Source organism: Candidatus Poribacteria bacterium, assembly GCA_021295715.1.
Classification (GTDB): Bacteria; Poribacteria; WGA-4E; order WGA-4E; family WGA-3G; genus WGA-3G.
The window spans coordinates 1-87,996 of sequence record JAGWBV010000008.1 but is presented as its reverse complement, the minus strand read 5'-3'; the positions used below and the strand labels follow the sequence as shown (position 1 = coordinate 87,996).

Sequence of the window (87,996 nt, the reverse complement as noted above, 5' to 3'; positions counted from 1 at the left end):
GTATTTATCCCCTGTTGAGTGGGAGGCAGACACATTACCAAGCGGTAATGCTAAACACTGTCGGTTTCCAACCTGATACGCTCATTATACCACAATTTCGGACCAAGTGTCAAGGAAAAAATGAACGATGAACGCTTTGGTCCTTTCCAAGAGGGCGGTTTTTCCTCCCGAACCTAAAGGATTGGGATTCCAAAACCGACAATTCCCTTGATATAAGAAAGGATAGTTGTTTTCAGGGAGTATACCAGAATGACAACTATCCGTCAAGCGTTAAATCCGTGCACCCACAAGAGTGTGGGTTCACCGCGTGAATTATCTGTCTGATGTATCGTCTGATGTGGGAACTTTGATTGTCACATACGCCCCACCCTGTCCATTTGGCGACTTAACATAGAGAAGCACCTGCGTTTTATTTTCGTTTGTAAGTTGTTCCACAAGACGGGAATAGGACGCAAGATCGTCAATCGATGTCCATTCCATTTCTTGAATGAGAGATCCGGCGACGATACCTTTTTTCTCGGCAGTGCTTCCGCTGTCAACCTGTGTGACGACGACCCCTTTTTCATCTGGCGCGTATCCGTAACGCTCGGCAATCGCGGGGGTCAACTTCTGAACCTGAAGTCCAGCAAACGCTTCATTTTCATCAAGTTTTTGATGTAACTCTTCAACTTCTGCCCGATTAACTTCGGTTTCATACAACTGAGCGTTGAGTTTAGCGATAGCCTCTTCAGTCCGTTTGCCCAGTTTGACGGTCAACCGTTTTTCTTTATTGTCTCCTCGGATCACTATGACTTCAACAGATTTGCCGACCTCTGTTGCTCCTACAACATGCATCAGATCATTACTATCTCGAATTGTTTCGCCATTAAATTCAACGATAACATCTGAGCGTTGGATTCCACCTTTATCTGCAGGACTCCCTTTGCTAACGCCACGCACAAAAGCACCACGAGGTGTATCAAAGTTCAACTTTTCTGCCAAATCCGGATCGACATTTCTCATGCTGATACCGAGCCAACCGCGCTCAACTTTGCCGTGTTTAATAAGTTGCGGTAAGACTTGTTGTGCCATTTTACTCGGAACGGCGAAGCCAATGCCGATATTTCCTGTGGAAAGACCACCGGTGATAATCGCGGTATTAATTCCTACCAATTCGCCGCGAATGTTGATCAAAGCACCGCCGCTGTTTCCTCGATTGATCGGCGCATCCGTTTGGATAAAATTACCGTATTGAATACCGCTGCGATGCCCAGGTCGGCCTTTCGCACTCACGATTCCTCGTGTCACGGTTTGAGAAAAATTAAGTGGCGTTCCGATGGCAATCACCCATTCACCAACCTCGAGCTGATCTGAATCACCAAATGGAAGGGTTGGAAGCCCGTCCGCGTCAATTTTGAGCAGTGCCAAATCGGTGCCACTGACTTCAGTTCCAGCGGCATCGCGACCGACTAACTCGGCTGTATATTCTTTTCCGTTTGACAAGGTAATGGTAATTTCATCGCTTCCTTCAATGACATGGTTATTGGTAAGGATATAGCCATCGTCACTGACAATCACCCCAGAGCCAATACCCCTAACAGGGGGCGAATTCGGGAGTATACGTTGGCGAGGTGCTTGTTGTTCGCGCTGTTCTCCTTCTTGTTCTGGAAAAAAGCGTCTGAAGAATTCATCTCCAAAAAAGTCTCTAAATTGCTCTTCTTGTTCGGGAGATATTTCTTGTCTTTCCGAAGTTATGATTCTCCGTTGTGTTTTTGTTGTAATTTGAACAACAGCAGGACGCGTCCGTGCCACTAAATCAATAAATGCTCGATTTGCGCGTTCCAAGTGCTGGAAATCTTCTGACGTTTGAAGTGTATCGTTCGTTTGCCCGACGGCAGTTTGTAGGGTGAACTCGTTTGTATCCCTGTCAATGATAACTCCCGCGGCGACAATAAGGACTGCTAAAACCAAAATTACCCGTACAGGGTTACGCAGGGCAGTGCTGAGTCTGAACATAATGTAAAACCTCCTATATAATTGAGTGTTAGGTCCGATCCTGGAGGCGGTCCGAACCATTATTTTTCATTTTGTGTGCTACGTCCTAAAGACACACCTATTAGATAATAAAGTTGCAAAAAAGTTAGGAAAAAATGTGATGTGTTGGAAAAATAGGGTGTGTCGAGCAAGTCCTATTCATTTCCCATGTGAAATCCGTTCTACATGTTCACGAACGATAGGTTCAGGACATAGCCGAATAAACAGCCACGCACTCGGCACAAGAATCACAAACGCCCCAATGAGAAGATCGTCAACCCTACCAAAGATAGGGATAAAATCGAAATCAAGCGGATTCACCAAATAGGCGACAGCGAACACAACTGCCAATAATTCGGCAAGGATGAGAATCGCTTTCCGATGGACAGGGACACGTTCATCGACAAACAGTCGCCATGCCAGTTTGACAAAATTTGGGAAATGAAGGAGTAGGCGGAAAAGCCGAAAGGAGCCTGGTTTGTTACCGCCGAAGAAAAAAGAATTCATGATATATAAAAGTTTATCAAAACTGTTTTTTATCTGCAAATGTTTTTTAAGGTATCGGTTGTGAGTTTTTAGCATTAATTTGACGGTCAAGTTCCTTTTTGGTATACTACCAGAAATAGAATATGTCAGATAGAAGGAGAAATTATGGCAACACAAAACGCCCAAGGGCATTCATCACTGTCTGCGAAGCAGATCGCAGCACAACTTTACACTGTTCGGGAATTTACCAAAACTGAAGCCGACATCGTCGAAACGATAAAAAAGGTGCGTCAGCTCGGATACGAGGCGGTGCAATGTTCCGCACTTGGTCCCATTGAACCTGCCACACTGAAAAACATCGTTGATGGTGAGGGGATCAGCATCATCGCGACACATACAAGTTACGAACGGATGCGGGACGAACCACAATCTGTTATTGATGAACATCAATTGTGGGGCTGCAAACATGCCGCGATCGGCGGACTTCCCGGCGAATACCGAACCGCAGAAGGATATGCCAGATTTGCGAGAGAGGCATCGGAAGTCGCAGCTCGCCTTGCTGAAGGAGGCTTGACTTTTTCCTATCATAACCACAGTTTTGAATTGGAACGCCATAACGGGCGCACTGGGTTAGAGATTCTGTATGCGGAAAGCAATCCGAATTACTTCAAGAGTGAACTGGATACCTACTGGATTCAGCACGGTGGTGGCGACCCAGCCGCGTGGATTCGCCAGTTAAAAGGACGCGCCGACATCATCCATCTCAAGGATATGGCGATGCAAGGTTCTACACAACGCTTCGCGGAAATCGGTGAAGGCAATCTTAATTGGGATGCTGTTCTCAACGCTTGTATTTATGCAGAGGTTGAATGGTATATTATCGAACAGGACACCTGCTACGAGCGCGATCCGTTTGAAAGTTTGGGCATCAGTCTCAGAAATCTCAAAGAAATGGGTTTTGCCTAAACGTATTGCGTTTTTAATCTAATGGAGGGCAAGTCTTCGTATTGATTCTATCATCACAGTGATATACGGAGATCTTGCCTTATATTTTAAACGAAAAATTGAGAGCGGATTAATTGAATACCATAACTCAGGTAGTCGAATGGAAGACCTTTTCAGTTCTATAATAAGGAATCAATTGATGTGTCGCATACAGATGCGAATCTCGGACAACGCTCAATTTTTTTTGACATTATACCGTGACTTGTGATACAATTAAGATTTGATGCTATAATTGCGGGGCGTGGCGCAGCCCGGAAGCGCGCTTGAATGGGGTTCAAGAGGTCGCTGGTTCGAATCCAGTCGCCCCGATCTCTCAATATATAATATCGTTTTATAAGTGGTGTATCGCGCGATAAATAACAAAGAAAGGAGGGATTTGCAGTAGTGGACAAGTCGTGTATTAATGTTGGCATTTTAGGGTGGGGGACTGTCGGCACAGGCGTTTCCAAAATCCTGATGAATCAGAATTCTCTCATCGCCAAGAATAGTGGCGCCGAATTATGCCTAAAAAAAATAGTAAAACGGACGTTACCTGCGACGCGGCAAGGCGTTGAACTTCCTGTGGATTGTTTAACAACTGACCCCGCGGAAGTTGTTGACAATCCAGATATTGATATTGTTGTTGAACTTATCGGCGGTGTCACAACAGCACACTCCCTTATTAGACGCGCGATCCAAAATGGTAAACACGTCGTCACAGCAAACAAAGCCCTTCTTGCAGAGCATGGGGGTGAGTTGTTCCAACTGGCTTCAGAATACCAAGTCAGTCTCAATTTTGAGGCAAGCACGGCAGGCGGCATTCCGATCATCAAAACCCTACAAGAGAGTTTCGCTGGCAACCAGATCCACTCCCTTTACGGTATTGTGAACGGGACGTGTAACTACATTTTGACCGAAATGCATGAGCGTGCTGTCGATTTTTCGGATGTGCTCAAAGTCGCGCAGGACATGGGATACGCTGAAGCCGATCCAACCCTTGACGTTGAAGGAATTGACGCCGCACAAAAACTCATTCTCCTGATTGCTCTCGCCTATCGGAGTAATATTTCACTATCGCAATTCCATGTTGAAGGTATTACAAGCATCACTCAGAAAGAGATTCAATATGCTCGCGAACTCGGCTACGTTATTAAGCTCCTCGCAATCGCGAAACTCGCCGACGGAAATCGTGTGGAAGCACGTGTGCATCCGACACTCGTGCCAGAGCGGAGTTTGTTGGCGAACGTTGGTGGTGCATTCAACGCAGTTTGTGTTATCGGTGATGCGGTCGGTCCGACCCTCTTTTATGGACAGGGTGCTGGCGAGATGCCAACGGCGAGTGCTGTTGTCGCTGACATCATTGATGCCGCGAAATCTGTGCAGCAAGGCGTAAGCACTCCGATTTCACGCGCATGGCTTGCAGGGTCACAGGCGGAAGTTGGTGTATGTCCTATTGACGATATTGAGACGCGGTATTACATTCGTTTTGTGGTTGCTGACCGACCCGGTGTTCTCGCAAAAATCGGGACGATTTTAGGGAACTGGCAGATTAGCATCGCCTCTGTCATCCAAAAGGATCCGCACGGTATGGAGACTGTGTCACTGGTTATGTTGACACACAAGGCACAAGAGAAGAATATGAAAGCCGCGCTCGCGCAGATTTACACACTTGAAGACGTAAAGGACGAAGCACAGCTTATTAGAATCGAGGAAGAAGTCGATTTTTAAGTTTATTGAGATTTAAAATATAGAACCGCAAACGCGTCTCACTCACCTTTGCTGTTTGATCATCGCACAAAGTAAATTTGAAGACAGGGTCTAACAGGTTCTTGAGGTAAAATTGAATATGAAGGACGGCGTAAAAGATACTTTAGCGTTCAATGTGAGAGACCTTCGACACGAGAACTTCAAAGAATACGAGGCACTTGTCCTGTCCGAGTCCCTCGGTTTGACTTACGAGGAAACAAAATTTATTAAGCCGTTGTCATGCAGCGTCAAGCTCTTTCGTCAAGGTGGCGACAATATCTATGTGACGACCGAGGTTGATACGACTATTTTGGTGGAGTGTCGACGCTGTATCAACCCCTTTGAGATGGACATAACAACAACACTTGACTTGTTGTTTACGATTGGTAATGTATCGTCAGAATCGGATGAAGATGATGAACGATACTATGACGGGGAAACTTTAGATATTTCAGAAGATGTCCGGCGGGCACTTATTCTTGAAGTGCCGACATGGTCGCTTTGTTCCGAAGCGTGCAAAGGTTTATGCCCAGAATGTGGAACGGATCTCAACACGATGGAGTGTTCTTGTGAAATAACGGATGAGACATCAGTCCCCGCTTCTAATTCCCTGAGTGCGCAACTTGCAAGCGCGTTTTCTGAAGTCGGTTCTCTCAAAAATACTGAAAAACGGTTGAAATCAAAATAAATACTTGAATTATAAGCGTGATTCTCGAATCGTGATTTTGTGAAACAAAGGAGATAAACCATGGCGCATCCAAAACGGAGAACGTCAAAATCGAAAAAAAGAATGCGGCGGAGCCATAACGCGCTCCACGATAAATCCACGAGTGTCTGTTCATACTGCGGGGAGACGATTATCTCTCACCGAGTCTGTTCGGAATGTGGGCATTACAATGGACGCCCCGTATTAAAATCTGCGGATGAAGCATAGATAAAGGTTTTTAATTTATCGGCTCCTCGGCTGCGCTCCATTCCATTACGCGCAGGTTCTTGGTGATGTTGTGACGGAAACTTGTAGTATCATCTGTTAGAGGGTGCGGTTTTATCGGTAATTGTAGCCCGTAAGCGAAGCAGAGGGATTTTTGCGAATCAACACGAGATTTAGTCTGGGGATAGACGAAATCCATTCCTCGTATTACATTTGTACATGTGGCATTCCGTGGGGTTTTTCTTCAGATATACGTCGATTAACGTTAACCACCGAATCCACCTGACCGAACCGCAAGGAATAATAAAAAAATGACGCAACTTCGACATGCAACTATCACAGGGACAGGATCCTACCTCCCTGACCGGGTTGTTACTAATTTTGACCTTGAGAAAATGGTTAATACCAGCGATGAATGGATTCTCCAACGGACAGGGATCGCTGAGAGACGCATCGCTGAAGACGATGTAGCAACCTCTGATCTTTGTGTACATGCGGCACGATGGGCTATCAAAAACGCGCATATTGATCCTCTTGATATTGAGATGATTCTCGTCGCGACTGTGACACCTGATCGGTTTTTTCCCTCAACAGCGTGCTATGTTCAGAAGGGTATCGGTGCAAAAAACGCTGCCGCAATGGATGTATCTGCTGCGTGCGCTGGCTTCCTTTACGGGCTGGATTTGGCTGATGGCATGATTAGATCCGGACGATACAACACGATTCTTGTCATCGGTGGCGAAATTTTTAACAAAATTGTTGATTGGAACGATAGAGGTACATGCGTTCTCTTTGGAGATGGAGCAGGTGCCGCTGTTGTTCAAGCTACAGATGAACCGAAAGGTATCCTCGCATCTTATATCGGATCGGATGGAGATTACGCCGATATTGACCTCCTCGGTATTCCTGCGGGTGGTTCCAGGATGCCGGTCACTCAAGAAGCCATCGACCAGAAGTTAGACAAACTTCAGATGAACGGACGAGAAGTCTTCAAATTGGGTGTTCGCCTTATGCCGGAGGCTGCGCAACGTGTGCTCCGTCAGGCAAACGTTAGCATTGAGGATGTTGATTTGTTAATCCCACATCAAGCGAATCTACGCATCATTGAGGCAGTTGGCGACAGACTCGGCATGCCGCGAGAGAAAGTCTATATCAACGTTGATAAATACGGCAATACCTCCGCAGCAACAATAATCATCGCATTAGATGAGGCAATTCGTGAAGGCCGCGCGAAGCCAGGCGATCTACTTCTGTTTGTGACTTTTGGCGCAGGTTTGACATGGGGAAGCACGCTCCTACAATTATAGTTTTCAGTTTTTAGTCTTCGGTAGTCAGTTAAAGGGGTAAGTTGCAGTAGCCAAAAATCTATACAAATATAGTCACATTTACATATATAGTCACATTTACATAAATCTATAGATATTTTATTTGGCTTCTGGTGAAAGATATAGTATAATGAGTGGACTACGTCGGTGGGAAAACCTTAGGGGTACATTCTACCCCGCCCCACCACAATAAACGTAGTGACGTAGTTTAGATTTTTCTAACCTTAATACCGTCGCCACGAGTTGCGAGGAGGCGTAAAACGCCTGTGGAGTCCGTGTCAGACCTCGTTGAGAGGCAAGTCAAACACTTCTTTTAGATTTGTATAGATTTCAATACATTTTATCAGATTTGTGAGATTTGTATAGGTCCTACACAATGGTTTTTATGCAATCTACCTCTCTTCTATCGACAACTGATAACTGATGACTGATAACTATTTGGCATTCATTTTTCCGGGACAAGGTTCACAACAGGTAGGCATGGGTGCAGAACTGGCACAGACTTACCCAGCCGCCGATGCTGTTTTTCAGGAGGCAGATGCAGTCCTCGGACGGGAGTTGCGACAACTCTGTTTTGAGGGACCAGAAGCAGACTTAAAGCAGACTGAAAACACACAACTGGCGATTCTAACCTGTAGCGTGGCAACGTTGCAAGTTCTAAAGGAATGCGGTATCGTGCCGAGAGCGGTCGCTGGACACAGTTTGGGAGAGTATTCCGCACTCGTGGCGGCAGGGGTGATCGGCTTTGAAGATGCGCTGCGCTTGGTACACGCACGAGCGAGTTTCATGGCGGAAGCTGGGAGGACACAGCAGGGCACGATGGCGGCGATCCTCGGAATGGAAACGGAGCGGCTGCAAGAACTTTGTGACATGGCTGAAGGTGTTGTGAACATCGCCAATTACAACTGCCCTGGACAACTGGTAATCTCTGGAGAAGTCGAAGCAGTCAACCACGTCCTCGAACTTGCAAAAGCCGAAATTGGTGCGAGGCGGTGTCGTCCGTTGCCGGTCAGTGGGGCGTTTCATTCGCCACTCATGGCACCCGCGCAACAGAAATTCGCATCACCACTCGAATCGGTGACAATGCAGTCCCCGCAAGCCGATATTGTGATGAATGTAACGGGCGAGTTCGCCGCAGATGCAGATGATATTAGACATCTTCTATTTCAACAGATAACACGACCCGTCCAATGGGAAAAAACACTGCAGACTCTTGAGAAAACCGGCATTACGCATTTTGTAGAGGTTGGACCCAGCAAAGTTTTGTCCGGTTTGGTGAAGCGGACCTTGCCAGAAAGTAGTGCTGTGAACGTTGAAGATATTGAAACGTTATCTCTGCTAACAGATGAACATGGAAGTGGTAAATAAAAAATGAGTGAAACAACTGCGGAGGCACACCATCACGGTGATCGTGATGACGTGACCTCCGAAGAACAAAGTGCCTTTAAAGCAGATGTGCTGAGTGGTAAAACCGCAATCGTTACAGGTGCGTCGCGAGGCATCGGAGCAGCGATTGCACGTGGTCTCTGCAAAGCCGGTGCAAATGTCGTGCTTTGCTCTCGTTCCGCTGAAGCAGTCGGACAGATCGCTGATACGCTGCAGGGAAAGGGCTATACCGCGTTCTCAATGGCTGCTGACATCTCCGAAAAGGCGGATGTTGACACTCTTATTGAAAAGTCGATTTCGCAATTTTCACAAATCGATATTCTTGTGAACAATGCTGGGATTACCCGTGATATGTTGCTCATGCGCCTTAAAGATGAGGACTGGAACGCTGTATTACAGACAAATTTGACCGGGACCATGTACTGCACCCGGGCAGTTCTCCGTCCTATGATACGTCAGAAAAGTGGACGAATTATTAACATTTCGTCAGTTATCGGACTCGTGGGAAACGCAGGACAAGCGAGTTATGCCGCTGCGAAAGCTGGCATTATAGGTTTGACGAAGGCTACCGCGAAAGAGGTCGGTGCCCGCGGTATCACGGTCAATGCTATTGCTCCCGGCTTTATCACGACAGATATGACGGCACAAATACCCGAACAGAGTCAGCAGCAACTGCTTGAGTTGATTCCGTTACGGGCGTTTGGGCACCCAGAAGATGTGGCAGATGCTGTCTGTTTTTTGGCATCGGATGCTGCACGCTATATCACCGGCCAAACGCTTCAGGTTGACGGTGGCATGGTGATGTAATTCATCGGCTTTCGGTTCTCGGCTCTCGAAAACCAAGAGGTTTTCTTGCCAACAGCCGATGGTTGACTGCCGACAGCCATAATTTAGAGGAAGATGTCCTAAGGACCTCTAATCCTGAATAAGTCTTGACAAATCTGTGGAAACCCTAAAAAACAGGTTTGTCTTTGGGCGAAGTGTTGTAGTGAGTGAAGTCACAGAACCACGACTTTGCTATAAACCACGCAACCCGCACCACCCGCAACGTCGAAGCGGTATAGAAAATTATAACGACAATGGGAGACAGAGAAATAAGACGTTAGTGTTTCGGCACTAACTTTGACGGTTCGTCCATACCTCGTGTACCTTGAGGTATGCAAGTCGCTTACATCTTCTGCTACGTGGCAGATTGCGTTGGGTGTGGGCAGGCTTAGACACTGACGGGTGTCGTAACAGGGGATTAGGAGCCCTTTAAGAATTCTATGGATTTCTTTAGAAAAACATAGGTTTTTAAGAACAGATCAGAGAAACGCTTATGGCAACAAACCAAGAACGCCTCATCGAAATTATCGCAAAACAACTCGGTGTTGAAGAAGATAATGTCACTCCAGACGCCTCCTTTATGGAAGACCTGGGGGCTGACTCACTTGATACTGTTGAGCTGGTCATGGCACTTGAAGAGGAATTCGATATCGAAATCCCAGACAGTGATGCGGAGAAAATCCAGACTGTTCAAGATGCCCTGAGTTACTTAGACGAACACGTGTAGATTTTAGTTATCAGTTATCAGTTAAGAGGTTCTCGTTTAATAACGCCCTCTTTTAACTGATAACCGATGACTGAAAGCCTGCGTAGCAGGCGAACCCATAACTATTCAATAAAAAAGGATCGGTCTCGTGGAGCGTGTAGTTATTACAGGAATCGGTGTTGTCAATGCCATTGGCAATACGAAAGAAGAATATTGGGATGCGCTTGCTATCGGTAAAAACGGAATCGGACCTTTAACCTATTTTGATGCTTCCGAGTATCGCACCCAAATCGCCGGAGAGGTCAAGAATTTCCAAGCGGAACAATATATGGACCGCCGTGCTGCATCAAGGTTGCCGCTGTTTATTCAGTACGCGCTTGCTGCTGCAATTATGGCACACAAAGATGCCGGGTTGGAACTTGACGAAGTTGACCCTTACCGTGCGGGGGTCCAAATGGGTTCAGGGATTGGCGGCATCGGTGTCCTCGAAGATAACGCTAAAATCCTCGCTGAAAGGGGAGCGAAACGCGTGAGTCCATTCCTTGTCCCCTATATGATTATTAACATGGCGGCAGGGCAGCTCTCAATCCATTTTAACCTCAAAGGTCCTAATGCTACGTCCGTCACTGCCTGCGCAAGTGCGAACCATTCTATCGGTGATTCGTTCCGTATCATTCAACGGGGTGAAGCAGACGTGATGTTTACGGGTGGCACAGAATCGGCGATTACACCCTTAGCGTTCGCTGGGTTCTGTTCGATGCGCGCCATGTCCGCTCGAAATCATGAACCTGAACGCGCCTCGCGCCCGTTTACGAAGGATCGGGACGGCTTTGTCATGGGGGATGGTGCGGGTGTCCTAATTCTCGAATCGCTATCACACGCCAAAAAGCGCGGTGCGTATATCTACGCTGAGATAATCGGCTATGGAATGACATCAGATGCCCACGATATGGTAAGTCCGCCTGAGAATGGTGAAGGCGCGGCAAAGGCGATGGAATTTGCACTCCGAGATGCGGAATTGCCACTCGATGCTGTCGATTATATCAATGCTCACGGCACCTCGACACCCATTGGCGATATTGCCGAAACGAACGCCATTAAAACCCTCTTCGGTGAACACGCATACAGAATTCCTGTTAGTTCTACCAAATCCATGATCGGTCATCTGCTCGGTGCTGCGGGAGCCGTAGAACTCATCGCCTGCTTAGGTGGGATGGAAAAAGGCTTCCTACCTCCAACGATCAACTACGATATGCCGGACGAAGATTGCGACTTGGACTATGTTCCAAACGAAAGTCGCGATGCAACGATCAAGGTCGTCCTCTCCAACGCGTTCGGTTTCGGTGGACACAATACCTCAATCGCTATTCGCAGATTTTCAGATTAGTAGTGTCCGTCCGTTTGGACGTGCTTCGGAGATTCTATGTACGCAGCCTACATCGGCTTCGGAAGCAACATCGGTGACCGTCTGGCACATATCCAAAACGCCATCCATGCTCTATCAAAAACGGAAGGAATCACCTTAAAGAAGATTTCCTCCATTTACACAACCGATCCAGTCGGATATGAGGAACAGGCACAGTTCCTGAACGGGGTTGTCGCTATCCAAACCTCCCTTTCTCCTCTCTCTTTGCTACACACTTTAAAAGACATTGAGACCGCTATTGGTAGAAAACACCGCATGCGTTGGGGACCAAGGGAAATCGACTTGGATATATTAATCTATGGAGATGTGTGCGTCCAAACAGAGGAACTCGTCGTGCCACACCCAGAGATGCATCTCCGTAGTTTCGTACTGGTCCCGTTAGCAGAGATTGCACCGGATCTTGTCCATCCAGTCTTTCAGGAACCTATCCAGACTCTTCTCAATTGCCTTGAAGACAGCGAATTCGTTCTGAAAGAAGATTGTGTTTTGTAGTTCCGTGGGGCAGAACTACATTTTCTTACAGAACACAATATCATTTTTTTAAGCATGCCGTTTTCTTAACCATCTTTGAATATCTAACTTTCCTTGAGAAAAACCCCAAATAATGGCGATGCCTATCAATACCCAAGCACCATACCACCCGACAGGAACTATAATGTCATGGAACACTGTATCCCGCAATCCGTCATAGCGACTATCCATGTAGCGGTCGGAGAGCCTACCCACTGTGGCGCGACCGATAAAATCCAATCCTGTTAGCCATACGTAACCTGCTACGATTCCGAGTAGAACCCTCACAAGAAATGTCCCAATAAACCGAAGACCGGTTTTGAATTTCCGCATAAACATCGTTTCCACCTCCTATGGTTGTTTATATGGAGTTGCCTGAGATGAAAAGGGATAGTGAAAATTTGTGTCCACGTGCCGAAAGTGCTATGACAGTGATATGAACCAACCTGAAAAACTTGCAATTTTCTCTCAGGTATAGTATAATTTGTAGATACGTGAGTCCGAAATACGTGAACAGAATACACCAGTAATCACAAGTGCCAAAGGAGTTTAAGGAAAAACTATAAAAAAGATGAACATCCACGAATACCAAGCCAGACAAATCTTAGAATCCTATGGTGTCAATACGCTACCGGGTCAGGTTGCCGAAACGCGAGAGGAAGCCGAAGCAATCGCACGGGAGCTCAATTGCCCAAAATACGTTATTAAGGCACAAATACATGCTGGTGGTCGCGGGAAGGGCGGCGGGGTTAAACTCGCAGACTCACCCGACGAAGTTAAACAGCGCGCAGATGCTATTCTCGGAATGCAGTTGGTAACACCCCAGACCGGTCCCGAAGGAAAACTCGTTCGTAAAGTCCTAATTGCCGAGGCTGCAGAAATAGAGAAAGAGTTCTACCTCGCCATATTGCTCGATCGAGAAACTTCCCGACTCACCTTAATCGGAAGCGAAGAGGGGGGTGTTAACATCGAGGAAGTGGCAGCGCAAACCCCTGAAAAAATTATTAGAGCGGAGGTTCATCCAGCTTTCGGATTAACTGAGTTCCAAGCGCGGGAGTTCGCATACAAACTCATCACCAATATAAACTACCGTTCTGTTATCCCAAACGCCACCCAATTGATTGTGTCGCTTTACAATGCGTTTACTGAGTGCGACTGTTCGTTGGTAGAGATTAATCCCTTGGCAATTGTAAAAACGGATGACGAATTAGACATTATCGCACTCGATTCTAAGGTAAACCTTGATGATAATTCACTCTGGCGACATCCCGATATAGCTGAGATGCGTGATCCGCACGAAGAAGATCCGAGTGAATTAGAAGCAAGCGAATCGGGTTTAAGTTACATCCGTCTTGATGGCGATATCGGTTGCATGGTGAACGGCGCAGGACTCGCTATGGCAACAATGGACATCATCAAACAGAACGGCGGTGAACCGGCAAACTTCCTTGATGTTGGTGGGGGCGCATCTGTAGAGGCAGTTGCCCACGCTTTCCGTCTCATCCTTGCAGACGAAAACGTGAAGGCTGTTCTCGTAAACATTTTTGGCGGTATCATGAAATGCGATACAATCGCAAACGGCATCGTTGAAGCCGCAAAGCAGGTTGAACTCAATGTCCCGCTTGTGGTTCGGTTGGAGGGGACAAACGTGGAGCTCGGAAAACAGATCATTGCTGAGTCGGATTTGAACGTTCTACAATCGGAAGGTCTCTCTGAAGCGGCGCAATTGGCAGTAGAGGCGGCGAACGCTGCATAAAAATGATATGGAAAAACTTGAATTAAAGAACATAGACGTTAGTGGGAAACGCGTTCTCGTCCGGGTGGACTTCAATGTTCCAATGAAAGATGGAAAGATTGCAGATGAAACCCGTATCACTGCTGCTTTGCCGACACTGTTAGCACTCATCAATGCCGATGCCAAAATTATCCTTGTGACACATTTAGGCAGACCCGAGATGGGTTCGGCAGTTGACCGAGAGACGCTCTCGACTGAACCAATTGCTGTAGCTCTCAGCCGAAAACTCGGTACGCGTGTCGCACATGTCAACGATTGCATCGGTGAGTCGGTCCAAACTGCCGTTGCATCAATGCGTAACGGAGAAATTCTGCTCCTTGAGAACGTCCGATTCTATGCCGAGGAAACCGCGAACGACACGGCATTCGCAGCACAACTTGCTTCATTCGCAGATGTCTATGTGAACGATGCCTTCGGCACTGCACACCGTGCCCATGCTTCAACGGAGGGGGTAACGCACTATCTGAGTCCGTGTGCTGCCGGGCTTTTGATGGCACGCGAAATCTATTACCTCAGCACCACTCTTGAAGATCCTGCACGTCCCTATGTCGCTATCCTCGGTGGTGCAAAAATTTCCGACAAAATCACACTGATTGAGAACCTCCTCGGAAAGGTTGATAAACTTCTTATCGGTGGAGGCATGGCATATACATTTCTATCAGCGATGGGATTCGGTGTCGGGAACTCAATTGTTGAAACTGAGAAACTTGACGTTGCAAAATCGTTAGTCGAAAGAGAAGACTTCTCGGATTCCGTCCTACTACCCGTGGATCATGTCGTGGGTAAAGCCTTTGACCCAGAAACCGAGTCACAGATTGTGGGCAAACGAGGTATCCCAGAGGGTTGGCAAGGATTGGATATTGGTCCTGAAACTGTATCGGCTTTTGGTAGACAGATCGCGACAGCAAAAACTGTGGTCTGGAACGGACCTTTAGGTGTCTATGAATTTGAGAAGTTCGCACACGGCACGATTTCGGTCGCAAAGCAGATTGCCGATTCGGAGTCGATAAGCATCATCGGCGGTGGGGACTGTGTTGCGGCGATACAACAAGCAGGGGTCGCGGATCGGATGACGCATATCTCAACTGGCGGTGGTGCCTCTTTGGAGTTTTTAGAAGGGAAATTTCTACCCGGTATCGTTGCTTTAACGGATCGAGAGAGATAACCTCCACTTCAGGAAACTGAGCCCGAAGCGGTGCGAAAGGAAAAATTAGTAACCAGCAGTCGGTTAAGGGGTTTTTGTTAAACCTAAACGCGTAGCCTGCAACATCGGCGCAGGCGGGTCTACGGAAAGGCACTTCAGTTATCCAACCCACCTGACCGAACCGCAAGGAATAATTAAAAAATGTATGATAAAATAATTCCCCGTAGTGAAGACTACGCAAAATGGTATACGCAGGTTATCCGTCAAGCGGAGATGGCTGACTACGCTCCCGTGCGCGGATGTATGGTCGTCCGTCCTTACGGCTACGCACTTTGGGAGAATGTTAAAGAGCAATTGGATACCCGGTTCAAAGAAACGGGACACCAAAACGCCGCCTTTCCCCTCTTCATTCCGATGAGTTTCATCGAAAAAGAAGCGGAGCATGTCGAGGGTTTTAAGCCGGAACTTGCTGTCGTCACACACGGCGGTGGTAAAAAACTCGAAGAACCGCTTGTCGTCCGACCGACCTCTGAAACCATTATCGGCTACATGTATAGTCAGTGGATCCAGTCCTATCGAGATTTACCGGTACTTATCAATCAATGGGCAAACGTAGTCCGATGGGAATTGCGTCCTCGTCTTTTCCTCAGGACGATGGAATTCTTCTGGCAGGAGGGGCATACGGCTCACGCAACGCACGAGGAGGCTGAAGAAGAAACGCTTCGTATCCTCGACCTCTATGCCGATTTTGCGATCAATGAAGCTGCAATACCTGTCATCCCGGGACGCAAGAGTGAAAGCGAGAAGTTTCCGGGCGCGCTAACCTCCTATACCATCGAAGCGATGATGGGGGATAAACGCGCACTTCAAGCTGGCACTTCGCACGACTTAGGACAGAACTTCGCCAAGGCTTTCGAGATTCAGTATCTTGATGCCAACCAGAAACAGCAGCACTGCTGGACAACCAGTTGGGGTGTCAGCACCCGAATGATCGGCGCGATTATCATGACGCATGGAGACGACCAAGGGTTAGTTCTACCACCGAGACTTGCACCTACTCAGCTCGTCATTGTGCCAATCGTTCCTAAAAACAACGACAGCGATAAGCAAGCCGTCATGCAAACCGTTGATGGTATTTGTGAAACTTTGGGTGGCATCCGCTACCATGTTGACGATAGACATGATTACTCACCCGGTTGGCGATTCAACGAATGGGAACTCAAAGGCGTGCCCTTACGCATAGAGATCGGTCCCCGTGATTTGAGCAAACAGCAAATCGTCCTTGCGCGACGCGATATTCCCGGCAAGGAAGGCAAAATTTTTGTGCCAATTGACAGTGCCGCCGAGACGGTAACGCAGATGCTTGACACCATTCAAGCGGATATGCTCAAACGGGCGACAGACTTCCGCGATGCAAATACCTTTAAACCTACCACCTACGACGCGTTTAAAGAGGTTATCGAAAATGGATTCGCACACGCTCACTGGTGTGGCGATGCAACTTGCGAAGATCAAGCCCGAGAAGAAACACAAGCGACTATTCGATGCCTACCGATGGAACAATCCGGTGGAGATGGCGAATGTATTGTTTGTGGGAAGTCTGCGAAAGACATTGCTGTCTTTGCTCGCGCTTATTAGAATAGTTATCAGTTTGCTTCGCAGTGAGAATGCGGGTTGCTACGATGGGGAAATCCGCAGAAATACCCAAGCAATACGTAGAAATGCCCAAGCAAAAACACCCCTATCAAAAACACCCTTTCAGTTGTCAGTTAAAGGCCGGTATGATTCAGTCAAGCACCTCTTTAACCGATAACTGAAAACCGAAGACCGAAAACCCAAAAAATATGAGCATACTCGTTAATAAAAATACAAAAGTCCTCGTTCAAGGCATCACAGGTCGTTCTGGACGCTTTCACACAGAGCAGTGCGCAGCTTACGGCACCCAGATTGTCGCAGGCGCAGTTCCCGGCAGAGGTGGAACTGATGTGAATGGCATCCCGGTTTATGACACTGTAGCAGAAGGGATCGCCGCAACAGGAGCGGATACCTCGATGATTTTCGTCCCTGCACGCTTTAACGCGGCAGATTCTGTCATGGAAGCGTCGGAAGCAGGGGTCGAACTGATTGTCTGTATTTCTGAGCACATTCCTGTTCTCGACATGGTAAAAGCCAAGGCATACCTTCAAGGAAAGTCAACCCGATTAATCGGACCGAACTGTCCAGGCGTCATCACACCCGGTGAATGCAAAATCGGCGTTATGCCCGAGTTTGCCTATACATCCGGCAACGTTGGGATTGTTTCTCGAAGTGGTACCTTGACTTACGAAGCTGCATATCAACTGAAGCGACTCGGTATTGGGCAGTCCACCTGCGTTGGCATTGGTGGTGACCCGGTGATTGGAACAAACTTCGTTGATGTTCTCAAACTTTTTGAGGCGGATGACGACACACACGCCGTCGTCTTAATAGGTGAAATCGGTGGAACGGCTGAGGAAAAAGCAGCACAGTTTGTGAAGGATGAAATGACGAAACCTGTTGTTGGTTTTATTGCTGGACAGACAGCACCACCCGGAAAGCGAATGGGACACGCGGGAGCAATTATCTCCGGTGGGCAAGGCACTGCTGCCGATAAAATTCAGGCACTCAAGGATGCCGGGGTCGCTGTTGCCGATAGCCTCACCACTATTGGGGAAACCGTTTCAGAGGCGTTGGCGTAATTTATATTTTAATTTTTCCTGGCGGAGAAACGACGGACCTCCATCTTTGACGTACTTTTCTTATATCTGTCCTCCATTTTATTACGGACTACGGGTTTTGTCTTATCTTTAATTTTATGACCAAACTGTAGTGTTCTGTCAACCTTGAACTGACGGCTTAGGTGGTAGAATCTCCCTAAACCTCTCGCTGTAGGAGCGAACTGTGATATACTTTGGCGTGACAAAGCAGTAGCCTGCAACAATACGCAGAAATACCCAAGCAAAAACACGCAGGTGGATATACGGAAATGAAGGTTATTTATCCAATCCACCTGACCGAACCGCAAGGTAAAATTAAAAAGTGAAGAAAGACATCGTTTATCTGCACACCAAAAAACGGCAACGCCAACCGATTACTGTGTTGACCTGCTACGACTATCCTACCGCTTGTATGCAAGACGAAGCGGGTATTGACATCGTTTTTGTTGGCGATAGTGTTGGGACCAACGTTCTCGGCTATAAAAACGAGACAGAGGTGACGATGAGAGATATGCGTCACCATCTCAAAGCAGTCCGTCGCGGTGTGACAGATGCCTACCTTCTTGTTGATATGCCCTACGCTGCAGATCGCGATGTGCCGCAAGCCATCACCAATGCGAAACTCTTTATATCCGATGGAGCAGACGGTGTTAAATTGGAAGGTGGTCCAGAAAAGGTCCCCATTGTTACCGCACTCACCGAACAGGGTATAGACGTCTGTGCACACATCGGTCACAATCCACAAATCCACGGGACCAAGGCATCAACCCACGGCAGAACTTTTGCCAAAGCAAAAAGCCTCATTGAAGCAGCAGCAGCACTGGCAGGTGCTGGCGCGAAACTCATCGTCCTTGAGAAAGTCACTGAAGAGGTAAGTCAGATCATAACCGATAAACTCAATATTCCGACTATCGGTATTGGTGCAGGTCGATTCTGTGACGGGCAAGTGCTCGTTATTAACGATATATTGGGTATAGGTCCCCCACTCAAACACGCCAAACGTTATCAAGATTACAGTCAATTGACGGTTGAGGCAATCTGCCGGTATAAGGAAGAGGTTGCGAACGGCGCATTTCCTACAGACGCGAACACCTCACATATCCCACCCGATAAACTTGTGCGCCTGCAGAAGTGGCTAAAATCAACGCACTAAATCGCCTGTTCAGTAGGCACTACATCGGCATAGACGTAAGTCGGTGAAGTGTTCCTACTTGAATGAATCTTGTCATTGCTGTCTTTAGTGGAAACAATGTCTCTCTGGACAACTTTACCCGGTTTCGCGGCAACAGGCGAACGAAACATTGGTCCATCAACGACGCAAGTATGGAACTCACCGTTTTCACCAAGCGGATCCACTCCATCGGGTAAATCAGCAAGGAGTTCAGCATCGAACCAACGTCCTGCGAAATCAGCAGGAACCTTGGTAGGATTGAGCGCGGTAATAATGGCACGCATGCCAGAAGCGATCATTTTATCAGCGAGCTGTGTTGTGTCTTCTCCCCATACTGGGAAAATCGGTGTGAAACCAGTGCCACTTAATTTATCTTCTCGGTATTCACGGATGTCCTCTAAGAACAAATCCCCGAACGCGAAATGCGATGTCCCCAAATGTTCCGGTAACGCTTCCACTTCTGCCAGAAATTTCCGCATAGCATCTTCGTAGATCGCATTGGAGCAAGGATAGGGGATCGGTATTTCATACAATGGCACTCCGAGTTTCTCCGCCTGCTGTTTTAGCACCCATGCCGGCGTAGAGTGGATGGAGACGCGATCGAATGTCTTTGTGACGGTAGTAAAAATACCCCGTACATCGTAACGTTCCGGCTGCTGACGCAGTGTGTGAAGTGCCCACGCAGAGTCTTTGCCCGATGACCAAGATACAAAGACTGGGACCGGTGTACTGTTGTTCATCTCTTTTGTCATATTCAACCTTTCTATTTTTAAACCCACGTCTACAATGTCAAAAAGTTGCGAAGTAGGCTCTTGCCAGCCGCCGTCAAAATCGATTCTGGATGGAACTGCACACCCCAGATAGGTAATGTTTTGTGCCGAAGTCCCATGATTTCATCCTGATCTGTCCAGGCAGTGATCTCAAGGCAATCCGGCAGTGTCTCTCTTTTTACGATAAGCGAATGGTAGCGCGTGGCTTCAAATGGATTATCCAAGCCCTCGAAAAGCTCGAGCTCATTATGCATTATCATTGAGGTCTTACCGTGCATCAATCGATCTGCTCTAACGACATCACCACCGAACGTGTCCCCGATGCACTGATGCCCAAGGCAGACCCCTAAAATCGGAACTTTACCGGCGAAGTGCTTTATGGCATCAATGGATATACCCGCCTCTTTCGGCGTGCAGGGCCCCGGTGAAATAACAATCCGTTCAGGTTCCAGCGCATCTAATGCGTCCAACCCTATTTTTCGACTCCGGTGAACCTCCAAGTCAGCACCGAGTTCACCCAAGTACTGCACCAAATTATAGGTGAAGGAGTCGTAGTTATCAATCATTAAGACCATTTTTCGTCTCCTTTTATCAGCGGTCAGCCATTACAATAAGAAACCTTGTTCTGCCAATGCAATAGCACTCAGCATCGCCCGCGCTTTACTCACGGTTTCGTAATACTCTGTTTCAGGGACTGAATCCGCGACGACACCACCACCTGCTTGCACATAAGCCGTACTATCTTTGATAACCGCTGTTCGGATAGTGATCGCCGTGTCCGCACTGCCGGAGAAGCTGAAGTAACCCACCGCTCCGCCGTATGTGGCACGGCGCGTCGGTTCAAGTTCATCAATGATTTCCATGGCGCGTATCTTCGGAGCACCAGAGAGTGTCCCAGCGGGAAGGCACGAGCGTAGAACATCAAAAGCCGTAAGGTCTTCGCGTAAGCGTCCAATGACGTGTGAAACGATGTGCATCACATGCGAGAAACGCTCGACTATCATAAGGTCGGTCACTTCAACGGTGTTATATTCACAGACCCGACCGAGGTCGTTCCGTCCTAAATCAACGAGCATAATGTGCTCTGCTCGTTCCTTTGGATCGGAGAGGAGGGTCTGTTCCAACTCCCGGTCCTCCTCAGCAGTTGTGCCGCGCGGGCGTGTTCCGGCAATCGGAATGGTTTGGACGATGCCATCTTCTACGCGCACCATCATTTCTGGTGATGCCCCTACAATGTCAAAACCTTCAAACTTCAGGTAATACATATAGGGGGACGGATTGATCATTCGCAATGCCCGATATATCTGGAACGAGTCTACCGACACAGGACAACTGAACCGCTGCGAAGGGACAACTTGGATGATGTCGCCAGCAGCTATGTATTCCTTCGCGCGTCTGACCGCCGCTTCATAATCGGATTTCGTGAAATTCGATTGTGGGGCAGATATGATTTCGTCATACTGTTCCTGATACTCGTTACTATTCCTACGTAAATGCGCTTCGGAAATGGCTGTAAGTTTCTCGACCAATGCGTCAATTTTCGCAAGCGCATCCGCATAAGCCCGATCTACATCTCCATCAATATGTGCGTTCGCCACAACTCTAATTTGGTGGTTCACATGATCAAATATCAAGAGTGTTTCGGCAATCATGAAAAAGCAGTCCGGAAGCTGCAGTTCATCTTCGGTATTATCCGGCAATTCTTCGACGAAGCGCACCATGTCATAACTCATGTAACCAACCGCACCACCATGGAATTTGGGTAACTCTTCAGCGTCAACGGGTTGGTAAGTCTGCATTAATTCCTCAAGGGCACGCAATGGATCTTCATATTCTTGGACAACGGTTTCCCCTTTTTCCAAGTACTCAATGGTAACCTGATGCCCTTTACTATGGAAAAGCACTGAGGGTTGACTCCCCAAAAAAGAGTAACGCGCAAGGTTTTCACCACCTTCAACGCTTTCGAGCAAGAACGCATAATTATCCGGCATCAACTTGTAAAAAGCGGATACCGGAGTCTCCATATCCGCCATAATCGATCGATATACCGGTATTGTGTTTCCAGATTTCGCTTCTTCGCGAAAATCTTCCAACGTGGGATAATACATTTTTCAATTATTCCTTGCGGTTCGGTCAGGTGCGTCTGGAGTTCAGGTTCTTATCCGTATATCCGCCTGCGCCGGTGTTGCAGGCTATCGTTTTGTTTAATTTTTTAAACGGACATACGCTTGTCTGAATCCGAAGCTTTATAATTTTAGCCCGTTACAAACGCCCGACCATTGCTTAATAGGTAATTAGGGGCTTTCCTATAAAATCGAGACTATAGATGAAGACTATAGATGAATTGAATCAAGCAATTCTCGAACGGATGCAAGGATACAAGAACAGACGAAATGTCGGAGTCTAATAGACAGCATCTGCGTCGAAAATCTTTTCACCTACGACCTGCGTTGATTCTCCGTCGGGGGAAACTTCTCGAAAGAAGCAGGAGCGATAACCGGTATGGCACGCCGCCACCTTCTGCTCAACCTTTATGAGCAGGGCATCACCATCACAATCCACTGCGATAGATTTAACCGTCTGTGTATGCCCTGAAGTCTCCCCCTTTATCCATAGCTTTTGGCGGGAACGGCTCCAGAAACAGACGCGCCCTGTATTCAAGGTCTCTCTTATTGCCTCTGCGTTCATATAGCCTACCATTAGGATTTCTTTATTCGTTTCATCTTGAATGACTGCCGCGACTAAACCATCGCGGTCATACTTAAGTTCCGATAGAATTTTCATTTTTTAAATTTTCCTTACTACAGGTCAATCTGTGAACTTTGCAAAAAAAATACCCTATGCTGCCGGGATCGGTGTGCATAAGGCTTCAACAGGACTTAAAAATAAAAATGACGATTTTCAGTCTCTATTTCAGTTATCTGTTTGAACGCACACTCCCCCGTAAGCCATTGGACCGCCACCAATGCCAATGATTAGATATGCTATGCAATCTGGAGTGTGAACGTAAAAAGATCATTTTCTCGCTTCTCAACAACGGTTGATAACTGCCAAATTTCGGGATGTATCCACGCCTAATATTAATAATACCATATCTGTTTTGCATTGTCAAATTTTTTTCAAAAAAATATTTGCATAAAACAGCACAACGTGATATAATATATGTATTACAATTGAATAAATGAACGGTTCAGGTGCCGAAAACCGGAGAATAGGGAAGCGCGGTGAGAATCCGCCACGGCCCCGCCACTGTGAACGATCGCAAGTATCCGCTGAAAACACCACTGTCAAACAACTGATGGGAAGGTCCAGCGGAAGGATCGGAAGTCAGGAGACCTGCCTGAATCATGTTTCACGCATCTGCTTTCGCGGGAAAGCGGTGGAACAGAGCACAGTATCCTGTTAGATCAAAAATAGACATACCGATATAGGGTATGGAACTCGCTCACACATTTACAGGATATGCTTTACGCAAAGTGTCGCTTCCTCCCCTGTCTTTCCGATGAAAGCAGGGGTTTTTTGTTTCATTACGGAGGTATTAATGAACAAAGTTTTAGCGGCGACGTTTGCATGCACGTCAAAAAAAGTCTATCGGCGGCACTTCTCGTGCTATTCACTCCTACTTCTCGGCACAATCCTATTTACACTCCTCGTGAGTCCTACCTTTGGACAAACAGAGGAGCCAAACGCGGCGGTTGTCATAAATACCTTAACGCACCCCGATCTGGGGATCACCGCCTCACTTTCGCTCATTGATCTGGAAGAGGCAAATGAGAGACGGGCTGTTGACAATGAAATACTCCACATCGGCTTTGATCCGATATTACGGCGGCGGGCAATTGGTCTCTCTATTCACGGGCATCTCGCCTATATCACGAGTTTCAACTTACCCATCACTGGCGAAACAAGTTCCGGCGATAACATCTATATTATTAACTTGGAAGATCGAGAGTTTGTTGGCGAAATCCCGATTCAAGCGGGCACAACGCCGCAGCAGATCGCTTTGGTCAGTGATCAGAAGTTGTACGTCACCTGTGCCGCAACGCATGAGGTCCATGTCGTTGACATTGACAATCGCAATGTGACAAAGGTCCTCACGGGTTTCTTCAACAAACCGACCGGTATCACGCTTCTCAACGGCAAGGCATACGTCTCAAATCCCGCATGGGAATGGGATCCAGTTGCACGGAAAACGACCTATTACGATAGCACTGTTACAGTGATTGATACAGAGACAGACCTCATATTGAAATCCATTCCGGTGCCGACAAATGCAGGGGCGATCATCAACGACGGCGAGTCCACCGTTATTGTCAAGACAACGGGTAATTACAACGACATTTCGGGGCATCTCGTTTTGATTGACGCAGCGACCGATGAAGTCATTGAAACGGTTAAGCTTGGATTCACACCTGGTGCCTCCGCCCTTAATTCAGAAAAACAGTTGTTTATCCAAGGCAGTTGGCAAAACCCCGGTTTGCTCATCTACGATATCGCAGCACAAAACTGGATCCGTGACGAAGATGACACGATCGCCAACTTCAGTAACGAGGCAGATACTTCTATCAGTGGAGGATTGACTTTTGCCCCGAATGGAAATCTCTATATTACGCAACCCGACTGGTCGGGGGGTGGACAGGATTTCGTTCGCGTCATGGACGTGGTAGATGCATCTCTCCTGCGATCCTATCGCGTTGGACTCGGTGGCTCTATTTTGGGCTTTGCAACGATTACCCCGAGACGCGAAGACATCAACAATGATGGGTTCGTCAACGTGAAGGATATGATAATCGCCGGTCGTTTTCTTGGTGACGAGGGTGCCGGAATACGTGCCGATGTCAATGGAGACGAAGTGGTGAATATCCTTGACCTGGTGCTAATCGGTCAGGGACGCTAACTTAGCAGTCGTAGGCGAGGTTTTTACCTCGCCTTTACAAATTTCGGGCATTCGCAATAAGGCACGCCTTTACGAGATTGTATGGCACACGCTTTGAATGGAACATCATATCGACCTACAATAAAAAAGTGTTTCTGGGTCTTGCCACTGCTTGTTTTTTTATACAGTTGTGTCTCAGTTCCTAAAGAAGAACCGATCTCATGGAAGGTGACGTTTTTTTCATTGGGGGCAAAGGTGCGGTTTGGAACGACAGCACCGATACAACGTCTAAGCACCTTTAATCCTGACGATGTGAGGGTCGCGCAACTCAATTTTCCTGTGCAACCTCGGCAGACAGAATCGCTTTATTTTCAGTGGAGTGAAGGGGAGACTTATAGGTTTGAGGCGACCTTATCCACTGGCGATAGTATCGTTCAAAGTGTGACAGCGCCGCGGACATACACACAAGGAAATTTAGAGATCGCGCTTCCTTATGGTGCCACAATTGAATCGGATTTAGGAAATGCCTCAGGAAACGATCAGAGGGCACTCGTTTTGCATGAAAGTGAAATGACTGCCACAGTCCTTGTCACAAACGGCAATGTACCAACGACCTTTGATTTGGAACTTTGTCTACCATCAACTGTAACAGCCGTTCGCTTTCCAGAAAATTGGAAGACAGAATCAATGGAGGCGAAAACCTGCCTCTCTACCACCAGTAGGCTTAGTGTCTCATCAGAGGTGTGGTACCGTGAATTAGTGTTGAGAACGTCCACTGCAAACCCATCGGACAGACAAGAGATTTCAGGCACTGTCCGTTTCACAACAGATACAGGACAGATATGGGAACAGCAAGCGACTGTGCAATTGCGGATAGCAACTATTTCTGAGATCGCTGAACACCTATCCATCGAATCAATTGAGATGCCTACAGACGCGATGGGTGCGGCGGATCCGAAACAGCGGGAAGATACCATTTACTATCCGCGACCGTTATTCAGTTGGCTCAGAACCGCACAGACCAATGCATTCGAGCCAACAACTTACCAGACAGTCCGACTCCGCAACAGGGGTGAAGAAACAATCCACGTGGTTGTGTCATCAACCAACACGGATACGAACACTGGCGAAACTATTGTCTTTCTGGCACCACCAGAGACAGCGAACGGTGGAATGAATCGGAGTGTGGCGTTTGCGAGTCTGCCCGGTGGCACGATTACGGAAATTCCTCTCCCCATCTATTTTCACCCAGCATATTTAAGCCAGGGCAAGGCAGAACAGGCGATCCCTGGGGAGTATGAACGTGGGGTTACGGTAAAGGTCTGGGGAAGTGACGCCACGATTCTTCGCGAACAACGTCCACTGCACCTAATCGTTCCAAACCAACAAGCGTTGCTCGTAAGTCTATTGGCAATTGTCAGTAGTTGCCTCGGTTTTGCAATTGTCTTACGATTCCACAAGCGACTTTTCGCAAGTTTCACAACAAAACATCTAATTGTAATTGCCCTATTCAGTACAACGGTTTTTGTGGCAGTGATGGTTCCGTCAACGCTGTTCCTTAACTTAGTCAGTGCCATCTTAGGTCCGTTCTCTGTGCTGCTGACTGGCTTAATCAACGAAACGCTCTATTACGCCTTGTTGACGGCACTGCTGATTTACATCACCGGAGATCCAAGAAACGCTGAGACCAGAAATCATGTCCGCGCGAAAGGGAGTGGCGTAATCCTGCTTGTCTCTGCGGTCCGTCTGCTTCTCGGAGGGGTAACATTCGGGCTTTTCACACCGATGGCGATCGTCTACACCGGCACAAGTGTCCTTCTACTCGAAACGGGATTCCTGCTTGTGCGGAGTCGCAATCTACTGGCGTGGGCGGTCGTATTGGGTATCTGCGATGCCCTCTCTGTTTATGTCGATTTTCAACTTTCTATACTGTTCTATCGGCTTTTCTACGCCGATTGGTATATCGTTCTCCGAATTTTAATAGAGGGGTTCGTCTATACATTTATCGGTGTGCTGCTCGGCGCACGGTTGGGGAGAGGTCTATGGCGTGTGGCAGAGTAGCCATCAGCCTTCGGCTTTCAGTGGAGCGTTGGGCAGTTCCAAACGTTCCTGACAGCCACAATCTCCTTTTAGCTGACTGCTGACGACCGACAGCCGACAGCCAATACTACAGAATTACTTTACATTATAAGGGGTTATGACAATGAAGCGAATTCAATTTTTCAGCTTACTCTGTATGCTCATCGTTTTACCATTTACTGTCGTAACAGCAGAGGTGGACGTCACTTGGGTCCGGACAGGTGTAGTGTTTGAAACGGAACACAAAAACAACGTTGAAAGCGAAATCGACGTCGTATTCGAGACAAGCGGCACAACACACGACTTAACCGAAAGACCGACAATTCAAACGATTGATGCAAATCGCGTTTTGTTCCAATTTGCATGGCAACCGAATCAAAAGTACCAATTTCACTTGAATGATAGCGAAACAACAGTGACTTCGCCTCTAAAACCTGAGTCGTATCTCATCCGGACCGTTGAATTAGATGGACTTTTATCGCTGATGGAGAACCTTCGTCAGCCCGCGAAACCCACAACACTCGCCTTAGGGCATGGAAATAGTCCGCTTTTGGCAATTGCCACCGATAGTGGACACCTTGCGGTCCTCCGACCGTTGACCGGTGAAACCCTCTGGAAAACCCGTATCTCGGAAGGCTACGTGAGTCGGATGACATTCAATCATGATAACACACGACTCTACATTGGTGAACAGGCAGCAGATGGATTTATCTACTGCTACGATCTAACAACCGATAAACCGACACTTCGTTGGAAATACCGCACTGCCGACGACATTGAAACCTCTATACCGAGTAATCCGGATAGCGTCTACGCATGGGTAAGTTACCCTGGTCCATCGTGTATGCGAACGTTGGCGAATGGAGACCTTGTCGTAGCGAGCGTGCACTCGTGGACAGAGAATAACACGCCACTTAAGAAATCCCAACTCTATAGGTTTGATAGTGAAACCGGAAATGTTATCTGGAAATGGACGCGTGAGGGCGCGGTGCCGAAGATAATGCGTTGGTTTGACGTAAGTGCTGACGGAAAAACACTCGCACTCCTAACGGATAGTGGGCATAACCTGCAGGGCAGTGAAACGGCTGAAAGCGATGCTGGTAACGGGAAGCTCACCGTTCTCAACGCCGAAGATGGAACAGAAAGGTGGCACATGGATATTGAACCGTTGCGCGAGTATTTCGCACAAGTCACGTTCTGGCGCGGGGTTAGCATGTCTCCCGATGGTAAATTCGTCAACGTGACAACTGACGATGGTCGTGCCTTCATCTTTGACGTAAATCAGTCGGAACCGATATGGCAGGAAAATCTGACGACTCCCCTAGAGGTAAGCGGTATTCCTATCACCGCGACTGCTGGTACGATCGGTGCGACGGATGCCGCAGCACTCTTCGTTACAGGGGACACCTACATCCCATATCATCTTCGGAAGGGAGCACAAAAGCCATCAACAGGACATCCCAACGGGATGACGTTGTTCGCTTATTCGTGGCGTGGTGAAAAGGTCTGGCAGTGGAAACTTGAGAACATGCCACAAGGCTTACGCATTGACGCGAAGGATCGTTATGCCGTGCTATCGGTTTCCAAACGAGCACAGGACCCGAATGAGAGTCTCCATGGGGTGTCAGTATTTGATCTGGCAGCGGAGGGCAACGGCTTGGCGAAGTATCTGTACACCTACCGCACAGAGGGGCAGCTGACCTACGACACACTCGCAATAAGTCCGGATGGTACTTTGATCGTTGTTGTTGAGGTTCCGATCGTGATGTCGAATGAAACCGTCCGTGGAAAGAGTCGGATACATGTGCTATATTGATTTTCTCGGCATAAAAGATTAGCCTTGAAATATTCTTCTCAACTCCATATACTTAACTATATCCACAATAGCGAGTTATTGTGTTAAAGTACAAATGACTAACATAGTAAATTAACGAGATATCAAAATGCAGCATTTCACAGATCCAGAGTTGCTACAAATTATTGAGTTCGATGAAGCTGATTGTGTGGAGTTTAAGGAGTCTTTATCTGGTAGTGCTCCCAAAGAAGTCAGAGAAGCCATCTGTGCTTTTGCCAATGATTTACCTAACTACGAAAAACCTGGTTTCGTTTTCATCGGAGTGAAGGATGACAGAACTATTGTAGGCTTATCGGTCACCAACGAATTACGGCGGCAATTGGCAGATATGAAAACTGATGGTAATATTGTACCACCGCCATCACTCACGGTAGAAAAGCGTTTGCTACAGGGTAAGGAGGTGGCTGTAGTTAAGGTGGAACCAAGCGACTCGCCACCAGTGCGATGCAAAGGGGCGATTCATATCCGAATCGGACCGCGTCGAGCTATCGCCACAGCACAAGATGAACGGATACTGAACGAAAAGCGTCGGTATAAAGATATCCCTTTTGATCTTCAACCGATACCCACGTCGGGTATATCTGATCTCAATCTCATCCAATTTGAACACGAATATCTGCCACAAGCTGTTGATTCCGACATATTGGAAGCCAACGAACGCACCTTTGAAGAACGGTTGGCTGTGACAAAGATGATTGCTTCAGCTGATGAGCAACTTGCGACTGTGATGGGGATCCTTGTACTCGGCAAAAATCCACAGGATTTTCTTCCAGGAGCCTATGTGCAATTTCTCAGAATTGATGGGAACGATCCAACGGATGAAATTCTTGACGACGAGTCTATACGCGGGACAATTTCAGACCAGATCCGCCGCTTAGACGATAAGCTGATAGCACATAATCGTATTGCAGTTGACATTACGTCTGGTCCTCTTGAGAAGCGAACAGCCCTTTATCCTATGTCAGCGTTACAACAAATCACTCGAAATGCCATTATGCATAGAAGTTATGAAGCAACCAACGCTCCCATTCATGTCTATTGGTTCAACAACCGAATTGAGATTTTAAACCCTGGTGGTGCCTTCGGTGCCGTAACTCCTGAGAATTTTGGCAAGCCAGGTCCCACCGACTATCGAAATCCCAATCTGGCAGAAGCAATGAAAACTTTTGGATTTGTGCAACGTTTCGGCATAGGTATATCAATAGCGAGAAAACTCTTAGAAGAAGCGGAACACCCGGAACCAAAATTTAAGATCGATAACACTAATGCGATTGTTACAATAGAAGCAAATTTGCAATCCGAGGGTATCTGAAATGTCTGTACCAGTTCTAACTTTCTTCAACAATAAAGGCGGTGTTGGTAAGACCTCCCTCGCCTACCATCTGGCATGGATGCTAAACGATCTCGGACATCGGGTGCTTGCTTGTGATCTTGACCCGCAGGCCAATCTTACCGCTGCGTTTTTAGACGAGGAACGTTTGGAAGGTCTCTGGGACGAAACTAATGCTGTTTCTGCTTCCAGAAACACAATCTTCCAGTGCGTGAAACCGCTAATAGGAGTTGGTGATCTGCACTTGCCATATCTCCAATCAATTTTATGGCAATTGGACTTCGGGCAGAATGATCTAAGATTGATTCCGGGGGACTTAGCACTTGCAGAATTTGAGGACACCCTATCTGATGAATGGCCAAAAGCCATGGGATCCACTAGTCTTCACAGATCCTTCAGGATACTAACGGCGTTTTCGGCTATTATGCAGCAGGGTGCCGCGGAAATGAATGCCTCAATTATTTTAGCCGATGTTGGTCCGAATCTCGGTGCTATTAACCGCTCTGCATTGATTGCCAGCGATTACGTTGTGGTTCCCCTTGGAGCAGATCTATTTTCGCTTCGTGGCCTACAGAACCTCGGTCCAACCCTCGAGCGGTGGCGAGAGGATTGGCAACGCAGACGAGACAACTGGTCCGAATGGCAACGCAAGCAAGATAACAAGAATGTGCCAAATTTTCCCCTTCCAAAAGGGGGCATGAAGCCTATCGGGTACATAATGCAGCAACACGGGGTGCGTTTAGAACGCCCTGTTAAAGCTTACGACAAATGGGTTAATCGGATGCCTGAGGAATATGCCCGGAACCTGCTCGGAAATGGAACAGGCCCCTACGCTGCGACTCCGGAAAAGGATAACGAAAATTCCCTTGCCATCCTTAAGCACTACCGTAGTCTTATCCCGATGGCACAAGAAAAACGTAAACCCATCTTTCATCTCACTACGGCAGATGGTGCCTTCGGCAGCCATGCAGCCGCTGTTAATGATGCACGCCAAGACTTCAAGGTTTTGGCAAAGAAAATAGTGGAGAGAATAGGAATTAAGAAGGTGTAACTGTCCACAATAAGCGTGTTAATCCACTGTATCACGCGATTTTTATCCTCAATATAGGTTCCTCTCTACCGCTCCCGTTTTTTTGGGGAAATATCCTAACCGCCCAAAATATAAGGGGAACAACAAGTGTGGTGTTCCCCTGATCGCAACTTCAAAACAGTGAATAAAAATCCCGAAGACGACTATGCCCCTTGACTTTGAGGTACCGCATTCTGAGCAACAGCGTTCTGCGTCGATACAATCACACCCTGTAACGCCTGAAAATAGCTCATTTCAGCCATCTTGATTGCATGTGTATCTCCACTTGCGCGTGCCCGTCTAAGTGCTTCCCAACTCAACGCCAGCATCCGGTTCGTTTGCTCTAAAACTCTCCAATCCGCGTTTGAAATCATGGTGTCCCCCGAAATTCGTTTTACGCTATCGGCGGTTTGTTGTTCCGCTCAAACAGCGCATTCAATGCCTCGCTCAACAGGTCTTGAATACTCGTGTCCTTTTCAATCGCGAGCATCTTTAACTGCCGATGCACGTCCTTATCGAAATGTCCCGAAATCATCTTTTTACCCTGACGGGATGGGGGGACCATTGGATTCGGTTTTGGTGTTGTTTCAACGGTAACCCCACCCGCGTCTGATAGAATTGCTACTGTTTTCATATGATGTATGCCTCCATACATGTGCACATGCAGACATGTATACATGTCTGAGAGTATATTACGTTAGTTTTACAAGTCGGTTTCAGATGAGTGAAAATTTAATTTTCGGTTTTCGGCTTCCATATTTGGATGGAAAATTGGAGCGCGTTGGTTTTCTCTTGATAAAGACTGGCATAGTTATTAAAATGGCAAACGTGTATCGCGACGTTTTCGCTATTTTTGACATCGGTGATGAAAAATAGAAAAGGAGAGAACAAAATGAGAAGGTGCTTCTGGATGATCGCGGTTTCTGCATTTTGTGTTTTAACTTTCGATGCAACCGCCCAAGTGACAAAAGGTTTACACTTCTACATGCCTTTCAACGAAGGAAAAGGTGATATTGCCAAGGACGTAGGTCCAAACGGATTTGAAGCAGAACTCCACGATAGCGCGAAATTCGTTGCCAAAGGTAAGGTGGGGAGTGCAATCGAATTTTCGGAAGGTCCCGCATTGATAATTGATCCGGGCGGACAGAGTGAACTTTATGTGGAACATCTGACCGTTGCCGTTTGGATACATCCCTTTGAAATATCAAAGGTCGGTCTCGGTGACGGACACGTCTATGGGAATATCTTTTATGACAAATCGGGTACAAGCGACGACAACGTCGAATTTGGACTCGGAAGTGGCGAAGGATTGTATTGGTATATCAATTCTGGGCAGAAAAAGATGGGTCCGTTTAACGGCGCCGATGTTGACACAACACTTTCATTGCCTAACTTAGGTTTGAAACCTAAGAACTGGTACCACGTCGTTGGGACATTTGATGGAGAGAAAATTCAGATTTACCTTGACGGGGAACTTGCGGGTGAGAAAGATGTGCCAAAGAACGGTCCCGTAATGGTCTGGAACGACAATAACATTGAAATTGGCGGTCGTCCGGACACAAACGGCGGTGCCAATCTCTACAAGGGCATGCTTGACGAATTGGCGGTATATGACCGTGCGTTAACAGCAGCAGAAGTTGAGACGGTTATGAACGCCAGAGATATTCTGACCGTGGATATTGCAGGCAAATTGACAACGACATGGGGTGCGCTCAAGACAAGGTAGTAGGTATATGCTATGTAACAATTGATCCCACCTCAAAATGGCAGGTGCGGTTTCCTTCCCCGGGGCGCATATCCATGAAGCCGAAGGGTTTGCGTTGTGAAACCCGTCTCATCGAGATAAACAGTTTTGCGTCCTTGTGCCTTGACTTCAGCGAGAGCCTTCTGATAGGTTGCTCTTTTCACTGGGCATTGCTCCTGATACCCGAGGCTTTTTTTCGTGTGATATTGCCTCTTGCCAAGGCATAAAAGATACCGTACATCGACTCGTCTATACTGTGTTAGTTTCAAGGTGGGTGGAATTTGGTTTCTGTTTCTCCTTAAGGCGAAGAAACTGTACACCTTGTTTCTTAAGTTCTTCTTGCCTACGCATTACATCAACACAGTACCTATGAATGTCGCCGTTGAATCGCGCATTAACTTGTCGCTTTGCTTCGCGAATTTCTTCCAGAATATCGTTCATGTTTCAATCTCGAGTAGTTGTATCGGAGTTAGGATATTAACAGGGAAATAACCTGCTGCCTGACAAACTCGGTCAAACTGAATTTCTTGATTTGGATTGGCAAGATGCCTAAGGTTCCATGTAGTGAGGTAGGGAATCCCGTTTACGGTAGCTACTGCTACACGTATTGCATCACGTTCCTGGTTCGGAGGCAGAACCCGTGCTTGAAGTAGTAGTTCAGTGAGAAATTCAACTTCCTCTGTGATTTCAAGAATTCCTAATTTTTCGATGGCTTGCAATCTGAGTTTTACTTTATCCGGATGTCTTCCAGCTTGAATTTCGTCTATGACCCGTTGGGAAATAATAAACTGAAACCGTTTGTCGTTCCATAAGCGAGAGGTTACCTCTTGCATCTCAACAATCTCGGGTTCTGTCCTATGATCTCGGATTAAGAAACTTGGAATCGATGTATCTAAATAGACAAACACAGTGTCCCGCTTATATTTTTACTTAATAGTATCAAGGGGGCAGCAAATTGCTGAAAGCAAGCTGATCTCGTTACCATTCCAAGTGAAACCAATTCCTTCAGCTTATCTGCATTATAAAACATTGTGCCGTAATATTCAAGTGAAATTGATCAAAATTCGCAAGCATAAAAATCCAAAACCTGCTATACTAATTGCAACTAAAAAAATTTAAGAATGGGTGAAAAATGACAAAATGGACAGTCTGTTTAGCAACACTTTTCTGTTTGGGGGTTGCTATTCATAGCAGTAGCGCAAAAGAATTGACGTTAAATGATATTTTCCCAACCGATCGGGTTATAGATGTCCAAATCACCGTTCCACAGCGGGATTGGGATACGATTCGGCACCAGTCACGCGATTTTATGACAGCACTTGGGGCATCTCGGCAATTTAAGCCGATGGAAAGTCCATATACCTATGTTGAGGCAAGCGTTAGCATTGATGGCATCGCCTTTCCAAAGGTAGGGTTGCGTAAAAAAGGGTTCATCGGTTCGCTAAGCAGCACCCGCCCCTCTCTCAAAATCAAGCTTAATCATATCGACAAAGAGGGTGGAATTGAAGGACTGACGAATCTGACACTTAATAACAACAAACAAGACACAAGTCTAATGAGCCAATTTATGGGGTACGCGCTGTTTAATGCAATTGGGTCGCCCGCGCCACGCTGTGCGTATGCGAAAGTGACAGTGAACGGCGAAAGCCTCGGTATCTACTCGCACGTAGAGACCGTCCGTAAACCGTTGTTGAAACGCGCCTTCGGTAACAGTAAGGGTCCGCTCTATGAAGGAACGGTCGTGGACTTTTACGAAGGGTGGGGAAATAGTTTTGAACATAAACGGGGTGATGATACACGCGGCAGAGCACATATAAACGCATTGATCGACCTTCTGGCGGACCCGAAAGCAACAGAGGCTGATATTGGTGAACTGATAGATTTGGAGTCGTTTTACAAATTCTGGGCAGCTGAAGGGGTGGTCGGATTCTGGGACGGTTATTCCGGCAATAAAAATAACTTCTTTGTCTATTTGAACCCAGAAGACAGCAAATTTCACTTCACTCCATGGGGTATGGATTCCATCTTTACAAAGATGAGTAAACTTGAGTTCATGAACGACAGGCGCGCACCGATCTCGGTCAAGACGCAGGGCTTGATCGCGTATAAGTTGTATCAATTCGAGTCTGGACGCAAACGGTATGCCGAAGCACTCACCGAAATTTTAGACAATCATTGGAACGCTCCAGAATTGTTAGCCACGTTAGACAAAGCCGCTGTAATGGTCGAGCCGCATTTAGTGCCTGCTCAGCGTGTCATTCAAGAAGATTGGGGTAGACGTGGAGGGTGGGGGAGAGAGTCCAAGAAACCGACCTTTGCAAGCGAACTGGAGGAAGTCCGCGACTTCGTCCGCAATCGCAAAAGTGATCTACAGGCAGAAATTGCTGACGGAATGCCGGTGTGGCGCAAGCGACCGGAACCGCCGTTCGTTATCGCAGAAGATGGCGACTTCATGAAAAATTTTCTGAAATCAATAGAAGATACCATAGTAGGCGCAGCACGCATGGGGGACCTTGAAGCCATCAAACAACACATAGCGGGAGGAGCGGATGTTAACGCACTGCATTTTGAGATGCCCCCCTTGACCTGGGCAGCAGTGATGGGGCAGACAGAAGCTGCCGAATTACTACTTCAGCACGGCGCAAATGTCAACGGCAGAAACAGAGATGATAACACTGCCTTGCATCTCGCAATGTTTTTGGGACGTGCTGAAACCACTGAACTGCTTCTGAGAAGCGGAGCCGATGTCAACGCAAAGAATGATGATGGTGCCACACCTGTAGATACCTTGCAGGTGCCGTGGGAAATGACGAAGATGCTGGCAGGATTCATGGGGGTAGAGTTGGAACAGGAACAGGTTGAGGCGGGAAAAGCCAAAATTCGGGAGATGTTTAGTGCTGACGCGAAAATAGGGGCAGAAGTCCCATCAAACTCCGAGAATAATTCAGAAGATTTATGGGCAGCATCGCGCACATCCTCGTCACAGCGTTTGTCAGCAGCAGCCTTCACAGGTGATGTCGCTGCCATGAAACAGGCACTAACAGATGGCGCAGATCCGAATACCAAAGACCCGCAATCCGGTAGCACACTGTTAGCGACTGCCGCGTTGATGGGACACACGGAAGTTGTAGCACTTCTCCTCCAACATGGTGCGGACATTGACGCAAGAAGTCAGGACGGTGGAACCGCACTGCATGCAGCGGCTTTCCTCGGACGGGCTGAGACTGTGAAACTCCTACTTGATAAGGGCGCGGATACCACGCTTCGAAGCAATATGGGTGGCACAGCAATTGAAGGAGCAAAACTGAACTGGCTGATAACCAAGGGGATACTCGCCATGTTGAAACTTGAGGTGAACGAGGTAGAGGTGAAAGCCGGCAGAGCCGAGGTTATAAAACTGCTCGAAGAACACAATAAATAAGGGTATCGCGATCAGAAGATCGCTCTTACAGCGGAGGAAACCGATGCATAGTTCGCAAACGAACCCTGAATCCATTCAAGAAATACCAGTGCCTCGTACAATGACATTGGAGGAATTTCTTGAAAACGACTTTGAGGGGTATGAGTATATAAAAGGAGAATTAGTGCCGATGGCAGCTGCGGCAATTGTACATGGTGAAATAGGATCTAACGTCCATTTTCTTTTAGCATCACACGTTCGTAAAAATAAATTAGGACGTTTGTATATTGCAGAAACAACATTTCAATTAGGGGATCGGGTGGTAAAACCTGATATTGCGTTTGTCTCGACAGAACGGTTATCAGAAGATAAATTAAAGGGATTCCCCGTGGCTCCTGACCTCGCTATTGAGATAGTTTCACCGACAGATAAGCAGTATGATGTCACTGAAAAGGCATTAGCGTATCTGAAAGCGGGGACACGTCTCGTCTGGGTTATTGAACCGGTTGCAAAGACAGTCATGGTCTATCGTTCTGAAACAGATTTCACGCTGCTGACCAGTGAAGATACATTGACAGGCGAGGATGTCGTCGAGGGATTTACATGTCCGGTCGCGCAACTGTTTGAATAGAAAAGGTCATGTCGCATACGGATAAAAGAAGCAAAACCGTAGCCTGCAACGGTGCAGGGGTTTGATAAGGTGTTTCTTCAGATTTAAGGCATGCACGGTAAAGTCTTAATTCCCGTTGTGCCCCCGCAAGGAGAAATTTAAAAATGGCAAAACCGATTAACTACAGTGACATCTTAGAAACCGGCGATAGTGGCATCTATGACCTTAAAACACACGCCGCCGGTCCCGAAGGCAGTCTGCCCCTCACGGCAGAAATGCTCCTTAACCGACCCAGTGGAGATGTATTTGGCTTGACCCACAACGCTGCCATGGGTTGGGCACCTACAGAACTCAGGCGAGAGGAATTCCTGATCCTTAGCACACAGGGAGGTATCCGTGCTCCTGATGGTAGTCCAATCGCGCTCGGATACCATACCGGGCATTGGGAAGTCGGACTCCTGATGCAGGCAGTCGCACACGAACTTAAGGAACTCGCTGCAATTCCGTTTGCAGGCTACTGTTCCGACCCGTGTGATGGACGGACACAAGGCACCGTCGGTATGATGGATAGTCTCGCCTATCGCAACGATGCCGCACAAATTTTTCGTCGCCTTATCCGCTCTTTGCCAACGCGGAAGGGGGTCGTTGGTGTTGCCACATGCGATAAAGGCTTACCCGCGATGATGATGGCACTCGCTTCAATGCGGGAACTACCGGCTGTCCTCGTTCCGGGTGGCGTGACGTTGCCACCTACCACAGGCGAAGATGCGGGGAAGATTCAGACGATCGGTGTTCGTTTTGCACATGGTGAGATTAGCCTGCAAGATGCAGCAGACATGGGGTGCCGTGCCTGTGCGACACCTGGCGGAGGTTGTCAATTCTTGGGAACTGCCGCGACATCGCAAGTTATCGGAGAAGCGTTGGGAATGAGCCTGACGCATACAGCATTAGCACCCTCCGGACAGAACATCTGGTCGGACATGGGACTCCGTTCCGCACGTGCTGTGGTGAATTTAGCCGCGAAAGGGTTGACGATGAACGATATCGTTACACCGGAGGCGATTCGAAACGCCATGGTCGTGCACGCAGCGTTTGGCGGTTCAACGAACCTCCTGCTGCATATTCCCGCGATTGCGCACGCCGCTGGACTTGAACGCCCGACAGTGGACGACTGGACTGAAGTAAATCAGAATGTCCCGCGTCTCGTTGATGTCCTACCAAATGGACCTGTTGGACATCCCACAGTGAGAGTCTTCCTTGCAGGTGGTGTCCCTGAAGTCATGCTCCATCTGCGCGAATTGGGATGCCTCAATGAAGACGTAATGACAGCGACAGGTGAAACCCTCGGTAGCAACCTTGACTGGTGGGCAGCCTCGGAACGCCGAGCACGTGTCCGTCAAACACTGGAGGACAAAGATAACATTGCCCCCGATGAAGTGATTCTGAGTCCGGATGCCGCGAAGAAAGCGGGACTGACAAGCACTGTTACGTTCCCACGCGGCAACATTGCTCCAGAAGGCTCTGTCATCAAAAGTACTGCCATTGATCCGAGTGTCGTTGATGCTGACGGAGTCTATCGAATGACGGGACCGGCGCGTGTCTTTGTCCGTGAATCTGACGCGATACAGACGCTTAAAGGTCAGGGAGAAAGGGATCTCCAACCGGGTGACATCATGGTGCTGTGCTGTCGCGGTCCGCAAGGCACTGGAATGGAGGAAGTTTACCAACTGACAGCCGCATTGAAACACCTTTCCTTCGGCAAGAACATCGCCTTGATTACGGACGCTCGGTTCTCTGGTGTGTCAACGGGCGCGTGTATCGGGCACGTCGGACCGGAGGCACTTGCAGAGGGTCCCATCGGGAAGGTGCTTGATGGCGATATAATTCAGATTGAGATTGATACCCGGCGACTGGTGGGGAGTATTGATTTGGTAGGGCACGGCGGAGAACGCTTCGGGGTTGAAGCGGGTGGACAGGTGTTGGCAGCACGCTCACCGCGTCCAGATCTCGCGCCAGATGAGGCTTTGCCAGATGATACGCGGCTTTGGGCGGCGTTGCAATCTGTGGGTGGTGGCACATGGGGTGGCTGTGTCTACGACGTAGACGCGATCCTCAACGCATTGAAATAAGTGCTCACTCCCACGAAGCCTGCTGGTTTCCGAAACTTGCTATGAATATCTTGAAATACTGGGTCCCGCTGCTTCTGTACATGGCACTCATTTTTGTCATCTCGTCTTTGGAGCAACCGCCGCTCCCAATGCCAGAATTTGAGTGGTTGACGATTGACAAACTCTACCATTTCATCGAATACGCCATCCTCGGCGGATTGGTAGCACGAGCACTTGTGAAGGCGAAACCTGATTTAGTGCCATCGCGATTGGTGTGGTATGTGGCGGCGGTGTTCTCTATCCTCTACGGGGCAAGCGATGAATGGCACCAGACCTTTGTTCCCGGAAGATTCGCTACCCTTGCAGATTGGGTTGCCGATGTGTTGGGATCAATCGGAGGGGTGTTCGGTGCCTATCTTTATTATAAGAAAAAGTCGGCTTAATATAGTAGAACCCGTAATTACTTATACACTCAAAGATGGGCGAGGATTGTATCCTCGCCAGCGGGGGTGGGGTGTTTGTTCCCTGATGAACTGTAAACATATTTTTCGATTTTACTATAGTTGTCGGTTAAAGAATATCCCGATTTAACAAAACCCTTTCTTAACTGAAAACTGATAACTGAAAGCCTGCGTCGCAGGCGTACTGACAACTATTAAAAAAGGAATTAATATGCATCCACTTGTTAAATTGAAGGTGCCGGATGGTTCTATAGCTGTTCATTGGTTTGAACAGAGCAGTTTTGCGTTGAAGGGTTTTGATGGTACTATTGTCCAAATCGACCCTTATTTTCCACGTGAACGTCCGTCTGACCGGTTTATTCACACTGAACCACCGCTTGACGAATCAGCGCTTCCAACCGATTTCGTTCTCCTGACCCATGCCCACGGCGATCATACCTGTCCAGAATCTATACGTCGGATTTGGGAGACTTCGGACGCGACGCGGTTTGTTGGACCCGAAGAGAGCGCACGCCAAATCGCTGCAGAGACAGATGTTGCTGTAGGGCACATAACGGAGATCAGTGCTGGAGAATCAGCAACGCTAAAGAAGACCCTCACCGTCCATGCCGTCTATGCCAAGCCCCCTGAAGGCGATGCCTCCGCTGACATAGCACCCCCCGATGTCACACACTTGGGTTATGTGATTGTTAGCAACGGCGTAACGCTCTATTTCAGTGGCGATCCAATCAACAATTTCGCTGAACACGACGAGCTGATTTCAGCTGTATCGGCATATAAACCGGATGTTGGGTTTCTGACAAACCATCCGACCGAAGGCGAATTTCCGTTCTACGATGGATGCGTCAAAATGGCAACACGGATTGGACTGAAGCACGCTGTCCCAGTGCATCGTGCCTGTTTCGTCACCCGTGATTATGATCCGAATGAGTGGGCAAATCAATTCCCCGCAGGCGGACCCGAACCGCTTATTATTCAGAGAAATTCACATATTATTTATCCATAGGCAAGACGGATACGAGGAAGGCGTTGTCTGAAACAGGATTTGCAGGATTGTGTTCTTGGTAATACTATAAATCGTAGCCTGCAACAACGGTGCAGGCGAATCTGCGGAGAGGCACGCCCAACATGAAACCGTCCTAAACGAACCGCAAGGAAAAATTAAAAAATGTCCCTTCAAGATCAGAAAACTCCGCTTGTCGGTATCGTCATGGGAAGCGACTCCGACTTAGAAAAAATGGCAGAAGCCGCAAAGGTTTTAGAGGAATTCGACGTTCCATTCGAGATAACGATCTCCTCTGCGCACCGTTCGCCGGAACGAACGCTCGCATGGACAGAAAAAATTAAAGCAGAAGGTGGAAAGGTCATCATCGCAGGTGCTGGACGCGCAGCGCATCTCGCTGGGGTCATCGCCGCACATACGACACTACCGGTCCTCGGGGTCCCGATTGACGGCGGACCGCTCAACGGCATTGACGCGCTGTATGCAACAGTTCAGATGCCTCCCGGTATTCCGGTCGGAACGATGGCAATCGGATCTGGCGGTGCTCGGAACGCAGGACTCTTCGCTGTCCAAATTCTGGCGACTGTCTTTCCTGAACTGGAAGCAAAATTGTTAGCATACAAAGACAAATTGAGTGACGGTGTTGCAGAGAAAGCAGCGCGACTTCAAGAGGTAGGCTACGAGAATTATTAGAGGAGCGGTTATCAGTTATCAGTTTTCGGTTATCGGTTAAAGAGGAATCTGATTGAACTAAACCCTCTCTTAACTGACAACTGACAACTTTAGCCATCAACTCGACTCTGATATAAGACAGCAAAGCACGAGTTGATGGTTAAGACTGACAACTATTAGAAAATGAAAACTTTTGAGTGGCAGGACGGCACAGAACTGTTTGATTTGATGGAAGAGCAGTTATACGCTGCTGTGATTTCGGACGCACTTGATGCAGTCGGTTACCGCGAACAGGCACTGCGACATACTATCCGTCCCCTTCATCCAGAGATAGTTGTCGTCGGTCGCGCGATGCCTGTGCAGTGTGTGGATGTCTACGATATTCCAGATAAGCCATATCAGCAGGAGATCGCAGCGGTGGATAGCCTTAAACAGGACGATGTATTCGTCTGCTCTACGAACGAGAGCACCCGTAACTGTATTTGGGGAGAACTCCTTTCAACAGCGGCGCGTGCAAGAGGCGCGAGAGGTGCCATCATTGATGGGTTTGTCCGAGATGCTCGCCAGATTTTAGCAATGGGGTTTCCGGTGTTTACAACAGGGGTGTCGCCTGTTGATTCCAGTGGACGCGGCGATGTCGTCGCGTATAACGTTCCGATTGAATGTGGCGGTGTTACGGTTAATCCTGGCGATATTGTATTCGGTGATGCAGACGGTGTTGTTGTTATCCCACAAGCGGTAGAGGTAGACGTGCTTAAAGCTGCGTTCGCAAAGGTGGTGGGTGAAAATCGGACTCGTGATGAACTCCGTGCTGGCGTGACACTGCGCGAGGTTTATGACAAATACGGGATTTTGTGATGGATAGATTAGACTGAGACGCGGGGATCTCACTCAGAAAGAAAGAGTAAAAAGACGGATCTTGAACTCTTTAGAAAAAGCACGCAAGCCCAACCAACGGGCCGGGCTGGATAGACGAAAAGGAACGTTCTTCGTAAAACCAGCTTGAACGAACCGCAAGGAACATTAAAAATATGATTTATGAATTGCGCACTTATCAGGTTGTACCGGGAAAGATGAAAAACCTGAACGACCGGTTTGCAAACATCACTGTTCCACTATTCGAGAAGCACGGAATGAAGGTTATCGGATTTTGGGAAACGGCTATTGGGGAGGCAACGACAACGGAACTTGTCTATATGCTTGCTTTTGAAGATTTGGGACACTATCAACGTGCATGGGATGCATTCATTGCCGATCCCGCGTGGCAAGAGGCGAAACGCCTAACGGAGGTCGGCGGTCCCTTGGTAAACGTCGCGGGTTCCAAGATCATTGAACCGACAGATTACTCACCACTGCAATAACCATCAGCGGTCAGTCGGATTTTTTTTCAAAAAATCCTTTTAGCCCTCAGAGAAATGCCTATCGTCGAATTGGTTGAAAGGATGGCAGGATGGGGTCCCCAATTTTCCAACCTTCCACTTTTTGCCTTTTTAGCGTAGTATAGCGAGTTTTCCGATCTGTTCAATTCGGTTTCCATCTCCTGTCTGGGCGATGACACGATACAGATATACACCATTGGCACACCGCATTCCGATTTCATCTCTCCCATCCCAACGGGTCTCATTGGTCCCTCGATTCGCGCTGGCATCGACAATCGTCCGGAGCAGTCTACCGTTAACGCTGTAAATTTTGATTGTGACAGAGTCCGGTGCCTGTGCGAGGTGATAGGTGAAAAAGGTCTTTCCATCAACCGTTGGATTCGGGACATTAAAAACCTCGTTGAGTGTGACTTCCTCATTTAAGGTGAAAGTCGTAACGAGTTCCGCCGTGTTTTCACTGGTATCTGCAGCAGTGATATGGAGCTGATACTCACCGTTGGGAAGATCTGGAGCATAGGTGATAGCGGCATTTGTAGGAGCAGCGGGATCAAAGATTTCAGCGTAATCGCTCACGTCCAACGGTTCAAGCGTCTCATACACGTTTCCGAAATTGAGATGAAAAGCGGTTTCGTCCAGCGCGCTATCATCGGTTAGAGTAATTTTGAAGCGAGCTTGTTCTGTAAGGACTGTGCCGTCTATCAAAGGTTCGTCAAGGGGTTCGCGTGTTGAACCTGTACCGAGCGCAGTAACCCGAATGTCAATAGTGGGCGGCGTAAGATCTGGGGCTTCAGTGACAAAAAATCTGTAGGTGACAATCCCTTCGTCGCCGCCGATGGTGTTCCCATTGAAATCCTGTGCCGTAATATTGAAGGTGTGCTCACCCGGGAAGAGGATCGGTTGATAGTCAATCGGCACCGTTTGAAAACCCCCCTGCGTGCGGATCTCATAATCAGTAATCGGTTCAAGAGGACCGCTGTCCTTTTGTCTGGCGATTGTGAGGAATTCTGTATCAATACCGTTGGCATCCTGTAGCACAATAGAGATACTCGGGCGTGGCGGAATCACGCTGCCGGTCTGCGGTTGGATACCGTCCACCCATATACTGAAGGTAGGTGGTTCGGTATCGGTGCTCCGCATAAGCGCGAACTGTGTGAGCTTGTTTACCTCTGCCGTTATCGTTCCAGTTCGGGCACTACTGAATTTCACCTTATCACCGAAATTAAAGTTCTCAGAGCTTGCGGTGACGATGATATCCAATCCGAGATGGCTCAGATAAAGGGGTTCATTCACCTTACCTCGGACTTTGACTCCGTTTGGATGGTGGACAGGTTCCGCAGAGGCATCATAGAGTTCGTAACGGACAGAATCGGTAAAAAAGATAAACCAATCGCCAATCGCAAATTCTCCTTTGGGTCCAGGTCGACTGCTTACCGTGGCGTTACCATTGCCAAGATTGGCATTCCATGTTTCGATGAGAACAACATCGCCTCCGGGATCATAATCGGTTTTAAAAGCGAGAATATCCGCAAATTCAAAGGTGTAGTTGACTCCCAACGGTGTGCTTTCTTTCCTTGGAATCCGTAATTCCAAACCGAACCCTTCCTCCCTGAACGGATTATCCAATTGTCCGGGCTTATCAAGTTTTTGGATGAGTGGGTCTCCCTTGCGTTTGAGAAACACTTCGTATTCATTGGAATCCAAAAACAGTAGTATCCAAGTTCCAGCAGGAGTGAGATTCGGGTTGATGCTGATAGCAGAAGTTTCCAGTTCCTGTTCGCTTGCGTTCTCCATTTGCGTTGGAGTGACATAGTTTTCGAGCAGAAAATCGCCTTCGGAGGTGTAATTAATCTGTGATGACAAGCGTCGCCATGCCGAAGGATCTGCTTGCCATGCGTAGATTGCTAAGTCTTTTGTAAGTTCCTCTAATTCGGTTTTAAATGCCGGATTGTCGGGTTGGAGCAATGTCTCTTCCCGCACAGTATCTTCCAAAGCACTTACATCGAAGCGGAGTTTGACCTCGGCAGGTTTCTTGAGCTCCTTTACACCTGTGCGAAAAGCGGGTTCGTAATATTGCGCAACCTCTGTTCCCTGACGAATGAGTCCGCGTCGAAGTGCAGCGACGCGAGGAATGGGAGCGAACTGGAGATCCGGTTGAGATGGAGCAGCCGGCGACTGTGAAGAAACAGAGAGGGGGATACCTGCCTTATTCTGCGGTTCAGCATCGAGCGCGCTCGCAGGAAAGTGGATGTCAAACACTCTATCCAGGCTGAACGCTGTTAATTCCTCTTGCGGTTTGTAATTAAACTCATTGACGATAAAGGAGATGTGTTTTTTGTTATCAAACTGGCGTGATTCTTGGATATTTCCGAGAATTTCGTCCTCAATCTCCGGATCATCGGGATCCGCGAGAACATAAATCTTGTGTACGCCTGTTGCGAGCGGTTTGTCAAGATCCAAAGTTGCAGTCACGCGTTGCAACGCGTGTATGCCATCTGTCCAATCGTCCGGTGTAATGGTCACCCGCCCTATGATATCGGCATCTTCGTCGATGATGCTATTCCCCTCTGCATCTGGGTTACCTTCAGCAAATACCACTTCAATATCGGATCGAACGAGACGTCCACCAATGTTAATGATCTCTCCGACGAGTTGATAGTTGTTCTTTTCCTCATCAAACGTATATTGAATAGGTGCCCTGTCGGTTTCATCCGTACCAATTGCGATGTTGGGACCCTCAGGCACTCTGACGATGTTGCGTTCTATTTTTGATGGGATAGCGATTTCATGTCCTGTGCTGTCAGTAATGAGGAGTCGATAGCGGACCTGCCGTCCACCCGGTGGCAGCGGAATGGCTGTTTCGAGTTCATACCATTGTCCACCGAGAGGGACATCGCCAGGGGGGGCTCGCGCAGGGACCATCTGTATTGTCTCGTCTTTGAAGGTAGCCGTGTCATCCCATAAAACCTTTATACTTCGTATACCGCCGGGTCCCTTATCATCAACAACAAGGACGCTAATACTGAGCGTGTCTGTAACTTTAATATCAATGGTTTCTCGGATGTCGTGTACAACGGGTGTGTCAATCCAAAACCGAGTTCCGCCGATAGCAGCGCGAGTCTCATCATAAGCGAAGACCCGTGCAACTCCGCCACCCGGTAGCGCGCTGTTTGGTACGTCAAGACGAATCGTCCCATATTCCCCCTTCCAGACTCTGCCGCCCGTCCGCTGCACGAGGTCATTATTGATATTATCGTCAAAATGATTCGCGAAGGTTGCGAAGGCAGTGAGCGACTCCGTACTAAAATCGGATGCGATTGTAAAACGCTCAGCACCTGGCAGTGCAATTCCAGACACCTTATCAAAAACATCTTCAATTGTTCCTACCTCGTTCGCCTTGATGACAATTTCGTGTGTCTTGTTGAGCGCGATGCGTTCTAAATCAACCTTTATATCAAGTTCGGGACGAGCGAGGTGGGACGCGGGGTCTCCGAAAAGTGTGTATTGTTCCGTCCCAGGGATCCATTGTGTATTCCGAATGCGACTGACAAAACTAATTTTAGCATCGGCAACAATATGCCCTATCGTTGGTGGAAGTTCACCATCACCGTTGATAACAAGTTTAGGTGCACGACCTACTCCGAACAGGGATTCAAAGAGGTCTTTGTCGAATTCGGCATTTGCTGTGCCGTAGGTTAACCGTGTCGCCGAGAGTGCCGCAATCGCACCATATTTTCCCAACAGAAATTGCTCGCTCAGGCAGAAGTTCCCAACCTGCTGCGGTTTGTCAAACTGTCCATTCAGACAGGTCGTTGTAATAACAAAGGGGAGGTATCGGTTTCGCAGACTAACGACATCTTCGCTATGAAAAATAGCCTCATCTGCCCACGTCTGTATGCCTCCATGCCCAGTATATTCAATGGCAAGCGCGCCTCTGTTGATAGCAGCACGAATTTGCGCGCGTGTGCGATCGGGGCTTCTAATCTTTCGAAGATAAATTTGGCGAGTGTCATATCCAACGGGTATAATTTCCTGTATCAATTCATTACGCGATGCCTCAAAGACACCATCGGATGGATTATCTGTGTGGTCATCTGCGACCTGAATCAATGTCCCTTGCCACACCCCCGTTTGAAGATTCTTCTCATAGTTGATGATCTTTTCAACCATGGTCGCGAGTTCATCGCGAGTTTGAACAGAGAGTCTTCCGATAAGCATGTCTGGAAGTGCATCCTCGCCGCTGATGTTAACAAAGCGCTGGTCCATAGCGGTTTCCCCACTTGCGGGTGCCCATCCATGATATGTAGGCACAGTGATCGGATAGAGATTATAGGTGCCACGAAAATTGGGATCGCGACGATAACGCTCAACCGTCGTGTTTTTGTAATCATAGTGGGCATCGCCAACGAGGAGGACATAAGTGGGCGCAGGCTGTTGCCAACTGTTATAGGCGTATCGGAGGAACCGACGGATCGCAAAGGGGTTAAAAAGACCATCGCTGAATTCATCGTAGATATCACCAATATCAACAACCATAGTCGTCAAGCCCTGTGAACGGCGAAATTCGACGAGGGGTTGAATGTTTTCGGTGAAGTTCGGATGCGTAATGACGACATAGTCTGCTTGGTTGGAAGGATTGCGTAACGGTGTTGGCGGCGTTCGGACAAGCGCGTTGATGCTTCGATAGCCAGAACGGCTGATGACGAAATAACGCTTGTGTTGGTTGACAGTATCCTCAAAGAGAATTTGATGGCTCGCACCAATGCGCGTAACTTTACCACCAGTGAGTCTACTGGCGATGCCATTCTCGTCAATTTGATACACATCAATTGTATCCTGAAAGATGTTTCGGACGTTGTAATGGACTTTGCCACGGTTGCGTGGTTCAGTATTGGTATTGAACTCAAGACGGTTAGCCTCTGCCTGAAACCCTCGCCAATAGTCAAATTCATACCAGTCGAGATAGAAGTCGTAGGAGCCAGCGGGGGTGTGATTCTTATCCAATGCCTCGATACGCATGAAATTCACTTGGTTATTATGGACGCGGGCATGTGGAATGCTGCGGGTCGCGATCTGCGAACCTTGGCGTTTCCACTCCTCAATCCTACCGAGTTGAAGACCGTTGAAAGAAATTCGGGCAAGGTGAAGTGCGTTCCCTCTGCGGGAAGCCCCTTGGAATTTGAGACGCAAGGTGGCTAAGCGGTCGATCGCGAGCCGTGGGACAGCCATGGGCACCTCTATGGGAAAATCCTTTCGACTTGTATCAATGTTCCCACCGCGGAAAGCAACCCAGAAATAGTGATCGGCAAGTTCAGACTTAATCTCGGTACCCGCCAAGACATCATGATGCACATTTTCTTCAAATCGAGCACGTGCTAAGAAAGCGGTGGGTGATATCAGGTTTTGTGTCACTGGCGTTGCGTCTCGTTCCTCAACGCGCGACCCCTCAATGCCAGTATTTGGCTCTCCTTGTAAAGCGAAGCGAAGCCAGTAAACGTTTTCGTCGGTAAATTTGTTATCAGCCAATGCGCGCCCATAAAAGACCATCCACTCGTCTTGGTCGAAGGTGTTGTTCCCGTTTTCATCAAAAACATAGATGCCCTGTTTTTGTCCGCTACTTTCCAATCGAACGGTATCAAGGTCAATATCTTCTGGCTCGATACCTGTTGCTCTAATCTTATTATAGGTAATGCGATAGAGATCCGTTCTGGTAATGGGGATTTTAAATCGGAACGTATTGGAAACTGTTAGGGCGGGTGCTCGAGGAGCGTAATTTCCGTAAGACATCTGCCGCTGACTGCGCCACGGTTTTGCCTGATCATAATTTCGCAGCGTTCCTTGGAATAAACTCTCAAAAGCCGGAGATTTCCTTGAAAAGGTAGACGGAGCAGCAGAAACAGTTTTACCAGCAGAAGTTCCCATGCCCAGGTTCCCACTCGTTACCCGAAAAGATGGGAAATCGATACGGAATGTCACAGATTTGAAAATTTTCAACTGCTTTGTTGCCGGATTGTATTGTATCGGGTTGATTTGCAGACTCGCGATGCGCTGGTCCCGCACAAAACCTACGGGGATAGCCTCAACCAACTGTGTCGGATAAAAGCCTTGAGCCCGCGAAGTATTGGGGCGGGAGTGTGTCGTTGGAGAAGGGAAAATTGGGTCGTCTGGCGTGATACGAATATTTTCAACGTTTCTTATCTCTGGACGTGCTTGAATGACGGTGACAATAGGTGTCCCAACGATGGGAATACCGATGCGTTGTGTGTAGATAGGGAGACGCGGTTTCCCAACATCAAGCGTCCAATCCGCACCCGCAAAATAGATTTCGATGTATTGGCTATCGGCTGTCGGGGCGGTTTTTTCTTCCGAAAAAACCTCTTGGCTATCGGTAAAGAGGGTATCGTTTAAGGGAACTCTCTTTGCTGACTGCCGACTGCCGACTGCCGACTGCCATTCTTGCTGACGGCTATTCCTTACTTGGATTTCGGGTAGTGTGAAACGGGCTGTGAGTGTGTCCGATGTGGTTGCGAGAATCTGTAGAGGATTTTTGCTTGGGATTTTTGCTTGAACATTTTCTCTGGATGTCCCCAATGTTGATGGGGTCTGTGCTACGGAAATTAATGTTAGAACGGTGTAGCATATAAAAATTATGGCTAAAAAAAAACGAATCTTTCTCATTTTTCTAATTTTTTGATTATTCGCAAGGCGTTAAATGAAAATGAAGCGGTGGTTTAACAACGAATTTTGGGTGCCTACCTCATGCGCCGTTGTTGCAGGCGGCTGATTTTGATTATTTTCTGAATTGTAGTCTGTAACGTAGTGGAGGACGGATATAAGAAAGGCACTTCAAAGTCAAGTCCATATTATTCCTCCGCAAGGTAAATTAAAAAGTCCGCGCGAGTCGCGCAGCACAACTTAATGCGCCCACCAAACTCATTTCGTTAGCGATACCTTTGCCAGCTATGTCAAATGCCGTTCCGTGGTCCACGCTCGTCCGGACAATCGGTAAGCCTAAAGTGACATTCACAAGTTTACCAAATCCAAGAAGTTTTATCGGAATATTGCCCTGATCGTGATACATCACGATAACGGCGTGCCATTCGCCTTGACTTGCCTTGACAAAAAGTGCGTCCGCGGGAAGCGGTCCATCGATTGTGCCGAGGTGTGTTTGTGCCTGCGCGATGGCTGGACGGATAAGGAACTCCTCCTCTTTTCCGAACACGCCGTCCTCACCTGCGTGAGGGTTTAACCCCGCAATGGCAAGTCTCGGTTCGGAGATACCACAACGGATCAGTGCCTGTCGAGTGATACGTATAACCTCAACAATCCTTTCGACAGAGAGATGTTTTGATACATCAGCTAATGCAACGTGATTCGTAACGAAGGAAACCGCTGGAATAACTCTCCGCAGAGGCACGCCATCACGATGATCGTGATCGCGTGACCTCTGAGACTCTGGGAAACCATCAGCGTACTGGCTGTCGGAAACCGTCGGAAACCGTCGGCTATCAGCAACAGAAGAAACAGAGTCGACGGTATCTTGCTGACGGCTGACACCTGATGGCTGACGGCTATTTTTTTCACTGTTGGTCGCTGACGGCTGGTGGTTATCCAATGCTTCGGGTGTACAGAGCATCATTACTACCTGTGGTGTGTTCGTAAAGGCAGCAAGCATTTCCGTATGTCCTGGATAGGAAAACCCTGCGCGGTGTATAGCGGCTTTGCAGATCGGGGCAGTTGTGAGGGCATCCAGTTCGCGATGCATCGTAAGATGCGTCCCTGTTTCAATGGCTTCCACAGCAGCAGCACCCGCTCGCGCATCTATAGTACCCACAGAAATGTCCTGAGGGGATATTAAAGACACATCAAGGACATCAATCGTTCCATGCTTTGCAATTGCCTGCATCGGGGTTTTGATTATATTGAGGTTGAGTGGAGGTCTGCTGGAAGATGCGAAGCGGGAACACGCGTCCTGAAGGATAGCGGAACTACCAATAACGATCGGTTGGCATAACGAATATACACTCTTATGGGTAAGTGCCTTGACAACGATTTCGGGACCGATGCCAGCCGCATCCCCTATTGTGAGTCCAACCTTCGGTTTTTTAATCATGGTCCCTTGGACGCAGTTCCACTGCGGTTCTTGATGTGCTGGATGTGATAGTGCCCACACGCTAAAGCGTGGGACTTCGGCTTCGTAGCGACTGCGGTTTTCTCAAATGACAAACTCATAGGCTGATGTGCCTTGCTTGATCAGGAGATAGAGACTACGAGTTTAGTTGACGATAGAGCGTTGTGGCACGGGCACGCGAAACGTTTCCAGCGGGCAGTTCAAGCACCTCGTATTCAGGTTCAGGTGCCTCTTCATCGCCGGATGGATGAGGTAAGCAGATAACATCACCAACAGCGAGCATTTTTCCCGCTTTCGCAGCGTGTCCATTGACGCTGACCGCACCTTTGCTGCAGAGAGTGTTGGCGATTGTACGTCGTTTCACGAGACGACTGACCTGCAGGAATTTGTCTAAGCGCATTTTTTAATAGTTGTCGGTTGTCGGTTGTCGGTTAAGGGGTTGTGGCAGTGGCACATCAGGTAACCGCCACAAGCATCTCTTTAACCGATAACTGATAACTATTCTTACACTGGTGGTTGGGAGACAACCGGCACTTCTACAGGAACTTCGGGTTCCACGATGGGATCTGTGAGTGCCTGTTCCAGCACCTGTGTCATATCGTTGACTTTGTGAAAACGGATGCCTTCCCGAATTTCGGTCGGGATGTCAGTCTCATCTTTCTCGTTGTCCTCAGGAATAATGATGTCGAAAATACCGTTTCGATAGGCAGCGAGTGCTTTTTCTTTTAAGCCACCAATCGGCAGAACTCTTCCGCGGAGCGTAATCTCTCCGGTCATGGCAACATCTTTGCGAACAGACTTTCCTGTGAGCGCTGAGAGAATCGCTGTGGCGAGGGTGATACCAGCGGACGGACCATCCTTTGGCACTGCGCCTTCCGGAATGTGAATATGGATGTCCTGTTGATCAAACCGATTGTCGGAGAGTCCGAAAGATTCGGCGCGGGAGCGGATGTAAGCGACAGCAGTCTGAACAGACTCACGCATCACTTCCTGAAGTTGACCTGTCATATTCAGTTTGCCTTCTCCCTGCATCGTTGTTGCTTCAACAGAAACAATATCACCGCCGATTTGGGTCCATACCATGCCTGTCGCAACACCGACTTCATTACGTTCTTCAGCTTTCGTGCGCGTCCATTTCGCAGGTCCGAGATAGTCGCTTAAGTTCGCAGGTGTCACTTCAACCTTGAGATCTGGCGTATCTTCCGTGACGATCTCCCTCGCAACCTTTCGCATGACAGTCGTGATTGTGCGTTCAAGGTTTCGCACCCCAGCCTCACGCGTGTACTTGTGAATCATCTCAAAGATGGCTTCGTCGGTGAAAGCGACATTGTTATCTGAAAGCCCATGACGTTCGAGTTGCTTAGGGATAAGACCATTCGGTGTAAAGGTAGTGATGTTATGCTTCTCAAAATCTGTATAACCCGGCAACTCAATGATTTCCATCCGGTCCTGGAGTGCAGGCGGTATCGTAACACGGGTGTTGGCAGTCGTGATAAACATAACATCCGAGAGGTCGAATGCGATATCCATGTAATGATCTCGGAAAGTGGAGTTTTGTTCGGGATCAAGCACTTCCAGGAGAGCAGATGCAGGATCGCCCCGGAAATCCGAGCTGAGTTTATCAATCTCATCAAGCAAGAACAGTGGATTTTTCGACTTGACATCGCGGAGTCCTTGGATGATACGTCCAGGGATTGCACCGATATAAGTGCGTCTGTGTCCGCGAATCTCAGCTTCGTCTCGAACACCACCGAGAGACATTCTGACAAACTTTCTACCTGTGGCGCGGGCAATTGATTTGCCGAGTGAGGTTTTTCCAACCCCGGGAGGACCAACAAGACAGATAATAGGTCCTTTGAGGTGTTTGACGAGTTGTAAAACAGCAAGGTATTCCAACACGTTTTCTTTTGGTTTCTCTAACCCGTAGTGGTCCTCATCAAGTATCCGCTGTGCTTCGGGGAGTTCAAGCTGATCCTCTGTTTTCTCTTTCCACGGTAGCGCAAGTATCCAATCAACATAAGTGCGGATAACGCCAGATTCAGCAGACTGCGGGGGTATCTGTGCCAGCCGATCGAGCTCTTTAAGAGCCTTTTCTTCCGCTTCTTCAGACAAGCCAGCGTTTTTCACCTGTTCTCGGAGCTCATCAACTTCAGCAATATCATCCCTACCCAGTTCTTTCTGGATAACCTTCATCTGTTCCTGAAGGTAGAATTCACGATGCGTCTTCTGGACGGATTCGCGAACCTGATTATGAATGTCATCACGGAGTTCATTCCGTTCCAGTGCTTGGTTCAAAAACTGGATGATGAGTTGTAGACGCTTAATAGGATTCAGTTCGTCCATAACAGCTTGGCGTTCCGATGGCGTGAGATTGAGAATTCCTGCGATAGTATCTGCGAGATGCCCAGGTTCTTCTTGCTCCTTAATGGAGCGTTTGACTTCATCAGAGCTTAAACCTTGAGGTTGTGAACCCCTACTCTGTTCCTGCTGTCGCGTCTTTGCATACTCATTGAAAAGTTTTCTGGCTTCCTTCATGAGAGCCTCGGAGGTGCTCGCTAAGCCTATCTCCTCATGGACGATTTGCACGTCCGCACTCAAAAAGTCATCAGTCTCTGTAAAACGGAGAACTATTGCGCGATGTTCTGCGGCAATAGCGATTCGGATGGTGCCGTCGCCGGGTTCATAAGACTCAATGATATTTGCGACAGCACCAACGGTGTGGAGGTGTTCCGGAGTCACCTCTTCCCCTTCTTCCAGTTCCACTTTTTGGTAGAGAAGGAGTATACGCCTATTTGCGCTGAGGGCAGTATGGGTTGCCTGGACTCCCCTTTGGCGGGCAACATTTAAAAGAGATCTTGTCCTCGGAAAAATCAAAATCGCATCGAAATCCGGGGGCAAATAGATAACGGGTAAACTTACCGTTTCGTATTCTTTCGTTGCTGTCGAATTCATATTTTTTTCCTTTTTTAATTTTACCTTGTGGTGTAGCGACGTGCGTTAGGACTTTAGATATACGGAAGAGACCGTGAACTCCCAAACCCACCTCATCCCTCCGCAAGGAATAATTAAAAACTATTAAGCGGTTTTAAGTGCTTCGGATTTCCTGTAAGCGAGTTCTGGCAGTTCATTCTTACGCACGGTATCTTCGCTAACATGGCACGCTTCAACATCGTCAAGCGAAGGAAGACGATAAAGCGTATCAAGCATAATTCTTTCAAAAACAGCCCTTAACCCACGCGCCCCAGTTTCACGTTCAATTACCTCATCTGCAATGGCGGTTAACGCCTCATCAGACACGTGGAATTGCACGCCTTCATAAGCCAAGAGATGCTGATATTGCCTAATCAAAGCGTTCTTGGGTTCAGTGAGAATGCGAACGAGTGCTGGGGCATCCAGTTCATGAAGCGTTGTGACAACCGGTAGGCGCCCAATTAATTCTGGTATAAAACCGTATTTAATGAGATCCTTTGGTGTTACCTGTGCGAGAATTTCATGAATTTTTGTTTCACGCTTAGGTTGAATAGGCGAACCAAAGCCAATACTCTGTTTTCCAAGTCTATCATTAATGCCCTTTTCCAACCCAATAAAGGTCCCACCACAAATGAACAACACCTTTTTGGTGTTCACCTCGATCATCTCTTGATGCGGGTGCTTCCTGCCGCCGCGCGGTGGAACATTCGCCATTGTTCCTTCAAGAATCTTAAGCAATGCCTGCTGAACACCTTCACCGGAAACATCACGAGTAATTGATGGGTTTTCAGATTTACGTGTGATCTTATCAATTTCATCAATATAAATGATGCCTGTTTCTGCACGGGCGACATCACCATCTGCGGCTTGGACCAACTTCAAGATGATATTTTCGACATCTTCACCCACGTACCCTGCTTCCGTCAACGTCGTTGCATCGGTAATAGCGAATGGCACGTCTAACACCTTAGCGAGGGTTTGCGCGAGGAGCGTTTTTCCCGTGCCGGTTGGACCAATGAGTAAAATGTTGCTCTTGTCTAATTCAACCTCATCAGTTGTATTGCCATGGTGTAAGCGTTTATAATGTGTGTAAACAGCAACAGATAACGTCTTTTTCGCATCTTCCTGACCGACTACATATTCATCAAGCTTTGCTTTAATTTTTTCGGGTGAAGGCGGTGCTGCAAATGGGTCTTGTTCATTTTCTGTTCGAGAGTGTGTTGTGTTTGCAGGATCAGTTTCCATTTGCTCGTGGGCACTACTTCCACGAACCCGTGAAGCTCTACGCTCAGGACCACTGCCAGATCCCTCCTGTTCGCTCGAATCACCGCTTTTAAAGTCCTCTATAGAAAAGTCGAGACTCCCATCGGGTTCACGCGTGAGAATGTCATTACAAACAACGATACACTCGGCAAGACATTTCTCACAGATATTTGCATCAAGTCCGTTAAAAAGTCTTTCGATCTGGGTGTTATCGCGTCTACAAAATGAACAGGAAGCACTATCTACAGTGGACGCTGACAATCGGACAATACATTCAACGCAAATATTTGCTTCTCTGCCCTGAAGGAGTCGGCGGACTTGCGTACTCTCCTGTTGGCAGAATGAACAGAACAAATCACGATGGATGGATTCGGACATAGAAGTTCTCTCCTTTTTTATAGCATTGTCCCGCAAGCGCACACGCGTCTTGCGTCGCAGTCAGGGCGGATTTTTTTCAAAAAATCCTTTCAGTCGTTAGTGAAGAGGACGTACTTCCACCAGAAAATCTCTTTACCGATTGCTGATTGCCGATTGCTGATTGCCGTCTTGCTGTATGGCACGTTGGAAGACGACTTGGTCAACGAGACCGTATTTAAGTGCCTGTTCAGCAGTCATGTAATAGTCACGGTCGGCATCAGTCGCGATCTTCTCAATATCTTGACCCGTATGCGCTGCTAAAATAGAATAAAGTCGGTCGCGTTCCTGCAGAATTTCTTTTGCATGGATGCTAATATCAGAGGCTTGACCCCCGATGCCACTTGCCATCGGTTGGTGAATGAGTGCTTTTGCATGTGGAAGCGCGTAACGCTTCCCGGGTGCTCCCGCAGCGAGAAGAATAGCTCCCATACTATAAGCTCTACCTAAACACCATGTCTGGACATCGGCTTTGATATACTGCATCGTGTCATAGATTGCCAAACCGGCAGAAACGGAACCACCGGGTGTGTTAATATAGAGCACTATGTCTGCATCCGGGTCCTTCCCCTCAAGGAAAAGCATCTGTGCTGTTACAATGTTCGCGATGACATCATCATCAATCGGTGTCCCGATCATGATAATTCGGTCTTCAAGTAGACGAGAATAAATATCGTATGAGCGTTCGCCTCGGCTGGTTTGTTCAACGACGATAGGTACAAGGTTCATATTTTTTAATAGCCATCAGCCGTCAGGTCGGATTTTTTTCAAAAATCCTTTCAGCAGTCAGTAGGAGAGGTTTTCGTTTAAGAATACCTGCTTCTGGCTGATGGCTGACTGCTATTCTTCAGGTAATTATGAGCGATTGCTTGGCAGATGCGCGATTAATCAGGAATTGATAAATTTTTTCGTGTTGTAATTGTCCCCGAAAATCCTCTAATCGATTGCTGGACTTTAGCAGAGAAGCGTATTTTTGAGCGTCTCGATTTTGTTGTTCTGCAGCGCGTCGAATCTCATGTTCTAATTCGTCATCGGATACGAAAATGCCTTCCTTCTCAGCGATTATCTCGAAAATCCATGACTGTTTTGTTTGTTGAATAACATCTCGACGTAACTCATCGGGCAGGGTATCCATGTTAATCCCAGCATCTTCAGGACTTCTGTGCTCATTTGCCAGTTGTTGTTTGACGTTCTGAAGTGTTTGTTGGACATATTGATCGACTAAGGGATCTGGGATGGTAATATCGGTTTTTTCGATGAGTTGCTCCAGCAATTCTCCCTTCTGTTTATCAACATGTAGACTCGTCTCTTCCTCAACAAGATTGTTCCATATCAACCCATAAAGTTGAGAATAGGTTTCATACCCAAGGTCTTTGGCAAACTCGTCATCTAAGGGCGGGAGTTGTTTTTCTGTGATAGCGTGCAGCGTTATTTCGTATTGAGCAGATTTGCCTGCCAGTTCAGCGACACTATGGTCTTGTGGAAATTCAATATCCACATTATTTGTATCCCCGATCTCCATTTCGAGTAACGCCTGCTCAAGTTTTTCGTGTATAGCCCCAACGCCGAGTTCTATATCAACATCTTGTCGTGACTCGGCATCAATTCGATTTCCGTCGAGTGAGCATTCCCAATCTATCCGAACGCAGTCATTCTCTTGGACCGGACGTTCAACATCGAGCGGTTCATAAGTTGCAGATTGCGCTTGCAACCGCGTAATATAAGTATCAACATCTTCACGGGGCACGTTAACTGGATTTTTATCGGTTACGAGTTCATCATAACTCGGAAGGCTGATATTGGGGCGAATGTCTACGGTGGCTGAGAACGTGAAAGGCTCGTTTTCTTTGACTTGTAATTCAGTAAGCGGCGGCGCGAAGGTGGGTTGTGTGAGTGGATTGAGCCGTTCGTTATAGATTGCATCTTCGTAGGCAGGAGCGACAAGATATCGAACAGCTTCGCTGTTGACGTGTTCAGGGAATCGTGATTTGAGGATTGCTATCGGGACACGACCTTTCCGGAAACCCGGAATAGAGACTTGGGTACGTAACGACTCACAAGTTTCCGCCAATGCTGCATTGACATCTTCAGCAGGAATCTCTATGTCCAAACGGATTCTCGTGGTGTCTAACCTTTCAATTTGAACTTTCAAATTTTCTATCCTCACGCCAGGCGTTCAAAGCCCGAATACTTTAAGTCAAAACTCGGGACTTGAACCCTCACGAGGCGTAACCCCAATAGATCCTAAGTCTATCCTGTCTACCAATTCCAGCACCCGCCCGAACACGCTTATGACAGTCTTTCGATGCGCCGTGAAGGAATCGAACCTTCAACCGCCTGATTAAGAGTCAGATGCTCTGCCAATTGAGCTAACGGCGCGTCTGTTTTCGCTCTGAAGCATGGCTCTATTACCATAGACGCTGTAAGTACCACTCGCTAATTGTTTGGGCGCGCTTTCAAAGCGAACACCCCGCATCCAAAAAATATCCGCGTCCGGAGGGATTCGAACCCCCAACTTATAGTTCCGAAGACTATTGCTCTATCCATTGAACTACGGACGCATATTATGTATTAAAGGTGGATGATGGGATTTGAACCCACGCCCACTTGATCCACAGTCAAGTGCTCTACCCCTGAGCTACATCCACCACGCTTCGATTCTTCTCGGAAGTCACACGATCACGATCATTGTGATGGCGTGCTTCCGTATCGAGCCGTCTGAAAAGCACGCCTAGCAGGAGTCGAACCTGCAACCTACGGATTAGAAGTCCGTTGCTCTATCCAATTGAGCTATAGGGGGGCGAGAGGATTCGAACCTCCGACCTTCTGCTCCCAAAGCAGACGCGCTAGCCGGGCTGCGCTACGCCCCGAAATTCCCTGTAATACAAACTTGCCAACAACAAAAATGCTGTTAGCAACTATGCGTACAATATACTTGGAATCACACCTATATTTCTTCTCGGTGTTGTTTAAATTATACACTATCCTCTCGCGTTTGTCAAATTATAATGAAAAATTCTTGTCTTTTTTGACAACCCATTTTGTCTTGATATACGCCTCTCGCTGAAGCACGGAGTCGTGTGAGATAAATTTAGATAAGCATGTGGTATTTTCCTTCGTCAATCCAAAAATTAACAAAAAGGCTAAATTGTTACTTCACCCAAAATAACTGATTAAAATCTTTTTACATGAAACTTGTATAAACCTATTTACGATAATTATGTCAAACACTTCCAATAGACACTTTATTTTGACAACAAACACACAAAAAAGTTCAGGAGGAAACATGCGCTTCATTGAAGGAATATCCATTGGGATCTCCGCGATTCGTTCAAATAAGATGCGCTCGCTGCTGACAATGCTTGGTATTATCATCGGTATCGCAGCCGTGCTGGCTATGATTGCTATCGGTGATGGTGCTAAGCAAATTGTGATAGAAGATGCAAAAAAAATGGGTGGGGCAACCCGAATTACGCTATACCAGACCTCATACAAACGAGAAAATAATAGGTGGGTCCGCATCCGTAGCAATGAATACATGGAATATGAAGACGTATTGGCGATCGAAGCAGAATGTCCATCTGTGAGTTCAGTCACGTCGAGACTTGCGGATTGGCGCGGTGTCCTGTTTCAGGGGCCGGGCGGCACAGAAACGCGTGCCGGCTACAACGGCGTAGACGCTAACTATACAACCGCAATGGATTGGGACATTAAAGAGGGACGCTTCATCACAGACGAAGATGTCCAAAACGCAACAAAAATTTGTGTGCTCGGAGATGAACTCGCAACCGAGTTATTTGGTAATACATCCCCTTTAGGTCAAGAGGTCAAAATCGCAAGAAGGGTTAGTTACCGAGATCAATGGGGAAGGAGAACGAGAAGGCGGTCCACTGAACGTCTCACGGTTGTTGGCACGCTCGTTCCGAGAGGGACAAGTTTCCAGTTTGGATGGAGTTACGACAACCTCGCCTTTATCCCTGTATCAACTGTCCAAGAGCGTTTGACAGGTGACGATGAGGTAGGAAATATTATGGTTTTCGCGAATACTGTTGACGCTGTCCCAAAAGCCATTGAAGAGGTGAGAACCGTCATCAGAAAGCGGCATAATAACCAAGATGACTTTGTCCGAATTCGGGAGATGCGTGCAGGCATGGAGCAGTTACAGAAGATCAGTAAGATGATTAAAATTGCCTTAGGGAGTATCGCTGGGTTCTCACTACTCGTTGGGGGTATCGGCATTATGAATATGATGTTGGTCGCTGTTACTGAGCGGACCCGAGAAATCGGACTCCGGAAGGCACTCGGTGCCAAACCTTTGGATATTCTGGCTCAGTTTCTCATAGAGGCAGTGATAATGTGTGCTGTCGCTGGAGCAATCGGTATCGGCTTGGGCATTTTTGCTGGCGAAGGGATGGCAATGATCGCTGTTAAAATCGCTAAAATTGTTCCCGAATGGCCCTCGGTCGTCTCTATGCAGTGGGTCGTGATTTCGGTGTCATTCTCCGCGGCGGTTGGCATATTCTTTGGCATGTATCCAGCAATCAAAGCTTCCAGTCTCCCGCCAGTTGAAGCACTCCGCAAAGATTAAAAGCAGGACTCTCTAATCGACATCTATTCCCGTAGGCGTGCTTCCCACGCGCGCCTGTCTTCTTTCGATCCAATTATCTGCTAATCCCAAAATCTATAACCAATAAACAATAAACCTATTTCGCTTAACTGCGTCTAATAAGGTAGTTGATTTAATCGAATGAAGCACACCGATTTGGAAATTGTCTTGTAAAAAAATTGCTGCGAAAAAAATCGAACTTTATTCCCCTTTTCTTTGTCTAATGTAATAAGGATAGGAATACTTTAATAATTTGGAGGCATGAAATGCGCATAATTGAAGGGGTATCTGTTGGTGTTTCCGCAATTCGTAGCAATAAACTGCGCTCTTTGTTGACGATGCTCGGTATTATTATTGGGGTTGCCTCGGTACTTGCAATGATAGCCATCGGCGATGGCGCGAAGATGATTGTCCTGCAAGACGCGCAGAAACTCGGTGGCGTGAACCAATTCACGATGTACCGAAGTAGCCATAAGCGGGTCAACAATCGTTGGGTGCCGAATCGGAGCAACGAGTATTTCGAGTACGAAGATGTGTTGGCGATTGAAGCAGAGTGTCCGTCTGTAAAGTTAGTCGTGCCGCGAATTCCAGAATGGCGCGGTGTGCTTGTTCAAGCCGCGGGTGGAGCAGAACACCGGACAGGCTATAACGGCGTAAATGCGTCGTTTTCGGAAGCAATGGATTGGAACATCCAGCAGGGCCGCTTTATTACAAACGAAGATATTGATAATGAGGCGAAAGTTTGTGTGCTTGGTTCTGAAGTGACCGCCGCCCTATTCGGGAATGCGTCTCCTGTAGGAAAAGAGATTAAAATCGGCAAAGGTCCCGGTGGGCGTTTTGATCGGTATGGTAGGAAAGACCAGAAGCGGATAACCGAACGTTTCGTTGTTGTCGGGACAATGGAAACCCGAGGACGCAGCCTGAGATTCGGCTGGAACTTGGATGATATGATGTTCATTCCACTGACCACAGCACAAGAGCGTTTCACGGGTAATGATAGAATTGTGATGCTCTCCGTTCACGCGAATACCGTTGAAGAGATCCCGCAAGCAATTGAAGAGGTGAAAACTGTCCTCCGAAAGACGCATAACGGTCAAGACGATTTCTTCTCAATTTGGGATATGCGGGAGGGTATGGCACAGTTAGACAAAATCAGCAAAGTCATAAAAATCGCCTTAGGAAGTATCGCTGGGTTTTCGCTCCTTGTGGGTGGTATTGGGATTATGAACATGATGCTCGTCGCTGTCACAGAACGCACTCGCGAGATCGGTTTACGAAAGGCGATCGGTGCGAAACGTATGGATATTCTGACACAGTTTTTGATAGAAGCCGTTGCAATGTGTAGTGTAGGCGGTGCCTTGGGTGTTGTATTGGGTTTGTTCGCTGGCGAAGGGATGGCAATGCTCGCCGTCAACATCGTCAAGATCGTTCCCGAATGGCCCTCGGTTATCTCCACGGAATGGATATTGATTTCAGTATCATTTTCAGCGATAATTGGCATCTCTTTTGGGCTGTACCCAGCCATAAAAGCTTCTGCGCTCTCACCAATTGATGCACTTAGGGCTGATTAGGAGGTAAATCGCATGAATTTAATGGAGTGTATTATTTTAGGCATTTCCAGTCTACGGCGGAACCCGCTCCGCTCTGCACTAACGATTTTAGGGATTATCGTCGGTGTCGGTTCTGTTGTCAGTATGGTATCCGTCGGCGACGGATCGAGTGCCATGGTCTTGCGAGAAATTGAAAGGACTGGCGGCACGAAAATGATCGAAATCTATAAAGACGACTGGGACAAACAGTCCGGAACCTTGAGCCGCGCCGCTGGCTCGGCTGTGCGTGGGAAAAGCCGATGGCAGAGGAATCGCGCCGAAGATCTGGAAACCGAAGATGCGTTTGCAATCCTTGAGAGAGCCAGAGGAATCGTCAATGTCGTCGCTGAAGATGATATGCCCGGTTGGACGGTGAATTATAAAGGACGGACAAAAGAATCTCGTATCGTTGCTTCAACTGCGGGATATGATCGTTCGCACAACTGGTACCCGTCAAGCGGTCGGTTTTTTTCAGTGGAAGAAGTAGAAGCGGCGAGTAGCGTCGCTGTTATCGGTTCCAAGGTCGCCGAAGAGGTATTTCTCGACGAAGATCCCGTTGGAAAAGAGATTAAAGCCTCGCGTCAATCATTCCGATGGAGAGGTAGAAGCGGACTTTATGAGGTACGCCTGAAGGTCATCGGTGTCATGGAAGAAAAAGGGGATGCAATGGACACCTCTGGTTGGGATGATCGGTTCATTATCCCGATAACAACGCTGCAACAACGTTTTAAAGGCAGGGACGATGTTGAACGCCTCCGTGTAGAAGCAGTCGACGTGGATACGATTCCGATCGCTATAGCCGATGCCAAACGAATCTTGGGAAGACAACATAACAACACAGGTGAAGAATATAACTATTGGACAGCTACAGAGGAGTTGGCAACTGCCAGAAAAGTGGGTTTAGTCATGAAAGCCCTGATGGGCGGTATCGCCAGCATCGCGCTTATGGTGGCGGGTATCGGTGTGATGAACATCATGCTTGTCTCTGTAACCGACAGGACGAAGGAAATCGGACTCCGTAAAGCACTCGGCGCAACCCGTAACGATATTCTGGCACAGTTTCTGGTTGAAGCATCCGTGCTGACCCTTGGCGGTGGTATTATCGGTGCTATTGCGGGTGTATTCATGGGGCAGGGGACAGCCGCTCTTATTTCCAGGTTCGTCTGGGAAGGAAGCAATTGGCCCTCTGTGATTTCATTCGGAACGATGATTATTGCCTTGATCGTTTCTGTGGCTATTGGTGTTTTCTTCGGGCTTTATCCGGCAAACAAAGCTGCCAAACTTACACCCGTTGAAGCACTCCGTTCCGATTAGTCTATTTGACGATGGTTCTCGGTTCGCAGACTTCGTCTGCTTTCGGTTATCAGTTATCGGTTACAAGAGAGTGTTGATAGACGATGCTCTCTTAACCGACAACCGAAAGGTTTTTCGTAGAAAAACCGCACCGACAACCCACAACTACTACAGGAGGGATTACCCTTGAAGAAAGTGATTATCGCTGCCGCCGTTGTTTTGGTTCTCGTCGTTGCCATTGGTTGGGTCGTACTGGGGCGCGGGAAAAACGGCGCAGATCCATCTCTGGATAAGAGAATTGAGGTCGTTGAACGCGGCGATTTCCAAATGCGTATTAGTGCAACCGGCAACTTGGAACCGCTTATTGACGTAGAGATAAAATCCAACGTTGAAGGCGAGATTATTAATCTCCATGTTAAAAACGGCGATAGGGTCGAAAAAGACCAAGTATTGCTCGAACTCGATCCAGAACTCTATCAAGAAGGAAAAAAACAGGCACAAGCAGATGTAGCAGCTGCCCAAGCACAAGTTAGGCAAGCAGAATTAAACATAGAACTCAAAAATGAACGGCTTGACAGCCAACTCACGCAGGCTGACGCGGATTTGAAAATCGCTGAAGCAAACTTTGAGACCACCAAAGCCACAACTATAACACAGATCAGTCAGGCAGAAACAGATGTCCTGACCACCAAGAACTCGCTCGCTCAGGATAGAATCGCCTTGGATCAAGCCAACATCGCGCTTGAACAAGCAAAAATTACGTTATCTGAAAATGAAGCATCGCTCAGATCTGCCAAGGTTTCCTTGGATAATGCCAAGTCAGAACTCGATCGCAACACGGAGCTTTTTGAAAAAGGATTGGTTTCCAAAAAGGCATTGGAAGACGCACAAGCGCAGCACGCTAATTCAGAAGTCCAACACGAAAATGCCATAACACGGGTGGAATCACAGAAACAAGCGATCACATCGCAAGAGCGAACAATACTAACACGCGAGACTGCTGTCGAAACACGCGAGGCAATATTGGCACAGGAGGAACGGAATCTTCAAAACCTCAAAAACATGCGACAGGAAGCAGAGGAAGAAGCACAACTCCGCGTCGAGAATTCCAGAACTCGATTACAGGAATTGGTGGAGACTTTCGATAATGAGAAATTGTTGACGCAGCAATCCAGAGTGAGTGCTGAAGCAAATAAACTTCGGAGGGAAAGTAATCTAAAAAATGAAGAAGAACGGCTTGATTGGACGACAATTCGGGCACCGATGGCTGGGCTTGTCACACTCCTTGAACTCGAAGAGGGTGAAATTGTAACTTCTGGACGTTCAGCCTTCTCGCAAAGTCCACCCATTATGACGATTGTTGATCCTTCCAAAATGGTCGTCAAAACCTTCATCAACGAAGTTGATATGGAACGCCTTCGTCTTCATCAACGCGCAGAAATCAAGGTAGATGCCTACCAAACAAAAGCATACGATGGAAATGTCTATGAAATTTCACCCAGCGGCGCGGAACAGGATAACATTATCTCATTTGAAGTGATGGTAGAAGTCAATGGTTCTCCAGAGGAACTTCGTCCCGGCATGAGCGCAGATGTCGACATCATTACCTATGAAGAAAAGGGCGTCTTGATGCTACCGATTGATGCTCTTATAAACGAGCCTTCAGCGACCGTCACTGCGCAAGTTGATAATACCAAACCCTATAAGGTAAATCAGCCGATTGAAGTCCAGACGGTCAGTGAGAAAATTTTCAGGGGCACTGTGACAAATGTTGGTTCTAACGATGTCAGCATTAGTCTTGATAGTTCCCAACGTGGTATTCGTCCGGGTCCAACCACGCTATCTCTTTTGGTGAAGGGTAAAAAGCAAGCAGACGGTATACGCGCCACGATTAATGTGTCGAAGGGAAAAGCCGTTATGCTCGATGACGGTAGCGGCAAAGGCAAGCGGACAGAGGTTGAAACCGGCATGCAGAACGAAACACACGTGATTATCAAAAGCGGCCTCAAGGCGAGCGACCGCGTTATTCTGCAGGAACGGAAACCGCCACAGGGTGGTGGATTTGGTAGATAGAGAACAGTATCTGTTGCCTCGGTTTCCGGATCGAGGCACATACTATAGCTGAATCACCTGTCCATCATAGGCGAGATAAGCATTGTCTGGGAGTTCGATGTCCATCTCTTCACATTGTTCCGGGAAATACCGATGATCCAGTCGGTGCATAATGTGCGTAAAATAGGTCTCCCTCGGTTTCAGGGCAGCACTAATTTCCAAAGCTTCACCCACCGAAAGATGCGTTGGATGTCTCGGATTAAAACTTAGCGCATCAATCACCAGCACCTCAATCCCATTCAGTAAATCTTGTGACGCTTTCGGTAATCGTTTCACATCCGGTAGATACCCGAAGTCGTCAATCCGGTAGCCGTAGGTGTCAACGTTGCCGTGTTCAACCGGAATCGGTGTAATATCAAAACCGAGCAGTTCAAACTTCTTATCCCGATCAACAACATTTGGAAGCAGATGACCGACCCCGCCACCTTGGAACGTTTCCTTTGTGAACATGTAATCGAAGTTGCGTTGTAAGATGCCAATCGTCTGTTCAGGACCATAGATCGGCATATCCATCTGCTGTTTTCGGCACGGCATTACGATGTCGTTCGTTCCACTGACATGGTCGGCATGGGAATGCGTGAAGATAACGGCATCTATCCGCTCAATCCGATTCCGAACGATCTGATCCATGAAATTAGGCCCGAGGTCGAATTGGAGGTGTTTCCCATCTTTTTCAATATGGGCAGATGAACGAGTCCGGTAGTTTTTCGAGTTAACATCCCGCGCGTCTTGGCAGGTTTCGCAGTCACATTTATACTCTGGAACGCCTGTTGAGGTGCCTGAACCTAAAATCGTAATCTTCATTTTTTTATTATTTTACCCGAAGTTGCTATCTTTGTAGCATGGTTTCCTGTTAGGCTGTGCGCGAGTGTGTGCCACCGAACAGTTTCCGCTAACTATAAGAATGCCCAAATACTCAAGGATCTTCACTGAGGACCGATAATTATCAAATGGCTAAACTTACACCCCAAGAATGTCTTACGCTGGCAGACTGCCTCGGCGATACGCCGATGACGGTCATCTCCACATCTCGCCTGAAACAAGGGATGTGCGATGCTTACATCGCTGGTAGACTACCGGATGTCAACGCCGCACTCGTCTTTGATGCGTTTTGTCCGGACGAACCGTGTGGTTTCGGCACCGATGCCGAGGCACTGTGGCAACTTTTGAAAAAGACCGACGGATGGAGTTGTATCAACGTTGACAATTCCTGTGCTGCATCTCTCGGCGCCCTTATTGAAGCGGACAGAGGGACAGCGATTCGTTATTACGGCGATGTCTGTCACGCCCTCTTAGAGCCTGTCCATTGCTATTCAAACGCGGCAGTTCGCCTTTTGACATTAGGAGATACTGCACGTCTGGTGCAGGCTCCGGCGGAAGTCCAAGGGAACGGTTACAAAACGCACGAAGCAATGCTAACGGACGGTATTGCCGCTGGAGCCGTTGTGGATGGTAATATTGTCGCTATCGCACATACCTATGCAGAGACCGACCTACATGCCGACATCGGTGTTTCCACAGTCGAGCCGTGGCGTAAAAAAGGAATTGCTACCGCCGCTGCATCCCTCGTCGCACAAGAAATTCAGGCAAAAGGTAAAGTTCCTGCTTGGAGCTGCGGCGAAGACAATTTGGCTTCTCTTCGCGTGGCACAAAAACTGGGCTTCACTGAAGTTGGACGGCGTACCTACGTCATCCCTATTTCGTCAAAATAGGAACTCCTTAGCCGAGGGCATCGTCTACTTTATTGATTGCGGCTGCCATCAATCGCGCGTGCTCCTCTTGCATATTCACGTTAAACCCAAATCGTAGCGCACGACCGAGAATCGATAAAGTCTGTGGACACATATCCCGCGAATACTCTACATCTCCTTTGTAGCGTGGATCTTTCCACGGATACCCAGAAGCGTCTGGTGAATGCTTGAAGAGGATGGAATCCCAATAGGTATAAATATGTCTGTCGGGGAACCCTTCATTGTAAGCGGTACCTGCTCTTAATCCCTCTGCACTGAGCGCATCGGAGTACTTTTTGGCGAGTTCCACATCACGCACGATAATCGCCGCACTAATACCGCATTCACCGGTTGGATCATCCACGTGTTGTCGGATATAGCCTTTCGGTTTCTCAGCGAGTTCCGCTGTGAACGCTTTTTTGAGTCGGCGTGTATGTCCCAAGATGTCCTCTAATTTTGAGAGTTGCACGCGGGCAATCGCACCCAAAATTTCACTCGTTCGGTAGCACTGCCGGGAAAAAGGTTTGTTCTGCCATTCAGCATCGCTCATCCACATCGGCAAACCGGGTTCCGCTGCGAAGGCTGCACGTTCATAGACATCATAATCATCGCTAAAGACGAGTCCACCTTCACCGCAAGAGATTATCTTGTAGTAGTTGAGACTCCACGCCCCTGCATCTCCCCATGTTCCAGCATATTTCCCCTTATACTGTCCACCGACGCACTGACAGCAATCCTCAACGACCAGGAGATTGTGCTTTTTCGCGAGTTCCACGATCGCCTCAAGCCGACACGGGACGCCTTGCATGTGTACCGGTAAGATCGCTTTCGTATGGGGTGTAATTTTCCGTTCCACATCGGCGATGTCTAAGCCGAGCGAATCGTCGATTTCTGCTATGACTGGAATCGCGCCTACGCCGACGATAGCAGCGGCAGTGGCAATAAAAGTATAGCCCGGAACGATTACCTCGTCTCCCGGTCCGATACCGACCCCCGTCAGTGCGCAGATAATTGCGGAGGTGCCGGAGTTTACCATCAAGGCGTGTTTCGCACCGAGGTGCGCCGCTGCCTCCTTCTCAAAACTGGCTACATTTGAATCCTCAACGAACCGAAAAAGTTTCCCACTGCGCAAGACCTCAGTCACAGCATTGATCTCACGCTCATCTATTACACTGGGCCCGTGCATTCCGCCGGGTATAGAATCTGCAATAACAGGCGTGCCGCCATCTATTGCTAAACGTGCTGGCATTTTTTCTCCTCCACAAATCTTAGGACGTAGTTTCCAACCTCACCAAGGAACATGGAAAATATAGTGATACTCTACCAGATACATCCCTTTTTGTCAATTGTGTTTCTTTCATAGCCTATTCTACCTGCGCCACCAACTCTTTTTACCCTGATACGACCCAAGGAGTTTTGAAATTTCTCTTGATTTCTTGTCCAAGCGCAACACCGTCTCGCACGCTTCGATCACTTTCTGTTTAGTATTCTCATCTCGGGTCGTCTGATAGGCATGGTGGTAACTCTGCGCAGCAGCGGTATGATACGCCACGAGGTCTACGTTTTTAGGGACTTCGGTCCGAAGTTGTGCGAGCATCTCGACTGCCGCATCCCATGTCTCTGCTTCGGTGTGACAGATGACTTGCTGATAGCGTAGATGGTGTTGCGATGGATCTAACCAATACGCCTGCTCATAACACATCAACGCTTCCGAGTAATCCGCATTGGCGACGTGCAACTGCGCAAGTTCCGTATAAAAAGCGAACAAGCCACTCTCTGCTATTGTGTAAAGCGATACGCCAGTACTGACAAGCCAATCTCTCTCCAACAGGAAATCGATCGCTGAGTTCCGTTCTTCTTCTGTGATTTGGATATCGGTGAGTAAGTGCTTCGCGACGGCGGCGTTCGGAAAGATCTTGGTGCGGCTCTTCAACAACGGATACGCCTGAACTGCTTTATCCATCGTGATAAGTTTAATCCCCGTCGCAATACGGAAGAGTGATACAATCTGATCGCTATTTTTACGGGACATCTCCTCTGCGATTACCTCTCGATTCTGTGAAAAATGCTGATTGAGTTCTTCGATTGCGTCTCGGATTTCGGTGTCGCTTGGAGCGAGTTGATGTGCTTTTGCTAAAAACCGTTGCGCCGTGAAGAGTTCTCTCCACGTCCGATAGATTGTCCCCAGCCGGAAGTTAGCAAGCGCGAGGGTCGCTGTATCATCTGTTGTGTTGAGGATGCTATCGTAGGTTTGGATGGCTTCGGCAAGCTTGCCTTCGGTTTCCAACGCTTGCGCATCGGTGATTGGATCTGACATAGGGGTGTTGTTTCCTTTTATTTTGAAAATAAGAGAGACGCTAACCCTCCGAAACCCATTCCTCTGTCGCTTCCGCGAACGCTTTGGATAACTCCTCAGAAATTGTTTGATCTAAGAGTTCAATTAGATCCTCGCGAAATTTAACCCAGTCGTCGCCACGACGGGTAAACCGGTGTTGACTTCCGATTTCAACAAACATGGTATCGTTCGGATCGGATAGGGACTCAAAATAACGCCTAACATTCATGATTATTCTCCATTATATAGTTGTCGGTTCGCATTGCTACGCAATGCTTTCGGTTATCGGGCGTTTGTTAAAGAGAGAGGTATTGTTTAACATTAACTGACAACCGATAACTGATGACCCTTCTATAACCATTCGTGCATTTCCCAGCCAGATGTGAGTGCTTTCTCACGGAGCGTTTTTCCTGGGTTCACAACGACTGGATTCCCAACACATTCCAACATAGGCAGATCGGATTGACTGTCGCCGTAAGCGTAGCTTTCTTCCAGTGAAATTCCGTTTTGTTCAGCGAACGCTTGCACTGCTTTCGCCTTCTCTTCCCCGATGAGCGGCACGGTTGTCAACTCACCTGTGAACTGTCCGTTTTGTTCGTGAAGTTGCGGTGCCAATACAGAATCGACATCGAGGTAGTCCGCTATCGGCTGGACAATAAAATCAAGCGAACCGGTTACAAAAACGACGGCAGTGCCTTGCTCCTTGTGTTCCTGAATTTGTGTTATCGCGGCAGAGAAGATCTTCGGACGCAAATAAACCTCAAACATTTCTGTAGACAATTCCTTAATCTCGGCAACATTCATCCCGCGATAGTTACGATAAAACACCTCATTGAAACGCGGACGACTCATCCTATCCAAAATCAAGTAGTAAGCAATTTTTGGGAGGAACCCAATGAGCCACAAGCGTTTTAGAAGGAATGGTGCCAAGGCAGAGCGCATCCAGATATAGTAATGGACGATCGTGGACTTCAATAAGGTACCATCCACATCAAAAAATGCGACTGCTTTTTTGGGGTTCGGATCTGACATTTTTTAATTATTCCTTGCGGTTAAACAGTGTGGGCTTGGATTTTACCGTTCCTTTCTTAAACCCGTCCTCCACTACGCTACGGACTCAGTGCTTGGTGTTATGAAGATTGCGGGCCTTGGCCCTTTAGTGGCTTTTCTTAAATCTATCCGCTGCCATAGAGATGGTGTGAAACGTTAGATGTGCTGTGCACTTTTTGTGGCGCGTTTCGGTTAACTACTTATAGGATTGTCTAAGCATTGCCCCAAGTTCTGCAACTCGATTTTGTGCCAATTCCAAGAATTCTTGGTATCTATCAGGGTCAATAGGTGTTTTGTCCTGCGCTCCCCAATCCTTCGGTGGGAAGGTAAACGGTTCACCAAAAACGATACGAACCGGATGCTTCTTAGGTAAGTTCTGTCCCTTCGGCAACGCGTGGTAGGTCCCTTCAATGTAAGCCGGTATGACCGGGATGTTAGGAGTGTAGATGAGCAAACTGAGTACCCCGGGTTGGAAAGATTGAAGTTTACCATCAAGTGAGCGTGTGCCTTCGGGGAAAATTAGCAAGCCGTTATTTTGTGCCATCACCTCGTTCGCCGCCCTGAGATCCTGTAGAAATTCAGTAAAATTCCCCTCCCGTTCTATCGGAAGCGCGTTAAGGCACGTCCGAGCAAACCAGCCTTGAAAACGGTTCGCGAACCAGTAATCCCGAGCGGCGAGCACCCAGAGTTGGTACGCCTTTGTTCCGAGCGCAGTAATCACCGCCAATGTGTCAAGGTGGCTGGTGTGATTCGGCATGATAATATAAGGTGTGCCCTGTGGAATATGCTCAAGCCCATAGCATTTCAATGAAAAATAGTTCCGATAGATACCGGTAATCACGGTGCGAAAAGCACGCGCATACCACCGAGGCACCTGCCTGAACTCAGGCTTTCCGTCTTTGTGAGGTTCATTTTTCTCGCGCACAGTGTCTGTAGGGAACGTCTCGATTAATTTGACAACATCACTAACCGTCTCCAAATTAGCGAGTCGTGCATCAGGAATTGTTTCACCGAGTCTCGATTCAAGAACCAATAGGAGATCAAGTCGCGTGAGTGAATCAAGCCCTAAATCGGTATCCAAACGGCTTTCCTGTTGAATTTGCTGTGCCGGCATGCGTGCCAATCGTGCGAGGGTAGAGAGGATTTCTTCTGGTATATCCGATCTGAAGAGTCGGGAATCGGAGTTCCCTCCTACAACATCTGCCGTGGAATCCGCCTGCAGGTCTGCCATATTTTTAAGCTGCGCTTCCAAGCTGTGCCTTAGACTATGCCGATCTACACTGCCATCCGCAGTCTTTGGTAGGGGATCATCCCAGAAGTGGGATTTGTGGAATTGTTGGTAACTCGGTAGTTGCTTTGCTCGTGTTTGAAGGTGGTGTTGGATCTCTGCTTTCGTCGCTTCATCTCGGGATGTCGGCACGATCACGGCGTGTATAGCCGTATCGGACCCATCTTCGTAGGGGATACCGAGGACACACATTTCAGAGATGATTTCCGAGCTATCCCGATAGAGTGCCTCCAATTCAACAGGATAGACATTTTTTCCTGATGCGGGAACGATAATGTCCTTGCAATGCCCAGTGAGATAGAGGTAGTCATCCGCGTCCATGTAGCCTAAGTCACCCGTGTAGAGCCATCCATTGCGAATCGCTTTTTCTGTAGCATCCGTGTTCTGATAGTAACCCTTCATCGTACTGGGTCCTTTCGCGATAATCTCCCCGATACCATTGCTATTCGGGTTCTCAATCTGAAGTTCCACACCTTCTACCGCTGGTCCCACCGAGCCTCGTTTACTTTTTAGATACGGATTGACACTGAGAACGGGTGCTGTTTCGGTCATTCCGTAGCCTTGGTAAAGCGTCATACCGAATTTTTGGAATCCATCGTAAATCGCATCGGAAAGCGGAGCGCCCCCACTCACAAGGACGCGTATTTCATCACCCATGACGGCTCGTGCTTTTTCTGCCAATGTTTCACCCGGTGTGTCTGCTCGCGATGCTTGTCGTTCGATTGTGCCTTGGAGCATCTGAAAAAGGCGTGGAACGCCAATGAAAGCCGTCGTCTTCGCCTCACGCATTGTCTTCAGAAGTGTTGTGGGACGGAGCGCATTGACGTAGGTCGCAGTCGTGCCGCTGTAAAGTGCCATCAATAAACTGCACGAGAAACTCAACGCATGATACAACGGGAGTGCTGACAGGATCCGCTCTGTGTCTGTTGGTGGGAGTGCTTTTGCCACCGCTTGGACATTAGAAATAAAACCGCCATGTGTAAGCATCGCACCTTTCGCTTCAACAGTGGTCCCCATTGTAAAGATAATCGAGGCAACGGTGTCTGGAGAAACTTCTACATTTGGAAAATCGGCAGGAATCTCGGGGGTTGAGGATTTGCTCTCCATATCATCGGGAACCCCCACAATTTCGCAATTTTTGTTGATGTTTTGTAACATTGTCCCTGATGTTAATAGGGGCTCCGCATCGGATTTTTCTAATACGCTTTCAGAGGCTAAAATCGATTTCGCAGCGGTGAACTCGGCGATTGCCAAAATTTCATGAGCAGGCGTTTGCGCGTCGAGCGGAACAACAGCGATTCCTATCTGAACAGCCGCAAGGTAAGCGATACACCATTCGGGCTGATTTTCAGAAACCAATACCACGTGGTCATCTTTTCGCAACCCGCTTTCCCATAGCTGCCACGCGACTCGGCGCGACAAGGTATACGTCTCTGCGTAGGTATACTCTTCCCATCCGCTTTCGTTTACCATCTGCAGCGCAATTCTGTCCGGGATTCGTGATGCTTGTGTCTTAATCAGGTCTACGATCGTTTTTGGGACAATCCATTCAGGTGCAGTAGCGGACTCTTCGGGATCATCTTGCGAACTCGTCTTCTCCTGTTTTGCAGAGGAAGATGCTTCTGTATCGTTTGCTGTGTTATCTTCAATCTTCAACACATGTCTCTTTATGCCCGGGATATGAATCTCTTGGAAATACCGCTTCCAATGGATCCGTGAAACATCGAAGTTAAAACGCTGCTGTTCTGTCGATGAAAGCGCGTCATAAAGCCCTTGTGTCTTCTCCGTTTCGAATTCAAAATTGGTTCGTGTGTAAGGGGCATAGATTCTGATGTAATGCAGGAGTGCTTTTATACCGCTCTGTTTCAGGACAAGTTGGCGGCGTTTCCGTTTCGCGGCACGTATCGGAAGTTTGCCGAGGGTCTGAACGGTAAGGTCAACTAAGCGCATACGACTATCCAATTTCCGCTGAAATTCTTCTAAGCTCGGATATTTCCAGATCGGCACCGCAACCGGTTTTCCATCCTCTATCATTGGATATTTCATAAAATATTCGTAGGTCGCCTCAAAGATACCTCGAAAATAGAGCGGATTCTGTGTCCCCGTCGCAACGTGATACACTTCAATACCACCGCGTCTTGCTGTCGCCTCAGCGGCTGCCAAGATGGCGTTCACTACAAAATCGACAGGGATAATATCGAGAATTATATCCGGATCTGCCGGAAAATCTGGAAGTCGCCCTTTCCCAAAACCGACGATCAGAGGTTCACACATCCGAAACCCTCCGAGCCATCCGGGTTCAGGCTCATCGAAACTACAGTGGGCAGTTCACCGCGCAATTCCATGACCATCTGTTCAGCGAGGAATTTCATATAGGTGTAAGTATCGTTCCATCCGCGTGAACGCGCGTGCTTCAATCCTTCCTCAACCAAGCGTTCCTCAAGCCATTCTGCCTTCAGTTCTGCGACCTGTGCCTCAAGTCCCTTACGCGTTCCTTTTATTTCCGCCTCCGCTTTTTGCTGAAAGTTAGCGAGATTTTCAGACGACTCGGTTTCAGCACGAGTAGCAGAACTTAGAGAAAGCAACCCTTCGATTTCCTCAGAGAGCGTTTCTGGGATAGTCATTCCCGTCTTTTCGCGGTGTTGGGTGGCGTAGTGTTCATACGGCAGGGGGAGTTCTTCAGGCACGCGTCCGGGTGTGTCGCCGCAGACGTATGCTGTTGAGACATGCAGAAACACGGCATCCTTGCAACCCCTTGCGAAGTTGACAACATGTTTCGCAGCGAGGGCATTGCCCCACAAAGAATCGTCGAAAGGTGGATCAAAATCCACAAGTCCAGCGATATTGATAAAGACCTGGACTTCGTTCTGGAGTCTTTGGTATTCCGCATCGCTGAATCCAAGGTGTTCGTGAGTGAGATCACCTTCAACCGCCGTCAGTTTCTCCTGCGCCCAAGCATCAAAATTTTCGCCGTGGAGCCGACGCAGAGCGGCAAAAACATCTGAGGTGAGAAGTTCATTTTCTAAGCGTTCCTGAGCGGAAGTGTGCTTTCCAGTGGTATCAGTCCGGCTTCGGATGAGGAGATAAATCTTTTGGATATCGGGAAGGGTAGTTAAAATTTTTGCGACCATCGGTTGCCCCAAAAATGCAGTGCCACCCGTAATGAGCAGAACTTTTCCCCGGAAAAAATCAGTTATTGACATAATTCTCTTTTCTGTGCCATGATAGATGTGTGAACATGCTGCACAGGGTCCTCACACCTTGCATTGTTCTCAACTTATATTCGTGATTTTCGTCTAATTCTTCGGTAAATCACCCAAAACGCAGTAACAGGTTTCCAAAACATCCTATTAAAAATAACACATTTTCTTTAAAAAGTCAAAGGCTGAATAGATAATGCTACCAGAAGCAGAGAAATTACAATTTTTACAAAAGACGGAACTTTTTGCTGAACTCCCGCAAACCGAATTAAGAGCCATCTGTCGTATGGCAAGCGAAGTTGCATATCCAGCCTATTCAACGCTCTTTGAGGAGGGGGATGAAGGCGATTCGCTTTACCTATTGGTTGATGGTGAAGTCAGCATCATCAAGGCGGGAACAGAAGTATTGTTCTTCAATGAGAAGGGATACTGCCTCGGAGAAATTGCCCTGATTGACAATAAACCGCGGAGTGCCACAGTTAAAACGGTGAAACCCACACAATTTCTGAGGATCACAAGAGGCGATTTTTACAACGCTATGGCACGAGAACCGCGAATTGGCATGGGAATGTTCCGAGTCTTGAACGAGAAGATCCGACGCGACCTTGAGATTCAGATGAGTGCTATCCGTAAGGAAGTTGCCCAAGAAGAATCGATGCGACTTGCCGCTGAAGTCCAAAAATCTCTCCTCCCAAATACAGAAATAGCGCATCCATCTGTCAGCTCCGCCGGATATTGTAGACCCGCAAATAGCGTCGGAGGCGATTATTACGACTATATGGAACTCTCTGACAACAGCGTCGCCATTTTTCTCGGCGATGTTATGGGGCACGGCTATCATTCGGCAATGGTCGCAGCGATGACGAAAAGTTGTTTGCAAACACAGATCCGCTTTGACGCATCTGTACCGGAAGTCATGAATGCCATTACCCGTGTCACAGAAGAGGATGCCCAAACTTTCATCTACATGACCTGCTGTTATCTTATTATTCACCCAGACAATCGGTTGGAGTTCGCCAATGCCGGTCATCCGCAGATGCTCCTCTATCGTGCTGAACAGAACAGCACCAGCGGTGAGAATGGTCATCTCATTGAGTTAGAATCCTCGTTTCTACCGGTCGGTATCTCAATGTCCGAGACACCGACGCAATACTACAGCACTGAAGTCAAGTGGTATCCGGGTGATTTGTTGGTGCTTTATTCAGATGGAATCACAGAAGCGTTCAATCCTAACGCTGAAATGTATGGATTCGATAGGTTCAAGGCACTCATTTCGCAAAATCGGCATCTGTCCCCAGAAGAGATAAAGGCAGAGATTCTGTCTGACCTTCAGGCGCATCAACAGGACGAAAGCACCAATGATGACATCACATTGGTTGTGGCGAAATTCTTATAGATGTATAGAGAATCCCGCGACACATTGGTTATGCTAATTTTCTACTTGAGTTGGCTGACAGCATAATGCATGATATTTTCCATGAGTGCTTTGTTCAGGGAAGTGGTATATTGGCTATCGTTACGAAGACTGGTGATAATGTATAACCCCTTGCCATGCCGTCTCGCCCCAACAACGAGTTCTTTAGTGTCCTCAGTCGTCGCGAAAATTTCATCGCGTCGGCTCCAGCCTACCCATGCGTCATCAACAAGGATTTTGCCGGACTCAATTTTGTTGGGAATGGAGAAAACGGAGTTGCCTTTTTCAGTGACAGCGAAATGTTGGGTGGGCGGGCTTTCAACCCCTTTCAACTTACCTTGTAGCCACCCGATACCGCACGGCTTCTCAGCACTGCTATCCTGTCCCGTAACGACGACAATGCCACCCTTTTTCACAAAGGCTTTAATCTTCTTCTCTATTTCACTGGAAAGGAGGTAGTGTCCGTAACTCGAAATCTCTTCGTATCCGATCCACAGAATATCGGCTTTTTCTAATTGCGGTAGCTGATGTTCTTTAGTAGATTCATGCGCGATGGCACGTTTACCGACCTTTTTGACAGCACGCAATGCCATATATTCATACGTTGCTGTGTTCGTGTATACCGGCGTTTGACTCCATGTTGGATGTGTGCTATTTCCTGTTAGGACCAGGACTTTGATGGCATCTTTCGGCGCGGCAACCCACATTTTACCGGCTAACATGTCGAGAACAATCGTTTGGAGTGCCTTGGTCTTACCATCAAACGTCCGTGACATCATCGGGTCAATGTGCGTAAATGTCCACCAAGAGCCACTGTATCCACCACGATAGGCACGCATCTGAAACCACGTATTGTCAATGAAGCACATACTATCTATGCCATAATGCTCACGATAGAAAACAATGATAGGCATGCCCTCTTTGAGCAGTCTGACCATCTTCTCCGGTGAGGTGCTTCGTTTGTAATGTCCTGTGGCGAAGTTCATCTTAATTTCCTTGAGCTCGCTTTTCCCTTTGACATCTTTTTTCACAGTAACAACGCCTCGTAAACGTTTCTGGTCAACACTCTTTACTTCGCCAAAAACGATGTTCGTACAAGCATCAAGGACTTCACGAATCGTATACTCGCGCTCAATAAACGCTGGTGCCGTTGGTGCGAAGAGTAACCCGATAAAACTAAACCCTAACAATAAAGCAATGAGGTTATATGTAAAGCGCATGGTGGAATCCCCTTCTATACATGCCAGATTTGCTAATTAACAGATATTGTATTATATCTGCGTTGAATTTTCAACCATTTTCTGTCTCGTTCACAAGTTATGCCAGGATTGAAACTCTCTCTTTTCGTGCAGCGCGCGAGCCAATATCTTCAACTAAAAGACCTACGATTCACATCAGCACAAATCTATGATGCTGCCACTTACATCGGATTTCTGATCTTTGTCCTTGCCCTGCCGTTTGGCTATTCAACAGTATTCCTCAACACCGGACTTTCGTGTGTGCTATTCGGATGGGTAGGACGCATCATTTCGGATCGGAAACTCGGTTGGCAACGCACTCCGCTTGACGTTCCGATTTTGCTATTTCTCGGATTAGGCTTGATAGCGTCACTTCTCGCCCCACATCCTGCTGCCAGTAGCCTCGGCTATTTTTGGAAGCATCTCCGCGCAATCCTGCTTTTTTATGCGGTTATTCACAGTCAATTGGGCATTCGATGGCGGCATATTGTCATCGCTTTCATTGCCGCTGCGGGGATATCTTCCGCGCTCGGACTCTGGTATTACGCGAATGATACGCGTTTGGCAATTGATTTTATGGGGAGAATTGGGTTACAATTTCAGGAAGAACTCGCTGTCGGTGAAGTCCCAAATTTACAAATGTCGGATGAATTACGCGCCGAATTGCGAAAATGTAATGTACCGCTCTCTCAAACCGCAACGTTTGTAACTTCAAAGCAACCCGATGAATGGCGTATTGATGATCCGGCGAGAAATAGACGCTATACTGTCCGCAAGGGTGAGACGCATCTGATGGTGTACATGATTGAGCAACGACTCACCGGAACCTTCAAGATGCCGAATGACTTGGGGGCATATCTCGCCCTCACACTCCCATTTGTTATGGGCTACTTTGCTGCTGGCTGCAGCCGTTTGGTTTTCCGATCGGAACGGCTGGAAGCACATCGAAAATCACGACGCGCCTTAATTGGAATGATCGTGGGACTGGGTGTGGTTTTGGTGCTGATGGGGGCAAATTTGGCATTGACCCTGACGCGCGCAGCATGGGTAAGTGTCGCTGTTGCAGTAGTTGGCACGGGATGTTATTTTGTTGTAAATGCCTTATTTACGCGTGTTTCGTGGAAAAGAAGCCTGTTGGCGGTGGCATTCATAAGTGTTGTATTTTGCGTGTTGATTGTGAATACGAATTCCCGTCAGACGATAAGTGATATCGTCCCTCGACATATCAAGGAACGCATCGAAACGATGATTGCACATCCTGCGGGGTTCATGAGTGAACGTCCGCAATGGTGGCGCACCTCACTTCAACTGATCCGGAAGTATCCGCTTACCGGCATCGGGCTCGGTAGGTTTCGCTATGAGTATCAACACAACGGACCAGAGGAGCAGTACTACACACCTTATCACGCGCACAACATCTACCTACATATCGCCACTGAGCAAGGTATTCCTTCGCTCTTGTTGTTCTTATGGATGGTAGCAATTATCTGTCGACAGGTTGTCATCATGCGAAAAACATCGGAACTACGCCATGACGATGATCATGATCGCGTGGCTTCCAAGAACGATTTTTGGCAGATGGGGACCTTCATCGGGGCAAGCGGTTTCCTAATCTCTGCGCTTGTTTACGGACTCGCGGATAATATTCTACATCAACGCACAGTGTTGCTTTTCTATTTTATGATTGGCATAATTTTTTACGCACAATTATCTCAGGACAAAAAACATGAAACGTCGGAATCCGATTGACATATCGTCTGTAACGACCTATCCGCTGCAAAACCGTATCAACAAGGTCTCTGTCCGCGATTTCGCGACACTCCCAGAAGTCGAGATAGACCTGTCCCAATTTTTAGCAAGTCTGCCGAACATCCTTAAAGGACAGGACTTCTTGGCACTCGTTGACGATATCGTTGTCGCCCATCAGAACAAGAAACCTGTTATCGTGATGATGGGAGGACATGTCATCAAATGCGGATTAAGCCCACTTTTAATTGACTTGGCAAAACGTGGCGTGGTTACCGGGTTTGCCTTTAACGGCGCAAGTAGCATCCACGATTTCGAGATTGCGCTTATCGGTGAAACTTCGGAGGATGTCGCCGCTTACCTCCAAGGTGGGCAATTCGGGATGTGGGAGGAGACCGGACGGTTGATGAACGAAGCGACTCAGCACGCTGCAGATACAGGTATTGGGATGGGTGAAGCACTCGGTAGGCAACTCATTGAGATGGACGCTCCCTATAACGCGTATAGCCTCCTGGCTTCCGCTGGTATCCAATACGATGTCCCAATCACGGTCCATGTCGCTATCGGCACGGATATTATTCATCAACATCCGTCTGCGAACGGTGCCGCTATTGGCGCGGCGAGTTTCACCGATTTCCGACTCCTAACGGCGTTAGTGACGGATTTGGAAGGTGGTGTTGTGTTGAATTTGGGTTCGGCAGTAATACTGCCTGAAGTTTTCCTGAAGGCATTGACAATCGCGCGGAACTTAGGGCATACAGTATCTCAGTTCACCGCTGCCAACTTCGACATGAATCAACAATACCGCTCCGTAGAGAATGTCGTTAAACGTCCCACAGAGATGGGCGGTAAAGGGTATACGTTCACAGGACATCATGAGTTGATGATTCCGCTTTTGGCACAGGCAGTTTTGTCTCGATTGTAGAGAGTAGGATTCCACTGAAAAGGAAAAGCGCGCTGTCAAAGCACGCTTCTCAGGAGACGCAATTGATATATGTCAAATAATTCATATTAAATTTTCCTAATCTTTATGACTTTTGCATAATGAGATCGCTGTAAGAAACCGCAATCGGGTCCACAGCATCCAGATGCAGTGCAGCTTTAACGTGTTGATGCTCGTCTATCGCTTCGGCATCGGTCTGTCCGCGAAACACTGTCTCCAATTCGACAAATCGTCCTAAATCGGCGACCGTATCGAGGTGGATGCGGGTATGATTGAACATCCAGAGTTCTCGTTGTTTTTTTACAATTGTTTTGACCCCAAGAGCAAGCGTTAGTAAGCTTTTGAGGGACCCCGGATCAGCGATTTCACAGAGTTGGTATTGACTGTATCGGGATCCGTCTTGGTTCGGACGCTCATAATAAATCAGCCACCCCTCAGACCATCCTTTCGCTTCGCGCAACTTGAGTCGTGGCTCGCATACTCCGGATTTTAGAGAGTCTTTTACTTTCGTTACATGGAAATATGTATCGATTTGGTGGACGGTTTCATGCTGTATTGCATTTAAGTCAGTGAGTTTCGGGTAGAGTCCGTTAAGCGACTGAAACTGCCCCTTGAATTCTAAATTTTTTGCCATTTCATTCAATTTCTCCGAAATCCTCATCGGACTGGAAACTATCGACACACGAACGATTACAACGCTCTCCGTGCGCTAACAACCAGCAGACGCGATGCTTCAATTTAAGCGAACTTATTAGACAGGTGCGCAACTGCTCCGGATCAAAACCACGTCCTAACAGGTAACTGTAACTGCCCGCGCTCATTGCCTGTCGCCCTTCGTCATTATTACGGACAATAGAGACGATTTTGACATAAGGTTGATACCTCTTGATATATTCAAAGAGTCTGCCTCGGCGGCGGCGGGTATAGTCAGCAATTACCATCTGATATTTGCGAAGTTTCAACAAACCGATGGCTTCCGAGGTGCGTTCCGGAATATCACATCCATAGCCTTCAGAACGGATGAGATTCCTCACCTTCTCATGTAAATCGTCGTTCCGTGAAACGAGCATCACATCGCCTTCCAATTCGGAGATAGTGAAGTCCTCCTGAATATCAAGCGGTATAAGTGCCTCTTCTACTTGTCGCTCAAGCCGCCTACGCGCCTGCCGCACTTGATCCTCTACGCGATCAAGTCTTTCGTCTAAGTCTGGGAGTGGATTAAAAAATTTTTTCATTACAGATACCATCTGGGGAGTGTTTGTTTAATTGTAACGCACCTTATGACATATATCAAGGAATTATTGTTGATAAAAACTGTGGAATCCTCTAAAATCTCAATAACAGTTGTTAGTTATCGACAGTCAGTCTTTCTTCTTGGTTTCCAAAGATCGCAAGCCTGAAACGAAGTGGAAGGCGACTCTATGGAAATAACTGTCAATGCTCAAACCGACTTTATCGAACCGCAAGGAAAATTAAAAAGTGTCTATACCACAACTGCCCGTCCCATCCCATTTCGATACCAGTCAGGTGAACAAAGTCTGGCGGATTCCTTATCAAGAACGCCAACAAGAGGCACAGGCATGGGCGCGAGAACATGTAATCGGTCCCGCATTCGAGGATAGTTTTCGGACCTGTTTGCTGCTCGTCGATGTTCAAAATACATTCTGTATTCCCGATTTTGAGCTCTTCGTTGGGGGTAGATCAGGAAATGGCGCGGTAGAAGACAATATTCGTTTGTGTCAGTTTATCTACCGTAACCTCTCACATATCACCAAAATCGCTTGCACGCTGGACACACACACGGCGATGCAGATATTCCACGAAGTTTTCTGGATTAACGACGCTGGGGAGCATCCGGCACCCCTACAGACCTTAATTACACAGGCTGATATTGAAGCAAGCAAATGGCGCGTCAACCCCGCTATTATCGGTAGTGTCCATCTTCCTCCGCAAGTTCCAGAATCCGATCAATACGCATGGCTCAAGGCTTACAGTGAGCACTATGTTAAAACTCTCACTGCTGATGGGAAATATCCGCTCGCGATATGGCCCTACCATGCAATGCTCGGTGGGATTGGGCATGCAGTTGTCTCCGCAGTTGACGAAGCCTGCTTTTTCCATTCCATCGCTCGCAGGACTCAGATATATCATGAAATCAAAGGGCAGAATCCATTGACTGAAAACTATTCAGTCTTGCGTCCGGAAGTCCTCAACGACCCGGATGGGAAGCCAATTGACCAGAAAAACAGTGCCTTTCTCGAAATGCTTCTCGGATACGACCGCGTAATTATCGCCGGACAGGCAAAAAGCCACTGTGTCGCTTGGACGGTTAGCGATCTGCTGACAGAAATTCAACAAACCGACGCTGCATTAGCCGAGAAAATCTATTTGGTAGATGACTTGACTTCACCTGTTGTTGTGCCTGGGGTAGTGGACTACACAGAAGCAGCAGACGCAGCCTTCGCCAAAGTTTCGGATGCCGGAATGCACGTGGTGCAGTCAACAGATTCTTTCTCACTTCCATACGCCGCAAGGAATAATTAAAAAATGGAAAATCGACAAATAGAATTGGGAACCTTCGCACGATTGTCGGGCATGATGTTCCTACAGTTCGCTATATGGGGTGCATGGGCAGTGCTCATTGCCGGGCACATGCAAAATCTTGGATTCTCCGGTAAACAGATTAGTTATGTCTTTGGCACCACCGCTATCGGTTCGATAATTTCTCCAATCATCGCAGGATGGGTTGCGGATCGACTCATGCCAGCACAAGTCTTTGCCGCAATTTCGCATCTCCTTGGCGGTGTCTGTCTGCTTTTCGCGTGGAAGCAGACAAGTTTCCCGATGATGTGGGGTGCGATTTTTCTGCACGCTATTCTCTACATGCCGACGATCGCTCTGACGAACGCCATCGCTTTCCACCATATGGGTCAGTCAGATAAATTCGGAAACATACGGGTTTTCGGTACACTCGGTTGGATCGCGATTAATTGGATATTGAGTCTGTATCTCCGATTTTGGGAAGGACAAGAGACGACGCTGCCGCACGTCGGCGATTGCCTCCTCTTCGGAGCCGTCCTTTCGTTTATTATGGGTGCCTATTGCTTGACACTGCCGAACACCCCACCGAGCAAAGAGGCAAAAAATCCTTATGCTTTTCTTGAAGCCTTCTCCCTCGTCTCAAACCGAAACTTCGCTGTATTACTAATTATTTCCTTCGTCGTTGCTATTGAACTCCCCTTCTATTACAACTTAACGTATCTGTTTCTAACCGAGGCAGAACACGGTATCGGGTTAGCAAATAGTACTGCCAATTTAGCGATGAGTCTCGGTCAAGTCGCTGAGGTTTTGTTGATGCTCCTGCTGTTTCCGTGTCTACGTCGGTTTGGCATGCGGTTCACTATCTTTTTAGGTATCCTCGCGTGGCCCGTTCGTTATGCTATCTTCGCCATCGGTCAGCCGGTGTGGTTGGTTATCGGCGCGCAAACATTGCACGGTATCTGCTATTCGTTCTTCTTCGTCGGTGGAATGATCGCTGTGGAACGGTTGAGTCCGCAAGATATCCGAGCGAGTTCCCAGTCCCTACTTCTTTTTGTCACGAATGGGTTTGGGATGTTAGTAGGACACATTGTCAGTGGTCGTGTGCATGACTTCTTCGCTTATGCCGAAGGTGGACACGCGTGGGCGAAAATCTTTATGGTGCCGATTATCGTAACAGTCCTCGCGGCAATTGTCTTCATCCTGCTATTCAACGAACAGAAGTATCAGGCGGATGCAGAGGTAGTTGAACAAGGCACTATGAATGCATAGTGCCCCTTGGATTCAGTTATCATATGTGGCAGCTGCAAAGGTTTTGCCTGCCACAGGATGTTTTTGCTGAAATCCGATGGCTGATCGCTGACAGCCATTTCCAATTAAGGTGAAAGTTATGTCAACTCATAAAACCCTCGTGTTTCACCCCTCTGGTGAGAATTTATCAATTTCAACAGTGCAGGATTGGCACATCGTTGTTTCCGATGACGCTACTGCTGCTGAACACTATGCCGCCAAAGCGTTCCAAAAATTATTCAGCCAAGCAACCGGACTGACATTACCACTGGATACACAGCGAGAAGATCCTAATCGTGGGCAAATCACCATCAGTGGGTCAACTGCTTTGGGCGATGAGGATATCGAGATCATCGTTGGAAATGGACAGATTCAAATTAATGGGGGTAGACCGCGTGGAACACTCTACGCCGTGTACCAATTCCTTGAGGAACTCGTCGGTATCCGATTTTTAACCGCTGAGCATACCCACGTCCCCGACGCATCTGCGCTGAATATTCCGTGTGGGAGTTACACCTACTCCCCGCCTTTTTCGTTTCGCTGGAGTTATTACCGAGAGAACTCAGAAGCCCCAGAATTCGCAGCGAAACGGAAAGTCAACACCGTCACGGATGCCGAAAACCTTGGTGGGAAAACCCAACAGCAGCTAATCAACCATTCATTTCAGGCATTAGTGCCTTACGGCACGCACGGCGAAAGTCATCCTGAGTATTACGCCCTCGTAGATGGGAGACGGGATACAAATACGCACGGCGGCGGACCGCAGTTGTGTGTAACGAACCCTGAAGTTATCGAAATTGCTGCAGAGTCTGCAAGTCGGCAGCTCTCAGAACGTCCAGAAGCCACCAATATTAGTGTGAGTCAAGCCGATACGGCGGCATACTGTCGGTGTGAACCGTGCGAGGTGCTCAACGAAGCGGCAGGCTCGCCGATGGGGTCACATTTGACATTCGTCAATGCCGTCGCAGAACGCATTGAGAAAGGGCATCCGCATGTCAAGGTCGGCACGTTGGCGTATTGGTATACCCGAAAACCACCGAAGACGGTGACACCCCGACACAATGTGCAAATTCAACTCTGTAGCATTGAATGTTGTACCCTTCACGCCATTGACAACCCGGACTGTGAGCAGAATCAAGCCTTCTGTCAGGATACTATTGAATGGGGGAAAATCTGCGATGACATCTGGATCTGGAATTATAATACCAATTTTCGCGCCTACGATTTGCCATTCCCGAATCTGCGGAGTATTGCTCCCAATGTTCGTTATTTCTTGCGCAATAACGCTAAAGGGGTCTTCATGCAGGCGAACGGCAATGGGTTAACAGGCGAATTCTCCGATCTGCGGAATTACTTAATCTCGCACCTCATCTGGGATCCACACCTTGACGCCGACGCACTTTTAACCGAATTTGTAAACCTCCACTACGAAGTCACGGCACCCCCGATCTTGGAGTATATCACCTACCTCCACGACACTGTTGAGGCGCGAGGTCTTCACCCACGGTGTTTTCCGACGCCAGAAGATGTCGGTTTACAGGCGGAAAGCACACAGGTTATTTTTGACTATTTTCAGCGGGCATTGGCACTTGCTGAGAAGTCAGAAATCCGGGCACGTGTTGAGAAAGCCTCTATCCCGGCATACAAAGCGATGCTCGTTGCGGGGGGTGAGATGCCATCCCAAAGACGGCAAACGCTGATTGCGGAATATATTACGTTGTGCGAACGCTATAACATGTCACACGCTGCAGAAACGCAAACAGCGGAAGCATATTTCGAGGAACTCCGCAGCCAATAACATCGTTTTATCAGACTGCCTCGCAGCGAGAACTTTCTATCCTGTGCTGATTGCTGACCGCTGATTGCCGACTGCTATTAAAAATGTTTGATTTCCGATCCCCACTCTTCCTAATTCTACTCGCTGCGATTCCAGTGCTAATCTTTGTGCAGCGGCGCGCACACCTCAGCACAGCGAAGTGGCGAAAACGCGTAACGTCCCTCCTTAGGAGTGCCGCGCTTCTATGCGCAATCCTCGCCTTAGCCAATCTGCACCGGACGCACGCGGAACAACGTCTCGCTGTCGTTTTCCTCATCGACATTTCCGAAAGCATCCAGCCCACACAATACGAGGAGGTATCCAGACAGATAGATACCGTTGTCGCGAAGTTGGAACCTACCGATGCATTCGGCATTATCAGTTTCGCAAGGGAGACTGGGGTCCTACTGGAGATCCGTCAGAAGCAAAATCAACCAACAGAAATTGCGTCTGTAATCTCCTTAGAAACGCTCGCAGAACAGACGATTCGGCGAGATGGTACCGATGTGCTTGCCGCACTCAAGCGGTCAATTGCCTTATTGCCGGACAATTACCATCGACGAATAGTCCTATTGAGTGATGGAATTCACAATACTGGTGGAACATCCCTCAAAGAGTATCTGCCGTTGCTTTCGGCAACCAATGTTGAGATATTACCAGTCCCTCTTGGCACTGTTAGCGATGCAGTTCGGGTCGTGCAGCTGCAGATGCCGTCTCAGGTTCGCAAAGGACAAAGTTTTGATATTGGTGGAGTGATTGAAACCGATGGTAGTATCCCCACATTAACCGCTACCCTGTATCACAATGACAGGGCAGCTGATGCGTTTGAATGGACATTGCCGAGCGGTATACATTCCCTTTCCTTAACCCCTGAACCTGAACGGTTTTTAGAAGAGGGAAATCATCGATACACGTTGAAGTTGAACGTAACCGATGAAATTCCAGAAAATAATCAAGGACATGGGATTGTGACAATTCAGGAAAAACCGCATGCCTTATATGTAGAGGAGGATCTGACATATACTGTGGCTGCCCCATACCCGGTAGGTGCGGTTTCTAACCGCACCGAGCGTCGTGCTGGACTGAAAACCGTTCTTCAGGAGAACGGCTTTGTTGTTGAGGGGATCTCGCCCGCCGAGCTGCCAGCAGAATTGGCGGAACTCCAACGCAGCGATATCTTGATTCTGAGCAACGTTTCTGCAGAAACACTCTCAACCGAACAGATGCAGAGCATCGAGAATTACGTCCGTGACCTTGGACATGGATTCGTGGTTATTGGTGGGGAACGGGCGTATGGACCGGGAGGCTATACCGATACGGCGTTAGAGCGCACACTCCCTGTGGAAATGACACCCAGTGAACGGAAAGACGCTGTCGCAATTGTTTTTGTGCTCGATACATCGGGGAGTATGGCAAACTACGTTGAAGCGAGACAGAAAATTGGACTCGCAATTGAAGGGGTTCGTGCCGGTATCCGCAATCTTGATGAGGAAGATGAGGCGGGAATTCTCGGTTTCAACGTAGATGTTCACACTATCTCCGATCTAACATCTGATCACGATGCACTCCGTCAAACTGTGAATCGACTTAGACCGACAGGTGGCACGACGAGGATGGAAGCTGCTACAAAACGCGCATACGAGATGCTCAAGGCAAACGACGCAAAACGGAAACACATTGTCCTCTTATCAGACGGTAAATCGGATAGCGATACGTCCGCTTTTCTTGATTTAGCCGAACAGATTGCTAAAGCACAGATCGGCATTACAACAATCGCGGTAGGCGACGCGAACAAGGAACTCCTCACACAGTTCGCAGAGAATGGTGATGGGCGTGCGGTGTTTGTGGAAAACGTTCAACAATTGCCAGCGATTTTAACGGAAGCTGTCCGAGAAACGCAGCGTTATATCGTTCAAGAACCCTTTCAACCCATTATTACAGCGACTGATGCGTCAATTGTGGCAGGTATCGGCACGCCACCACCACTCCATGGATATGTTGCGACGACAGAAAAAGAGACTGCACAGGTGTTCATCGAATCGCATAAAGATGAACCGATCCTCGCGGGTTGGAATTTCGGCTTGGGGAGAGCGGTCGCGTGGACATCAGACGTTAAGCCAGCATGGGCGAGAGCGTGGATTCCGTGGCATAACTTCGGGAAATTTTGGGGACAGGTTATCAATTGGACGCTGCCCCCAGCAGACGTAGGCTCCGACTTCGATCTCAGGGTATCCATGCGCCACGGCGTGGCGGAGGTCAACATCGATACACGGGCCCCATCAGACGCGTCTTACAATATCCACGTCGTAGGTCCAGATCGTGCAAGCGAGATCGTTGAAATCCAACAGGTTACACCGACACGTTATAGCGGCACATTTCAGACGCAGGACAGTGGATCCTATATCGTCACTGCTGAACGTAAAGGCGATACACGTAGAAGTGTCGAAACCCTATCGCTCCCTTATCCGGCGGAATACGCCGAGTTTCAGGTCAA

At 47.9% G+C, this 87,996-nt stretch carries 70 protein-coding genes, 5 tRNA genes and 1 riboswitch; of the genes, 43 read left to right on the top strand and 32 right to left on the bottom strand.

Annotated elements, in window-relative coordinates; all coding sequences use genetic code 11:
- Window positions 1–312 precede the first annotated feature (312 nt).
- Both J4G07_04465 and J4G07_04460 read right to left on the bottom strand, forming a co-directional pair.
- Complete coding sequence (locus J4G07_04465) at window positions 313–1,995, bottom strand: Do family serine endopeptidase (protein MCE2413232.1); 1,683 nt, start codon at window positions 1,993–1,995, stop codon at window positions 313–315.
- Between the two features lie 177 nt (window positions 1,996–2,172).
- A complete protein-coding gene (locus tag J4G07_04460) occupies window positions 2,173–2,520 on the bottom strand; it encodes a DUF1232 domain-containing protein (GenBank protein ID MCE2413231.1) in 348 nt (115 codons plus the stop codon).
- Window positions 2,521–2,664: 144 nt separating this feature from the next.
- Between J4G07_04460 and J4G07_04455 the strand changes: the two genes are divergently transcribed.
- The 11 genes from J4G07_04455 (at window position 2,665) to folK (ending at window position 12,320) form a co-directional block, all read left to right on the top strand.
- Window positions 2,665–3,465 (top strand): sugar phosphate isomerase/epimerase, encoded by an 801-nt coding sequence (locus J4G07_04455; GenBank protein MCE2413230.1) that lies wholly within the window; start codon window positions 2,665–2,667, stop codon window positions 3,463–3,465.
- A gap of 274 nt (window positions 3,466–3,739) precedes the next feature.
- Window positions 3,740–3,813, top strand: a tRNA-Pro gene (locus tag J4G07_04450).
- Window positions 3,814–3,888: 75 nt separating this feature from the next.
- Window positions 3,889–5,211, top strand: a complete 1,323-nt coding sequence (locus tag J4G07_04445) for a homoserine dehydrogenase (GenBank protein ID MCE2413229.1) — start codon at window positions 3,889–3,891, stop codon at window positions 5,209–5,211.
- A gap of 118 nt (window positions 5,212–5,329) precedes the next feature.
- Window positions 5,330–5,917 carry a DUF177 domain-containing protein gene (locus J4G07_04440; GenBank protein ID MCE2413228.1) on the top strand — a complete coding sequence of 196 codons (588 nt, stop codon included), beginning with the start codon at window positions 5,330–5,332 and terminating at the stop codon, window positions 5,915–5,917.
- A gap of 60 nt (window positions 5,918–5,977) precedes the next feature.
- On the top strand, window positions 5,978–6,163 hold the full coding sequence (gene rpmF / locus J4G07_04435; protein MCE2413227.1) for a 50S ribosomal protein L32: 186 nt from the start codon (window positions 5,978–5,980) through the stop codon (window positions 6,161–6,163).
- A gap of 308 nt (window positions 6,164–6,471) precedes the next feature.
- Complete coding sequence (locus J4G07_04430; GenBank protein MCE2413226.1) at window positions 6,472–7,467, top strand: ketoacyl-ACP synthase III; 996 nt, start codon at window positions 6,472–6,474, stop codon at window positions 7,465–7,467.
- Window positions 7,468–7,908: 441 nt separating this feature from the next.
- Complete coding sequence (fabD, locus tag J4G07_04425; GenBank protein ID MCE2413225.1) at window positions 7,909–8,853, top strand: ACP S-malonyltransferase; 945 nt, start codon at window positions 7,909–7,911, stop codon at window positions 8,851–8,853.
- 87 nt (window positions 8,854–8,940) lie between these two features.
- Entirely contained in the window at window positions 8,941–9,678 is a 738-nt protein-coding gene (gene fabG / locus J4G07_04420) for a 3-oxoacyl-ACP reductase FabG (GenBank protein ID MCE2413224.1), read from the top strand.
- Between the two features lie 511 nt (window positions 9,679–10,189).
- A complete protein-coding gene (gene acpP / locus J4G07_04415) occupies window positions 10,190–10,423 on the top strand; it encodes an acyl carrier protein (protein ID MCE2413223.1) in 234 nt (77 codons plus the stop codon).
- Between the two features lie 127 nt (window positions 10,424–10,550).
- On the top strand, window positions 10,551–11,789 hold the full coding sequence (gene fabF / locus J4G07_04410; GenBank protein ID MCE2413222.1) for a beta-ketoacyl-ACP synthase II: 1,239 nt from the start codon (window positions 10,551–10,553) through the stop codon (window positions 11,787–11,789).
- A 36-nt stretch (window positions 11,790–11,825) separates the two neighbouring features.
- Window positions 11,826–12,320, top strand: a complete 495-nt coding sequence (gene folK, locus J4G07_04405) for a 2-amino-4-hydroxy-6-hydroxymethyldihydropteridine diphosphokinase (GenBank protein ID MCE2413221.1) — start codon at window positions 11,826–11,828, stop codon at window positions 12,318–12,320.
- A gap of 48 nt (window positions 12,321–12,368) precedes the next feature.
- Here folK and J4G07_04400 read toward each other — a convergent pair whose 3' ends face one another.
- Window positions 12,369–12,677, bottom strand: a complete 309-nt coding sequence (locus J4G07_04400) for a hypothetical protein (GenBank protein ID MCE2413220.1) — start codon at window positions 12,675–12,677, stop codon at window positions 12,369–12,371.
- A gap of 232 nt (window positions 12,678–12,909) precedes the next feature.
- Between J4G07_04400 and sucC the strand changes: the two genes are divergently transcribed.
- From sucC to panB, 5 genes are all read left to right on the top strand, one after another.
- On the top strand, window positions 12,910–14,094 hold the full coding sequence (sucC, locus tag J4G07_04395) for an ADP-forming succinate--CoA ligase subunit beta (protein MCE2413219.1): 1,185 nt from the start codon (window positions 12,910–12,912) through the stop codon (window positions 14,092–14,094).
- Window positions 14,095–14,101: 7 nt separating this feature from the next.
- Window positions 14,102–15,298: a phosphoglycerate kinase gene (locus J4G07_04390; protein ID MCE2413218.1), complete on the top strand. Its 1,197-nt coding sequence runs from the start codon at window positions 14,102–14,104 to the stop codon at window positions 15,296–15,298.
- Window positions 15,299–15,478: 180 nt separating this feature from the next.
- Window positions 15,479–16,915 carry a proline--tRNA ligase gene (gene proS, locus J4G07_04385; protein MCE2413217.1) on the top strand — a complete coding sequence of 479 codons (1,437 nt, stop codon included), beginning with the start codon at window positions 15,479–15,481 and terminating at the stop codon, window positions 16,913–16,915.
- 206 nt (window positions 16,916–17,121) lie between these two features.
- A complete protein-coding gene (sucD, locus tag J4G07_04380; protein MCE2413216.1) occupies window positions 17,122–17,994 on the top strand; it encodes a succinate--CoA ligase subunit alpha in 873 nt (290 codons plus the stop codon).
- A 340-nt stretch (window positions 17,995–18,334) separates the two neighbouring features.
- Complete coding sequence (panB, locus tag J4G07_04375; protein ID MCE2413215.1) at window positions 18,335–19,165, top strand: 3-methyl-2-oxobutanoate hydroxymethyltransferase; 831 nt, start codon at window positions 18,335–18,337, stop codon at window positions 19,163–19,165.
- Here panB and J4G07_04370 read toward each other — a convergent pair.
- From J4G07_04370 to hisI, 4 genes are all read right to left on the bottom strand, one after another.
- The gene (locus J4G07_04370) at window positions 19,162–19,923 is read right to left on the bottom strand and encodes an adenine nucleotide alpha hydrolase (GenBank protein MCE2413214.1); all 762 of its coding nucleotides are present in this window, start codon (window positions 19,921–19,923) and stop codon (window positions 19,162–19,164) included. The genes panB and J4G07_04370 overlap by 4 nt on opposite strands.
- Before the next feature lie 41 nt (window positions 19,924–19,964).
- Window positions 19,965–20,528, bottom strand: a complete 564-nt coding sequence (locus J4G07_04365) for an aminodeoxychorismate/anthranilate synthase component II (protein MCE2413213.1) — start codon at window positions 20,526–20,528, stop codon at window positions 19,965–19,967.
- Window positions 20,529–20,558: 30 nt separating this feature from the next.
- Window positions 20,559–22,061 (bottom strand): anthranilate synthase component I, encoded by a 1,503-nt coding sequence (gene trpE, locus J4G07_04360; protein ID MCE2413212.1) that lies wholly within the window; start codon window positions 22,059–22,061, stop codon window positions 20,559–20,561.
- A 295-nt stretch (window positions 22,062–22,356) separates the two neighbouring features.
- Entirely contained in the window at window positions 22,357–22,737 is a 381-nt protein-coding gene (gene hisI, locus J4G07_04355) for a phosphoribosyl-AMP cyclohydrolase (GenBank protein ID MCE2413211.1), read from the bottom strand.
- A gap of 391 nt (window positions 22,738–23,128) precedes the next feature.
- Window positions 23,129–23,312: riboswitch (cobalamin riboswitch) on the top strand.
- 182 nt (window positions 23,313–23,494) lie between these two features.
- Between hisI and J4G07_04350 the strand changes: the two genes are divergently transcribed.
- The 5 genes from J4G07_04350 to J4G07_04330 all read left to right on the top strand — a co-directional run bounded on the left by J4G07_04350 (window position 23,495) and on the right by J4G07_04330 (window position 31,144).
- A complete protein-coding gene (locus J4G07_04350) occupies window positions 23,495–24,850 on the top strand; it encodes a hypothetical protein (protein ID MCE2413210.1) in 1,356 nt (451 codons plus the stop codon).
- Window positions 24,851–24,931: 81 nt separating this feature from the next.
- Window positions 24,932–26,890 (top strand): hypothetical protein, encoded by a 1,959-nt coding sequence (locus tag J4G07_04345; GenBank protein MCE2413209.1) that lies wholly within the window; start codon window positions 24,932–24,934, stop codon window positions 26,888–26,890.
- Between the two features lie 142 nt (window positions 26,891–27,032).
- Complete coding sequence (locus J4G07_04340) at window positions 27,033–28,724, top strand: PQQ-binding-like beta-propeller repeat protein (GenBank protein ID MCE2413208.1); 1,692 nt, start codon at window positions 27,033–27,035, stop codon at window positions 28,722–28,724.
- Window positions 28,725–28,851: 127 nt separating this feature from the next.
- Complete coding sequence (locus J4G07_04335) at window positions 28,852–30,075, top strand: putative DNA binding domain-containing protein (protein ID MCE2413207.1); 1,224 nt, start codon at window positions 28,852–28,854, stop codon at window positions 30,073–30,075.
- Window position 30,076: 1 nt separating this feature from the next.
- Window positions 30,077–31,144, top strand: coding sequence for an AAA family ATPase (locus J4G07_04330; GenBank protein MCE2413206.1), 1,068 nt, complete (start codon window positions 30,077–30,079; stop codon window positions 31,142–31,144).
- A gap of 182 nt (window positions 31,145–31,326) precedes the next feature.
- Here the strand turns inward: J4G07_04330 and J4G07_04325 are convergent, their stop codons facing one another.
- Both J4G07_04325 and J4G07_04320 read right to left on the bottom strand, forming a co-directional pair.
- Entirely contained in the window at window positions 31,327–31,536 is a 210-nt protein-coding gene (locus J4G07_04325; GenBank protein ID MCE2413205.1) for a hypothetical protein, read from the bottom strand.
- Between the two features lie 20 nt (window positions 31,537–31,556).
- The gene (locus J4G07_04320; GenBank protein MCE2413204.1) at window positions 31,557–31,796 is read right to left on the bottom strand and encodes a hypothetical protein; all 240 of its coding nucleotides are present in this window, start codon (window positions 31,794–31,796) and stop codon (window positions 31,557–31,559) included.
- Between the two features lie 86 nt (window positions 31,797–31,882).
- Between J4G07_04320 and J4G07_04315 the strand changes: the two genes are divergently transcribed.
- Entirely contained in the window at window positions 31,883–32,038 is a 156-nt protein-coding gene (locus J4G07_04315) for a hypothetical protein (GenBank protein MCE2413203.1), read from the top strand.
- 16 nt (window positions 32,039–32,054) lie between these two features.
- On the top strand, window positions 32,055–32,888 hold the full coding sequence (locus J4G07_04310) for a LamG domain-containing protein (protein MCE2413202.1): 834 nt from the start codon (window positions 32,055–32,057) through the stop codon (window positions 32,886–32,888).
- A 32-nt stretch (window positions 32,889–32,920) separates the two neighbouring features.
- Here the strand turns inward: J4G07_04310 and J4G07_04305 are convergent, their stop codons facing one another.
- Both J4G07_04305 and J4G07_04300 read right to left on the bottom strand, forming a co-directional pair.
- Window positions 32,921–33,070 carry a hypothetical protein gene (locus J4G07_04305; protein MCE2413201.1) on the bottom strand — a complete coding sequence of 50 codons (150 nt, stop codon included), beginning with the start codon at window positions 33,068–33,070 and terminating at the stop codon, window positions 32,921–32,923.
- A gap of 273 nt (window positions 33,071–33,343) precedes the next feature.
- The gene (locus J4G07_04300; GenBank protein MCE2413200.1) at window positions 33,344–33,814 is read right to left on the bottom strand and encodes a hypothetical protein; all 471 of its coding nucleotides are present in this window, start codon (window positions 33,812–33,814) and stop codon (window positions 33,344–33,346) included.
- Between the two features lie 224 nt (window positions 33,815–34,038).
- Between J4G07_04300 and J4G07_04295 the strand changes: the two genes are divergently transcribed.
- The 8 genes from J4G07_04295 to J4G07_04260 all read left to right on the top strand — a co-directional run bounded on the left by J4G07_04295 (window position 34,039) and on the right by J4G07_04260 (window position 42,521).
- Entirely contained in the window at window positions 34,039–36,327 is a 2,289-nt protein-coding gene (locus J4G07_04295; GenBank protein ID MCE2413199.1) for a CotH kinase family protein, read from the top strand.
- A 43-nt stretch (window positions 36,328–36,370) separates the two neighbouring features.
- The gene (locus tag J4G07_04290; protein MCE2413198.1) at window positions 36,371–36,937 is read left to right on the top strand and encodes a Uma2 family endonuclease; all 567 of its coding nucleotides are present in this window, start codon (window positions 36,371–36,373) and stop codon (window positions 36,935–36,937) included.
- Between the two features lie 143 nt (window positions 36,938–37,080).
- Complete coding sequence (locus tag J4G07_04285) at window positions 37,081–39,045, top strand: YjhG/YagF family D-xylonate dehydratase (GenBank protein ID MCE2413197.1); 1,965 nt, start codon at window positions 37,081–37,083, stop codon at window positions 39,043–39,045.
- A 41-nt stretch (window positions 39,046–39,086) separates the two neighbouring features.
- Window positions 39,087–39,467, top strand: coding sequence for a VanZ family protein (locus J4G07_04280; protein ID MCE2413196.1), 381 nt, complete (start codon window positions 39,087–39,089; stop codon window positions 39,465–39,467).
- A 229-nt stretch (window positions 39,468–39,696) separates the two neighbouring features.
- Complete coding sequence (locus J4G07_04275) at window positions 39,697–40,491, top strand: MBL fold metallo-hydrolase (GenBank protein MCE2413195.1); 795 nt, start codon at window positions 39,697–39,699, stop codon at window positions 40,489–40,491.
- A 162-nt stretch (window positions 40,492–40,653) separates the two neighbouring features.
- Window positions 40,654–41,181, top strand: a complete 528-nt coding sequence (purE, locus tag J4G07_04270; protein ID MCE2413194.1) for a 5-(carboxyamino)imidazole ribonucleotide mutase — start codon at window positions 40,654–40,656, stop codon at window positions 41,179–41,181.
- Window positions 41,182–41,388: 207 nt separating this feature from the next.
- Entirely contained in the window at window positions 41,389–42,018 is a 630-nt protein-coding gene (locus tag J4G07_04265) for an RraA family protein (GenBank protein ID MCE2413193.1), read from the top strand.
- A 173-nt stretch (window positions 42,019–42,191) separates the two neighbouring features.
- On the top strand, window positions 42,192–42,521 hold the full coding sequence (locus J4G07_04260) for an NIPSNAP family protein (GenBank protein ID MCE2413192.1): 330 nt from the start codon (window positions 42,192–42,194) through the stop codon (window positions 42,519–42,521).
- 129 nt (window positions 42,522–42,650) lie between these two features.
- Here the strand turns inward: J4G07_04260 and J4G07_04255 are convergent, their stop codons facing one another.
- From J4G07_04255 to J4G07_04205, 11 genes are all read right to left on the bottom strand, one after another.
- Window positions 42,651–49,214, bottom strand: coding sequence for a T9SS type A sorting domain-containing protein (locus tag J4G07_04255; protein MCE2413191.1), 6,564 nt, complete (start codon window positions 49,212–49,214; stop codon window positions 42,651–42,653).
- Window positions 49,215–49,419: 205 nt separating this feature from the next.
- Complete coding sequence (locus tag J4G07_04250; protein ID MCE2413190.1) at window positions 49,420–50,709, bottom strand: 4-hydroxythreonine-4-phosphate dehydrogenase PdxA; 1,290 nt, start codon at window positions 50,707–50,709, stop codon at window positions 49,420–49,422.
- Window positions 50,710–50,803: 94 nt separating this feature from the next.
- On the bottom strand, window positions 50,804–51,067 hold the full coding sequence (locus J4G07_04245; GenBank protein ID MCE2413189.1) for an RNA-binding S4 domain-containing protein: 264 nt from the start codon (window positions 51,065–51,067) through the stop codon (window positions 50,804–50,806).
- 104 nt (window positions 51,068–51,171) lie between these two features.
- Complete coding sequence (lon, locus tag J4G07_04240; GenBank protein MCE2413188.1) at window positions 51,172–53,619, bottom strand: endopeptidase La; 2,448 nt, start codon at window positions 53,617–53,619, stop codon at window positions 51,172–51,174.
- Window positions 53,620–53,742: 123 nt separating this feature from the next.
- Entirely contained in the window at window positions 53,743–55,278 is a 1,536-nt protein-coding gene (gene clpX, locus J4G07_04235) for an ATP-dependent Clp protease ATP-binding subunit ClpX (GenBank protein MCE2413187.1), read from the bottom strand.
- Between the two features lie 132 nt (window positions 55,279–55,410).
- On the bottom strand, window positions 55,411–56,043 hold the full coding sequence (locus tag J4G07_04230) for an ATP-dependent Clp protease proteolytic subunit (protein MCE2413186.1): 633 nt from the start codon (window positions 56,041–56,043) through the stop codon (window positions 55,411–55,413).
- Window positions 56,044–56,161: 118 nt separating this feature from the next.
- Entirely contained in the window at window positions 56,162–57,466 is a 1,305-nt protein-coding gene (tig, locus tag J4G07_04225) for a trigger factor (GenBank protein MCE2413185.1), read from the bottom strand.
- 154 nt (window positions 57,467–57,620) lie between these two features.
- A tRNA-Lys gene (locus J4G07_04220) sits at window positions 57,621–57,693 on the bottom strand.
- A 109-nt stretch (window positions 57,694–57,802) separates the two neighbouring features.
- Window positions 57,803–57,875: transfer RNA gene (locus J4G07_04215), tRNA-Arg, on the bottom strand.
- Window positions 57,876–57,890: 15 nt separating this feature from the next.
- Window positions 57,891–57,962: transfer RNA gene (locus J4G07_04210), tRNA-His, on the bottom strand.
- A 147-nt stretch (window positions 57,963–58,109) separates the two neighbouring features.
- Window positions 58,110–58,183: transfer RNA gene (locus J4G07_04205), tRNA-Pro, on the bottom strand.
- A 417-nt stretch (window positions 58,184–58,600) separates the two neighbouring features.
- Here J4G07_04205 and J4G07_04200 point away from each other — a divergent pair.
- The 4 genes from J4G07_04200 to J4G07_04185 all read left to right on the top strand — a co-directional run bounded on the left by J4G07_04200 (window position 58,601) and on the right by J4G07_04185 (window position 64,875).
- Complete coding sequence (locus J4G07_04200) at window positions 58,601–59,902, top strand: ABC transporter permease (protein ID MCE2413184.1); 1,302 nt, start codon at window positions 58,601–58,603, stop codon at window positions 59,900–59,902.
- A 284-nt stretch (window positions 59,903–60,186) separates the two neighbouring features.
- Entirely contained in the window at window positions 60,187–61,491 is a 1,305-nt protein-coding gene (locus tag J4G07_04195) for an ABC transporter permease (protein MCE2413183.1), read from the top strand.
- A 12-nt stretch (window positions 61,492–61,503) separates the two neighbouring features.
- On the top strand, window positions 61,504–62,823 hold the full coding sequence (locus J4G07_04190; protein ID MCE2413182.1) for an ABC transporter permease: 1,320 nt from the start codon (window positions 61,504–61,506) through the stop codon (window positions 62,821–62,823).
- Window positions 62,824–62,988: 165 nt separating this feature from the next.
- A complete protein-coding gene (locus J4G07_04185) occupies window positions 62,989–64,875 on the top strand; it encodes an HlyD family efflux transporter periplasmic adaptor subunit (GenBank protein MCE2413181.1) in 1,887 nt (628 codons plus the stop codon).
- Between the two features lie 42 nt (window positions 64,876–64,917).
- Here J4G07_04185 and J4G07_04180 read toward each other — a convergent pair whose 3' ends face one another.
- Entirely contained in the window at window positions 64,918–65,718 is an 801-nt protein-coding gene (locus J4G07_04180; GenBank protein ID MCE2413180.1) for an MBL fold metallo-hydrolase, read from the bottom strand.
- 146 nt (window positions 65,719–65,864) lie between these two features.
- Between J4G07_04180 and J4G07_04175 the strand changes: the two genes are divergently transcribed.
- The gene (locus J4G07_04175; protein ID MCE2413179.1) at window positions 65,865–66,626 is read left to right on the top strand and encodes a GNAT family N-acetyltransferase; all 762 of its coding nucleotides are present in this window, start codon (window positions 65,865–65,867) and stop codon (window positions 66,624–66,626) included.
- Between the two features lie 7 nt (window positions 66,627–66,633).
- On the opposite strand, the gene J4G07_04170 is transcribed toward J4G07_04175, so the two are convergent.
- The 6 genes from J4G07_04170 to J4G07_04145 form a co-directional block, all read right to left on the bottom strand.
- On the bottom strand, window positions 66,634–67,893 hold the full coding sequence (locus J4G07_04170; GenBank protein MCE2413178.1) for a DegT/DnrJ/EryC1/StrS family aminotransferase: 1,260 nt from the start codon (window positions 67,891–67,893) through the stop codon (window positions 66,634–66,636).
- A 120-nt stretch (window positions 67,894–68,013) separates the two neighbouring features.
- The gene (locus tag J4G07_04165) at window positions 68,014–68,961 is read right to left on the bottom strand and encodes a hypothetical protein (protein ID MCE2413177.1); all 948 of its coding nucleotides are present in this window, start codon (window positions 68,959–68,961) and stop codon (window positions 68,014–68,016) included.
- A gap of 40 nt (window positions 68,962–69,001) precedes the next feature.
- On the bottom strand, window positions 69,002–69,208 hold the full coding sequence (locus tag J4G07_04160) for a hypothetical protein (protein ID MCE2413176.1): 207 nt from the start codon (window positions 69,206–69,208) through the stop codon (window positions 69,002–69,004).
- A gap of 122 nt (window positions 69,209–69,330) precedes the next feature.
- Window positions 69,331–70,011, bottom strand: a complete 681-nt coding sequence (locus J4G07_04155) for an HAD family hydrolase (protein ID MCE2413175.1) — start codon at window positions 70,009–70,011, stop codon at window positions 69,331–69,333.
- Between the two features lie 214 nt (window positions 70,012–70,225).
- On the bottom strand, window positions 70,226–73,591 hold the full coding sequence (locus tag J4G07_04150; GenBank protein MCE2413174.1) for an AMP-binding protein: 3,366 nt from the start codon (window positions 73,589–73,591) through the stop codon (window positions 70,226–70,228).
- Window positions 73,576–74,520 (bottom strand): SDR family oxidoreductase, encoded by a 945-nt coding sequence (locus J4G07_04145; protein ID MCE2413173.1) that lies wholly within the window; start codon window positions 74,518–74,520, stop codon window positions 73,576–73,578. The genes J4G07_04150 and J4G07_04145 overlap by 16 nt, the downstream gene beginning before the upstream one ends.
- Window positions 74,521–74,713: 193 nt before the next feature.
- On the opposite strand from J4G07_04145, the gene J4G07_04140 reads away from it, so the two are divergent.
- On the top strand, window positions 74,714–75,913 hold the full coding sequence (locus J4G07_04140) for a SpoIIE family protein phosphatase (protein ID MCE2413172.1): 1,200 nt from the start codon (window positions 74,714–74,716) through the stop codon (window positions 75,911–75,913).
- 41 nt (window positions 75,914–75,954) lie between these two features.
- Here J4G07_04140 and J4G07_04135 read toward each other — a convergent pair whose 3' ends face one another.
- Window positions 75,955–77,151, bottom strand: a complete 1,197-nt coding sequence (locus J4G07_04135) for a hypothetical protein (GenBank protein MCE2413171.1) — start codon at window positions 77,149–77,151, stop codon at window positions 75,955–75,957.
- Window positions 77,152–77,250: 99 nt separating this feature from the next.
- Here J4G07_04135 and J4G07_04130 point away from each other — a divergent pair, with 99 nt between their 5' ends.
- A complete protein-coding gene (locus J4G07_04130) occupies window positions 77,251–78,918 on the top strand; it encodes an O-antigen ligase family protein (GenBank protein MCE2413170.1) in 1,668 nt (555 codons plus the stop codon).
- The gene (locus J4G07_04125; protein MCE2413169.1) at window positions 78,896–79,840 is read left to right on the top strand and encodes a hypothetical protein; all 945 of its coding nucleotides are present in this window, start codon (window positions 78,896–78,898) and stop codon (window positions 79,838–79,840) included. Before J4G07_04130 ends, J4G07_04125 begins: the two co-directional genes overlap by 23 nt.
- Before the next feature lie 103 nt (window positions 79,841–79,943).
- Here J4G07_04125 and J4G07_04120 read toward each other — a convergent pair whose 3' ends face one another.
- Both J4G07_04120 and J4G07_04115 read right to left on the bottom strand, forming a co-directional pair.
- Window positions 79,944–80,492, bottom strand: coding sequence for a class IV adenylate cyclase (locus J4G07_04120; protein ID MCE2413168.1), 549 nt, complete (start codon window positions 80,490–80,492; stop codon window positions 79,944–79,946).
- A 1-nt stretch (window position 80,493) separates the two neighbouring features.
- The gene (locus tag J4G07_04115) at window positions 80,494–81,093 is read right to left on the bottom strand and encodes a hypothetical protein (GenBank protein MCE2413167.1); all 600 of its coding nucleotides are present in this window, start codon (window positions 81,091–81,093) and stop codon (window positions 80,494–80,496) included.
- A gap of 244 nt (window positions 81,094–81,337) precedes the next feature.
- On the opposite strand from J4G07_04115, the gene J4G07_04110 reads away from it, so the two are divergent.
- The 4 genes from J4G07_04110 to J4G07_04095 all read left to right on the top strand — a co-directional run.
- The gene (locus J4G07_04110) at window positions 81,338–82,402 is read left to right on the top strand and encodes an isochorismatase (protein MCE2413166.1); all 1,065 of its coding nucleotides are present in this window, start codon (window positions 81,338–81,340) and stop codon (window positions 82,400–82,402) included.
- A 3-nt stretch (window positions 82,403–82,405) separates the two neighbouring features.
- Window positions 82,406–83,668, top strand: a complete 1,263-nt coding sequence (locus J4G07_04105) for an MFS transporter (GenBank protein ID MCE2413165.1) — start codon at window positions 82,406–82,408, stop codon at window positions 83,666–83,668.
- A 118-nt stretch (window positions 83,669–83,786) separates the two neighbouring features.
- Window positions 83,787–85,484 carry a DUF4838 domain-containing protein gene (locus J4G07_04100; GenBank protein MCE2413164.1) on the top strand — a complete coding sequence of 566 codons (1,698 nt, stop codon included), beginning with the start codon at window positions 83,787–83,789 and terminating at the stop codon, window positions 85,482–85,484.
- Window positions 85,485–85,567: 83 nt separating this feature from the next.
- A partial coding sequence (locus tag J4G07_04095; GenBank protein ID MCE2413163.1) for a VWA domain-containing protein occupies window positions 85,568–87,996 on the top strand: 2,429 nt, incomplete at its 3' end.

Coding starts and splice junctions, on each gene's coding strand:
- J4G07_04280 (MCE2413196.1), top strand. CDS start 39,087: ATGAATATCTTGAAATACTGGGTCCCGCTGCTTCTGTACATGGCACTC.
- J4G07_04390 (MCE2413218.1), top strand. CDS start 14,102: ATGGAAAAACTTGAATTAAAGAACATAGACGTTAGTGGGAAACGCGTT.
- J4G07_04145 (MCE2413173.1), bottom strand. CDS start 74,520: ATGTCAATAACTGATTTTTTCCGGGGAAAAGTTCTGCTCATTACGGGT.
- trpE (MCE2413212.1), bottom strand. CDS start 22,061: ATGTATTATCCCACGTTGGAAGATTTTCGCGAAGAAGCGAAATCTGGA.
- purE (MCE2413194.1), top strand. CDS start 40,654: ATGTCCCTTCAAGATCAGAAAACTCCGCTTGTCGGTATCGTCATGGGA.
- J4G07_04325 (MCE2413205.1), bottom strand. CDS start 31,536: ATGATTTCAAACGCGGATTGGAGAGTTTTAGAGCAAACGAACCGGATG.
- rpmF (MCE2413227.1), top strand. CDS start 5,978: ATGGCGCATCCAAAACGGAGAACGTCAAAATCGAAAAAAAGAATGCGG.
- J4G07_04255 (MCE2413191.1), bottom strand. CDS start 49,214: ATGAGAAAGATTCGTTTTTTTTTAGCCATAATTTTTATATGCTACACC.
- J4G07_04180 (MCE2413180.1), bottom strand. CDS start 65,718: ATGAAGATTACGATTTTAGGTTCAGGCACCTCAACAGGCGTTCCAGAG.
- J4G07_04310 (MCE2413202.1), top strand. CDS start 32,055: ATGAGAAGGTGCTTCTGGATGATCGCGGTTTCTGCATTTTGTGTTTTA.
- proS (MCE2413217.1), top strand. CDS start 15,479: ATGTATGATAAAATAATTCCCCGTAGTGAAGACTACGCAAAATGGTAT.
- J4G07_04170 (MCE2413178.1), bottom strand. CDS start 67,893: ATGCCAGCACGTTTAGCAATAGATGGCGGCACGCCTGTTATTGCAGAT.
- J4G07_04195 (MCE2413183.1), top strand. CDS start 60,187: ATGCGCATAATTGAAGGGGTATCTGTTGGTGTTTCCGCAATTCGTAGC.
- J4G07_04165 (MCE2413177.1), bottom strand. CDS start 68,961: ATGTCAGATCCAATCACCGATGCGCAAGCGTTGGAAACCGAAGGCAAG.
- J4G07_04260 (MCE2413192.1), top strand. CDS start 42,192: ATGATTTATGAATTGCGCACTTATCAGGTTGTACCGGGAAAGATGAAA.
- J4G07_04345 (MCE2413209.1), top strand. CDS start 24,932: ATGGCACACGCTTTGAATGGAACATCATATCGACCTACAATAAAAAAG.
- J4G07_04285 (MCE2413197.1), top strand. CDS start 37,081: ATGGCAAAACCGATTAACTACAGTGACATCTTAGAAACCGGCGATAGT.
- J4G07_04465 (MCE2413232.1), bottom strand. CDS start 1,995: ATGTTCAGACTCAGCACTGCCCTGCGTAACCCTGTACGGGTAATTTTG.
- lon (MCE2413188.1), bottom strand. CDS start 53,619: ATGAATTCGACAGCAACGAAAGAATACGAAACGGTAAGTTTACCCGTT.
- J4G07_04430 (MCE2413226.1), top strand. CDS start 6,472: ATGACGCAACTTCGACATGCAACTATCACAGGGACAGGATCCTACCTC.
- hisI (MCE2413211.1), bottom strand. CDS start 22,737: ATGAAAATTCTATCGGAACTTAAGTATGACCGCGATGGTTTAGTCGCG.
- J4G07_04105 (MCE2413165.1), top strand. CDS start 82,406: ATGGAAAATCGACAAATAGAATTGGGAACCTTCGCACGATTGTCGGGC.
- J4G07_04135 (MCE2413171.1), bottom strand. CDS start 77,151: ATGCGCTTTACATATAACCTCATTGCTTTATTGTTAGGGTTTAGTTTT.
- J4G07_04190 (MCE2413182.1), top strand. CDS start 61,504: ATGAATTTAATGGAGTGTATTATTTTAGGCATTTCCAGTCTACGGCGG.
- J4G07_04115 (MCE2413167.1), bottom strand. CDS start 81,093: ATGAAAAAATTTTTTAATCCACTCCCAGACTTAGACGAAAGACTTGAT.
- J4G07_04400 (MCE2413220.1), bottom strand. CDS start 12,677: ATGTTTATGCGGAAATTCAAAACCGGTCTTCGGTTTATTGGGACATTT.
- J4G07_04200 (MCE2413184.1), top strand. CDS start 58,601: ATGCGCTTCATTGAAGGAATATCCATTGGGATCTCCGCGATTCGTTCA.
- J4G07_04295 (MCE2413199.1), top strand. CDS start 34,039: ATGACAAAATGGACAGTCTGTTTAGCAACACTTTTCTGTTTGGGGGTT.
- J4G07_04275 (MCE2413195.1), top strand. CDS start 39,697: ATGCATCCACTTGTTAAATTGAAGGTGCCGGATGGTTCTATAGCTGTT.
- J4G07_04140 (MCE2413172.1), top strand. CDS start 74,714: ATGCTACCAGAAGCAGAGAAATTACAATTTTTACAAAAGACGGAACTT.
- J4G07_04370 (MCE2413214.1), bottom strand. CDS start 19,923: ATGAACAACAGTACACCGGTCCCAGTCTTTGTATCTTGGTCATCGGGC.
- J4G07_04315 (MCE2413203.1), top strand. CDS start 31,883: ATGAGTGAAAATTTAATTTTCGGTTTTCGGCTTCCATATTTGGATGGA.
- J4G07_04245 (MCE2413189.1), bottom strand. CDS start 51,067: ATGCGCTTAGACAAATTCCTGCAGGTCAGTCGTCTCGTGAAACGACGT.
- J4G07_04320 (MCE2413204.1), bottom strand. CDS start 31,796: ATGAAAACAGTAGCAATTCTATCAGACGCGGGTGGGGTTACCGTTGAA.
- J4G07_04120 (MCE2413168.1), bottom strand. CDS start 80,492: ATGGCAAAAAATTTAGAATTCAAGGGGCAGTTTCAGTCGCTTAACGGA.
- J4G07_04330 (MCE2413206.1), top strand. CDS start 30,077: ATGTCTGTACCAGTTCTAACTTTCTTCAACAATAAAGGCGGTGTTGGT.
- J4G07_04350 (MCE2413210.1), top strand. CDS start 23,495: ATGAACAAAGTTTTAGCGGCGACGTTTGCATGCACGTCAAAAAAAGTC.
- sucC (MCE2413219.1), top strand. CDS start 12,910: ATGAACATCCACGAATACCAAGCCAGACAAATCTTAGAATCCTATGGT.
- J4G07_04175 (MCE2413179.1), top strand. CDS start 65,865: ATGGCTAAACTTACACCCCAAGAATGTCTTACGCTGGCAGACTGCCTC.
- J4G07_04100 (MCE2413164.1), top strand. CDS start 83,787: ATGTCAACTCATAAAACCCTCGTGTTTCACCCCTCTGGTGAGAATTTA.
- J4G07_04340 (MCE2413208.1), top strand. CDS start 27,033: ATGAAGCGAATTCAATTTTTCAGCTTACTCTGTATGCTCATCGTTTTA.
- acpP (MCE2413223.1), top strand. CDS start 10,190: ATGGCAACAAACCAAGAACGCCTCATCGAAATTATCGCAAAACAACTC.
- J4G07_04130 (MCE2413170.1), top strand. CDS start 77,251: ATGCCAGGATTGAAACTCTCTCTTTTCGTGCAGCGCGCGAGCCAATAT.
- sucD (MCE2413216.1), top strand. CDS start 17,122: ATGAGCATACTCGTTAATAAAAATACAAAAGTCCTCGTTCAAGGCATC.
- J4G07_04290 (MCE2413198.1), top strand. CDS start 36,371: ATGCATAGTTCGCAAACGAACCCTGAATCCATTCAAGAAATACCAGTG.
- J4G07_04265 (MCE2413193.1), top strand. CDS start 41,389: ATGGAAGAGCAGTTATACGCTGCTGTGATTTCGGACGCACTTGATGCA.
- J4G07_04155 (MCE2413175.1), bottom strand. CDS start 70,011: ATGTCAGATCCGAACCCCAAAAAAGCAGTCGCATTTTTTGATGTGGAT.
- fabD (MCE2413225.1), top strand. CDS start 7,909: ATGACTGATAACTATTTGGCATTCATTTTTCCGGGACAAGGTTCACAA.
- J4G07_04125 (MCE2413169.1), top strand. CDS start 78,896: ATGAAACGTCGGAATCCGATTGACATATCGTCTGTAACGACCTATCCG.
- J4G07_04365 (MCE2413213.1), bottom strand. CDS start 20,528: ATGGTCTTAATGATTGATAACTACGACTCCTTCACCTATAATTTGGTG.
- J4G07_04160 (MCE2413176.1), bottom strand. CDS start 69,208: ATGAATGTTAGGCGTTATTTTGAGTCCCTATCCGATCCGAACGATACC.
- clpX (MCE2413187.1), bottom strand. CDS start 55,278: ATGTCCGAATCCATCCATCGTGATTTGTTCTGTTCATTCTGCCAACAG.
- J4G07_04230 (MCE2413186.1), bottom strand. CDS start 56,043: ATGAACCTTGTACCTATCGTCGTTGAACAAACCAGCCGAGGCGAACGC.
- J4G07_04335 (MCE2413207.1), top strand. CDS start 28,852: ATGCAGCATTTCACAGATCCAGAGTTGCTACAAATTATTGAGTTCGAT.
- J4G07_04455 (MCE2413230.1), top strand. CDS start 2,665: ATGGCAACACAAAACGCCCAAGGGCATTCATCACTGTCTGCGAAGCAG.
- J4G07_04440 (MCE2413228.1), top strand. CDS start 5,330: ATGAAGGACGGCGTAAAAGATACTTTAGCGTTCAATGTGAGAGACCTT.
- J4G07_04460 (MCE2413231.1), bottom strand. CDS start 2,520: ATGAATTCTTTTTTCTTCGGCGGTAACAAACCAGGCTCCTTTCGGCTT.
- J4G07_04150 (MCE2413174.1), bottom strand. CDS start 73,591: ATGTGTGAACCTCTGATCGTCGGTTTTGGGAAAGGGCGACTTCCAGAT.
- folK (MCE2413221.1), top strand. CDS start 11,826: ATGTACGCAGCCTACATCGGCTTCGGAAGCAACATCGGTGACCGTCTG.